This is a genomic window from Microbacterium sp. NPDC055442, assembly GCF_053644215.1.
Genome location: NZ_JBSHLF010000001.1, coordinates 707995 through 821473, shown reverse-complemented (window position 1 = coordinate 821473; position 113479 = coordinate 707995). Strand labels below are relative to the sequence as shown.

Sequence of the window (113479 nt, the reverse complement as noted above, 5' to 3'; positions counted from 1 at the left end):
TCGTGCTCGCCGCCGAGCTCGAGCAGATCGTCGACGCCGCCAACCTGCGGCTCGAGGTCATGTCGTCGGGGCGATATCGGCTCGAGCACTCCGACGCCGTCGGCCGGCACCGCGCGGCGTCCGGCCTCGGGCTCGCGGTGTTCGACTCCTACACGAGCCAATCCCGGCCCACGACGTCGCTGTCGGGGGGCGAGACGTTCCTCGCGTCGCTCGCACTCGCGCTCGGCCTCGCCGAGGTCGTCACCGCGCGCAGCGGCGGTGTGCGGCTGGACACGCTCTTCATCGATGAGGGCTTCGGCTCCCTCGACGACGAGACGCTCGAGCTGGCCATGCGCACGCTCGACGAGCTCCGTCAGGGCGGACGCACGGTGGGGCTGATCAGCCACGTCGCCGCGATGAAGGAGCAGCTGCCCGCGCAACTGCGGGTCGAGGCGACGCCGCAGGGGCCGAGCATCATCCTGCAGGACAGCGCGGTCCCGGCGGCGTGAACGCCGAAGGCGGCACCCGGGATCGGATGCCGCCTTCGAACTGCCCGCGGGTCAGCCGGCGAGGTGCTTCTGCGCCGCGGTGAGCACGGTGTCGATCAGGCGCGTCGCCTGCTCCTCGGTGAAAAGCCCGCCCGTGGCGGTCGAGAACGACGAGATCATCGCGTCGCGAGCGGCGTCGCCGCCCATGAGGGTCGTCTCGCCGAGGGTGATGAGGATCTCGTCCGAGAAGGCGGCGTCGATCATCTCCTGGGTCACACCCGGCTCCGCCTCCTGCATGATCTCGGTGAGCACGGGTCGCACCTCGGCGATGTATGCCGCCTCGCCGGTGCCGGACACGCCGTCGCCGGCATCCGTGTCCGTGTCGGTGCCGTCGGTGGAGGCGTCGTCATCGGTGGAGGGCGCCTCGGACGCGGTCGCAGCCGGGGGTGCCGGCTCGAACGTGCCGCCCGAATCCGAGGCCGACAGACCGATGAGCAGCAGCGACCACACGAGCGCTCCGACCCAGGCGGCGCCACCGAGGACCGAGACGATGATCGCGCCGATGCCCAGGCCCTTGCCGCCCTGCTTCTTGTTCGCCAGCGCCACGATGCCGAGCACCAGACCGACCAGCAGCAGGACGCCGCCGATGATCGCGAGCGCGAACGACACCCACAGCAGCGGGATGAACGCGATGAGCACGAGGACGAGACCGGCGATCGCCGTGCCGAGCGCGGCCCAGGCCAGGCGCTTCGGGCGCGTGTCGGGCCCAGCCGGCGCGCCGTGTGCCGGCGGCTGGCCGTACGCGGGCGGCTGCCCGTATGCGGCACCGGGCTGGCCGTAGACGGGCGGGGCGGACTGCGCCTGCCCGTAGCCGCCGGCGGCCGGGTACGCCTCGGTGGGCTGCGCATCGCCGGGGGTGTATCCGGGGTAGGCCTGCGTGGGGGCCTCATCACCGGCCGGGTAGGCCTCGGGGCCGCGGTCGTCGCCCGTGGGCTGCGACGGGTCAGTGGGGTTCGACATGGGTCCTCGATCTGAGTCGTGGTCGTGCAGGGTTCGCCACCGGATCGTCATCGCGAGCGGAGCGACGGCGCTGAAGTACCTAGGCTAGTCGTTATGAGCAAGGGGACAGGCTGGACCATCCTCGGCGTGATCGTCGCCGTGGTCATCGCGTGGGTGATCGTGAACGTGCTGTTCTCGGTGCTGTGGTTCATCGGCAAGCTCGTGGTCGTCGCCGTCGTCGCGCTCGTCGTCTTCCTCGCCCTGCGCGCCGCGTTCTCGCGTCGCGACTGACCCACGACCGCGAGACCGCAACGGCGCGCCGAGACTGCGGGGTCCACCCACGGTCTCGCCGTGCCGTTGCAGTCTCGCGGTCGGGGTCAGGCGCCGAGTACGGCGACTGACCCCACGACAGGGTCAGACGCCGTACTCGGCGCGGATGAGGTCGCGCAGCTGCACGCTGCAGGCGGCGACCGTCTCGCGCCAGTCGGTGCGGGCATCGTCCTGCGCTCGGTCGGACACCGACTTCAGCACGCGGATGGGCACACCGAACTGCTGCGCGACCCAGATGTAGGCGTACACCTCCATGTCGACGAGGCTCGCTCCGAGGGGCCGGATCGACTCGAGGGCGACGGCGTCGTCGACGAACGAGTCGCCGGTCGCGATCGTGAGGCCGTCGCGGCCGAGGTCGACGCGCGCGGGGAGCGAGACGTGTTCGCCGACGATGCCGTCGAAGCTCGCGACATCGTGCTGCACGGCCGCGGTCACCTCGTACACGGTCGACTCGAGGCGCGGATCGATCGCACCCGCCGTGCCGACCACGACGATCTCGTCGTAGTCGTTCGCATCGAGCGCACGCGTCAGGGCGAAGGTCGCCATCATCTTGCCCGGTCCGGTCACGAGCCGGTCGAAGCCGGGGAGCTCAGCGGGAAAGGCGACGAGTTCGGCGTCCAGCGCCGCGACGAGGAGTTTCACCCGTCCATTGTCCCCCGTACGGGCGACTAGCCTGGACGCGATGTCGACTCCCTCCCCGTCGCAGCCCGCGACGGCCTCGATCCCGCTGTCCTCCGCGGCCCGCTGGCGCGCGTTCTGGATCTGCGTCTCGGTCGCCGCGATCACGATCCTCGACCTGACGAAGGTCAACGTCGCACTCCCGTCGATCGGCGAGGTCCTCGACGCCAACTCCACCGAGTTGCAGCTCGTCGTCTCGGGCTTCGTGCTCACGTTCGGACTCGCGCTCGTGCCGTTCGGCCGGCTCGGCGATCAGCGCTCGCGCCGCATGCTCTTCGTCATCGGACTCTCGCTGTACACCCTGACGAGCATCATGTGCGCGCTCGCGCCGAACGCGACGATCCTGCTCATCGCCAGACTCGCGCAGGGCGTCGCCGCCGGCATCCAGATGCCGCAGGTGCTGGGCATGGCGCAAGAGCTCTTCCAGGGCAAGGAGCGCGGCCGCGCCTTCGGCCTCTTCGGCGCGACGATCGGTCTCGCGACGGCCTTCGGCCCGACCCTCGGCGGCTTGCTGATCGCGATCGGCGGTCCCGAGGACGGCTGGCGGCTCACGTTCTGGATGAACGTGCCGCTCTGCCTCATCGCGATCGCGCTCGTGTTGTGGATGCTGCCGGCCACGCGAACCCGTTCGGCCAGGAGCGTGCGGCTCGATCCCGTCGGCCTCGTGCTGTTCGCGGCATCCGTCATCTGCTTCATGTGGCCGTTCCTCTTCACGACGGGCGCCCCCGAGGACGACCCGGCCCGCTGGTGGCTGCTCGTCGGCTTCGTGCTGTTCACGGCCGCCTTCATCGCGTGGGAACGCCGCTACTCCGCGAAGGGCGGTACGCCGCTCGTGCCGCTGCCGCTGTTCGGCATCGCGTCCTATCGCAACGGGACGCTGCTGCAGACGGCGTACTTCACGGCGATGCCGGCCATGTTCCTCACGACGACGCTCTTCCTGCAGTTGGGGCTCGGGGTCGAACCGGTGTACGCCGGCATGGTGTCGATCGGCTTCGCGCTCGCGAGCGCCGTGACGTCGTGGATCGGCGGCAACCTCGTCAACCGGTTCGGCCGGCCGATCGTGCTGTGGGGGCTCATCGCGATGCTCGTGAGCGCGGGCGGTCTCGTGCTCACGGCCCTGTTCGCCGACCCGCTCTGGACGCCGTACATCATGGCGGCCGTCATGATCGTCGGCGGTGCCGGCGGCGGATTCGTGATCGCGCCCAACCAGACGCTCACGCTCGCCGATGTGCCCGTGTCGCAGGGTGGCGTGGCCGGCTCGGTCGGACAGCTCGGCCAGCGCATCGGCACGGCGGTCGGCATGGCCGTCGCCCTGTCGCTCTTCTACGCGACGATCTACCGCGAGACCGGGATGCACGATGACCTCGTGGTCTACCAGGATGCCTACGCGTACGCCATGATCTCGATCGCGGTGTTCCTGGGCCTGGCGTTCCTCGTCTCGATCCTCGATCTCACCGACCGCCGCCGCGCCGGCAGAGGCGGCCGCGCGCGGCACTGAGCTCAGCCGAGCGCGATCGGATCGACCACCGTCCGGCGCTGATCTCGTCGCCAGCGCTCGCGGGAGACCCGGAACTCGGCCCGTGTCGTGAAGCGGTACCGATACGCCACGACCCGCACGGAGCGGGGCCGTGCGCCGGCGAAGGGATCGCGCGCGAGAAGTCGCAGCGTCGACTCGTCGGCTTCGAGCAGCCGCACGAGGAACACCGCGAACCAGTCCTCGAGCGACCTGCCCAGCGGCAGGAACCACATCAGCCAGTCGAGCCGCAGATGGTACGGCGCGACCCACGGCGGCACGCGGCGCAGGTCCTGCGGCTTGCCCTTGAAGGCGTACTCGCGCCAGTCGACGCCGTCGAGCGTGCCCTCGACGACGTATTCGATGCGCGTCGTGGTCACGGTGCCGAAGGCGCCGTACGCGTTGGCGAGCTGCCAGCGGTTGAAGCTTGCGTTCATGAGCTGCCGCGACGCGGCGAGGTTGCGCACGGCCGGCCAGCTGATCACGACGTAGAGCGCCCCGACGGTGCACGTCGTGACGAGCCAGACCAGCGGCATCCCGTCGATCAGCCAGGGAGCGTCCGTCACCGCACGCGCGCTGGTCGGCAGCCCGATCGCCGTGAACGCGATGACGATCGTGGCCCAGTTCAGCCAGGCGAAATTGCCCGTCGCGACGAGCCACAGCTGAGTCACGATGACGATGCACCCCGCCACGGCGCCGACGACGGCAGGACAGGCCGCATCGATCCACAGGCCGAGGATCGGCGTGAAGAGCAGCCACGGCACGACGAGCTGGGCGATGTGGTTGCCGACGACCTCGAGTTTGTGGAACCAGCGGGGGAGGAGGTGGGCCTGGCGGCTGAGCGGCCCGGGCATGGGCTGCGTCTCGTGGTGGTAGGTCAGCGCCGTGAGGTCGCGCCACTCCCGCCCTCCGCGGATCTTGATGAGCCCCGCCCCGAACTCGAGACGGAACAGCAGCCACCAGAACAGGACGATGACGACGACGGGCGGCGGCTGGGAATCCGAGCCGAGGAAGGCCGCGAGGAACCCCGCTTCGAGCAGCAGCATCTCCCAGCCGAAGCCGTAGAAGGTCTGCCCGATGCTGACGATCGACATGTACCCGATCCACAGCGCGAGGAAGCACACCATCGGCACCCAGGGCGGCCCCCATTGCGGGATGCCGCACACGAGCGCCGCCGCGATCACGAGGCACACCGTGCACAGGGCGACCAGACGCCGATCCGTGTACCGCCACCGCCGGAAGATCGTCGGGCGCAGCAGGCGCGCTCCGCGCGGTGAGGACCGCGCCCACTCCAGCAGCTCGGGTGCGGGCAGCAGGCCGCGCTCGCCCAGCAGCGGGCGGAACTGATTCAGCGTCGAGACGAAGGCGACGAGGTACAGCGCGGCGATGCCCCGCTGCAGCACCTGCCGCGCGAACTCGAAGTCCACCGCCGCGAACCCGTCCATCGGTCCATGATCGGCCCCTCGTGCCGCGGGACACGAGGGCTGGACAGGGGTCAGACGAGTCGGTAGCCGACCCCTCGGACCGTCTCGATGCGATCCGACCCGAGCTTCTGCCGCAAGTACCCGACGTAGACGTCGACGACGTTCGAGCCGGGGTCGAAGTCGAATCCCCACACGCGGCTGAGCAGCTGCTCGCGGCTGAGCACCTGGCCGGCGTTGCGCACGAGCTCTTCCGCGAGCGCGAACTCGCGGGCCGAGAGCTCGACGGCCGCGCCGCCGACGTGCGCGAGCCGGGTCCGCACGTCGAGGACGAGGTCGCGGTGCGAGAGATCGATCGATGCGCCGGCGGAATCCCGGCGCATGCGCAGGCGGATCCGCGCGACGAGCTCGTCGAAGCGGAAGGGCTTGCCGAGGTAGTCGTCGGCACCGCCCTCGAGCCCGGCGACCGTATCGGCGAGCTCGACGCGCGCCGTGAGCATGATGACAGGCATCGTCGACCCCGAGCCGCGGATGTTCTCGAGCACCTCGAAGCCGTCCATGCCGGGCAGGTTGACGTCGAGCACGAGCAGATCGAACTCGCCGCTGAGCGCGAGGTCGAGCGCCTGCGGACCCGTCGGTGCGACGCGGGTCGCGAAGCCCGCGGCGCGGAGCCCCTTGTCGATGAAGCCCGAGATCCGCGATTCGTCATCGGCGATCAGAATGGATGCCACGTCAGTCCTCTTCGTCGACAGCGGGTGGGAGCGTCGCGGGTCGCGGTGGAAGCGGCGGGCGCGGCGGGATGGGCCCGTGCGCCGCGGCGGCGGCACGCACGAGGGGCAGCGAGATGACGAACCGGGCGCCGCCCCCCGCGGCGTCGGCGACGCGCACCGATCCGCCGTGCGCGCGGGCGATGACCTGCACGATGTGAAGACCCAGACCGCTGCCCGAGCGCTCATGCGCGTCCGCGCCGCGGTGGAAGCGGTCGAACACGTGCGGCTTCGCGTCGTCGGCGACGCCCGGGCCGTGGTCGCGCACCGAGATCTCGAGGGCGTCGCCGGCGACGCGGCTCGCGATCTCCATCCGCCCGCCACCGTGGGTGACGGCGTTCTGGGCGAGCTGCAGCACCGCCTGCGTCACGCGCGCGGCATCCAGAGCTGTGACGACCTGGGCGATGTCGCCGGCGATCACGTCGCTGCCCTCGATGCCCTGCGCCTTGCGCAGGATCTGCTGCACGAGATCGGCGGCGTCCGTCGGTGCCAGGCGCACGGGCGACGGCCCGTGCAGTGCCGCGTCGGCGGCGAGGTCCTGCACGAGGCGGCTCATGCGCTCCAGTTCGTCGACGACGAGGTCGCGCGTCGCGCGCACGTCGGATGCATCGTCGGGATCGACGACCTCGAGGTGGCCGCGCACGATCGTGATGGGGGTCTTCAACTCGTGCCCGACATCGCTCAGCAGGCGCCGCTGCGAGTCGAGCGCCTCGTCGAGCCGGTCGAGCATGTCGTTCATCGTCTGCGCGAGCTCGGACACGTCGTCACGGCCGACGATCGGCAGCCGCTCGGTCAGCGACTGGGCCGACACGCGCTCGGCCGTCTCGCGCATCTGCCGCAGCGGTCGCAGCAGCCGCGTCGTGACGAGCACGCCGACGACGGCGATGACGACGAGGGTCACCAGCGACGCGATGAGGAACACCCGCGCGGCGCTGTTGATCTCGGCGAGCTCGGCGTCGATGTCGTACGCGATGACGAAACCGGCCGTCGCCGTGGCATCCCCGTCGATCGTCACGGGCACCGCGAGGTAGCGCCACGCGACATCGTCGCCCGTGTAGGTGCCGATCACCGGTTCGGACTCGGGCGCCGTCTTCAGGATGTGCGGCACGAAGCCGGGCGCGCTCTGCAGATCGACGTCGAGACTGATCCCGGGCACGAGCGCCGGGGCGCCGTCGACGAGACCGATGACGCCCGTGTTGTCATCGGGTGCCGTGCGCTGCACGATGGTCGTGAGCGCCTGCTCGGCGGAGTCCCACGTGCCGGAGTCGTCCGCACCCTGCTCGACGAGGAACCGCGCGGACTCGAGGTTGGCGGCGAGCAGCTCGTCGATCTGGCTCAGGATGCGCTCGCGCTCTTCGAGATAAACCACGAAGCCGACCGAGAGCAGGCCGATCGCCGCCACGAGGGTCATCACGGCGATGAGCCGCGTGCGCACCGAGACGACGGGCACACGGAGCAGGGACCCCCGCGATCCGCCCTCACCCATGCTGTTCAGTATCGCGTGCGGCACGAGCGGCGGGCGCCAGTGTAAGAGAGATCTCATCCCGTTGCGGCCGCACCCGTGCTGGGATCGAGGGATGGACATCGACCCTCCCGAGCGCGCGCTGCTCGTCGACGCGCTCGACCTCGCTCCCGACGCGCGCGTCACGCTGCTGAGCCGTGAGCCGCTCGGGCGAGGAGCGGTCGCGGGCTTCGACGTCGCGGTCGACGACGAGACGGTGACCTACTTCGTCGACACGTCGCGCCGCGCCGTCGCGCGCGAGACGGGCATGGTCGCCGGCAGCCTGGACGATCCGGACGTGCGGGTGTGGGTGCATCCCGCGGATCCGCACCTGCCGGCGTTCGCCGCCGTCGCGTTCGCGCACGCCGCCGAATCGCTGCTCGCCCGGCTCGGGATCGCGGCGACGGGTCTGCCCGAGCTCGTCGTCTATCGCGCGGGGCGGCGGGGCGTGCTGCGGATCCCGACGACGGAGGGGCCCGCGTGGGTCAAGGCCGTGCCCCCGAGCCGCATCGCGGCGATCGTCGAGGCGCACACGGTGCTCGCGGCGGCGGGGATCCCCGTGCCCGCCGTGCGCGGCTGGTCCGAAGACGGCGTCATCGTGTGGGACGCCGCGCACGGCACCCCCGCCCCGGATGCCGCGTGGTCGCCCGTGACGCTGCTCGACGCCGTCGACGACCTGCGGGCCCGCTTCGCGGCCGCGCCGCTGCGTCAGCCCGCGCGCACGCGACTCGACCGCCGCCTGGACTGGTACGACGAGCGCCTGCACGCCGTGCTGCCCGACGCGCAGGCCGCGAGCGCCGCCGACATCGCCGGGCGCGCGCGCGAGATGTGGCCCGATGAAGCGCTGACGGTCATCCACGGAGACCTGCACTTCGGACAGCTCTTCCTCGGCGAGGGCGACGTCGTGACGGGCGTCATCGACGTCGACACGGCGGGGGAGGGAGCCGCGAGCGACGACACGGCGGCGTTCCTCGCGCACGCCGTGGCCAGCGCGCTCCTCACCCCGGCTCCGCGCGACGCGCGCGTGTGGGAGCTCGCCCGTCACGGGTTCGAGCGGTGGGACGGGCCCGCGCTGCGCGCCCGCGCGGCGACGCACCTGCTCGGTCACGCGCTCGGGGCGGCCGAGGCCGGCGACGACGACCGTGCAGAGCGGATGCTGCGGGTTGCGGCATCCGTTTCTCGAGGCGATGCGGAGGCGCTCGGCGCAACGTAAGAGGCGTCTCATGTCCGGCTTCGAGGCCGCTTACCCCGGCCTTGCAGACTGGAGATGCCCCGGCGGGGTCCGACCCCCCGCCGGACCGAAAGGAAGAGAGACATGATGAACAAGAAGAAGAAGTGGATCACGTACGGTGTCGCCGGCGCCCTGGGCCTCTCGCTCGTGGGTGGAGCCGCCGCCGCGACGGCGGCCAACATGGACCTGCGCACGGGTGACGGCTCGGTCGTCCCCGGCGGGCCCGTCGTCGGCTCGTCGGGTGACGTGCTCGACCGCGACACCGTGAAGATGCGCGCGACGGACACGTCCGCTTCGGTCATCTCGACCCCGTCGGTGAACTCGGCCCCCAGCCGCCCCTCGCCCGTCTCGGTCGTCAGCGCGCCGTCGCCCGTGGCCCCCGCCCCGGCTCCCGCACCGGTGGACTCGCCGCCGTCGCCGGCATCGGTCCCTTCGCCGGATTCCCCGCCGTCGCCGGCATCGGTCGCTTCGGCCGGCTCGGACTGACGTCTGGATCGACGGGCGGCGCCTCCTCGGGGGCGCCGCCCGTCTTCGTGTCTTCCGGGGGCGGCGCGACCACGCCAAGATGAAGGGGCGGCACCGCCGCGCGAAGCTGCAGGAAGAAGGGCGAACCGATGGAATCCGTTCTGCTGGACACCCCCGCCGGAATCTCGGCTCGTCTGGGGTGGGACCCCCGGATGAGCGAGCACGATCGCAAGCGCGCGCTCGCGAAGGAGCTCGTCGCCGCGCGCCTCGGCGTCGAAGAGAAGGACGTGCGCATCGAGCGCGAGGCGCCGAAGACCTTCGGCTTCCACACCCAGCTCATCGCCGTCGTCGACGGGCAGGAGGTGCCGCTGCGGATCCGCAACGCGAACGCCCGCGCGGCGTCGCTGGTCACGGTCTCCGAGCCCGATGTCGTCGTCGGGATCGACCTGCGCGACGCGCACCCCGACGAGGTCGAGCTCAACACGATGAAGCGGCACTCGCACCTGCTCGATGAGAGTGACCACGCCGCGCTGCTCGCGCACTGGACGCGGGTGCAGGCCGTGCGCGACGCCGACGGACGCGGCACGCGGGTCGCCGGCGAGCACGTGCGGCTGAACTCGGCGCACACGAAGGGCTGGGTGCCCGATCGTCGGGCGCAGTACGACCTCGCCGACCTCTCGCGCGACGGCTGGATCATCACTCTCGCCTACGCCACCCCCGCGTGACCGCGAGACTGCAACGGGCCGCCGAGACTGCGGGTGAACCCCGCTCGTTCGGCGCGCCGTTGCAGTCTCGCGGTCAAGGTCTCGCGGTCGGGAACGGCCGGGGGAGGGATGCCGCGGGGCGGCGGCGACCGCCGCTCAGGCGGGGCGCGCCGAGGCCGGCAGCGCGGCGTCGAGCTCGGCGAGCCAGACGCGCGCATTGCCGTCCGACGGTGCACGCCAGTCACCGCGCGGCGACAGCGAGCCCGCGGGTGAGACCTTGGGTCCGTTCGGGATCGCCGAGCGCTTGAACTGCGCGAACGCGAAGTACCGCTGCAGGAAGACCCGCAGCCAGGTCGCGACGGTCGGCAGGTCGTAGGCATAGCGGTCGGCCTCGGGGAAACCGGGAGGCCAGGCCCCGGCATCCGGATCGTTCCACGCGTGCGACGCGAGGAAAGCGATCTTCGACGGGCGCATCCCGAACCGCAGCACGTGGAACAGCGCGAAGTCGTGCAGCGCGTACGGACCGATGCGGTCCTCGGTCGACTGCAGCTTGCCGTCCTGCCCCGCCGGCACGAGCTCGGGCGAGATCTCGGTGTCGAGCACGGACTGCAGCACATCGGCCGCGGCGTCGTCGACGCCCTCGCGGTGCGAGATGACCCAGCGGATCACGTGCTGGATGAGCGTCTTCGGCACGCCCGCGTTGACGGCGTAGTGGCTCATGTGGTCGCCCACACCGTAGGTCGCCCAGCCCAGAGCGAGCTCGGACAGATCGGACGTGCCGATCACCATGCCGTTGTTCTGGTTCGCCAGACGGAAGAGGAAGTCGGTGCGCACCCCGGCCTGCACGTTCTCGAATGTCACGTCGTACAGGGGCTCACCACCGGCGAACGGATGCCGGATGCCCTGCAGGATCTCGGTGGCGGCGGGCCGGATGTCGATCGTCTCGATCGACGCGCCGACCGCCTGGGCGAGAGCGACGGCATTGGACTTCGTGTGCTCGCTCGTCGCGAACCCCGGCATCGTGTAGGCGAGGATGTCGCTGCGCGGGCGCCCCATCCGGTCCATCGCGCGCGCCACGACGAGCAGGGCGTGCGTCGAGTCGAGGCCGCCCGAGACGCCGATGATGGGCTTCGGGTCGCCGATCGCGCGCAGGCGCTGCACGAGCCCGGACACCTGGATGTTGAACGCCTCGTAGCAGTCCTGCGCGAGCCGCGCGGCGTCGTCCGGAACGAACGGGAACCGGTCGAGCGGCCGGCGCAGGCCGATGTCCTCGTGCGGCGGCTCGAGCAGCGTCTCGATGTGCAGGAACTCCGCCCCCGTCGCCACCCGGTTGTCGTCGAAGGTTCCCTGGCGCAAGCGGTCCTGGCGCAGCCGATCGAGGTCGACGTCTGCGACGCTGCGCCGCGCGCCGTCGGGGAAGCGCTCGGTCTCGGCCAGCAGCATCCCGCCCTCGTAGATCATCGTCTGCCCGTCCCACGAGACGTCGTTCGTCGATTCGCCCTGGCCCGCAGCGGCGTAGACGTATGCCGCGAGGCACCGCAGCGACTGCGACTGGCACAGTGCCCGGCGCTCGTCGGCGCGCGCGATCGTGATGGGACTGCCGCTGAGGTTCACCAGCACCGTCGCACCGGCCAGGGCGGCCTTGGACGACGGCGGGATCGGCACCCAGACGTCTTCGCACACTTCGGCATGCAGCACGAGGCCCGGCACATCCTGCACGTCGAACAGCAGGTTCGTGCCGATGACGGTCTCGATCTCGCCGATGCGGATGCCCTCGCCCGACCACGGCTCGCCCGGCGCGTACCAGCGGCGCTCGTAGAACTCGCGGTAGGTCGGCAGGTAGGACTTGGGGGCGACGCCGAGCACAGCGCCGCGGTGGATGACGACGGCGCAGTTGTAGAGGCGGTTGCCGTGCCGCAGCGGCGCTCCGACCACGAGGACGGGCAGGAGGTCTTCGGATGCCGCCGTGATCCGCTCGATCGCGGTGTCGACGGCGTCCAGCAGCGCATCCTGCATCACGAGGTCTTCGATCGCGTAGCCGGTCAGGCACAGCTCGGGGAAGACGGCGACGGCGACCGACTCGTCGTGGCACGCACGGGCTTCGGCGAGGACGGCGTCGGCGTTGGCCACGGGGTCGGCGATCGCAACGGGGATCGTGCAGGCGGCGACGCGGGCGAAGCCGTGGCGGTAGGCGCTCTCGAACGGCAGGCTCATCGCTCCAGTGTGGCACCGCGGCTGCGGGTGCGGCGAGGGGGAGCCGGGCGGGTTGCAGGAAGGGGCGCGACCTGTGATGCTTCGCGCCCGCGACACGCCGACCCGGGATGTGCTTCCTGCAGATCGCACGCGACGGGGGTGTCTGAGGGCGCGGTTAGGGTCGTGGAGGAAGGGGAGACATGCGCTATATCGAGGGTGAGAGCCGGATCGTCTGGAGTGCGAGCGATCTGAAGGCGGCGGCCGAGTGCGAGTTCGCCTGGGCCCGCGCGATCGACGCGAAGCTCGGGCGCATCGCCGCCGTCGACGAGCCCGAAGACGAGACGCTCAAGCGCGCCGGCCGCCTCGGCACGGCGCACGAGCGGCGTGTGCTCGCGGACTACATCGAGCAGTTCGGCAGCGAGCGGGTCATCGAGATCCCCGAGACGAGATCGACGGATGCGGCGGGGCTCGCGCACGCCGTCGCCCTGACCGACGCGGCGCTCGCCTCCGATGCCGCCGTCGTGTATCAGGCCGCGTTCGCCACCGACGAGTTCGTGGGCTTCGCCGACTTCCTCGTGCGCGACCCTTCGGCAGGCTCAGGGACCGCGTTGGGCTCAGGGAGCGGTCCCGGCGGGGCGTGGATCGTGCAGGATACGAAGCTCGCGCGACGCGCGCGGGTCACCGCGCTCATGCAGCTCGCGGCCTACGTCGACCAGCTCGACCGGCTGGGCGTTCCGCGCGGCGACCGCGTCGAACTGCTGCTCGGCGACGGCACGACCAGCGCGCACGAGATCGACGACCTGCTCCCCGTCTTCCGGCTGCGCCGCGCCCGGCTCGCGGCCCTCATCGCCGACCGGCGTGTCGACCTCGGCGCGGCGGGCGAACCCATCGCGTGGGGCGACGACCGCGGCGACCTGCGCGTCGTGGCGTGCGGGCGCTGCGCGACGTGCGACGCCGAGGTCGCGGCATCCCGTGATCTGCTGCTCGTCGCGGGCATCCGGCCGACCCAGCGCGAACGGCTGCGCACCGCCGGCATCATGACGATCGACGACCTCGCCGGCGCTCGCGTGCTGCCCGCGAGGATGAACGCCGACACGTTCCGGATGCTGCAGACCCAGGCCCGGCTGCAGCTCACGAGCCCCGCGGGCGGACTCGACGAGGTTCCGAGCGGCGGTGCACCGCCCGTGCCGACGTTCGAGGTCGTCGAGCCGAAGGCGATCGCGGCGCTGCCGCGTCCCGACGACGGTGATCTGTTCTTCGACTTCGAGGGCGACCCGCTCTACAGCGAAGAGGCCGACGGCGGCGCGCGACGGTGGGGGCTCGACTACCTCTTCGGCTGGGTCGACGACCGCGAGCAGTACACGGCGCTGTGGGCCCATTCGTTCGACGAGGAGAAGCGTGCGCTCGAGACGTTCCTCGACATCATCGCGCTGCGCCGGGCGCAGTACCCGGGCATGCACATCTACCACTACGCGCCCTACGAGCCGACGCATCTGCTCGCGATGGCCGCGCGCTACGGCGTGCGCGAAGCCGACGTCGACCGACTCCTGCGCGACGCGGTGTTCGTCGACCTGTATCCGATCGTGCGCCGCGCGCTGCGGGTCGGGTCGCGCTCCTACTCGATCAAGAAGCTCGAGCCGCTCTACATGGGCGACGAGGTGCGCACGAGCGATGTGCAGAAGGGCGACGATTCGATCGTCAAGTACGTCGAGGCCCGCGCGCTCGCGGACGAGGACGACGCCGCGGCGAATGCGATCCTCGACGACCTTGCCGACTACAACCGCTACGACTGCGTGTCGACGAGGCGCCTGCGCGACTGGCTCGTCGACCGGGCGCGCGAGGCGGGCCTTCGTCCGACGCCGAACCCCGAGCCCGACGAGCACGTGTACGAGCCCTCGCCGCGCGCTCTCGCGCTCACCCGATCGGCCACCGAGCATCCCGAGGATTCCCCCGAGGCCGTCGCGCTGCGCCTCGGTGCCGCCGCGATCGACTACTACCCGCGCGAAGTGAAGTCGTTCTGGGCGACGCACTTCCTGCGCCTGCGCGAACCGGTGTCGCTGTGGGAAGAGACGCGCGACGTCGTCGTGATCGACCCCGACCGGTGCCGGGTCGTCGACGATTGGCACGTCGCCGAGAGCGGCCGCGGCGCTGAGCGCCGCACTGTCGAGCTGCGCGGCGAGCTTGCACCCGGTACACGGCTGAGCGTGGGGTCGAACCCGTTCGCGCTCTACGACCTGCCCGCACCGTTCCCGTACGAGGCGATGCCGCGTTGGATCCATGCGACGCGCGCCGTCACGGTCGTCGAGGTGCTCGACGACGGCGTCGTGGTGCAAGAGACGGCGGTCGACGGTGTGACGTGGAGCGACCTGCCCCTCGCGCTCACGCCGGCCGCTCCGCCGCGGGCCGGGAACCAGCAGCTGGCGATCGACACGTGGGCCGACGCGATCAGTGCGGCCGCACCAGCGCTGCCCGAAGACCCCGCGACCGACATCCTGCTGCGACGGCCGCCGCGCGTCCTCGGGGGCGCTCTGCCGTCGTCGACGGCGGGCGACGTCGACACGATCGTGCGCGCTCTGCGCGGCCTCGACCGCAGCTACCTCGCCGTGCAGGGGCCGCCCGGCACCGGCAAGACCTATGTCGGATCGCACGTGGTCGCCCGCCTCGTGCGCGAGCACGGATGGAAGATCGGCGTCGTCGCGCAGTCCCACGCCGTCGTCGAGAACATGCTCGACCGCATCATCGACGCTGGAGCGCCGGCCGCGCAGGTCGGCAAGGCGCCGAAGAACCCCGAGACCCCTGTGGCGTTCACGGTCATCCCGAAGAACGGCGTCGCCGCGTTCGCCGCCGAGCACGCGGCATCCGGATTCGTCGTCGGCGGGACGGCGTGGGACTTCGCGCACGAAGGTCGGATCCCGCGGGGCAGTCTCGACCTGCTCGTGATCGACGAGGCGGGGCAGTTCTCGCTGGCATCGACGATCGCCGTCTCGCTCGCGGCACCGCGGCTGCTGCTGCTGGGCGATCCGCAGCAGCTGCCGCAGGTGAGTCAGGGCACGCATCCCGAGCCCGTCGACACGTCGGCGCTCGGGTGGGTCATGGACGGATCCGACGTCATCCCCGCCGAGCTCGGCTACTTCCTCGCGCGCACGCGCCGCATGCGACCCGAGGTGGCCGCTCCCGTGTCGGTGCTGTCGTACGACGGCGAGCTCGCGGCGCATCCGGCCACCGCGATGCGGGTGCTGGAGGGAATCGAGCCCGGGGTGCACGCTGTGCCCGTGCGGCACCGCGGCAATGCGACGCAGTCGCCCGAAGAGGCCGAAGCGGTCGTGGACATCGTGCGCGATCTCGTCGGCCGCCAGTGGCGCGACATCCGGTTCGAAGAGGGCGACGGAGCCGCTCCGTGCGATCCGCGGCCGCTCGAGCAGCGCGACATCATCGTCGTGACGCCGTACAACGCGCAGCAGGTCATGGTCGAAGAGGCGCTTGCCGCGGCGGGCTTCGCCGAGGTTCCCGTCGGCACGGTCGACCGATTCCAAGGTCAGGAGGCCTCCGTCGCGATCATGTCGCTCGCGGCCTCGTCGGGGCGCGATGCTCCCCGCGGCGTCGACTTCCTCCTGCTGCGCAACCGCCTCAACGTCGCGATCTCACGCGCCATGCATACGGCCTACCTCGTGCATTCGCCCGAGCTGCTCGACGATCTGCCGCGGACGCCCGAGGGCGTCGCGCGGTTGAGCGCGTTCGCCCGGCTCGTCGGACGCGCCTGAGCGGCGACGCGTAGACTCGTCGAACACCGAGTCCCGACGGAGGTACCCGTGGCCGACGACGCCCCACGACAGTTCGAGATCGATCTTCCGCCCGAGCAGATCCCCGGTTCCTACGCCGATTTCGCGAACGTCTGGCACACGCCGACCGTCTTCGTGATGGACTTCCTGACTCTCGCCCAGCCCCCGCACGAAGAAGTCGATCAGGCGACGGGCGAGCGCCGGACGGTCGTGCCGGCGCGCGTCGTGGGCCGCATCCGGATCCCTCCCGAGCAGGTCTTCGAACTCGCGAAGGCGCTCACCCAGCAGCTGGAGTTCTGGGAGCAGGAGACGGGCAAGAGCCCGCCGACCGAGCCGGCGCGCTGAGTCAGACGGTGCCGTAGAGACGGTCGCCGGCGTCGCCGAGTCCGGGCACGATGTACGCCCGCTCGTCGAGTCGCTCGTCGACGGCGCCGAGCACGAGCGTGACGTCGCGCCCCTCGACCTGCTTCTCGATCGCCGCGAGTCCCTCGGGCGCCGCGAGGATGCAGATCGCGGTGACATCCTGCGCTCCGCGGTCGAAGAGGAACTCGATCGCCGCGCCGAGCGACCCGCCGGTCGCCAGCATGGGGTCGAGCACGAAGCACTGCCGGTCGCTCAGATCGTCGGGCAGGCGCTCGGCGTAGGTCGTCGGCTCGAGGGTCTCTTCATTGCGGGCCATGCCGAGAAAGCCCACTTCGGCCGTCGGCAGCAGCTTGACCATGCCCTCGAGCATGCCGAGTCCTGCGCGCAGGATGGGCACGACGAGCGGACGCGGCTCGCCGATCCTGACCCCCATCGTCGAGGTGACCGGCGTCTGGATCTCGATCGGCTCGACTCGAACGTTCCGGGTCGCCTCGTAGGCGAGCAGCGTCACGAGCTCTTCGGTCAGCTGACGGAAGACGGGCGAAGGAGTACGCGCGTCGCGCAGAACCGTGAGCTTGTGCGTGATGAGCGGATGATCGGCGACGTGCAGGCGCATAGGGCAAGGGTAGTCGCTGCGGTGCCGCCGCACCGTACGCTCGTGTCGTGACGTTCGACTCCATGGATGCCGCCGCGATGCGACGTGCGCTCGAGCTCGCCGCCGAGGCCGGAGCGGCGGGCGACGTGCCCGTCGGTGCCGTCGTGACGGATGCCGCGGGCACGGTCATCGGCGAAGGGCGAAACCTGCGCGAGGCGACGGGCGACCCCACGGCGCACGCCGAGATCGTCGCGCTGCGTCATGCCGCGGCATCCCTCGGCTCGTGGAACCTCGAGGGGTGCACGCTCGTCGTGACGCTCGAGCCCTGCGTCATGTGCGCCGGGGCGGTGCTGCAGTCCCGCATCCCGCGCCTCGTGTTCGGCGCCTGGGACGACAAGGCCGGCGCCGCCGGATCCATGTACGACCTCGTGCGGGACCGGCGCCTGCCGTACCGCGCCGAGGTCGTCGGCGGCGTCGCCGCAGAGGCGGCATCCGCTCTTCTGCGCACCTTCTTCGACGCCCGCCGCTGACGCCCCCGCCGCCCTTCCCTCCCGCGCCCGCGCCCGCGGTCCTCCGCCCCCCGCGCCCGCGGTCCGCCGGCGCCCGGCTTCCCCTGTTGACTTGCGGCTTGTGCGCGCGGCGCGCGGCGTGTCGTCGACACAATCCGCAAGTCAACACAAGGTGCGTTGTCCTCCGGTGCGCGTTGTCCCACGCCGCGCCCTCCCACGGTCACGGCGCCGCCGCACGTCGCACCCGTTGTCCACTTGCGGCTTGTGCTCCCCGCATCCGGCGTGTCGTGGGCACAAGCCGCAAGTCAACGCAACGCGCATCGACGCAACGCGCATCGACGCAACGCGCATCGACGCAACGCGCGACATCACCGTGCGTCAACGCGCATCGACGCAACGCGCGACCTCACCGCGCGCAACGCGCGGCGAGGCGGCGGGGTCACGGGGTCAGCGGGGGAGGAGAGGCAGTACCTCTTCGCCGAGGAACGAGACGTGGTCGACGTCGCGCAGGTCCATGAGCTGGAAATGCACGCGCTCGGCGCCGAGGTCGCGCAGGCGAGCGACCTTCTCCGCGATCTCATCGGCGCCGCCGACGATGCCTCCGCGCTCGCGTGCGGCTCCGACGGTCGTCCCCGCGTTGGCGGCGCGCCGCTCGAGGTCGGCGGACGTCGCACCCGCGAGGGTCGGCAGGGCGACCGACAGCTTGAGGGTCGCGGGGTCGCGATCGATGCGCTCGCACGCTGCGCGGACGCCGTCGAACTTCTCAGCGACGACGTCTTCGTGCTGGAAGCCGATGTTGAACTCCGTCGCGTAGCGCGCCGCGATCGCCGGGGTGCGACGAGGCCCGCCTCCGCCGACGATGACGGGCATGCGCTCCTGCACGGGCTTGGGCAGGGCGGGCGCGTTCACGAGCGTGTAGTGCTCGCCGTCGAACGAGAAAGTCTCTCCGGCCGGTGTCTCCCAGAGCCCCGTGATGACGGCGAGCTGCTCTTCGAAGGGACCGAACCGCTTCGCGGGGAACGGGATGCCGTAGGCGCGATGCTCGTCCTCGAACCATCCCGTGCCGAGGCCGAACTCGACCCGTCCGCCCGACATCGCGTCGACCTGTGCGACCTGGATCGCCAAGATCGCGGGTGCACGATGCGTCGCCGAGGAGACGAGCGTGCCGAGCCGGATCCGGCTCGTCTCGCGGGCGAGGCCGGCGAGCGTCGTCCACGCGTCGGTCGGTCCCGGCAGGGGGTCGCCCGGGCCCATCCGCATGTAGTGGTCGGAACGGAAGAAGGCGTCGAAGCCGAGGCGCTCGGCGGTCTGCGCGAAGGCGAGCTGGTCGTCGTACGAGAATCCCTGCTGCGGCTCGGTGAAGATCGTGTACTCCATGCCGTCAGTCTGACAGCGCTCAATCGACCGAGCGGATGACGATCTCCTCCGTCGAGGGCTCCGCGCTGTCTCCGCGACGGTAGACATCGGGCTCGAGATAGATGACGCGCGCGGCCGGCACGGCGACGCGGATGCGCGCCTCGACGATGTCGATGTCGTGCGCCGCTTCGACGAGCGGCCTGTCGGACGGCAGGGCGATCTTCGCCGCCACGAGCAATTCATCGGGACCGAGGTAGAGCGTCTTCATGTGGATGAGCCGCTCCACTTCGGGACCCGACTCGATCGCGGCGACGATGAGGTCGTGGTCGGTCTGTGTCGCACCCTCGCCGACGAGCAGGCTCTTCGTCTCGACGCCGAGGGTGATCGCGACGACGATGAGCAGCGTGCCGATCATGAGCGTGCCGATCGCGTCGAAGATCGGGTTGTGCGTGACGGCGGACAGCCCGACCCCGAGCAGGGCGAAGACGAGACCCGTGAGGGCGGCGATGTCTTCGAGGAGCACGACCGGAAGCTCGGGGGCCTTCGCGTGGCGGACGAACGACACCCAGGACTGCTCTTTCGGGCGCACCAGGTTGCTCTCGCGCACGGCGGTGCGCAGCGAGAACGACTCGAGCCCGATCGCGATGACGAGCACGAGCAGGGGGACCCAGACGTGGTCGAGCTCGTGAGGATGAGTGATCTTCTGGACGCCTTCGTAGATCGAGAAGAGGCCTCCGACCGAGAAGAGGATGATCGCCACGACGAAGGCGTAGACGTACCGTTCGCGTCCGTGACCGAACGGGTGCTCGCGGTCGGCTGCGCGTTTCGCGCGACGCCCGCCGAGCAGGAGCAGCAGCTGATTGCCCGAGTCGGCGACGGAGTGGATCGCCTCGGCGAGCATCGAAGCCGAACCCGAGATGAACCACGCGACGAACTTGGCCGCGGCGATGCCGAGGTTGGCCAGGAACGCCGCGATGATGGCCTTCCCGCCACCGGACGCGCTCATGGCGGAAGCCTATGCCCGAGCGCCGTGCGGCGTCAGTCGGCCGAGCGCAGGATGATCGCTTCCGTGGGCGGCGCGGGGTTGGCCGGGATGCCCACATAGCCGATGCGCGTGAGCAGGGCGTGACGGAACTCGGCCGGGCGCTCGAGGTGCGGCGAGTGCCCGACACCCTCGAGATCGATCTCGGTGACATCCCCGCCTGCATCGGCGTACGCGCCGAGCACATCGCGCGTCTGCGACACCATCTCCTGAGCCGGCGCGATCTCTTCACCCGGCCAGTCGGCGAGGATGCCGAGTTGGCCCAGGTAGTTGACGTCGTAGAACGAGGCGTCCGAGACGATCGCGTCCGCCGTGCCGTGGATCCACAGGATCGGCGGCTTGGGCGCGAGGTCGACGATGCCCGACACGTTGAAGTGCGCCGGCGTCATCGTGTTGAGCACGCCCAGCGGACCGGCCGCGAATCCCGGCCACGCGTCGCTCGCCACGCTGTCGCCGGGGTAGTTGCCCTCGGCTGTCGAGGTCGTGAGCATCGATTCGACCCAGACGTCTTCGTGGTCGGTGCGGTAGCCGGGTGCGACATAGCCCGAACGGAAGACGTTGCGCGGCGAGGTCTGCGCTTCATCGCTGCGGTCGCCCTCGGCGAGCCGCCGGATGAAATCGGGGTTCGCGCCGCCGGCTCCGGTGCCCGCGTCGTCGTCGGTCAGACGGGAGCCGTCGCGGCGCGTGCCGCCGAATCCATACGGCGAGACGGGTGCCTGCAGCGTGAGGCTGAGCACCGGGTGGTCGAGTGCGTACTGCATCACGACGCCCCCGCCCATCGACCAGCCGACGAGATGAGCCGTCGGGATCTCGAGGGCTTCCAGCGTCGAGCGGACGTCGTCGCTGAAGTCCCGCACACCGCGCGTCGCGTCGACGGGGGCGTGCTCGGTGCCGCCGAAGCCCCGCAGATCGATCGCGATGACTCGGAGGTCGCTCGGCAGATCCTGCATGATCTCCTGCCAGAACAGGCTCGAAGAGACGTTGCCGTGCACGAACACGACGGTCTGATCGACCGGCGTCTTCGGATCGTCGCCCGCGCGCTCGAGGATGTTCACGTTCAGCCTCGGCGTTTCGATGACGCGCGAGGTGATGCCGTCGAAGAGGGTCATGAGCGTGCCTCCGGATGCTGACCGCGCGAGGGCGTCCCGGCCCCCGTCGTCCTTCGACTATATCCGGCGACCCGGTGCGGATCCGGGGTCGGGGCGCGGCATCCGGATCAGGTTCATAGGATGGCGGCATGGCAACAGATACGACCGTCCTCCCGCCCGTCGCGATCCTCGGTGCAGGTTCGATGGGCGGTGCGATCCTGCAGGGCGTCGTGCGTTCCGGGCTCGCCAGCAGCGTCGTCGCGACGAACCGCACGGCCGAGAAGGCCGCTGAACTCGCGGGCCTCGATGCCGTGACGAGCATCGCGCTCGCCGAGCAGCCGACGGGGAACACGGATGCCGCGGCCGCGGCCGACATCGTGCTGGTCGGTGTCAAGCCGGTCATGGTCCCCGATCTGCTGCGTGAGATCGCGCCGTCCCTGCGTCCGGGCACGATCGTGGTGAGCCTTGCGGCGGGTGTCACGATCGCGACGTTCGAGGCGCTCCTGGGGCCGTCGATCCCCGTGCTGCGGTCGATGCCGAACACCCCCGCCGTCGTCGGGCAGGCCGTCACGGGCCTCGCCGCCGGCACGACGGCTGCGGCCGGCGACGTCGCCGTCGTGCGCCGCCTGTTCGAGACGTGCGGCGCCGTGATCGAGGTCGCCGAGTCGCAGATCGACGCGCTCTCGACGATCTCGGGGTCGGGTCCGGCGTACGTCTTCCTGCTCATCGAGGAGCTCACCAAGGCCGCGCGCGGCAAGGGCTTCGACGAGGATCAGGCGCGGCTCATGGCCGAGCAGACCTTCATCGGCGCGGCCGCGCTGCTCGCGGCATCCGGTGAAGACCCCGCCGAGCTGCGTCGCCGTGTCACGAGCCCCAAGGGCACGACCGAGCGCGCCGTCGGGGTTCTGCAGGCCGCGCGGCTCGACGTCGTCTTCGAGACGGCGACGGACGCCGCCCTCGCCCGCGCCCGCGAACTCGCCACCGGCGACTGACGCCCCGCGTCCCCGGGCGGCACCCGACCGCGAGACTGCACGGGAGCGCCGAGAGTGCGGGGTTACCCCGCACTCTCGGCCCGCCGTTGCAGTCTCGCCGTCAGAAAGGGCGGCGGGTCAGCGGTCGAGGGAGGCGAAGCGCTCGATGTCGGAGTTCGTCCCCGACACGATGATGAGGTCGTGGTTGGTCACGACGGTGTCGGCCTCGGCGTAGCGGAAGGGCTTGCCGGGGCTCTTCACGCCCACGACGGTGACGCGGTACTTCGTGCGCACGCCCGATTCGTTGAGCCCGACGCCCCGGATGAACCGCGGCGGGTACATCTTGGCGAGCACGAAGTCGTCGTCGAAGCGGATGAAGTCGAGCATGCGGCCGCTCACGAGGTGCGCGACGCGCTCTCCGGCCTCGCGTTCGGGGTAGACGACATGGTTCGCGCCGACGCGCGCGAGGATCTTGCCGTGCGACTGCGAGACCGCTTTCGCCCAGATCTGCGGGATCTTGAGGTCGACGAGGTTCGCCGTGATGAGCACGGACGCCTCGATCGACGTGCCGACCGCGACGACGGCGATCTGGAAGTCCTGCGCTCCGACCTGCGTCAGCGCGTCGATGTTGCGCGCGTCGGCCTGCACGGTGTGCGTGACCCGCTCCGACCACTTCTGCACGAGATCGAGGCTCGCGTCGATCGCGAGCACCTCGCGGTCGAGACGGTCGAGCTCACCCGCGCACGCGGCGCCGAAGCGCCCGAGCCCGATGACGAGGACAGGCGCATCGCTGCGGATCTTCTCAACCAACGATGGGCCTTTCCACGGGCAGCGAATACAGCTGCGAACGGGATGACGCGGCCACCGCCGCGGCGAGAGTCACTGTACCAACGCGGCCCATCAGGATCGTGATGGCCAGGACGTAACTCGCGGCGTCGGGCAGCTCGGCCGTGAGACCTGTCGACAGCCCGACCGTCGCGAAGCCCGAGATGACTTCGAACAGCACGTCGCCGAGGTCGGCCTTCGTGATCTGCGTGATGATGATCGTCGACAGCGCGACGATCGTGGCGCCCCACACGACGACCGAGAGCGCGACGCGCAGCACGTCGCTGGGGATCCTGCGGCCGAAGACCTGATTGGATGCGCGTCCCCTGGCCTCCGACCAGACGGCGAGGCCGATGACGGCGAGGGTCGTCACCTTGATGCCGCCCGCCGTCGAGGCGGATCCTCCGCCGACGAACATGAGCATGCACGCCATCAGCAGGCTGGACTGATTGAGCTCGCCGACGTCGAGCAGGGAGAAGCCCCCCGAACGGGTCATCGCGGAGAGGAAGAACGCCTGGAACGTCGTGTCGAACGCATCCTGCGGGCCGAGGGTCAGCAGGTTGTCGTACTCGAGGATGAGGAAGACGACACCGCCGGCGAAGAACAGCGCGACGGTCGTGATGAGCGTGAGCTTCGTGTGCAGCGACCACCGGCGCACGTGCCACAGGTGCTTGCGCAGCGTGTAGATGACCGGGAATCCGATCGAGCCGAGGAAGACCCCCGCCATGAGCGCCGTGAGGAAGACGTAGTCGTGCGCGAACGGCGCGAGACCCTCGGCGTTGGGCGTGAAGCCCGTGTTCGTGAACGCCATCGCCGCGAAGTACAGCGCTTCCCACGCGGCGGTGTGCCAGGGGATGCCGGCGAGCAGGAGCCCCGGATAGAGCAGGACCGCCACCACGGCCTCGATGACCAGCGTGGACAGCGCGACCGTCGCGAGCAGACTGCCGATCTGCCCGAGCTGAACGGTCTGCCCCTCGTTGACCGGACCGCCGTGGCTGCGCAGCGGGTTCGAATCGCTCGCCGCCATGAGCTTGGCGCGCAGGCCCAGCCGACGCGAGATGACCAGTCCCAGGATCGACGCGATCGTGAGCACGCCGAGCGCCCCGATCTGCACGCCGAGGAAGACCAGGACCTGACCGAACGGCGACCAGTGCGTGGCCATGTCGACCGTCGCGAGCCCCGTGACGCAGATCGTCGAGACGGCGGTGAAGAACGCGTCGGCGAAGGGGGTCACGCCGCCGTCGTCGGCGGCGACGGGCAGCGAGAACAGCCCCGTGAACAGCAGGATCAGCGCGACGTAGACGAGGATCGCGACCCGGGCGGGGGAGCGCTGCGTCAGATCGCGGAAGAACTCCATGACGTCGTGGCCCACCCGCTGGAGGACCGACCTGCCAGACGCGCGTCTCGCGTCCGCCATAGGCGTCCTCCTCGTCACCGTCCCACGGTAGGGCCTCATGGTACTCCGCGGAGCGCCCGGCTAATCTGAGCACATGGCGGACATCTTCGACGTGATCGCGGACGGTACCCGTCGCGACATCCTGCGACTCCTGCTCGACCGCTCCGCCGCGAGTGAGCGAGGCACGAGCGTGTCGCAGATCGTCCAGGAGCTCGGGGCGAGCCAGCCCACGGTCTCGAAGCACCTCAAGGTGCTGCGCGAGGCCCATCTCGTATCGGTGCGCGAAGAGGGTCAGCACCGGTTCTACAGCCTCGCGCCCGAACCACTCGACCAGATCGACGACTGGCTCATGCCGTTCCTGAGCGACGGCACCGACTACGGCCTCGCCGCTGCGTCGACTCTTCCCGAGTCCGCCGCGCACGCGGCGGACGTCGTCGGCCGGGCCGCGGCATCCGCTCGGTACGCCGTCGCGAACGCGCTCAAGAGGCTGCCCGGACGCTGACTCCCGCCGACGCCCGGGCGGTCCCCGGTGCTCAGCGGCGGCCGGCCTTGCGGCGGAACAGCCAGGAGCCCCACGCGATCGAGACCGCGAGGATGGCGGCGCACCAGCCCAGCGCCCACCACGCCGAATCGCCCATCGGCGTGCCCAGGAGCAGGCCCCGGATCGTCTCGATGACGGGCGTGACCGGCTGGTGCTGCGCGATCGGCTGCAGCCAGGACGGCATCGTGTCGATTGGTGCGAAGGCGCTGGACAGGTAGGGCAGGAACAGGATGATGAAGCCGTAGCCGTTCGCGCCCTCGGGGCTGCCGGCGGCGAGTCCGATCGCGGCGAAGAGATAGGTGATCGTGAGGATGTAGAGGGCGATGACCGCGACGGCGCCGATCCAGCCCCACACGTCGGCCGTGGGGCGGAATCCCACCAGCAGCGCGACACCGATCACGATCCCCGTCGCCAGGAGGTTGCGCAGCAGGCTCGCCACGACGTGTCCGGTGAGGACCGCGCTGGCGCGCATGGGCATCGTGCGGAAGCGGTCGATGATCCCCGCCTTCATGTCGCCGGCGACGTAGACGGCCGTCGACGAGGCGCCGAAGCCCGCGCAGGTCAGGACGATGCCGGGCACGACGTAGTCGACGTACCCGCCGGACGGGTCGATCGCGCCGCCGAACACGAACGTGAACAGCAGCATGAGCATGACCGGGAGCATGACCGCCATGAGGAGCGACTCGCCGTCGCGCAGCGAATGCCGGAGGCTGCGGCCGACGAAGACGCTCTCGGCGGTGAGTCCCGACACGCGCGGCCGCAGGGCGGGGGCGACGGTGGTCCGGGATGGGCCCGCGCCTCGCGACGCGTCAGCGGCGGGTGACGTCGGCGCGGGGATCATGCGAGCTCCTCGACGGGGCGCGCTGCGGCGCGACGCGCCTCGGGCGAGGTGAGGGTGAGGAAGACGTCGTCCAGGCTCGGGCGACGCAGAGTCACGGTGCCGTCGACGCCCTGCTCGTCGAGGACGTCGAGAGCACGTCGCAGACCCGACACCGTGCCGTCCGTCGGGACTTCGCGGAGGAGGCCGCCGTGTGCGTCGTGCAACTCGACGGTGTCGCCGCCGATGCGCGCCTTCAGCTGCGCGGCCGTGCCGATCGCGACGACGCGTCCGCCATCGAGAACCGCGATGCGATCGGCGAGGTGGTCCGCCTCTTCGAGATACTGCGTCGTGAGGAAGACGGTCGTGCCGGCGTCGGCGAGGGATCGGATGACCTCCCACAGCTCGCGGCGGCTGCGCGTGTCCAGACCCGTCGTCGGCTCGTCGAGGAACAGGACCTCGGGGGCTACGACGAAGCTCAGCGCGAGGTCGAGGCGACGGCGCATTCCGCCCGAGTAGGCGCCGACGCGCTTGCCCGCGGCATCCGTCAGGTCGAAGCGCTCGAGCAGTTCCGCCGCGCGTTCCCGCGCGCGGCGGGGCGCGAACCCGGACAGGCGGGCGAGCATGACGAGGTTCTCGGTGCCGGTCAGCACGTCGTCGACGGCGGCTGCCTGGCCGGTGAGGCTGATGCGTCGTTTGACCTCGTCGGGCTGTCGGACGACATCGATGCCGATGACCGACGCGGTGCCCTCGTCGGGTTGCGCGAGGGTCGTGAGGATGTTGATCGTGGTCGTCTTGCCGGCGCCGTTGGGGCCGAGGAGGGCGAAGACCTCGCCGCGTTCGACCGTCAGGTCGAGGCCGTCCAGGACGCTCTGCCGACGGAACGACTTGCGCAGGCCCCGGACCTCGATGGCGGGAGCGGGCATCGGATCGTTCATGGGAACCTCTCTGTATAGGGCGGAAACTGTTTACAACGGTAACTGTTTATGACGGTAACACACTGTTTACACGCTAAACAGTCCTAGACTGAGCCCCATGACGGATGCCGCAGATCTCGAGCTTCCCCGCGGTGTCGCTCTCGCGTGGGGTATCGCCGCGAACCCGCAGCGCGGACCGAAGCGCGAGATGAGTGTCGAGCGGATCGTCGACGCCGCCGTCGAGATCGCCGACGCCGAGGGGTTGGGCGCCGTGTCGATGGCGGCCGTTGCCGCGCGTCTCGGGTTCACGCCGATGTCGCTGTATCGCTACATCACCGCGAAGGACGACCTGATCCTGCTGATGCAGGAGGAGGCGACCGGGCTGCCGTCCGAAGCGGCGCGCACGGCCGGCAGCTGGCGTGAGCGGCTCACGGCGGTCTACCGCGAGCAGCTGCAGCGGTATCTGCAGCATCCGTGGATGCTCGACATCCCCATCAGCGGAGCGCCGACGACGCCGAACAGCGCCGCGTGGATGGATGCCGGTCTCGAGGCGCTCGCCGGGACGCCGCTGTCACACGAAGAGCGGCTGGCGGCGCTGCTTCTCGTGACGGGGCACGCGCGGTGGGCGGGGACCGTCATCGCCGGCTATCTGCGCCGTCAGAACGAGATCGGTGTCGACGGCGACGCGATCACGGCGAAGGAGGACGCGCTCTATCGGGTGCTCATCACGGCGGACGCCTATCCTTCGCTGCGCGAAGCGATCGACGCCGGGGTGTTCCTCGACGACTCGGATCCGTTCGGCTTCGGGCTCGAGCGCAGCCTCGACGGTCTCGAGGCGCACATCGCGGCGGTCGCGGCGGGAGATGCCCCCGAGCGGGCGGCGTGGGTGGGCGTCGACGATGCCGACATCGAGGGGGACAAGAAGTTCCGCGACGCGCGCAAGGCTGCGCGCGACGCCGAGAAGGCACTGCGGGATGCCCGCAAGCTCGAGCGCCAGGTCGCACGCGATGCCCGCGAGCGGGTGGCGCGACAGCGGCGAAGCGACTGAGCACTCCCGTCCCAGCATTCACACGTGCCACGCGGGTTTACACGCGTATGCTCGTGACTCTAGAGTGTGCACATAACTGGGGATACATGGAGGAGGGGCGGCATGGCAGAACTGCCTGACGTGCGGTTCTTGACCGTCGCTGAGGTCGCAGAGTTGATGCGCGTGTCGAAGATGACGGTGTATCGGCTCGTGCACGCGGGAGAGCTTCCCGCTGTGCGCTTCGGCCGCAGCTATCGCGTGCCCGAATCCGCCGTGACCGCAGCTCTGCAGCGACCCATCGCCGACGTCGGGTAAGCTGTCACGAGGCATTTTTTCCGTATTGCCCGTTCCCGGGCGCAGACGACTCTGCGTCCAGACCCCGATCTAGTGAGGTTTCCGTGGGTTCTGTCATCAAGAAGCGCCGCAAGCGCATGGCGAAGAAGAAGCACCGCAAGCTGCTTCGCAAGACTCGCCACCAGCGCCGCAACAAGAAGTAAGCGGCATCCGACACCAAGCGCCCCCGGGCAGGCTCTCCGCCTGCCGAAGGGGCGCTTCGTGTCTTGCCGCCGACCGGAGGGAGACCCATGCAGACGATCGACGTGCATGAGCTGAAGGACCGCACCGACCGCCCGCTGATCGACGTCCGCGAGGCGTGGGAGTACGAGGCCGTTCGCGTCCCCGGCGCCATCAACCTGCCGATGTCCACGCTCGGCGGACGCCTCGACGAGTTGCCCGCCGAGGGCTTCGACGTCATCTGCAAGTCGGGTGTGCGCTCGGGGCAGGCCGTCGAGGTGCTCGAGGCCCGCGGCTACGACGCCGCGAACGTCGAGGGCGGCACGGACGACTGGGTCGCGGCGGGATACCCCACCGAAGACGGACTGCGGTGACGACCCTCACCCTCATCGGCAAGCCCGACTGCCACCTGTGCGACGTCGCACGCGAGGTCATCGAGAACGTGCTGGCGGACCTGCCCGACGACGTTGCCGACGTCATCGAGGTCGAGGAGCGCTCGATCGTCGACGACGCCGCGCTGTACGCGCAGTGGTGGGAGAAGATCCCGGTCGTGCTCGTGGACGGCGACCTGCTGGGTCACTGGCGCATCGCGCCCGACCGTCTGCGCGCCGCCCTCACCCCCTGAGTTCGCCCCCGGACGTGCCCCGGCCCTCTGACGCGCCCCGCCGCGCAGCATCCTCGCGGAACGGGTCAGGCGGTGAGGCGGGTGCGCAGGGCAGCGAGCTCGGCGTCGGTCAGGCCGCCGGACTGCAGGTACGCCGCCGAGCCGCCCTGCGCGTCGACCCACGCGAAGGCCTGCTCGATCGCGGCGGGGGGTGTCGCCGCGATGAGGTCGCGGATCTGGTCGGTCAGGGGGATCCCGAACTTCTCGACCATGGCATACATCTGCTGCGCCCACGGTCCCGCCAGGTTCTGCTGCGACGCGGCGTAGTCGGCGACGACGGCGGAGCGCTCCACGCCGACGGCATCGAGCACGAGCGCTGTGCTGACGCCCGTGCGGTCCTTGCCCGCCGTGCAGTGCACGAGCACGGCGGTCGGCGGGTCGACCGTCGCAGCGCCCACGAGGCGCGCGAGCTCCGCGAACGAGGGCGCGCCGTGCTGCAGCATGCTGACGTACATGTCGCCCAGGGCGGGGATCGCGGCGAGCATCTGCTGCATGGCCTGCGCCTTCGCGGCGGGGTCGCCCCCCTGCGCGACGGCCTGCAAGCCCTGCTGCGCGAGACCCGTCACAGCGCCCTCGAGCAGGGGCAGCTCGACGACGTGGAACGGCCTGCTCGTCGGCAGCCGGTCGGGCGCCATCTGCTGCTCGGTCGGCGTGCGGAAATCGACGATGACGCCGATGTCGCTCGCGGCGAGCTGCTCGAGCCCCTCGGGAGTGAGGGCGCTGAGAGCGTCGGATCGATAGAGGATGCCACCGGTCGACGTGCCGCCGCCGGTGAGCGGCATCCCGCCCGTGTCTCGGAAGTTGAAGGTGCCTGCCAGCGTCGTCGTCATGCGCTCAGCCTATTGAGCACGCTCCTCGATTCCGCCCTCGTCCAGGGTGAAACGGGGGTGAAACGGGGATGACTCGCGGCGGAACGGGCGTCAGGGCTCCAGGCGTGTCGGGCCCCGGAAGAGGTACGTCACTTCGCGGATCGAGTCCTGTCCGAGCAGCAGCATGAGCACGCGCGCGAGGCCCATGCCGAAGCCGCCGTGCGGCGGGGCGCCGTAGCGGAAGAAGTCGAAGTAGAACTCGAGGTGCTCGGGGTCGAGACCCTTCTCCTTCGCCTGCTCGATGAGCACGTCGACACGGTGCTCGCGCTGCGCGCCGGTCGTGATCTCGACGCCGTTGAAGAGCAGGTCGTACGACTTCGTGAGCCCCGTCTCTTCGTCGCGCATGTGGTAGAAAGCGCGGATCTCGGGGTGGTAGTCGGTGATGAAGACGAACTGGTGTCCGTAGGTCTCCTGGACGTATGCCGCGATCTGCCGCTCGCCCTCGGGATCGAGGTCGCCGTCGGTGCGAGGGATCTCATAGCCGCGCGCTGCGACGATGTCGCGCGCCTCGGCGAGCGGGATGCGCGGGAACGGGATCGCCGGCACGGTGATCTCGAGTCCGAACAGCTGCTCGATCTCTTCGCCGTGCTTGTCCTTGACCGCCTGGATGGCGAACTGCAGGAGCTCCTCCTGCATGCGGGCGACGTCTTCGTGCGAGTCGATCCAGCTGATCTCGGCGTCCACCGACGTGAACTCCGTCGCGTGGCGCGACGTGAACGACGGGTCGGCGCGGAAGGCGGGCGCGACCTCGAAGATCTTGCCGAAGCCGGCGACCTGCGCCATCTGCTTGAAGAACTGCGGCGACTGCGCGAGGTACGCCGTCTGGTCGTCGAAGTACTCGAGGGCGAACAGTTCGGCGTTGGACTCCGACGCCGACGCCATGAGCTTCGGCGAGTGCACCTCGATGTAGTCGCGCTCGATCCAGTAGGTGCGGAAAGCGTGCTCGAGAGTCGTCTGCACGCGGAAGATCAGGTTGTTGCGGCGCTGGCGCAGGTCGAGAAAACGCCAGTCCATGCGCTTGTCCAGGCCGCTGTCGGCGGCGATGGGCGTCTCGGGCAGTGCCGCCGCCGAGATGTCGAGGGAGCCGATCTTGATCTCGACGCCGCCGAGCTTGACGCGTTCGTCGTGCTTGAGCTCGCCGTGCACTGTCAGGAAGCTGCCCGTCGCGAGGTTCGAGATCGTGTCGGTGAGCGCGAGCGCTGCCGCGTCCTGCGCGGTGCCGTCCTCGGCCGGGCGGGTCGCGGGATTGACCAGCTGCACGGCGCCGGTCTCGTCACGCAGGATGACGAATTGCACCTTCTTCTGATCGCGGACGGTCTCGACCCATCCGGACACCGAGACGGGCCCGCCTTCGCGGGCGTGGAGCTGGGAGACGAGAGTGCGTTCGGTCACGAGGGTTCAGTCTACGTGCGGGTACGTTCGAAGGATGCCGCCGCACTCGCCAGAAGAAGACGCCAGCACCGAGTCTTCGCGCTCCCGCGACCTCTCGCAGTCGGATGATCGTCCCACGGACGTCCCGCCCCTGCCCGTCGACACTCCCCGCCCGGATCGGCGGTTCCGGCCGGGCCACGTCATCCTCAACGTCATCCGCGGCGCGCTCATCGGTCTCGCCGAGCTCGTTCCCGGGATCTCCGGCGGCACCGTGGCCCTCATCACGGGGGTGTTCGAGCGTCTCATCGACGGGGCATCGCACGTCGTGTCGGCCTTCAAGCGTCTGATCGCCGGTCCTGACCGCGGCCGCGGCTTCATCGCCGAGATCCGCCGGGTGGACTGGTGGCTCGTCGTGCCCGTCCTGGCGGGGATGATCGCGATCGTCCTGACACTCGCCGGCCCGGTGGAAGCTCTCGTGAGCGGCAACGTCGAAGCCTCGCGCGGGCTGTTCTTCGGCCTCGTCGCCGTCAGCATCATCGTGCCGCTGCGACTCATCCCGAAGGAGGCCCGCGGTGCTGCGGCCCACGTCGGAGGCATCGTTCTCTTCGTCGTCGCCGCTGTGCTCGCCTTCGTCCTCGTCGGGCTCGCCGGTGCGGAGGCTACGGTCGACCCGCCGCTGTGGGCCGTCGCGATCGCGGCCGCGATCGCGGTCTGCGCGCTCGTCGTGCCCGGCCTGTCCGGGTCGTTCTTCCTGCTCGCGGTCGGTCTCTACACGCCGACGCTGCGTGCCGTCGCCGAGCGCGACCTCGTCTACATCGGCATCTTCATGCTGGGTGCGATCGTGGGTCTGGTCAGCATCGTGCGCGTCGTCAAGTGGCTGCTCGACCGTCATCGTCGCCTGGCGCTGCTGGCGATGGCGGGACTGATGCTGGGATCCCTGCGCGCGCTGTGGCCGTGGCAGGCGACGGCGGGCGACTCCCATGGCGTGGGTGCGCTGCTGCTGCCGACCGACCCCATCGGTCTGCCGATCCTCCTCGCGGTGGTCGGAGCCGCAGCCGTCGTCGCCCTCCTGGTCGTCGAGCATCAGCTGCATCGCCGCACGTCGGCGCCGACTCGCGTGCCCAGCCTCGACATCGAGTGAGCGCGGGCGCTGACGACCCGCGCTCAGCGGCCCCACAGACGGCGCCCCCGTAGACTGGTCGGGTGCCCGCCGATCGCCTTCATCTCGTGCGCCACGGGGAGGTCCGCAATCCTCGCCGAGTGCTCTACGGTCGGCTTCCCGGATTCGGGTTGAGCGCCGACGGGCGAGGCATGGCGCGGCAGGCCGCCGAGTACGTCAGAAACCTCGAGCGCCCCGTCACGGCGCTCATCTGCTCGCCTCTGCAGCGCACGCGCGAGTCGGCCGAGCCGTTCACCGAGCTGTTCGGCATCGAACCCGTCATCGACGACCGCGTCATCGAGCCGACGAACGTCTTCGAGGGCAAGCGCATGACGCGGGCGCTGGCCAATCCGTGGAACTGGCGCCACCTGCGCAAGCCCGCCCTGCCCAGCTGGGGTGAAGCGTATGCCGAGGTCGTCGCCCGCATGGACGCCGCCATGACCGACGCGTGGAACGCCGCGCCCACCGGTGACGTCGTCATCGTCTCGCACCAGCTGCCCATCTGGATCACGCACCTCGCTGTCGCGGGACTGCCCCTGCGCCACGACCCCCGGTCACGACGCTGTGCGCTGTCGAGCGTCACGTCGTTCGAGCTGGTGGACGGCACCTGGGCCGAAGTGTCGTACGCGGCGCCCGCGACAACGGCCGGTGCGATCGACGTGGGGGCGGTGTGATGCGCGATCTGCCGGCACGCCGACGCGGCCGACGGCTGCGAGCCGCGGCATCCGCTCTTCTGGCGCTGACGCTCACGGCGTCCTTGGCCGCGTGCACGCAGGACCCGCTCGCGGAGCAGTACCGCGAGGGCAGCAACAAGGGCTACATCTCGGGCGATTTCCGCGTCGACGAGATCCCCGTCGACGAGCGGACGGAGCCCATCGATTTCGAGGGTGTGCTCGACACGGGCGGCACGACGACATCGGACGACTACCGCGGCGACGTGCTCGTCGTGAACTTCTGGTACGCGGCGTGCGCGCCCTGCCGGGTCGAAGCGCCCGTGCTCGAAGCCGTGCACGAGGAGTTCCAGGTCGACGGGGTGAACTTCCTCGGCATCAACCTGTACGACGGCGCCGAGGCCTCGCGCGCGTTCGCCGACACGTACGGCGTCGGCTATCCGAGCGTCCTGACGACCGAAGACGGCTCGATCAAGCTCGCCTTCGCGGGGCAGACTCCGCTGAGCGCCGTGCCCGTCACCCTCGTGCTCGACCGCGAGGGTCGCGTCGCGGCACGGGTCATCGGCATCGTCGAAGAGGAGTCGATCCTGCGGTCGCTCGTGCGCGACGCCATCGGAGAAGCGTGAACCCGGCCGCCGCCGTCGCCGACGGCTCGCTGCTCGTCGCCGTGCCGATCGCGATCCTCGCCGGTCTCATCTCGTTCCTCTCACCGTGCGTCCTGCCGCTCGTGCCGGGCTACCTCGGCTTCATCGCCGGCGCCGCCGCGCCGCGCCGCCCCCGCCCGACGCCTCGCGCCGAAGACGGCGCACTCCGGACAGCAACGGAGACCGAAGCGGATGCCGCACCCCCGCGCGGCCGACTGCTCGCGGGCGTGCTGCTGTTCATCGCGGGGTTCGCGGTCGTGTTCATGGCGCTGAACTTCTTCGCCGGCACGGTCGGGATCTTCTTCCTGCAGTACGCTGATGTCATCACGCGCATCCTGGGCGTCGTCGTGATCCTCCTCGGTCTCGTCTTCATCGGCGTGTTCGGATTTGCGCAGCGCATCGCGCGCCCGCAGGTGCGCGGGAACATCGGGCTCGTCGGGGCGCCGCTGCTCGGCCTCGCGCTCGGCATCGGCTGGGCCCCGTGCATCGGGCCGACGCTCGCCGTCATCCTGAACATGTCCTTCGACGCCGCGTCGGCCGGACGCGGAGCGCTCCTCGGGCTCGCGTACTCGCTCGGTCTCGGCATCCCGTTCGTGCTGCTCACGCTCGGGTTCGGCTGGGCGACGCGCTCGGTGTCGTTCCTGCGCCGCCACATCCGCACCGTCAACATCATCGGCGGCGTCCTGCTGATCCTCGTCGGGCTGCTCATGGTGACGGGCGTGTGGTCGATGTGGATGGCTCAGCTACAGGGGGTGTTCCAGAGTGTCCCGACGATCCTCTGACGTGTCGGATTCGCCCGTCGAGGGCACGCTGCGCCCCGCCGATCACGCGGATGCCGCGTCGACCGACATCCAGCAGCCGTCGCTCGGCGTCGTCGGCTGGATGCGCTGGATCTGGCGGCAGCTGACCTCGATGCGCACGGCCCTCGTGCTGCTGCTGCTGCTCGCGATCGCCGCCGTGCCGGGCTCGCTCGTGCCGCAGCGCAGCGCCGACCCCAACGGCGTCACGCAGTACTACACCGACAATCCCGACCTCGCCCCGGTCCTCGACAACCTGAGCATGTTCGACGTGTACACGTCGCCCTGGTTCTCGGCGATCTACATCCTGCTGTTCGTCTCGCTCATCGGGTGCGTCATCCCGCGCACGAAGCACCACTGGAAGGCGATGCGCTCGCGCCCGCCGCGCACGCCCGCGCGGCTCGAGCGCCTCGCCGCGCACCGCGTGAGCACGGTCGACCTGGCTGCCGGTGCGGACGCCGCGGATGCGGCATCCGTCGCCGTCGACCTCGCCGAGGAGCAGCTGCGCAAGAGCGGCTACCGCGTGCAGCGGTACGACACGCGCGGTGTGCCGTCGGTCTCGGCCGAACGCGGCTACCTGCGCGAGACGGGCAACCTCGTCTTCCACTCGTCTCTCGTCGGCGTGCTGCTGGCCGTCGGGATCGGGGGAGGCTTCACGTACACGGGACAGACCGTCATCATCGAGGGCCGCACCTTCGTCAACACCCTGCTGGACTACACCTCGTTCAACCCGGGACGCTTCGTCGACGCCGACGGCCTGACCCCCTACGCGCTCACGCTCGACCGGTTCGATGTGACCTACATCCCCTCGGGCGAGCAGGGCGGCGGTCAGGCCGGCGACTTCGTCGCGAACCTGACGGCGCAGCAGGTCGACGGCGACCCGCACCCCGTCGAAGTGCGGGTCAACCACCCGCTCGACATGGCCGGCGACCGCATCTACCTGATGGGCAACGGCTACGCCCCGGCCCTGACGATCCGCGACGCCGACGGCGAGGTCGTCTTCTCCGAGGCGGTGCCGTTCCTGCCGCAGGACGCCGCCATGACATCGCTCGGCGTCATCAAGGTGCCCGACGGGCTGCCCGAGCAGATCGGCCTCGTCGGGTTCTTCTACCCGACGCAGGTGGAGCTGCTCTCGGGCGCCTTCACGTCGAGCTACCCCGCGCTGATCAACCCCGTCGTGACCCTCGAGGTCTACCAGGGAGACCTCGGCATCAACGACGGTGTCCCGCGGTCGGTGTACACGCTGGACACGTCCGAGATGGAGGAGCTCGCGGGGCGCACGAACGGCGACTCGATCGAGATCGCGCCGGGGGAGACCGTCGATCTTCCGGACGGCCTCGGCACGCTCACGTTCGAGAACGCCGCGCCCGAGGGCGCCGAAGGCTATGACGGGTCGGTGCAACGCTACGTGTCGCTGTCGATCCATCGCGACGCGTCGGCGACGTGGGTGCTCGTGTTCGCCGTCCTGGCGACGCTGGGTCTGCTCACGGCGCTGTTCGTGCCGCGCCGTCGCGTCTGGGTCAAGGTCCGTCCCGACGGTCAGACGCTGCGCATCGAGTACGCCGGTCTCGCGCGCGGCGAGGATCCGACCCTCACGACGGCGGTCGACGAGGTCGCCGAACGCCACTCCGCCGCGCTCGCACAGCGAGGCCCCGGCCGGGATGCGGCATCCGCGGCGCACGTAGACTGAGAGTCATGTCCGACGCCATGCTCAGCCTCGATTCGGTCTCGGTGCTCCTGGTCTGGACGGCCATCGCGATCTACGCTCTCGCGTTCATCGCCTACGCCGTCGACCTGGCACGCCGCTCGGCCTCGACCGTGGCATCGCACGATGCCGCACGCGAACTGGTGGGAGCGGGGTACGCCGGGTCCGGGCGCGCGTCGGCGACGGCGACCATCGAGGCGCCCGTGTCGCAGCGACCCCGCATGCTGTGGGCGCGCATCGGCACGTCGCTCACGGTGCTGGGCTTCCTCTTCCAGACGGCGGGCGCCGTGACGCGCGGCATCGCGGCCGAACGGGTGCCGTGGTCGAACATGTACGAGTTCGCGCTGACCGGCACGTGCCTCATCATCGGGGTGTACCTCGTCGCGCTGTTCCGGTACGACCTGCGCTTCCTCGGCACCTTCATCACGGGCCTCGTCGTCGTGCTGCTCGGAGGTGCGACCCTCGGGTTCTATGTCGAGGTCGTGCCGCTGATGGACCCGCTCAAGTCGGTCTGGCTCGTCATCCACGTCTTCGTCGCGTCGCTGGCGACGGCCCTGTTCGGCCTCGCCTTCGGCCTGTCGATCACGCAGCTGATGCAGGCGCGGCGCGAGCGGCTCACGGCCGCTGCGGCGGCATCCGGCGATCCCGGCAAGACCGGACCGGGGTTCCTGCGCACGCTGCCGAATGCCGACACGCTCGAGACGCTCGCCTACCGGTTCGCGATCCTCGGCTTCATCTTCTGGACGTTCACCCTCATCGCCGGCTCGATCTGGGCCAACGACGCGTGGGGCCGCTACTGGGGCTTCGACACGAAGGAAGTGTGGACCTTCGTCATCTGGGTGCTCTACGCGGGCTACATCCACGCGCGTGCGACGCGCGGCTGGCGCGGTACGCGGTCGGCGTGGCTGTCGATCATCGGCTTCACGGCCGTCGTGTTCAACTTCACGATCGTGAACATGTTCTTCAAGGGGCTGCACGCCTACTCCGGCCTGAGCTGACCCCCTCGGCTGTTCCCCGGCTGTTCCCCGGCTGTTCCCCGGTCGTTCGTCGAGCGGGTCGTTCGTCGAGCGGGTCGTTCGTCGAGCGGGTCGTTCGTTTGCCTCAGACTGTCGACGTCACTGGGCTGCAGCATCCATGTGAGGCAAGTGAACGAGCGGGAGTCCTGTTCATTTGCCTCGAACAGTCGGTGCATCGGGCACGCGGGAGCGATGTGGGGCAAACGAACTGATCGTGGAATGCCTGGGGCGAGCGGACTGATCGTGGAATGCCTGGGGCAAACGAGCTGATCGTGGAATGCCTGGGGCAAACGAACTGATCGGGGGATGCCGCGGGCACGCGCGCCGTCGCGGCGGTCAGGCGATCGCGGGCGAGGCCTTCAACAGCGCGCGAGCGCTCGTCGTGCGACGGCGGACGACCGCGAGGACGGTCGCGCCGAAGGCCAGCACGGCCCAGACCAGGAGCCCGGCCCAGCCTGCGCCGAGCCCTTCGGCCGAGGTGAGCGCGGCGACCATGCCGTTGTATGCGGGGGCGGTCGGCAGCAGCGCGGCGATGCCCGACAGGGCACCGGGCACGGTCGAGACGACCCCGGTCGCGACGGCGAGCACACCGACGAGAGCCGAGATCCAGCGTCCGGCTCCGCCGAACACGGCCACGAGCGCCTGGTTGACGGCGGCGAAGGCGATGCCGGCGACGACCGCGACGCCCGCGAACGTCCACCACTGACCCCAGTCGTACGAGGCGGCGAGCTGCACGACGCCCGCGACGAGGACGCCCTGCGCGGCGCCGAGCGCGGCCGCCGGAAGGAACGCCCGCAGCGCGAGCGTCGCCGACGACTCGCGAGCCGAGAGCGCCCGGCGCGAGACGGCCTGGAGGGCGATGAAGGTGCCCAGTCCGCCGAACCACAGCGCGAGCATCGCGAGCAGCGGGATCGCCGACGCGCCGAAGATCGATGTGCCCACCCCGTCGGCTCGGACGGGGTTCGCGACGACTTCGGCGAGGCTCGCCGCCTCGGCCTCGGTGTAGGTCGGAACCTCGTCGACCGCGGTCCCGAGCCCGGTCGCGAGCTCGTCGGTGCCGTCGGCGAGCTGCTGCACGCCGTCGGCGAGCGAGATCGCGCCGGTTCCCGCCTCGTCGATGCCGCCCGCGAGCTGCGAGGCGCCCGAGGCGAGCTGCCCCGCGCCTGCCGCCGACTGGTCGATGCCGCCGGCGAGCTGGGCGACGCCTCCGCCGAGCGAAGCGACGTTCGTCGAGATCGTGCGCAGCTGACCGGCGAGCTGGGCGGGCGCCTGCTGGGCGAGCTGCGCGAGACCGCCGGACGTGTACTGCGTGAGCGCGACAGCGCCGGGGTTCGCCTGCGTGCCGTCGCCGGTGAGGATCACGGATGCCGTGCCCGCGGACAGCGCGGCATCGGCGAGCTGCGCGCAGAACTCCGCGGACTGCGTGCACGAAGCCGCGAGGGTCTGCAGGCTCGCCGCCGCCTCGCCCGCGCTCGTCGCGGCCATTCCCGTCGCCGTGGCCGCGCCGTTCGCGACGCTCGTGAGTTCGGCCGGCACGATGCCCGTGGCCTCGAGCTCAGCCGCACCGGCATCGACACCGGCCGCCAGCCGGCTCGCGCCGGTCGCGGCGTCCCGGGCGCCGGTCCCGAGCTGCCCGAGCCCCTGCTGCAGTGCCGTTGCTCCCGACGCGAGTCCCGTCGCCCCGTCGGCGAGCTGCGGCATCCCGTCGGCGAGCTGGGACGCTCCGTCAGACGCCTGGGTCGCGCCGTCCGCGAGCTGCGTCGCACCCGACGCTGCGTCGCCGAGCTGGTCGCCGAGGGTCGTGAAGCCGAGCAGGACGTTCTCGAGATACACCGTCGAGAGCTGCTCTCCCATGACGGATGCCGCAGCCGAGGCCACCTGCGCCGTGATGGCGTCGTCGACGATGAGGCTGTCCGGGGGCGTCTGCACTTCGATCGTCGCTCGCTCGGGCGTCTCACCGGGGCGGGTCGAGGTCGCCGCGGCCGAGAAGTTCGACGGGATCGTGATGACGGCCGCGTACGTGCCGTCGGCGAGTCCCTCGCGGGCATCGTCGGCGTTCGAGATCGTCCAGGAGAGGTTCGAGGGCTGGTCGTCGGAGCCCTCGACGAGCCCCGCGGTCAGTTGCCGGCCGAGCGGCACGAGCTGGTCGTCGATCGTGACGGCCTGGTCCTCGTTCACGACGGCGGCCTGCAGCCCGTCGAGCCGCTCGACGGGGTTGTAGAGCGCCGCGACGAGGATGCCGCCGATGATGACGGGCAGCAGGAGCACGCCGAGCAGCGTGAGCCAGGTCACGGGGCGGCGCGAGCGAGCGCGTTCGATCGGGGCGTGGAGTGTCATGAGGTCACCTCTGCGGTCGCCGTGCGCGCTCCGGCACGCAGAGCGAGAGTGGTCAGGTCGGGCCGATGGGCGTCGGCGAGGAGGGCGAGGGCAGGACCCTCGGATCGTGCGGTCGCCACGACGGTGAGCGCCGTGCGGGCGGAGCCGGCGGCATCCCGCAGCAATGCCGCGACCTGGTCGCGCGCGGCGGCGTCGAGGGCGTCGAGCCCGTCGATGACGACCAGCTGCGTGCGTCCGCGCAGCGCGCGGCGGACCTCGCGCACGGGGTCGTCCGCGTCGGCGAGCAGTGCGACGCCGACGTGCGCGCGCACCCACGCGCCGCGGCCGGGCAGCAGATGGCCGGCGACGCGCAGGCGCCCGTCGCTCGGGGTGAGACGGCCCGCCACCGTGAGCGCGAAGGCTCGCGCTGCGCGCGGGTCGCCCGTGGCCAGCAGGGTCCCGCCGGGCTCGACGCGGAACGATGCGTCGTCGTACAGAACGACCTCGCCCGCCGTGCGGCCGGTCTCGGCGCGCACCGTGACGCGCTCGCCGACGACGGCAGCCGTCGTGGCGGGCTCGGGCCAGTCCGCGAGGGCGAGCTCGCGCTCGACCGCTTCGCCCTCGATGTCGAAGTGGGGCAGCAGCCGGTCGAGCCAGCGCGGCATCCACCAGGCCTTGTCGCCGAGCAGCGCCATGAGCGCCGGGATCAGGGTCATGCGCACGAGGAACGCGTCGACCGCGATGCCGACGGCGAGACCGAGCGCGATCGGTTTGATCGACGAGTCCCCTTCGGGCACGAATGCCGCGAAGACGGCGAACATGATGAGCGCCGCCGCGGTGACGACGCGTGCCGAGGCGGTGAACCCCGACCGCACCGCACCGACCGCGGTGAGCCGGTCGGCGCGACCCTTGCGGGCGCGCGAGGCGTGCACGTAGTCCTCGCGCATGCGCGAGACGAGGAACACCTGATAGTCCATCGCGAGGCCGAACAGCACGCCCATCAGGACGATCGGCATGAAGCTGATGACCGGGCCGACCCGGGCGACGTGCAGCAGGTCGGCGAACCAGCCCCATTCGAAGACGGCCGCGACGACGCCGAACGCGGCGAGCACGGACAGCAGGTACCCCAGGGTCGCGGTGAGCGGCACGGCGATCGAGCGGAAGACGATCATGAGCAGGATGAACGAAAGTCCGACGACGAAGATCCCGAACGGCAGGAGGGCCGCACCGAGACGGTCCGAGATGTCGATCGCGACGGCGGTGAAGCCCGTCACGGTCAGATCGATGCCGTATTCGTCGTAGAGGCGATCGGCCTCGGCGCGAATGTCGCGCACGAGCTGTGCGGTCTCGGGTGCATCGGGCGCCGTCTCGGGCACGACCTGGATGATGCCGGTGTCGGCCGTCTCGTTCGGGGTTGCCAGGGCGATCTCGGCGACGCCGGGCACCCGCTCGATCTCGGCGGCGAGATCCTCCATGAGCCCGAGGGGATCGGTCGACGTGACGATCGTGCCGGTCAGGATGAGCGGGCCGTTGAAGCCCGGCCCGAACTGCTCCGCCGTCAGGTCGTAGCTCTGCCGCGCCTGCGAGGCGGCCGGCTGCACGCCGGCGTTCGGCAGCGCGAGCGCGAGGCTTCCCGCGGGGATCGCGAGGACGCCGAGCCCGACGACGACGGCCACGGTCGTGATCACGGGATGCCGCGTCACCCCCGTGACCCAGCGGGTCGCGAATCCGCGGCGAGGCCGCGACGATCGGGCGGGTGCGCGGCGCGGCATCCGTCCCTTCACGCGACCCTTGACGAAGCCGAGCAGGGCGGGCGTGAGCGTGACCGCGACGGCGACCGAGATGGCGACGGCGACGGATGCGGCGATGCCCATCGTCGTGAGGAACGGGATGTTCGCGAAGCTCAAGCCCACGAGCGCGATGAGCACCGTGACACCGGCGAAGACGACGGCCGATCCCGCCGTGCCGGTCGCGCGGGCGACGGACTCCTCGGGATCCATGCCGCCGCGCACCTGATCCTGATGTCGCGCGGCGATGAACAGGGCGTAGTCGATGCCGACCGCGAGTCCCAGCATGAGGGCCAGGAGCGGCGTCGTCGACGAGACCGAGGCGACGGCCGTGGCGAGCAGGATGAGGGCCATCGACAGGCCCACGCCCACGAGCGCCGTGGCGAGGGGGAGGCCCGCGACGAGGAAGGAGCGGAAGGTCACCATCAGCACGAGCAGCGCGATCAGCACGCCGACGAGCTCGGTGACGGTGAGGCCGGGCACCGACACCGAGAAGAGGTCTCCGCCCAGAGCCACCTCGGAGCCGGCGGGCAGACCCTCCGCGAGCGCGTCGGCGACGTCGGTGAGTTGTGCCGTGGTCTCGGGGGAGACATCGGTGGCCTGGCCGTCGAACTGCAGGCGGATGATGGCGGCGCTCTCGTCGTCGTTCACGAGGCCCGAGATCATCTCGTCGAACGGATCGGTGACGCCGAGGATCTCGTCGATCGCGCCGAATTCGGTCACGGCGGCCGTGATCGCGTCGGCGTATGCGCCGTCGACGACCCGATCGCCGTCGGCGGCCACCACGACGAGCTGTGCGCTCGTGCCGCTCACCTGCGGGAAGGTGCGTTCGAGCTGCTCGAGGCCGGCTTGGGACTCGGTGCCCGGGATCGTGAAGGCGTTGTCGGTGCCCTTGCTGAACGCGAGCGCTCCACCGCCGGCGATGCCGAGCAGCAGGATCCAGGCGACGAGGACGCGCCAAGGGTGGCGGTACGACCAGCGGCCGAGCGAGTACAGAAGAGTCGACACAGCGTCTCCGGCTTCGTGGGTTCAGGCGGGGTGGATACAGTGCTGTATCGGATACACGAATGTATCGTAAGGTGTGCCGAGGCTCTCAAGCTGGGCGGCCCGTGTGAAGATGGCCCGAGGAGGATGCGCATGAGCGATGTGACCGTCACGCGTCGCCGCGAGGCGACCCGGCAGAAGCTCCTCGACGCCGCCGCACAGGTGTTCGCCGAAGTCGGCGTGGATGCGGCATCCGTCGAAGTCATCTGCGAGCGCGCCGGCTTCAGCCGCGGAGCCTTCTATTCGAACTTCGAGACCAAGGACGAGCTCATGCTCGCGCTCACCGAGCGCGTCGCGGAGCAGAAGATCGACCTCGTCACGGCCCGCATCGCCGAGTTGAGTGAGACGGGCGAGCAGTTCACTCCGGCGGACATCGTGCAGCGCGTGCTCGACGTCGCGATCGACGAGAAGATGGGCATTCTGCTCACGAGCGAGATCCGCACGCGCGCCATGCGCGACGCGGCCCTCGCGACGGCGTATCTCGCGTGGCAGGCGGGCCTGGTCGAGCGCGTCGCCGGCGTCATCGCCGAACTCAGCGCCCGGTACGGGCTGACGCTGCGGCTGCCCGAGCGCGATTTCGCCCAGCTGATCCTGCAGCAGTGGGAGGACACGGCGGCTTACGCCGTCATGGCCGGCCTCGACTTCACGGCGATGTGCGCACTCGTCAACGAGCGCACCGCGAACCTCGCGACAGCGCTCGTCGAACCCGCCTGACGCGGGAGCCGTCGGCGCCCTGCGCGCGTGGCGGTGCGGCCGGGGTGCGCCGGGTCAGCGCGCCTCGAGCAGGGTGTGGCGGTGCGGCCGGGGCGTGCCGGGTCAGCGCGCCGCGAGTAGCGTGTGGCAGCGCTCCACACGATCGAGCCACCACGCCCGACGCTCGGCGGATGCCGCGTGCTCGGCGAGCAGGGCGGGGTCGGCGCTCACGCGCCCGACCGGCAGTGACCCGCCGCGCGGAGTGAGCGGGGCGGCGACCACGTCGGCCGTGAGGAGCGACGCCGTGCCGAGCCCGCAGTCGTAGTCGAGCTCGGGCAGGGCGGCGGCGAGGGCGACGCCCATCGCGAGCCCGATCGAGGTGTCGAGCGCGCTCGAGACGACGGCCGGCAGCCCCGCGGCCTCGACGATGTCGAGCGCCCGGCGCACGCCGCCGAGCGGCTGCGCCTTGACGACGAGCAGGTCCGCCGCGCCCGCGCGGGCGACGGCGAGGGGGTCTTCGGCCTTGCGGACGCTCTCGTCGGCCGCGATCGGGATGCCCATGTAGGCCACGCGCCGGCGCAGTTCCGCGAGCTCGTCCAAAGTCGCGCACGGCTGCTCGGCATACTCGAGGTCGTATTCGGCGAAGGCGTGGATCGCGCGCTCGGCTTCGTCGATGTTCCACGCGCCGTTCGCGTCGACGCGGATGCGGCCCTCGGGCCCCAGCGCCTGGCGTACGGCCGCGACGCGCGCGATGTCGTCGGCCAGTGTGCTCTCGCCGCCGACCTTGACCTTGGCGGTGCGGCAGCCGTCGAAGCGGGCGAGGACGCCGCCGACCGACGCGGCGGGAACGGCCGGCACCGTGGCGTTGACCGGCACGAGGTCGCGCCGCGGCGCCGGTTGCCGCTGCCACCCGTAGTCGATCGACGCGGCGAGCCACGTCGCGGCCTCGGCGTCGTCGTACTCGGCGAAGGGCGAGAACTCCGTCCACCCCTCGGGTCCCTCGAGAACGACGGCCTCGCGCACGTCGATCCCGCGGAAGCGTGTCGCGAGCGGCAGGGATACGACGTGCGCGTTCGCGAGGATGTCGGCGAGGGGAGGCGGGGTCATGCCCCCATCCTGCCGCGAGGAGCGTCGACAACTCCGGACTTTCTTTGAGGACGCCCGGTTTGGGCCCTCGATGTGCCGGTTCCTCCGGAGTTGTCGGGCCGATGTGCGGATTCATCCGGAGTTCTCGACGTCGACACCGTGAACAATGATGTGCTCTTGCCAATAGTGTGTGTCACACGGTATCGTGTCAGGCGTGAGCGAAACGGAAGCCCTCGAGACGCACCGGCAGGAGCTGCGGCGCGGCACGGTCGTGCTGGCCTGTCTGCGCCTGCTCGAACAGCCCGGCTACGGCTACGGCCTGCTCGAAGAGCTGCGATCCCGGGGCTTCGACACGGATGCGAACACGCTGTACCCGCTCCTGCGCCGGCTGGAGAAGCAGGGGCATCTGACGAGCGAGTGGAACACCGACGAGGCTCGGCCCCGCAAGTTCTACCGCACGAGCGACGCCGGCGCGCGTCTGCTCGCCACTCTCACCGACGACTTCCGCTCGATCGCCGCCGCGATCGAGGGGCTCCCTCAGGAGGACTCATGAACGCCATGACCCTGACCGACCGCTACATCGACGCCGCGATGCGCACGGTGCCCGAGAAGCAGCGCGCTGACTTGGCCGCCGAGCTCCGCGCCTCCATCGACGATCAGATCGACGCCCGCCTCGACGAGGGCCTGGCGCGCGACGATGCGGAGCACGCCGTGCTCACCGAGCTCGGCGATCCCGACAAGCTCGCCGCCGATTACACCGACCGGCCGCTGTTCCTCATCGGGCCGCGGTACTACCTCACGTGGTGGCGCCTGCTCAAGCTCCTGTGGGCGATCGTGCCCGCGTGCGCCGTCGTCGGCACGACGCTCGGCATGTCGCTCGCGCAAGAGCCTGTCGGCGAGATCTTCGGCACGGCGTGGGCCGTGCTCATGGGCAGCATCGTGCACATCGCGTTCTGGACGACGCTCGTCTTCTTCATCGTCGAGCGCGCCGCCCGCGGCGCCGATGTCGGGTTCGTCGGCGAGTGGACCCTCGATCGGCTGCCCGAGCCCCGCGAACGCGGCGCGACGCTCAGCGATCTCGTCGCCTCGCTCGTGCTGCTCGCGGTCATGGCCGGCGCGGTGCTGTGGGACCACTTCGTCGGCGTCGTCTACTTCGCGGACGGCGGGGGCTGGGTGTCGTTCCTCGCGCCCGACCTCTGGCCGGTGGGGATCGCCGTGCTTCTGCTGCTGATCGCCCTCGAGGCCCTGCTCGCGATCGCGGTCTACGCGCGAGGCCGATGGGACACGCGACTGGCGACGATCAACGTCGTGCTCAACCTCGCGATCGTCGTGCCGGCGGTGTGGCTGCTGCTCACCGATCGCCTGCTCAACCCCGAGTTCTTCCCGACCTTCGTGCCCGATGACGGCGAGACCGTCACGACGATCATCGCGGTGATCTTCGGCTTCGGAATCGTCGGCATCGCGGTGTGGGATGCGATCGACGCCTTCCTCAAGGCCCGTCGCTCGCGCTGACCTCGCCCGTGAGGCGGCGGACGTAGGCTGAGGCACATGCTCTTCGACACTCCGGTCCGGCTGGGCGTGCAGTTGCAGCCCCAGCACGTCACCTACCCCGACCTGCGCGACGCGGTCCGCCGCCTCGAGGACATGGGCGTGGACGTCCTGTTCAACTGGGATCACTTCTTCCCCCTGCGCGGGGAGCCCGACGGCCTCCACTTCGAATCGTGGACGATGCTCGGCGCGTGGGCCGAGCAGACCGAGCGCGTCGAGTTCGGGTCGCTGGTCAACTGCAACAGCTACCGCAACCCCGACCTGCAGGCGGACATGGCCCGCACGATCGACCACATCTCGGCCAAGGGCGGCGAGGGCCGGTTCATCTTCGGGACGGGCGCGGGATGGTTCCAGCGCGACTACGACGAGTACGGCTACGAGTTCGGCACCCCCGGCACGCGCCTGAACGACCTCGCCGACGGGCTCGCCCGCATCGAGGCGCGCTGGGCGAAGCTCAACCCGGCGCCGACGCGCCGCATCCCGATCATGATCGGCGGGAAGGGCGAGCAGAAGACCCTGCGCCTCGTCGCCCGGCACGCCGACATCTGGCACAGCTTCGTCGCGCCCGAAGAGATGCCGCACAAGCTCTCCGTCATCGACCGGTGGGCCGAGGAGGAGGGCCGGGACACGTCGAACCTCGTCGTCTCCAACGAATTGGAGCGCCGCGATGAAGACGTCGCCGACGCCCTCTACGACGCCGGCACGCGCATGTTCACGCTCGGATTCGCCGGGCCCGACTACGACTTCGGCCTCGTCCGGTCGTGGCTGCGCTGGCGTGACGCCAAGAACGGCGCGTGAGTCGCGGCATCCGTCGCCGTAAGGTGAAACCCATGGTCTCTGAGCTGTTCGACGAGCGTGAATGGATGCCGGCACCCGGCGCCGACGCTTACACCGATGTCACGGCGCATGTGTCGAAAGACGGGCGCATCGCGCGGATCGCCTTCGATCGTCCCGAGGTTCGCAACGCGTTCCGGCCGCACACGGTCGACGAGCTGTACCGGGCGCTGGACACGGCACGGCAGGATCCGCGCATCGGCGCCGTTCTGCTGACCGGCAACGGGCCGAGCCCGAAAGACGGCGGGTGGGCGTTCTGCTCGGGCGGCGATCAGCGCATCCGCGGCAAGGACGGATACAAGTACTCCGACGACGAGGCCGCCGTCGCCGACCCCGGTCGCGCGGGGCGGCTGCACATCCTCGAGGTGCAGCGGCTCATCCGCTTCATGCCGAAGGTCGTCATCGCGGTCATCCCGGGGTGGGCGGCCGGCGGCGGGCACTCCCTGCACATCGTGTGCGACCTGTCGATCGCATCGGCCGAGCACGGCCGCTTCAAGCAGACCGACGCCGACGTGGGCTCGTTCGACGCCGGATACGGCTCGGCCTACATGGCCCGGCAGGTCGGGCAGAAGATCGCCCGTGAGGTGTTCTTCCTCGCCGAGGAGTACTCCGCCGCGCGCGCCTACGAGATGGGCGCCGTCAACCGCGTCGTGCCGCACGCCGAGCTCGAGCGCGAGGCGATCGCGATGGCGCGCACGATCCTGTCGAAGTCGCCCACGGCGATCCGCATGCTCAAGTACGCGTTCAACCTGCCCGACGACGGGCTCGTCGGGCAGCAGCTGTTCGCCGGTGAGACGACGCGCTTCGCGTACGGCACCGACGAGGGAGCCGAAGGCCGCGACGCGTTCCTCGAGAAGCGCGAACCCGACTGGTCGCCGTACCCGTATCACTACTGATGCGACTCGAACCCGTCACCGGTGACGACCCGCGCGATCTGATGCGGGCGCTGCGTGTCGCGCTGCACGGGGCAGGACCCGCGCTCGGGATCGGGCATGTGGGGGCGATGCCCATCGATGTGCGGGCGGGCACCGCCGTCGTCGTGACGACCTCAGGATCCACGGGCGTGCCCAAGAGCGTCGCGCTGAGCCGCGACGCCCTCACGGCGAGCGCGCTCGCGACCGCCGACCGGATCGGAGACGGAGCGTGGCTGCTGGCGCTGCCGGCGGGCTACGTCGCGGGGCTGCAGGTGCTCGTGCGGTCGATCGTCGCCGACCGCGAACCGGCGATCCTCTCGGGCACATTCTCGCCGCGCGCGTTCACCGCGGCCGCCCTCACGATGGCCTCGAGCGAGGGCGGCCGGCGGGTGCCGACCTTCACCTCGCTCGTGCCGGCGCAGCTGACGACGCTGCTCGACGCTGCCGAGCACGATGCCGATGTGCTCGCGGCACTGCGCTCGTTCGAGCGGATCCTCGTGGGCGGGCAGGCGCTCCCGCCCGTCACGCTCGAACGCGCCGAGACGGCGGGCGCGCGCATCACTCGCACGTACGGCTCGACCGAGACGAGCGGCGGATGCGTCTACGACGGCCGGCGCCTGCGCGGTGTGGCGCTGCGGATCGAGCGCGGCGAAGTGCAGGTGGCCGGACCGACCCTCGCCGACGGGTACCTGGGCGACTCCGAGCTGACCGACGCCGTCTTCGTGCGGGACGACGCCGGCACCCGGTGGTACCGGACAGGCGACGCGGGCGTCCTCGACGACGGCGTGCTGCGCGTGCGCGGCCGCATCGACAACGTCATCGTCTCGGGGGGCCTGAACATCTCGCTCGATCGGGTCGAGCGGATCGTGCGGACCGTGCCCGGCCTCGCTTCAGCCGTCGTCGTCGGGGTTCCCGACGAGCGCTGGGGTGAGGCATCCGTCATCGTCACCGCGCGCGGTGAGGCCTTGCGGCGCAGCGAGTCGACACAGCTCGACGAAGCGCGTGCCGCGGTCGGCGCCGAGATCGGCGCGCACGCGCGACCGGCGCGGCTCGTGCTCGTCGACGAGATCGCGGCGCTGCCGTCGGGCAAGCCCGATCGAGAGGCGATCCGCCGCGCCGTCGCCGCGCTCGGCTGACTAGGATGGCCAGTCGTGGCAGGCACCTCGAGCAAGAAGCGCAAGCGTCCGGCATCCAAGAAGCAGAACGTGCGCGGCAACCCGCAGAAGTCGCGTGAGCAGGGCGACCCCCGCAAGGTCGAACCGGCGACGCTCCGCGATTGGATCGGTGCCGCACGTCTGCGCACCCTGCCGCTCGCGATCACCCCGATCCTCATCGGTACGGGGGCGGCGATGCTCGTCGTCGACGAATTCCACTGGGTCATCGCCCTGTGCTGCCTCATCGTCGCGGTGTCGCTGCAGATCGGCGTCAACTACGCCAATGACTACAGCGACGGCATCCGCGGCACCGACGACCACCGCGTGGGTCCCGCCCGACTGACCGCTGCCCGCAAGGCGAAGCCGCGCACCGTGCTCACGGTCGCACTCGTCTTCTTCGCGATCGCGGCGATCGCGGGCCTGGCCGTGACGATCCGCACGCAGCAGTGGTGGCTCCTCGCCGTGGGCGTGGCGTGCATCGTCGCGGCGTGGTTCTACACGGGGGGCAAGCGGCCGTACGGCTACGCGGCGCTGGGCGAGGTCTTCGTCTTCGTCTTCTTCGGTCTCGTCGCGACGCTCGGCACGACCTGGGTGCAGGCCCTGGCGCTGCCCCAGGAGGCCTGGTTCGGCGCCGTCGCGGCGGGCCTGCTCGCGTGCGCCGTGCTGCTGGCGAACAATCTGCGCGACATCGACCAGGACCGGGCGGCCGGCAAGCGCACGCTCACGGTGCTCATCGGGCGGACGGCGACGCGGGTGCTGTTCACCGTCTTCGTGATCGCGCCGTTCCTCATCGCGGCGTTCCTCGCGCTGTTCTACCCGATCGCGTGGCTCTCGCTGCTCGCACTGCTCGCGGCGCTGCCCGCGATCCTGATCGTGTGGACCTATCGCGATCCGCGCGAACTCGTCGTCGCCCTCGCCCTGACGTCGCTCACGTCGGTCGGCTACGGCGCCTTCCTGATGTGGGCGTTCCTCGGCTGAGGCTCAGCGCTCGGGATCGTCGTCGATCGCGGCGTCTTCGATCTCTTCGTCGGTCGTGCCGGTCTGCCGTTCGGCGCGCCGCTGCGCGAGATCGGAAGTGACGTCGGCGAGCGGCCGGCGCAGGAACAGCACCGACAGGCTGAGCCCGATGAGCGCGGCGAAGATGGCCGCGAGCCAGTAGTACTCGCGGAACAGCGGAATGAGCATGAGCAGGCCGAAGGGCACGAGGAAGGCGAGCAGCCTGAGCACCGTGTAGAGGACGATCGACCGTGCTTTCACGCCTTCCATCGTAGGCGAGGCCGTGTCCAGCCCTCCTCCAGAGAGCACGCCTAGGATGGAGACGTGGTCCGGGCCCTGTTCATTCTCATCCCGGTGGTGGCGGCCTTCTGGATCTTCACCATCGTGGATTGTGCTGTGCAGCCGCCGACCCGCCACCGCGGAGTGAGCAAGCCCGCCTGGATCGCGATCGTCGTGCTGATTCCCGTGCTCGGCGGTATCCTGTGGCTCGCCGTCGGCCGCGTGCGCCGCTCGGCGGTCCGGGTCTACCAGGCACCCGACGACGATCCCGAGTTCCTCGGCCGCCTCGGCGCGGTCAGCGATCAGGACGAGCGCATCCGCCGCCTCGAGGAAGAGCTCGCTCTGCTCGACTCCGAGGACGACGACCCGCGGTGGCAGCAGCCGCCGACGATCGGCGGCACCGCCGACCCGACGACCGAGCCGCCCGCTTCCGACGGAGACGACGACTCGCTCGGTCAGCGCGGGGCCGTCGGCTGACCGTGGCGTCGGCCGACGAGACGCCGGTGGCGTCTGGTTCGACGTCTTGCGCGACGTCTGGTTCGACGTCTTGTGCGACGGATGCCGCGGCGGCGCTGCTGTGCGGACTGATCGACCAGGGCGTGCGCCATGTCGTACTAAGCCCCGGCTCGCGCTCGCAGGCGCTCGCCCTCGTCGCGGCCGACCTCGAACAGCGCGGCGTCATCCGGCTGCACGTGCGGATCGACGAGCGGGTGGCGGGCTTCACGGCGCTCGGGATCGGGCGCGAGACCGGGATGCCCGCGGCTGTCGTCTGCACGTCGGGAACCGCGGTCGCCAACCTGCTGCCGGCCGTCCTCGAGGCCGACCACGCCGGTGTGCCACTGCTGCTGCTCACGGCCGACCGGCCCCCTGAGCTGCGCGGCATCGGCGCCAACCAGACCACGCGCCAGCCCGGCATGTTCGCGCACCACGTGCGCCTGGAAGCCGACCTGCCGACGCCCGACGCGCTCGATCCGGTCGGAGACGCACCGCAGACCCGCATGCTGAGCGCCCTCGCGGCCGAAGCCGTCGCCGCGGCGCGCGGTGCGGGCGAGCAGTCCGCGGGACCGGTGCACCTGAACCTGCCGTACCGCGAACCCCTTTCCGGCACGCTGCCGGCGTGGGTCGATTCGGTCGTCGCCGCGGGCGAGCCGCGCGCCGCTGCGGCGGCGAGCCCGGTCGCCGTGCCCGCCGGTGAGCCGCGCGTCATCGAGCACGGACCCCGCACGATCGTCGTGGCGGGCGCCGACGCGGGGCACGCCGCCGAGCAGCTCGCGCACGAGGGGGGATGGCCTCTCGTCGCCGAGATCGTCAGCGGCGCGAGGTTCGGGCGGCACCTCGTGCACGGGTACCGCGCTCTGCTCGCCGCCCCTGACCTCGGCGGACGCGTGGAGCGCGCCATCGTCTTCGGGCACCCGACCCTGTCGCGCGAGGTCGGCGAGCTGCTGTCCCGCGACGATGTCGAGGTGCTCGCCGTGCGCGGCCCGGGCGAAGCGCTCGACCTCAACGGCGCCACCGTCGCCGTCGACGGCATCAGCCTCGCGCCCGGAGAGTCCGATCGCGAATGGCTCGGAAGATGGATGCGGGCATCGCGGGCGGCATCCGTCGATCTGACCCCGCCCGCACCCGACGCCGAGGGTCTCGCGTCGACCGAGCCCGCATCCCGGCTCGGGGCGATCGCCGCGGAGCTCGAGGTCATCCGCACGCCGGTCGACCGCGAGGCCCTCGTCGACGCCGTCTGGCGCGCGACGTGGCCGCACGACCGGCTCGTGTTCGGATCGTCGCGGCTCGTGCGCGTCGCCGATGCGGTGCTGGGCGGCAAGCGCGTTCCCGTGCACGCCAATCGCGGGCTCGCCGGAATCGACGGCACCGTCGCGACCGCGACGGGGATCGCGCTGGCGAGCCAGGACACGGGAGCGACGGGCGTCACGCGCGTGCTGCTGGGCGACCTGGCGCTGCTGCACGACGTCGGCGCGCTGCTGCTGCCGCCCGAGGAAGACGAGCCGCGCATCCAGGTCATCGTCGGAAACGACGGCGGCGGCACGATCTTCGATCGGCTCGAGGTCGCGGCCGTCGCGTCGCCCGGCGCCATGAATCGCGTGCTCTACACGCCGCACACGACGCGCCTCGAGCACCTCGCGCTCGCGTACGGCTGGGAGTACCAGCGGATCACGACCCGCTCGGCCCTGGATCAGGCGCTCACGGCACCGGCAGGCGGCCGCCAGCTCATCGAGGTTCCGCTGGCTCGCTGAGCGATTCCCGGCGGGGCGCGCCACAATGGCTGCATGACCGCGAAGAGCCAGCAGTACTGGACCTCGGATGCCCGCGAAATCCTGCGGGCCGGTGCCGGATTCCGGCTTACCGACATGGATACGGCCTCGACCCCCGGGCATCCGGGGGGAAAATCCGCCGGCGAACGCGATCTCGCCGCGGGCGCCGACCAGCTCGACGAGTACCAGGAGCGGCTGTATGCGCAGAGCCGGTCGAATGCCACCGCCCCCACGCCCTCCGGGCGCGTGCGCCCCGCGAGCGTGCTGCTCGTGCTGCAGGCCATGGACACGGCCGGCAAGGGCGGAATCATCCGGCACGTCGTCGGCTCGGTCGACCCGCAGGGCGTGCAGCTCGCGGCATTCAAGAAGCCGACGCCGGAAGAGCTCGCGCACGACTTCCTGTGGCGGATCGAGAAGCGTGCGCCCCAACCGGGCATGATCGGCGTGTTCGATCGTTCACACTACGAGGACGTGCTCGTCGGGCGGGTGCGCGAACTCGCGCCGGCCGACGAGATCGAGCGGCGCTACGGCGCGATCGTCGACTTCGAGAAGCGACTGACGGCTGCGGGCACGCGCGTCGTCAAGGTCATGCTGCACCTGTCGCCCGACGAGCAGAAGGCACGGCTCGCCGAGCGGCTCGAGCGGCCCGACAAGCACTGGAAATTCAACCCCGGCGACATCGACGAACGCGAGCTGTGGCCGGCGTACATGGACGCGTACCAGGTCGCGATCGAGCGCACCTCGACCGCCGAGGCGCCGTGGTTCGTCGTCCCCGCCGATCGCAAGTGGTACGCGCGGCTTGCAGTGCAGGCGCTGCTCCTCGAGACGCTCGAGGAGATCGATCCGCAGTGGCCGGCCGCGACCTTCGACGTCGAAGCCGAGCAAGCCCGGCTCGCCGCGAGCTGACCTCCCCGCCCGCGCGCCCCCGCGCCCCCGCGCCCCCGCGCGGCCCCTCGGGAACCCCTGCCCTGTCGACTTGCGCCTTGTGCGCGAAACGCCCGGCGTGTCGCGTGCACAAGGCGCAAGTCGGCGAAAGCGGGTCGATGTCACGCTTGGCACTGCCGCCGTGGCCGTGGCATCCGTCGCATTCGCCGCTCGTCCCGTCGCATCCGTCGCATCCGTCGCGCGCTCCGTGCGCGGGGGAGCCCTTGTTCCGTTGACTTGCGCCTTGTGCGCGAAACGCCCGGCGTGTCGCGTGCACGAGCCGCAAGTCAACCGGGGGGAGGCCGGGGGCAGGCTGGGGGAGGCCGGAGGCGCGGGGCGGGGCGTGGGTCAGGCCAGCGCGTCCACGATCGGGCGGAACTTCACCCGGGTCTCGAGCAGCTCGGCCTCGGGGTCGCTGCCGGCGACGATGCCCGCGCCCGCGTAGGCGATGATCGGGATCGTGTCGCTGTACGCCGCGAACCGGCGATCGGGCGCCGAGCCGATCTGCGCGCAGCGCAGTGCGATCGCCCACTCGCCGTCGCCGTTCGCGTCGACCCAGCCGACGGGGCCGGCGTAGCGGCCGCGGTCGAACGGCTCGATCCGGTGGATGGCATCGAGGGCGGCATCGGTCGGGGTCCCCGCCACGGCCGCCGTCGGGTGCAGCGCCGCGACGAGATCGAGCGCCGACGCGTGATCGGCGATCTCGCCCGCGACGTCGGTCGCGAGGTGCCACAGGTTGGGCAGCTCGAGAGTGAACGGATCGGGGTCGGAGCGCAGCGTCGAGGTGTGCGGCGCGAGCGTCTCGAGGACGCTCCGCACGGCGTAGCGGTGCTCGTCGAGGTCTTTCGCGCTCGCCGCCAGCGCGCCTCGGGCCGTGGCATCCTCGGTCGCATCGGCGCCCCGCGGCGTCGTGCCGGCGAGGACGCGCGCCGTGACGGTGCCGCCCGACACCGTCACCAGGGTCTCGGGGCTCGCGCCGATCATGCCGTCGACGGCATACGTCCAGGTGTCGGGGTAATCGGTCGCGAGAGCGCGCACGAGGCGGCGCAGATCCGCACCGGCGGGAACCGTGCCCACGAGGTCGCGGGCGAGCACGACCTTCGCGACCTCGCCCGTCGAGATGGCGTCGAGACCCGCGCGCACGGCGGCCTGGTATCCGGCGCGGTCGAGCGCGCCGGGGCCGAGAGTGGCCGACCAGTGCGGACCGAAGGGGATCGGTTCGGGCGCGCGCTCGGGCACATCGGACCCCACAGTGCGGATGCGTGTCACCCATGCCCGACCGTCGCGACGGCCGACCACGACTTCCGGCACGGTCAGAAGGCTCGTCGCCTGCGAACGGGCGTCGAAGACGAGGGTCCCGAAGGCGACGAGGCCCGTGCCGGGCACGCCCACCGCGTCGTCGATCTCGGCTTCGGCCGCGATCAGCCGCCACGCCGTCGCAGGGGAGGGGGCGTCGGGGGGAGTCTGCGGCCCGTGCTCGTAGCCCGTGACCTGTCCGAGGCCGATGATCCCGTCGCCCCGGCGCAGCCACGCGAGGGGCTCGCGCGGGTCGGCGAAGGGCACGAGGTCGTCGATCGGGTCGATCTCACGGGTCTCGACCACCAGCTTCGGCGGGCGAGGCGCAGGTGTCACGCCTCAACTCTAGACTCGCTGCATGGCCACTCCGCGTCCCGCACCCGGCACGCGTGTGCTGTTCCGCTGGCGCAAGTGGAACGGCGACCCGCACTGGGTGCACGAGTGCCTCTATCTCGGCGCCGACGCGTGGGGCGAGTGGTTCGGACAGCCGGTCGGTTCGCGCAGCACCCGCCCCGGACGCGAGATCGTCACGACCGCCCCGAATGTCACGCTGCTGCCGCCGAGCGGCGACTACGCGCTCACGGTCAATACGGCGCCGCCCGCGAGCTACCGCGTGTACATCGACCTCGCGTGGGATGCACGGTGGGATGCCGCCGAGCCTGAGGGCATCGATATGGACCTCGACGTCGTGCGCGCGATCGACGAGCGCGGCGTGTGGATCGACGACCGCGACGAGTGGGACGAGCACCGCGTCGCGTACGGCTACCCGCTCGACATCGTCGCGCGGCTCGAGGAGCTCGCGGTCGACTTGGAGCGCCGCGTCTCAAGGCGGATCGCGCCGTTCGACGAGGCGACCGCCGACGCATGGCTCACGCGGCTCGCCGCGATCGCGCCGCATAGACTCGACGGGTGAGCGACAACGAGCCCAACCGCGCGGATCTGCACAAGGACCCCGCCCGAGTGAGCGGGATGTTCGACCAGGTCGCACAGCGCTACGACCTCACGAACGACGTGCTGAGCCTCGGCAACGACCGGCTCTGGCGCGTCGCGACGACACGGGCCGTCGCCCCGCGACCGGGTCAGCGCATCCTCGACCTCGCCGCCGGCACGGGTGCATCCAGCGTCGCGTTCGCGCGCAGCGGCGCCGATGTCGTCGCGGCCGACTTCTCGCCGGGCATGATCGCCGAGGGGCGGCGCCGGCACGGCGGCATCCGGAATCTCACCTTCCGCGAAGCCGACGCGACGGATCTGCCCTTCGACGACGACGAGTTCGACACCGTCACGATGTCGTTCGGACTGCGCAACGTCAACGAGCCGAAGAAGGCTCTGCAGGAGCTGCTGCGGGTCGCCAAGCCCGGCGGACGCCTCGTCGTCTGCGAGTTCTCGCACCCGCCCTCGCGCGCCTTCGCGGGGCTGTATCGCTTCTACAACGACCGCGTGCTGCCCGTCGTCGCGCGCGCGATGAGCTCGAACGCCGACGCGTACGACTACCTCAACGAATCGATCAGGGACTGGCCCGATCAGGCGCGGCTGGCGGCGTGGATCCGCGAAGCCGGCTGGACCGATGTCGCGCACCGCAATCTGTCGATGGGCATCGTGGCGCTGCACCGCGCCGTCAAGCCCCGCTGAGGGCCGCGAGCCCACCCCGTCCGACGGGTAGGCTTGACCCCGTGAATCCCTCAGCATCGGGCTCGCGCCTCGCGGGCAAGCTGGGCCTCACCGACCGCATCTTCGCCGGCCCGCGCTCGCGCCGCCTGCTCGCCGAAGTCGAGAGGGGGCTCCAGAAGGTCGACGAGGTTCTCGCGTCCGAGCTTCGGATGGCCGATCCGCTCGTCGACGCGGCGAGTCGATACCTCTATGAGGCGGGCGGCAAGCGCCTGCGCCCCATGCTCACGCTGCTCACCGCCCAGCTCGGTGACGGCGCGACCGACGAAGTCGTCCAGGCGGCCACAGCCCTCGAGCTGACGCACCTAGGCTCGCTCTATCACGATGACGTCATGGATGCCGCAGACAAGCGCCGCGGAGTGCCCAGCGCCCACGCGGTGTGGGGCAACAGCGTCGCGATCCTCGCGGGCGACCTGCTGTTCTCCCGGGCCAGCCAGATCATGGCGCGCCACGGCGACGAGGCGATCCAGCTGCAGGCGGACACGTTCGAGCGCCTCGTGCTCGGGCAGATGCACGAGACGATCGGGCCGCGTGAAGACGACGACCCCGTCGCGTTCTATCTGCAGGTGCTCTCGGACAAGACCGGCTCGCTCATCGCGGCGGCAGCGCAAGCGGGCGTCGTGTTCTCGAACGGACCGGTCGAGCTGAAGGATGCGCTCGTCGTCTTCGGCGAGAAGAGCGGCGTCGCCTTCCAGCTGCTCGATGACGTCATCGACCTGTCCGACGACCCCGAAGAGACCGGAAAGGTGCCCGGCACCGATCTGCGCGCGGGGGTGCCCACCATGCCGTACCTGCTGCTCACGCAGCGCGACGACGCCGCATCGCGTGCGCTCCAGGGCGCGATCGACGACGGCGTCGAACGCATCGCCGCGGGCGCCGATCCGATGATCCTCGACGAGCCGCTCGCCCGACTGCGCGAACACGAGGCGACGCAGGCGACCCTCGACCTGGCCAACACGTGGTCGCGCGACGCGATCGACGCCCTCGCTCCCGTGCCGGACGGCCCTGTCCGCGAAGCGCTCACACGCTTCGCGCGCGCCGTCGCCGACCGTTCGAGCTGACGCTGCGGCGTTTTCTGACCGACGTACCGGAAGGACTCCTATGACCAAGCTCCGTCTCGCCATCGTCGGTGCAGGGCCCGCGGGCATCTATGCCGCGGACATCCTCTTGAAGGCCGAGCGCAAGTTCGACGTCTCGATCGACCTGTTCGAGCAGCTGCCCGCGCCGTACGGCCTCGTGCGCTACGGCGTGGCCCCCGACCACCCGCGCATCAAGGGCATCGTCACGGCTCTGCGCGATGTGCTCGATCGTGGCGACATCCGTCTCTTCGGCAATGTGCGCTTCGGCCAGGACATCACGCTCGACGACTTGAAGCAGCACTACCACGCCGTCATCTTCGCCACGGGAGCGATCCGCGACACCGACCTCGGCATCCCCGGCATCGACGCGGACGGCTCGTACGGTGCGGCGGAGTTCGTGAGCTGGTTCGACGGGCACCCCGATGTGCCGCGGGAATGGCCGCTGGAGGCGGCATCCGTCGCCGTGCTCGGAAACGGCAACGTCGCGCTCGATGTCTCGAGGATCCTCGCGAAGCACCCCGAGGACCTGCTGTCGACCGAGATCCCCGACAACGTCTACGAGGGCCTCGCGGCCTCGCCGGTCACGGATGTGCACGTGTTCGGGCGTCGCGGGCCCGCGCAAGTGAAGTTCACGCCCCTCGAACTGCGCGAGCTCGGCGAGCTGCGCGACGTCGACATCGTCGTCTACGACGAGGATTTCGACTACGACGACGCGTCGAAGGCCGCCATCGCGAGCAACAAGCAGGTCATGGTGATCGACCGCGTGCTGCAGTCCTGGCGGCAGCGGCCCGCGGTCAACAACACCGGCGGGGAGGCATCCCGGCGACTTCACCTGCACTTCTACGCCCGACCGGTGGAGGTTCGCAAGGATGCCGGCGGGAAGGTCGCCGCGCTCGTGTACGAGCGCACGCGTCCCGACGGCGAGGGAGGCGTCGAGGGCACGGGCGAACTGCGCGAGCTGCCGATCCAGGCGCTGTACCGTGCCGTCGGATACTTCGGGTCGCCGCTTCCCGGCGTGCCGTTCGACAAGCGCCACGGCGTCATCCCGAACCACGAAGGCCAGGTGCTGCACAAGGACTCCAACGAGCGCGTGCCGGGCGTGTACGCCACGGGCTGGATCAAGCGCGGTCCCGTCGGGCTCATCGGGCACACCAAGTCCGACGCGATGGAGACCGTGCGCCACCTCATCAACGACCAGGGCTCGTGGTGGGACCCGGCCGACCCGTCCGATGCGGCGATTCCGGCGCTCCTCGCCGAACGCGGCGTGCGGTGGACCGACCTCGACGGCTGGCACCGCCTCGACGAGCACGAGATCGCGCTCGGAGCGCCCCGGGATCGCGCACGCATCAAGGTCGTGGCGCGCGATGAGATGCTCCACGTATCGCGTGGCGAGTGAGGGTGCGTCGGTAGGCTGAGCGGATGTCGCACGAGTGGGTCCCCGATGTGCTGGGGGAGCCGTTCGAGCAGCTGACGCTGCCGCTCGACGACGATGAGGAGGGTCCCGTCGTCGCGACCCTCGTGCGGCTGCGGGCGAAGGCTCCGGCGCTGGGCGGGCTGTTCGGCGATCACCGCCCGTTCGCCGACGTCGACGTGCTCTACGTGCACGGCTGGTCGGACTACTTCTTCCAGGCGCGGCTCGCCCGTTATTGGGCGGATCGCGGCGCGAACTTCTACGCGCTCGATCTGCGCAAGTACGGACGCAGCATCCGCGAGGGGCAGACGCCCGGGTACATCGCCGATCTCTCCGACTACGACGCCGACGTCGCCGCCGCCCTCGAGGCGATGGGCCGCGGTGCCGATGGGTCGGGCCAACGGCGTCTCGTGCTCTTCGGTCACTCGACGGGCGGTCTCACCCTGAGCCTGTGGGCGAGCAGGAACCCGGGCGCGGCGGCCGCCGTCATATTGAACAGTCCGTGGCTCGAGTTCCAGCTGAGCGCCGTGACGCGTGCCGCGATCGCGCCCGTGCTGGGTCTGCACTCCAAGCTGCGCCCGTTCGATCTGTGGCCGCAGATGGATGCCGGTTTCTACGCCCGTGCACAGCGTGAGGTCGCTGATGCCGAAGACCCGCTGACGATCGAGGCCCTGTGGCGTCCCGAGCACACGATGCCGGTTCACGTCGGTTGGATGCACGCCGTCATCGCGGGGCACACGAAGGTCTCGGCGGGCCTGGCGATACCGGTGCCCGTCTGCGTCCTGCTGTCGGCGCGCACGGCGATCCCCACGAAGTGGAGCGAGGACCTCACGAGCGCCGACACGGTTCTCATCGTCGACGACATCGCGCGCGCTTCGCTCAAGCTCGGCCCGTCGGTGACCGTCGAGCGGATCGACGGCGCCCTGCACGACGTGTTCCTCTCACGCCGTGACGCGCGCGACGAGGCCTACGCCCGCCTCGACCGGTGGGCGACGGCGATGCTCGCCCGCCGCTGACCCGACCGCCATCTGTCGGACGCAGACGCGACGTTCGACGCTCGCCGGAAGCAGCCGGACGCCGATACAGTGGCGATCGACCCGACTTCTGGGGCGTCGGATCCGTTCGAACCGATCCGTTCGAACCCTCGGCACCTGGGTCACCGGTTCCCCGGCGCGTCATTCCCCCTGTGCGCGCGCCGGGGGGCCGCCCCGGGCCTCAGCAGCAGGACGAGGCGTGACGGTCTGTGCGGCCGGTGCTACCGGTAGTTGACGTACTGCAGGTCGACGTCGAGGTCGGCGGCCTTCAAGAGGCGCTGAACCTCCTGCAGGTCGTCGCGGCTCTTGGACTGCACCCGCAGCTCGTCGCCCTGGATCTGAGACTTCACCGACTTCGGTCCCTCGTCGCGGATGATCTTCGAGATCTTCTTGGCGTTCTCCGACGAGATGCCCTCTTTGAGCGTCGAGACGATGCGGTACTCCTTGCCGCTCGCCGTCGGCTCACCGGTCTCGAGGCTCTTCAGCGAAATGCCGCGCTTGATGAGCTTGGACTGGAAGACATCGAGCACGGCCTTCGCGCGCTCTTCGCTGTTCGCCTTGATGAGGATCGACTCGCCGCTCCACGCGATCGAGGCGTCGGTGCCCTTGAAGTCGTAACGCTGCTCGACCTCTTTGCGCGCCTGGTTGAGGGCGTTGTCGGCCTCTTGCTGGTCGATTTTCGAAACGATGTCGAACGAGGAATCTGCCATGCCGCGAGTCTAGCCGCGGCTTCCTCCTCGCAGCGCGTGTGCAAACGCTTACAGCGATGGGGTGGATGCCGCCCGTCGAGCCCGCGCATGAGGTCACGAACGTGTATCGAGATCGCCGGGCGAGGTTGCACGTTGGGGGGATCGAGATGACAATGTAAGCGCTTACATTCCTTGTGAGCGGGAGACCGGTCTCCGTTCGCGCTCTGCGTCGGCTCGTCCGGTACACCCCTACAGCACGTGAGAGAGGCACACCGATGACGGTGAAGAAGAAGGGCGTTCTCGCATTCGGCGCGCTCATCGCAGGCGGCGCCATGCTGCTTGCCGGCTGCTCCGGCGACAGCGGCGGCGACGAAGGAAACGGCGGCGGCGAATCGACCGCCGGCGAACTGACCGTCTGGGTCGACGCCGAGCGCATCGACGCACTGAAGGACGTCGCCGCCGAATACACCGACAAGACGGGCGTCACGGTGAACCTCGTGTCGAAGGACACCGACGTCATCAAGGACGACTTCATCCAGCAGGTGCCCACGGGCCGCGGTCCCGACATCGCGATGGGTGCGCACGACTGGGTCGGCGAGCTGTCGACGAACGGCGTCGTCGCTCCGATCGAGCTCGGCGACACCTCGGGCGACTACCTGCCGGTCGCCGTGCAGGCCTCCACCTACGAGGGCACCACGTACCTCCTGCCGTACGCCGTCGAGAACATCGCGGTGCTGCGCAATGCCGATCTCGTGCCCGACGCGGCCACGGGCTTCGACGACATGATCGCGAAGGGTCAGGCCGCGGGCCTGGACCACCCGTTCGTCGTCGAGCAGGGTGCTGAGGGCAACCCCTACCACCTGTACCCGTTCCAGACGGCGTTCGGTGCACCGGTCTTCGGGCTCGACGCCGAAGGCAACTACGACCCCGCTCAGCTCGAGCTCGGCAGCCCCGGCGGCTTCGAATTCGCGACCTGGCTGTCCGGGCAGGGCGCGAACGGCACCGGCGCCTTCAACACCGACATCGACGGTGACATCGCCAAGCAGTCGTTCCTCGACGGCACGGCGGCGTTCTGGCTGACGGGCCCGTGGAACGTCGGGGCCGCCGTCGACGCGGGCATCAACGTCGCGATCGACACCGTCCCCAGCCCGACCGCCGAGCCCGCTGCTCCGTTCGCGGGCGTCAAGGGCTTCTACCTCAGCGCCGAGTCCGAGAACAAGGTCGCCGCGAACGACTTCCTCGTCAACTACCTCGGCACCGAAGAGGTGCAGCTGAAGCTCTTCGAATCCGGCAACGTGCTGCCCGCCCTGACGGCGGCCGCCGACACCGCTTCGGCGGACCCGATCGTGGGCGGCTTCGCCGCCGTGGGCGAAGAGGCCGTGGCCATGCCCGCCATCCCGCAGATGGGCTCCGTGTGGGAGTTCTGGGGCATCGCACAGGCCGAGATCATCAACGGCGCCGACCCGGCGGCGACGTGGCAGAAGCTCGTCGACGATGTGACGGCCGCCATCGGCTGACGACCCACGGATGCCGGGGCCCGATCTTCGCACGAGGATCGAGCCCCGGCATCCCGCTACGATCACGCTAGAACGGCAGAGTCGCCACGTCGGACTGCCCGCACGCAACGGAGGCTGCGAGTGACGAGCAACACGCTCGAAGAGCGCACGGAGGACCCCGCGGCCGACCCGCGACGACGCAAGCGGTCGAAGCAGGCGGCGCGCATCGCCGATGCCGCATCGCTCGGCGTCAAGGGATGGATCATCAAGATCGTCCTGCTCGGGATACTGGACGCGCTCGCCGTCTTCGCGCTGTTCGTGCTGCTGAGCAACCGGGAATGGCTCGTGGCCGGGCTGGTCGCGGCCACCACGGCGCTCCTCAACTGGATCTACCTCTCGCGGCGCCGGCTGCCCGCCAAATACCTCGCTCCGGGCGTCATCTTCCTGCTGATCTTCCAGGTGTTCGCGCTCGTGTACACGGGCTACATCGGCTTCACCAACTACGGCACCGGCCACAACGGCTCCAAGGAGCAGGCCGTCTCGTCGCTCATGGCGTCTGCGCTCGAGCGCGTGCCGGACTCGCCGACGTACGACGTCACCGTCGTGTCGCAGCTCGGGCAGTACGGCGTGCTCGTGACGGACCCCGACGGGGAGGCGCTCTTCGGCACGAACGAGCAGCCCCTCGAGCCCGCCCCCGGAGCCCGGTTCGAGGGCGGCAAAGCCGTCGGACTGGACGGCTGGACGACGCTGACCTTCGCCGATGTGCTCGCCAACCAGAGCGTCATCGGAGACCTCGCGGTCCCCGTGTCCGACGATCCGAACGACGGGACTCTTCTCACCCCGGACGGTCAGCGCGGATACCTGTACACCTCCGCGCTCGTGTACGACGAAGCCGCGGGAACCATGACGGACACCCGCAACGGCACGGTCTACAGCGACACCGGCGTGGGTGCGTTCACCGCCGACGACGGATCGCAGCTCATGCCGGGCTGGACGATCGTCGTCGGGTTCGACAACTTCGTGCGCGCCGTGACCGACGAGAGCATCCGCGGCCCGCTGTTCTACGTGACGCTGTGGACGTTCGTCTTCGCGATCGTGTCGGTGGCCACGACCTTCTTCCTCGGACTGTTCCTCGCGATCGTCTTCAACGACATGCGGATGCGGGGGCGCAAGTTCTACCGCATCCTGATGATCCTCCCGTATGCGTTCCCGTCGTTCCTGTCGGCGCTCGTGTGGGCGGGCATGATGAACGAGAGCTTCGGATTCATCAATCAGGTGCTCCTCGGCGGGGCGTCGGTGCCCTGGCTGACCGATCCCTGGCTGGCGAAGGTCTCGGTCCTGCTCGTGAACCTCTGGCTCGGGTATCCGTACATGTTCCTCGTGTGCATGGGGGCGCTGCAGTCCATCCCCGACGACGTCATCGAGGCGGCGAAGGTCGACGGCGCGAGACCCTGGGGGATCTTCCGGCTGATCAAGCTGCCGCTGCTCCTCGTGACGGTCGCGCCCCTGCTGATCGCGTCCTTCGCGTTCAACTTCAACAACTTCAACCTGATCTACATGCTCACCAACGGCGGGCCGCGCGACTCGTCCGCCGCGATCAACGTGGGCCACACCGACATCCTGATCTCGATGGTCTACAAGGTGGCCTTCACGGGGCAGAACCGTGACTACGGTCTGGCATCCGCCTTCACGATCCTCATCTTCATCGTCGTCGCGGTGATCTCGATCATCAGCTTCCGACGGACCAAGGCACTGGAGGAGCTGAACTGATGCCCGATTCCTTCCCCGGCAGCTCCAGCGGTCTCCTGGCCGGCGAGGCCGAAGTCCTGGACGACACCCGTCGCCGCGGTCGGCGACCCAAGCGTCGCGCCGACGCGGACTTCTACGAACGACCGAAGACCTTCGGGCAGTGGTTCCGCGCGACCGGCTGGCGGCACCTGGTGGGTGTCGTGATGATCGTCTTCTCGACGTTCCCGCTGTTGTTCGTGCTGTCGTCGTCGCTCAACCCCCGCGGCACGCTCACGGGATCCAACGCGCTCTTCTCGACTGTCGGCATCGAGAGCTACGTGCGGATGCTGACCGATCCGAACAACCCGTACGCCAACTGGTTCGTCAACACGCTCGTCGTGGCCAGCGTCACGGCGGTCGCGACGGTGTTCCTGGGCGGGCTCGCGGCATACTCCTTCTCGCGGATGCGATTCACCGGGCGCCGGATCGGACTCGTCTCGATCGTCATCGTGCAGATGTTCCCGCAGCTGCTCGCGGTCGTCGCGCTCTTCCTGCTGATGTCGGCGATCGGCGACTGGTTCCCCGCGCTCGGGCTCGACACGCACCTGGGCCTCATCATGGTGTACCTCGGCGGCGCCCTCGGCGTGAACACCTATCTCATGTACGGGTTCTTCAACACGATCCCCGCGTCGATCGACGAAGCGGCCAAGATCGACGGTGCGGGGCACGCGCGGATCTTCTTCACGATCATCCTGCGCCTGGCAGCCCCGATCCTCGCGGTCGTGGCGCTGCTGTCGTTCATCGCGTCGTTCAGCGAATTCGTCATCGCCAGCGTCATCCTCATCGAACCCGAGAAGCAGACGCTCGCCGTCGGCCTGACGAAGATGGTCTCCAACCCGCGCTACGCGGATTGGAGCGCGTTCTCGGCCGGTGCCGTCCTGGCCGCGCTCCCGGTCATGGCGCTGTTCCTCATCCTGCAGAAGTACATCGTCGGCGGACTGACCGCCGGCGCCGTCAAGTGAGCATGACCTTGCTCACGCCGCACCACGACGGCTCACCGCTGTACGTCTCGAACGACGCGCCGCAGCTCGGCGAGACCGTGCGGGTGCGGGTGCGCGTGCCGCAGGGGTACGGGCCGCTGCGCGCCGTGCGCACACGCTCGAACCCCGACCACGAGCCGAGCTGGACGGATGCCGCGTTCGTCGGCTCGTCGGACGGGTGGGACTGGTGGGAGGCGCCGGTCGCGGTGCACAACCCGCGACACGGCTACCGCTGGCTGTTCGTGCACGCCGACGGCCGTGCGCACTGGCTCAACCAGACCGGTCTGCACGACATCGAGACACTCGACGCCGACGACTTCGCCCTCGTCGCCCGCCCCGCCCCGCCCGCGTGGCTGTACGACGCCGTGATGTACCAGGTGTTCCCCGACCGGTTCGCCCGGTCGGCGCAGGCCGATGCCCGTCCGGTGCCGGAGTGGGCTCTGCCGGCCGCGTGGGATGACCCCGTCGACCCCGTCTCGCCCGGCCGTTCGCAGCAGTTCTACGGCGGCGATCTCGACGGTGTCACCGAGAAGCTCGACCACCTCGTCGAGCTCGGGGTGAACGTGCTGTACCTGACGCCGGTCTTCCCCGCGGCATCCAACCACCGCTACGACGCGTCGAGCTTCCTCTCGGTCGATCCCCTGCTGGGCGGTGATGAGGCGTACGTCCGGCTCATCGAGGCGGCGCATGCCCGCGGCATCCGGGTCATCGGAGACCTCACGAGCAACCACTCGGGGGACCGGCACGAATGGTTCACGTCGGCGCTCGGCCGGCCGGGCGCCGAGACCGAGGACTTCTACTACTTCCGCGACGGCAACACGCGATACGAGTCATGGCTCGGCGTGCCGAGTCTGCCGAAGTTCAACTGGGCCTCGCAGAAGCTGCGGGCGGCGTTCGTCGACGGGCCGGACTCCGTCGTCGCGCGGTGGCTCGAGCCGCCGTATTCGACCGACGGGTGGCGCATCGACGTCGCGAACATGACGGGGCGCCTGGGCGACATCGACCTCAACGCCGAGGTACGACAGCTGCTGCAGGAGACGATGCGGCGGATCAACCCCGACGCGATCCTCCTCGGCGAGTCGACGAACGACGCCGCGAGCGACCTGCAGGGCGACGGCTGGCACGGGGCGATGACGTACCCCTCGTTCACGCGCCCGCTGTGGGGCTGGCTGTCCGAACCGACGGGGCGGGCCTATCTCACGGCCGAAGGCGAGGAGCGCACCGAGCCGTGGTTCTTCACGCAGCCGGTGGGCGGCATCCCGCGCTATACGGCGCGTCAGTTCGTCGACGCGGTCGTGCGGTTCACGGCGGGGATCCCGTGGCGGGTGCGCCTGGGCAACATGCAGCCGCTGGACACCCACGACACGGCCCGGTTCGCGACGAACGCGGCGCCGGGCAGCATCCCCGTCGCGGTGGGGCTGTCGATGACCCTGCCGGGTCTGCCGGTCGTGTTCGCGGGCGACGAGTACGGGCTGGTCGGAGCCGACGGCGAGTCCAGCCGCACGCCCATGCCATGGGGGAGCGAGGACGAACCCGCCGTCGCCGAACGGCTCGAGCTCTACCGCTCGCTCATCGCGCTGCGGCGCGAGCACGCCGTGCTCGGCAGCGGCGGGCTGCGGTGGCTGCACGTCGACGACGAGACCGTCGTGTTCGCGCGCGAGTCGGCTGACGAGACGATCGTCGTGCTCGCGACGCGCGGAGACGCCGACGTCGAGCTCGTGCCCGGCGCTCTCGCCGGAGCGGAGAGCGCGCGGGCGCTCGTCGGCGACGCGACGCTCGCGACAGCGGTCGACGGCGCCGTCGTGCTCTCGGCCGAGGGCCCGGCCTTCGCCGCCTGGTCGCTCCCCGGCGTGCGCGTCCCCTCCTGACACGGCCTCTTGACCGCGAGACTGCAACGGGAGGCCGAAACCGTGGGCTTTACCCGCTGGTTCGGCGTGCCGTTGCAGTCTCGCGGGTAGGGGGTCGGGCACGCGACGTGTGGAGAACGCGTGACACCGGATCGCGGTATCGGGCACACTGAGTGCCATGTCAGCGTTGACCACCGTCGGATTGCCCGTCGCCCTCGGCATCATCATGTTCGGCCTCGGGCTGAGCCTCACCCTCGGCGACTTCGCCCGAGTCCTGAAGCAGCCCAAAGCGGTGATCGTCGCCCTCGCCTGCCAGCTCCTGCTGCTGCCGGCGATCTGCTTCGGGCTCGTGATCGCCTTCCAGCTGCCGCCGGTCCTCGCCGTCGGCATGATGATGCTCGCCGCGTCTCCCGGCGGCACGACGGCGAACCTGTACAGCCACCTGTTCCGCGGCGACATCGCGCTGAACATCTCGCTCACCGCCGTGAACTCGGTCATCGCCGTCATCACGCTGCCGCTCATCACGAACTTCGCGATCTGGTACTTCGAGCCGTTCGACGATCAGCTCGGCATGCAGTGGTCCAAGGCGCTCGAGGTGTTCGCGATCGTGCTGCTGCCCGTCGCGGGCGGCATGCTCGTGCGCCGTTTCTGGCCGCGTTTCGCCGCGGGCATGGACAAGCCCGTGCGCATCGCGTCGGTCATCATCCTGGTCGTCGTGATCGCCGGCGCCGTCGCGTCGAACTGGGCGCTGCTGGTCGAGAACTTCGCGCGGCTGTCGCTCATCACGATCGTGTTCTGCCTCGTGAGCCTCGCCATCGGATACCTCGTACCCCGCTGGCTGCGCGTCGGCAAGCGCCAGGCGATCGCCTCGTCGTTCGAGATCGGCATTCACAACGCGACCCTCGCGATCGTCATCGCGCAGACGGTCCTCGGCTCGGTGGAGCTGTCGCTGCCGGCAGCCGTCTACGGAGTGCTGATGTTCTTCGTCGCCTTCGGGTTCGGCTTCCTCATCCGCGGACGCGACCGAGCGGATGCCGCCACCCCACCCCGCCCAGACCGTGAGACCGCATCGGGCGGCCGAGACCGTGGGTAAACCCCGCATCCTCGGCGCGCAGATGCAGTCTCGCGGGTCCGGGGCGGAGGGGCGTTCGTAGACTGAGGGGATGCGCCCGCTCACGGAAGACGTTCTCCGAGCCGCCATGGCCAACGCCTCGCCCGACGATGTGCGACTGCTCGCCGTGCCGGTCGACTTCGTCATCACCGACTGGGACCACCTCGACTTCTACGCGTGGCGCGACCCGCGCACGCGCTCCCGCGGCTACATCGTCGCCGAGATCGACGGTGAGCCGCACGGGGTCGTGCTGCGCGCCGCCGACGGCTCGTCGCGCGCCCGGGCATCGATGTGCAACCTGTGTCACACGATGCAGCCTTCCGACCAGGTGGCGCTCTTCACGGCGCGCAGGGCCGGCGAGGCGGGAGAGCACGGCGACAGCGTCGGCACCTACATCTGCTCCGACCTGTCGTGCCACGAGAACGTGCGACTGGCGGCTCCGCTCGCGCCGAGCGAGATCCGCGCGAGCGTGGACCGCCGCATCGACGGCACCCGCGCGCGCGTCGAAGCGTTCGTCGCGCGCGTGCTCGAGACAGCGGGCTCGCGCCGGTGACGGTCGTCGTCATCGGCGACGCGCTGATCGACGAGCTGCGCGACCCCCGCGGCATCCGCGAATTCGTCGGCGGAGCCGCGCTCAACGTCGCGGTCGGCCTCGTCCGGGTCGGCGTGCCGGCGACCCTCATCGCGATGGTGGGCGATGATGACGCGGGCTCGCGCATCCGCCGATACCTCGGCGACCTCGGCGTCGGGCTGATCGCGACCCCCGCACCGCACGGCTCCGCGCGCGCCGTGAGCACGCGCACGCGAGGGGAACCGCAGTACGAGTTCAACGAGGCGGCCCGGCGTCGCCGCATCCGGCTGGGCGAACGCGAGCGCGCCGTCATCGCAGCGGCCGATCTCGTCGCCGTCAGCTGCGTCGCCTTCGACGACCCCGAGCAGGCGGATGAGCTGCGCGACGCGCTCGCCGACGCAGCATCCGTCGCGATCGACCCGAACCCCAGACCCGGGATGCTGCGCGACCGAGCCGCATTCGTGCAGGGATTCGAGCGCGTCGTGCCCGGCGCTCGGCTGATCAAGGTCGGCGACGACGACGCGCGGCTGCTCTATCGCGCGCCGCTCGACGCCGTGCGGGCGCGGATGGTCGAGCTCGGCGCGCACGCCGTGCTCGCGACCCGCGGATCGGCGGGCGCCACGATCGAAGCGGGCGACGTGGTCCTGACCCGACCGGTGCCGCGACTGCCCGGCCGGATCGTCGACACGATGGGTGCCGGCGACGCCGCCTTCGCCGCCGCGCTCGCCGGGCTCGTGGACCATTCGCCGACGCACGCCGACGGCTGGGACGCGGTGCTTCGCGACGCGATGGAGATGGCCGCCGCCACGTGCCGTTTCGAGGGCGCGCTGCTGCGCACACCGAGGGCTCTGGACGGCATGGACCTGGGTCGCATCGGCACCTGAGCGGGTCGATTTCGAACACCGGCAAGATGCGCGTAAGATTGTGGATCGCGCCTCCGGTCGACTGAAAAAGCTGGGCGGGTGCGCACCCGGCGAGTTACCCAAGCGGCCAAAGGGATCTGACTGTAAATCAGACTGCTCAGCATTCGGGGGTTCGAATCCCTCACTCGCCACCACATTCCCCCCGCGATCCGCGCGCCTGCGCCCGCTTTCTGCGTATGCCCTTGCTGCCCCTGCCGCCCGAGCGGCGGCATCCCTCTCGCGTCAGCCCGTCCCCGTTCGCCGACTTGCGCCCTGTGTCGGCGACACGCCGGGCGTGTCCGACATAGGGCGCAAGTCGACGATGCGCGGGCTGCGTGCGGGCGGCGCACCTCAACGATGCGCGGGCTGCGTGCGGGGCGCCGCACCTCGACGATGCGGGCGGCGCACGTCGACGATGCGCGGGCTGCGTGCGGGCGGCGCGCATCGATGTTGGGGCCGGCGACGTCGAGAGATCAGCCCCGCAGGTTGTCGCGGAGCGTCGGTCCCGCGTACTCGGTGCGAAACACACCGCGACGCTGCAGTTCGGGCACGACGCCGTTCACGAACTCTTCGAACGACGAGTGGTACAGCGCCGGCATGATGATGAACCCGTCGGCGGCCTCGCCGCGGAACAGGTGCTCGAGCTCGTCGGCGACGCTCGCCGGCGAGCCCACGATCTGAGGATGCAGCTGATTCAGCGCCTGCTCGATCGCGAGGTCGGCGACGGTGTAGCCGCGCTGCGCGCTCACCGCGGCGAGCATGTCCTCGAACGCGACGCTCCCCGTCGCACCCCGGTGCGCCTCGAGTGTCGTGACGGCGGATGCGGCGGGGTCGAGCGACTCGGCATGCAGCAGCCGAGCGAGCTTGACCAGGGCGTCGTCGAGCGAGATCTGCGCGCGCAGCTGCTCCAGCCGCGACTGCGCATCGGCGTCCGTCCGCCCGAGCACCGGCTGCAGACCCTGCAGGACACGGATGCTGTCCGGATCCCTGCCGTGATCTCGCTCGGCGCGCCCGCGCAGCTCTTGGCGGAAGGCCCGCATCTGGTCTTCGGAGTCTCCGATCGCGAAGACCACCTCCGCCCATCGCGCCGCGAAATCGCGTCCGCGCGGCGAAGCTCCCGCCTGCATGAGCACGGGGTGCCTCTGCGGACTCGCCGGCACCGTTAGGGGTCCGCGCGCCAGGTCGGCGTTGCGCGCCGGCACTCGGTGCACGCGGTCCGGATCCGCGAACCGGCGCGCTTCGCGGTCGAGCACGAGTGCGTCCGCATCCCAGCTCTTCCACAGATCCACGACCGTCTCCGCGACCCGGTCGGCTTTGTCGTACCGAGCGGCCGACCCCGCGATGCTCTCACGCCCGTGATTGCGGGCCTCGGCGTTCGTCGTGGAGGTCACGATGTTCCACGCGACGCGTCCACCCGACAGCTGGTCGACGGTCAGGAGCTGCCGCGCGATCGTGTACGGCGGCGCGAAGCTCGTGGACACGGTCGCGCCGAGCCCGATCCGGCTCGTCACTCCCGCGACGAGCGAGATGAGCGAGATCGGATCGAGGTAGATGCTGCCCTTCCCGCCGGTCGCCAGGGTCGTGTCGACCGTGCCGTCCGCGGCTTCGGGCACCGCCAGTGCGTCGGCGAAGAAGATCATGTCGAACCGGCCGCGCTCCAGCATCCGCCCCAGGTCAGCGAAGAATTCGCCGCGCAGCCAGTCGGCCCGCCCGAGCGGGTTGCGCCAGTTCTCGGCATACTGGCTCGTCGGCGGATTCACCATCGCGACGAGGTGCATCTGCCTCGCCACGTCAGCTCGCCGCGAGAGTCGGACTGTTGATCGAGATCGTGACGTGGGTCGTCACGTGCTGCACGGTTCGTCCCACCGCGATCCAGGCGTTCGCGACGGTCGTCAGCACGTCGGCGAGGTCGCCGTCCAGGCGCGTCGCGTAGTGGTCCGAACCCGCGTACACGCCGATCTCCTTCGCGTGCTCGATCGCGTCGTAGATCGCCGTCATGTGATCGCCGTCGGCACCGCCGTCGAGCAGGGGATACAGCGACCAGTGGGCGCGTGCACGGATGCCGGTGGCCGCGAGCTGCACCGGTTCGGCGCCGATCGCATCCACCCCCGCGGGAAGCTCGCACTGCAGTTCGCCGGGGCAGCCTCGGGAGAGCAGGATCGCCGCGGACACGTGCGCTCCGCCGGAGGACGCGGAGGCGATGACGTCGCGCAGATAGCGCAGCACGTCGTTCTCGGCGCCGCCCACGAAGGTGGAGATGTCGGTCGTGTCGACGGTCACGGCGCTCGCGTCGGCGGTCGCGAGCGCACCCAGGATGATGTCGACGTAGGCGGAGTCGTAGACCGAGAGGGTGAAGCGCGCGCCCACCCCGTACTCGGTCGGAGTGAGCGCGTTCTGATGTATCACGGGGGGCATGACGCACCACGATAGCCCTTCTGCGGATCTCGGCTACGCTCGTCGGTACACGGGAGCTCGGTAGACCGGGCTGAGAGGAAGGTCCCAACCTTCGACCGTCGAACCTGATCTGGATAATGCCAGCGCAGGGAGGCATCTCTTCTTCACCCGTGCCCGATCAGAGGGGCACACCCATGCGAAAACTCCACGCCCTCGCGGCATCCATCTCCATCGTCGCGCTCGGTCTCACCGGCTGCGCAGCCGGGTCGGCGGACTCGCCCGACGACCTCGAGAAGGTCACGTTCGCCCTGGACTGGGCGCCGAACACCAACCACATCGGCGTGTACGTCGCCGATGCGCTCGGATACTTCGACGAGGCGGGGATCGACGTCGAGATCCTGCCGTACGCCTCGACCTCGGTGCCCGAGCTGGTCTCTGCCGGGTCGGCGGACTTCGGGCTGGCCGGTCAAGCGGGCGTGCAGCTGGCTCGCACGGCGGGTCGAGACGTCGTATCGGTCTTCCAGGTGACGCAGTCCGATACGGGCCAACTGGTGCTCCTCGGCGACCGCGACGACATCGAGCGCCCCGCGGACCTCGACGGCGGGGTCTTCGGCGGCTTCGGCTCGCCGCTCTACGGCGCGCTCGCGCGTGCCGTGATCCAGGGCGACGGCGGCGACGGCGACTTCGAAGAGGTCGTGCTCGACACCGGCGCCTATGAGGCGCTGAGTCAGCAGCGCATCGACTTCACGCTCTCGGTCTCGACGTGGCAGGACATCCAGGCCGACATCGACGGTCACCCCTACCGCGCGTTCCGCTACCAGGACTACGGCGTGCCCGACCTGCAGTCGACGGGGATCGTCTCGAGCGACGCCTACCTGGAGGTGAACCCCGAGACGGCTCGGGCGTTCGTCTCAGCCGTGCAGCGCGGTTACGCGTATGCCGCCGCCGAGCCCGAGAACGCGGCTCGCATCCTCATCGAGGCCAATTCCGACACGTTGGGCGCCGCGGAAGAGCTCGTGACGCGCAGCGCGACCCTGCTCGCGGAGGAGTACTTCGTCGCCGACGGCGTCGCGATCGGCGAGGCCGTGCCCCAGAAGTGGGAGGACTTCGGCGCGTTCCTCATCGCCCACGGTGTGCTGACGGATGCCGCGGGGGCGGTCGTGACCGAGGCGCCCGACTGGTCGGAGTACTACTCGACCGACTACCTCGAGTGAGCAGGATGCGCGGCACCGTCGGCGTCGTCCTGCCCCCGATCGCCGCCGCACTGACGATCCTCGTTCTGTGGGAGGTCGTGGCGAACGCGGGCCTCGTCGCGGCCGGCGTCCTGCCCTCGCCGACCCGGATCCTCGAGCAGGGGTTCGGCGAGCGGGAGGTGCTGCTGCGCCACACGATCCCCACGCTCACCGCGACCGCACTGGGCTTCACGCTGTCGATCGCGGTCGCATTCCTCACCGCGACCGCGCTCGACTTCTTCGCGCTCGGACGGCGGGCGGTGATGCCGCTGCTCATCGTGAGCCAGACCCTGCCGCTCATCGCGCTCGCGCCGCTGGTCGTGCTGTGGTTCGGGTTCGGTCTGCTGCCGAAGGTGCTGCTCGTCGCGTTCGTCACGTTCTTCCCGATGGTGGTGGGACTCATGCGCGGCTTCGCCTCCGCCGATCCCGACGCCGAGCACCTGCTGCGCTCGATGGGGGCGGGCACACGCACCGTGTTCCGCATGGTCCGGCTGCCCACGGCGATGCCGTCGTTCTTCTCCTCGCTGCGCATCTCGATCACCTACGCCGTCGTGGGCGCGATCTTCGCGGAGTACGCCGGCGCCGTCTCGGGCCTGGGCGTCTACATGCAGAGCGCGAAGAACGTGTTCCGAACGGATCTGGTGCTCGCGGCCGTCGCGGTCAGCTCGGTGCTGACACTCCTTCTCTACGGGCTCGTCGGTCTGGTGGAACGCCTCGTACTGCCCTGGCTGCGCGTCGAGAAGGGTGCACTGCGATGAACGTCGGCGGCCTGGAACTCACCGGCATCCGCAAAGGCTTCGACGGGATGCCGGTGCTCGATGACCTCACTCTGTCGGTCGCGCCCGGTGAGATCGTGAGCCTGATCGGCCCGAGCGGCAGCGGCAAGTCGACGCTCCTCTCGCTGCTCACGGGTGAGCTCGTCGCCGATGCCGGCCGGATCCTCTTCGACGGCGCCCCCGTGCCGGAACGAGAGCGGCCCTTCGCGTTCATGCCGCAGCGAGACGTGCTGCTGCCGTGGCGTCGCGCTCTCGACAACGCCGCGATCGGGCTCGAGGTCGCGGGCGTGCCACGGCGTGAAGCGCGGCGCCGCGCCGGCGAGCTGTTCGACGCCTTCGGGCTGTCCGGCAGTGAGCGGCGCTACCCGCGCCAGCTGTCCGGAGGGATGCGGCAGCGGGTGTCGCTAGCTCGCACGGTCGTGCAGGGCAAGCCGCTGCTCCTGCTCGACGAGCCGTTCGGTGCGCTCGACGCGATCACCCGCGACGAGATGCAGGAGTGGCTGCTGACCGTCTGGGCGCAGCACCGGTGGAGCGTGCTGCTCGTGACGCATGACATCCGCGAGGCGGTCCGGCTGTCGGACCGCGTCTACGTCATCTCGCGCCGTCCCGCCCGGATCATCGGTGAGGCCGTGGTGTCGAGGGACATCCCGCGGGGGGAGGGGTTCGTGACGGATCCGCGAGTGCCCGCCCTGGAAGAGCGGCTGCGCGACCTGCTGCGTGCCGGCTAGACGCGCGCGGATGGCCCCGCCGAGGACTCGCCGATCGGCGCATCAGGTCGCCGTCAGGCGACGGCCCGGTGCAGCGCGGCGCGGACGGCCGCGATCGCGGGCGAGGTCTCGCTGCCGGCGCGCACCGAGCTCTCGATCATCCGGCTCCGTCCCGTGTCGTGCAGGCGGATGCCGCCGGCCCGGGCGGCCACGAGATCGGGCAGGAACCCCGCAGCGAGCCCGCGATCGATGAGCTGCGCGTGCAGCAGGACATCCGCCGTCTCGAAGGCGACGCGCGGCTCGAAGCCCGCGCCGCGGCACATCGCGTCCGACCAGGCCCGCGCGTTCGTGCCGACGTGCTCCATGATCCACGGGGCATCCGCCAGATCGGACAGGGCCTCGCCCGACCAGGAGTCCGGCACCGCGAGGCGCAGCGTATCCCGCGCGAGTTCGTCGGTGAGAACGCCCGCGCGAGGTGTCGCCGGCTCGCCCGGATAGCGCTCCGACAGGACGACGTCGAACTCGCGCGCGACCAGGCCGGGGATCGCGGCCGGGGCGTCGATGTGCGAGAAGCGCACATCGAGACTCGGATGCTGCGCCGTGAGCGCGGCCAGCGCGCGGGGCACGATCGTGTGCGCGGCCGTCTGGAAGGTCGCGATGCGTACGGTTCCCATGACGGCGCCGCGACTCGCCGCAACTCCCGCTTCGGCACGCTCGAGCTCGCGCAGGACCGCTTCGGCGTGACCCACGAGCACATCGGCGGTCGCCGTGAGCCGCACGCCGCGTCCCACCGGCTCCAGCAGAGGCACGCCGACTTCGCGCTCGAGCACGGCGAGCTGGTGGGAGATCGCCGACGGGCTGTAGCCGAGTGCGGCCCCCACGGAGGCAAGCGTCCCGCGCAGCCGGAGCTCGCGGAGCAGTCTCAGCCGGTGCACGTCGTACATGGCTTCCTCTCATGAAGAGAACTCATCAGTACCGATGAGAAGCATGCTATCGATTCGTCGGTACGGACGCGGGATGCTGGCATCCACCGACCCGGGAGACGCACATGACCGACACGACTCACGCCCCCGCTTCTGTCGCGATCGATGGACAGCACCTGTGGGACCGCCTCATGGAGCTCGCGCGCATCGGCGCCTATCAGGACGACGCGACAGGACTCGTCGGTGTCGACCGACAGTCGCTCACCGACGAGGATGCCGCCGGTCGGCGCCTTCTCGTGGAATGGATGCGGGAGGCCGGTCTCGACGTCACGATCGACGAGATGGGCAACATCTTCGGTCGTCGAGAGGGGACCGAGCCCGGCCTCGCGCCGGTCATCGCCGGATCTCACATCGACAGCGTCGGAACGGCGGGCGCCTTCGACGGATGCCTCGGCGTGCTGGGCGCGCTCGAGACGGTGCGCGCTCTCGATGAGCAGGCGATCCGCACGCGCCGCCCCATCGTCGTCGCCGCATGGACCGAGGAGGAAGGTGTGCGGTTCGGCACCGACATGCTGGGGTCCGCCGTCGCGGCGGGCCGCATCCGGCTGGAGGACGCGTACGCGCTGACGGATGCGCGCGGCCTCCGCTTCGGAGACGAGCTCGCGCGCATCGGCTTCCGCGGTCAGCGCTCCGTGCGCATCGAGCCTGTGCACGCCTACGTCGAATGCCACATCGAGCAGGGGCCCGTTCTGCTGCGCGAAGGCGTCCCGATCGGCGTCGTGACCGGTGTGCAGGCCATCTCGTGGCAGCGGATCACCGTGCACGGCCGCGCCGCGCACGCCGGCACGACGCCGACCGAGCTGCGCGCCGACGCCGGACTTGCCGCGGCCCAGATCGTCGTGAAGGTCCGCGAGATGGTGGACTCGGGCGTCTATGGCCGGCTGCGCGGCACCGTCGGGCTCATCTCGACGTCGCCCGGACTGCCGAGCGTCGTCCCCGACCGCGCCGAACTGACGGTGGACCTGCGAAATCCGGACGATGCGCACCTGGCCGCCGCCGAACGCGATTTCGCGGCGTACCTCGAGACGCTTCCCGGCACGCAGCCCGGCCTGCGCGTCGAGTCCGCCCGCATGGCGAGGACGACGAGCGTGCCGTTCGACACGGGCATCCAGGAGACGATCGCTCAGGTCGCGACAGACCTCGGGTACGACACGATGCCGCTCATGTCCGGCGCCGGACACGACGCGCAGGAGATGGCGGTGATCGCCCCGACCGCGATGGTCTTCGTGCGCGGCCAGTACGACGGCATCAGCCACAATCCGCGCGAGTACTCGACGCCCGAGGACTGCGCAGCGGGCATCGCGGTGCTCGCCGACACGGTGCGTAGGCTCGCGTCATGAGCGTCGACGCCTACCTGAACCCTGCCGCCCGTCGCTGGCGGACCGACCGCTCGCCCGATGCCCTCGGCTTCCACGCCTCGCTCCCGGGATACGCCCCGACGAGGCTCGTCGAGCTTCCCGGGATCGCCCGTGAGCTCGGCGTCGCGCGCGTGTTCGTGAAGGAGGAGGCTTCGCGGCTCAGGCTTCCCGCGTTCAAGATCCTGGGGGCGTCGTACGCCGTGTCGCGCGCGCTCACGGAACGTGTCGGGGGCAGCGGGGCCCTCCCGGTCGATGAGCTTCGGGAACGGCTGCGGACCACGGGGCCCGTCCGGCTCGTCGCGGCGACCGACGGCAACCACGGCCGTGCCGTCGCCCACATGGCGCGGCTGCTCGGCATCCCCGCCCGTATCTATACGCCGGCCGACATCACGCCCGAAGCGAAGGCCGGGATCGAATCCGAAGGGGCGAACCGCATCGAGGTGGATGCGCCGTACGACGACGTCGTCGCCGAAGCCGCGGAATCCGCGGGCGATGCCGACGTGCTCATCCAGGACACGTCCTGGGAGGGTTACGAGCGCATCCCGCAGTGGATCGTCGAGGGCTACACGACGCTCGTCGTGGAGGCCGATCAGCAGCTGTCCGAAGTCGGTGCACGCGCGGAGGTCGTCGTCGTGCCGGTCGGCGTCGGCTCGCTCGCCGAAGCCGTCGTGCGGCACTATCGCTCGGGCGGCACGGCGCCCACCGTGCTCAGCGTCGAGCCCACGGCGGCGCCGACGCTGCGGGAGTCGCTGCGCGCGGGCAGGCCCGTCACGGTCGAGGCGTCGTCGACCATCATGGCGGGCCTCAACTGCGGCACTCCCACCGCCGGCGGCTGGCCCACACTGCACCGCGGCATCGATGCGGCGGTGACGGTGACGGATGCCGCGACCGCACGCGCCGTGCACGATCTCGAAGCCCTCGGCGTCGATGCCGGACCCTGCGGGGCGGCGACGCTCGCCGGCATCCGCTCTCTCGCCGAGGTCGCACCGCTCGCCCCCGAGGCGACCGTGCTGCTGCTCAGCACCGAGAGCCGCGCCGCCAACCCGCTCCCGACGGACCTGTCGTGAGCGATGTCGTCGATCTCCTGAAGGAGCTCATCGCGATCGACTCGGTCAATCCCGAGCTCGTGGCCGGGGGAGCGGGCGAGGCCGAGATCGCCGCGTTCGCCCACGCGTGGCTCGACGCCCGCGGGTTCACCTGCCGGCTCGTCGAGCGTGCGCCGGGGCGCACCTCGGTCCTCGCCGTCTCACCCGGATCGGGCGGCGGGCGCAGCATCATGCTCAACGGGCACATCGACACGGTCGCCCTCAGCAGCTACGACGGTGAGGGGCTGCGTCCCGTCGTGCGCGACGGGAGCCTGTTCGGTCGCGGTTCGTACGACATGAAATCCGGCGTCGCCGCGATCATGGTGGCTGCCGCGACGGTCGCCGCGGAGCCCCACGCGGGCGACATCGTCGTTGCACTCGTCGCCGACGAGGAATGGGCCAGCGCCGGCACGGAGGACGTGCTGCGCCACGTCGTGACCGACACGGCCGTCGTCGTCGAGCCCAGTGGGCTCGACCTCGTCATCGCGCACCGGGGATTCGTGTGGGCCGAGGTGACGGTCCACGGCCGCGCGGCGCACGGGTCCCGCCCGGACCTCGGAATCGACGCGATCGCGAAGGCGGGGCGCTTCCTCGTCGAGCTGGACGAACTCGGTGCGCGGCTCGCGGCGGGGGTGCGGCATCCGCTGCTCGCGACCGGAAGCGTGCACGCGTCGACGATCGAGGGCGGCACGGAGGCATCGTCGTACCCGGATCGCTGCCGGATCGTCCTCGAGCGCCGCACGGTGCCGGGCGAGGACGTCGCGTTCGTGGAGGACGAGCTGCGCGGCATCCTCGACCGGATCGCGAGTGCCGATGCCGACTTCTCCTACGACCTCGCGATCACGGGGGATCGTCCGCCGTTCGCAGCGGACGAGGGGTCGCAGATCGCCGCGGCGCTCGCCGCATCGTTCGCGGAGGTGACCGGGATGCCGCCCCGCACCCGGGGTGAGCCCTTCTGGACCGATTGCGCGCTGCTGAGCGAGGCGGGGATCGACACCGTGCTGTTCGGGGTCGACGGCGGCGGCGCGCACGCGGCGACCGAATGGGTCACGATCTCATCGCTGGACACCGTGGTCCGCACGCTCGAGCTCGGGATCCGCGCGATCGTCGGCTGAGGTCACGCGGCCCCCTTCCCCGCGCCCTCTTCTCCTGTCGACTTGCGCCTTGTGCATCGCGCTGTCGGCGTGTCGCGCGCACAAGGCGCAAGTCGACAGGGGATGGACGGGTGCGAGCAGGTGCGGGGGTCAGACGCCCACGCGCTCGAACGCGTCGAGACTGATGCCGTCGTCGAGGACGACCTTCGCCCACTCGCGCGCGGAGTGCAGCGAGTGGTCGCGGTAGTTGCCGCATTCGATCGCCGAGACGGCCGGCACGTCGGCCTCGACGGCCTCGTCGGCGATGAAGCGCAGCGCTTCGGTCAGGGCGCCGACGACGTCGGCGACGGGCGGCTCGCCCCACATCAGCAAGTGGAAGCCCGTGCGGCACCCGAACGGCGAGATGTCGATGACGCCGTCGATGCGGTCGCGCAGCAGCCCCGCGAGCATGTGCTCGAGAGTATGGATGCCGGCGGTCGGGATCTCGCCGGCATTGGGCTGCACGAACCGCACGTCGAAATTCGTGATCGTCCCGCCCGACGGGCCGTGCTCGACACCGATCCGCCGCACGTACGGCGCCTTCACGGCGGTGTGGTCCAGGGTGAAGCTCTCGATCTCGGCCATCAGGTCCTCCTTGCGGATGCGCTCGGTCCATCCCATCAGATCCTCTCCGATCCCGGTGGCTCGAGAGGCGGTGTGGGCGAAAGTCCCCACGGCGGTCAAGGGCGCCGCGTGCCAGGATGGGGGCGGGTCCGCCCGACGAGAAGACAGGAGCGACGATGACCGTGCCCGGATATCCGACCGAGGAGCCGACGCGCTCCGGTTCCGCTTCATCGCTTCTCCGCGCCGCGATCTGGGTCGCCATCGGTGCGCTCATCGCCGCCGCGATCGTGTGCGTCGTATGGATCTTCCTCGGCGAGCAGAACGGCATCGTGGGGCGCGCCTTCCTCACGATCCTGTTGCTCGTCGCCTTCGCCGGCGTCGCGATCCTCGACGCCCACCTGGCGGAGCGGCGCCCCGCGTGGTTCGCCCTGTCGAGCATGATCGGCTGGGTCGCGCTGCTCCTGGTGGGCGCGGTCATGGTCTGGATGCCCGAACGCTACGAGTACTCGGGGATCAGCCGGTTCGTGCAGTTCCTCGTCATCGTGCTCATCGTGCAACTCGCGCTGCTGCACATCCGCCTCTATATGAAGGCATCGCGGCGCTTCGTGACCGGCTTCACGCAGGTCGTCACGGTCGTCACGATCTCGCTCGTCGTCGGACTCGCGGCGCTGCTGTCCGTGCCGCTCGTGCTGTGGGAGTACGTGACGTTCACCGACCTGTACTGGCGCGTCATCGTGGCGGTCGCGATCCTCGCGGCCGTCGGCACGGCCCTCGTGCCGCTGGTCAACGTGCTCTTCGCGCCCAAGAAGGCGCCCGCGTACGACGGCTACAGCGCTCCCGCCCACCACGCGCAGCAGGTCCCGCCGGCCGTGCCCGCGCCCGTGCTCGCGCCCGCGCCCGCGCCCGTCGAGCAGCAGCACCCGCAGCAGTTGCCCTGGCCGACCTTCGTCGACGGTGTCACGCCGCTGCCGGTCATGCCCGACGGCCAGCCCGACTGGGGCGCCTACTACTCGGGCTATCCCTCGCCCGGCGCGCAGATCGTGGGTCACCCCGCGCCGGCGCCCGAGCCGGTGGCCCCGCACGCTCCGCAGACCCCGCCCCCCGGCTACGAGGGCTTCCCGCCGCCCCCGCCGCTGCCTCCGCGCGGCTGAGGCCGGCGGCATCCGTCCTCAGCGCGCGAGCAGCTCCAGGGCTGCCATCGCGGCGTTGTGGCCCGCGATGCCGCTCACGGCGCCGCCGCGTCGCGCACCCGATCCGCACAGCAGCACGGCGGGGTGAGGCGTCGCGACGCCCCAGCGCTGCGCGGGCGTGTCGAGGGGCTCGTCGTCGGCCGCCCAGGGCCAGGACAGCGAACCGTGGAAGATGTCCCCGCCCGTCATGCCGAGAGCGTCCTCGAGATCTGTCGTGGTCTTCGCCTCGACGCACGGCGTGCCGTCGGGCGCCTCGTAGACGAGGTCGGAGATCGGCTCCGCCAGCACGGAGTCCAGCGAGCGCGTCGCGGCGTCGAGAAGCTCGGCGCGCGCCGTGTCGCGATCGCCGCCCTCGATGATGCGGTGCGGCACCTGCAAGCCGAACAGCGTCAGGGTGTGCGCCCCCGATGCGCGCAGCTCGGGCCCGAGGATGCTCGGATCCGTGAGCGAGTGGCAGTAGATCTCGGCGGGGAGAGGATGGGGGATGCTGCCGCCGAGCGCCGCCGTGTGCGCGGCGTCGAGCTGACTCATCGTCTCGTTGATGTGGAAGGTGCCCGCGAACGCGGCTTCGGTCGAGACGTGCTCATCGCGCAGCCGCGGCAGGCGACGCAGCAGCATGTTGACCTTGATCTGGGCGCCCTCGGGCTGCTCCCGTGAGACGGGGAGGAACCGGTCGACGCCGCTCGCGTCGAGCAGGCCCTCGAGGACGGCGGGTCCGACGCCGCTCAGCACGAGACGGCCGCGCAGCGTCTGGCGGGATCCGCGCACGTCGACCTCGACCACGCCGTCGGGCGACACCGAGACGACCTCCGCGTTCGTGCGGATGTCGGCCCCCGCATTGCGCGCGGCGCGTTCGAGCTCGGCGCTGACGCGGCCCATCCCGCCGACCGGGACGTCCCAATCGCCCGTGCCGCCGCCGATCACGTGGTACAGGAAGCACCGGTTCTGACGCAGGCTCGCGTCGTCGGCGCTCGCGAACGTGCCGATCAGACCGTCGGTGAGGGCGATGCCGCGCACGAGGTCGGTCTCGAGCGAGTCCCGCAGCAGCGTGCCGAGCGGCGTGTCGACGAGCGCCGCCCACAGGTCGTCGTCGCCGACCAGCCGTCGCGTGTCGGCGCGACGGGCCAGGGGCTTCAACACCGTCGGGAACAAACGCCGGGCGACCGGCCCGATGCGGTTCGTCAGCGAGCCGTAGCGCTCGGCTTCGACGGCGTCGCCGGTGGCGCGCAGGAAGGATGCCACGGTCGCGCCGACGTCGGCGTTGTCGATCAGGATGCCGCGCGCGGGGTCGTCGGGCACGGGCGTGTACGACGAATAGCGACGTCGGCGCAGTTCGATCGAGAGGCCGAGGTCGTCGATGATGCGGGGCGGCAGCAGGCTCACGAGGTACGAGTAGCGGGACAGGCGCGCGTCGACGCCCTCCCATGGACGCTCCGAGACGGCAGCGCCGCCGACACCGTCGAGGCGTTCGAGCACGACGACGCTGCGACCCGCCTTCCCGAGGTAGGCGGCGGCGACGAGGGCGTTGTGGCCTCCGCCGACGATCACGACGTCGTGGGTGGAGGAGTGGACTGCATCGGCCATCCCTCCACGCTATCGGCCCGTCCGCGCCGGGTACCGTGGAGGGATGCCCTCGGTCATCGAACTCCAGGACCTCGCCGTCGCGATCGCGCAGGAAGCGGGGGAGCTCGCTCGACTGCGCCGAGCGGAGGGCGTCGCGATCGCCGCGACGAAGTCGGCGCTCGCCGACATCGTCACCCACGCCGACCACGAGGTCGAAGCGCTCATCCGCCGCCGCCTCTCGGAGGCCCGTCCCGATGACGGCTTCCTCGGGGAGGAATCCGGCGTCGAAGCCGGGACTTCGGGAGTCACGTGGATCGTCGACCCGATCGACGGCACGGTCAACTACGCGTACGGCGTGCCCACCTACGCCGTCAGCATCGCCGCTGTCGCGGGTGAGCCCGACCCCGCCACATGGGACGCCCTCGCCGGCGTCGTCTACAACCCGCCCAGTCACGAGCTCTTCCGAGCCGCGCGCGGTGAGGGGGCCTGGCTCGACGGGCTCCGGCTCGCTGTGGTCAGCGAGCCGCCGACGGCGGGCGCCCTGCTCGCGACCGGCTTCGGATACAACGCCGAGACGCACGTCGGAGACCTCGCGCGCGTCGAGCGCGTCATGCCGATCGCACGCGATCTGCGCCGTGCGGGTGCCGCGGCGCTCGACTTCGCCTACGTCGCGGCGGGCCGCTACGACGGCTATTTCGAGCGGGGTCTGTCGCCGTGGGACCACGCCGCGGGCGCGCTGCTCGTGCGCGAGGCGGGCGGACTCGTCGGCGGCTACGACGACGTCGACCCGTTCGGTCGGCACCTGTTCGTCGCCGCTGGACCCGCGCTGTTCGAACCGCTCCTCGAGCGCGCCCGTGGGTGATCGCTCGACACCCGGCATCCCGTTCATGGCATTCCCAGGCACCCCGGGGTAGTGTTTACCCGATCGTTACCTTCGCGCGTTCGCGTGTGGGGGTGCATGAAGCCCGTTCCGCCGCCTTTCCCCCGAGGCGACACGATCTGAAAGCCCCCGACCCTCTTGCAGCCCGACACGCCCCTGGCTCCGCCTGTGCCCACGCGCCGGTCGAACCGCTCCCCGTCGATGCCCGAATCGTCGACGAAGCCGACGACAGACGACCGTGACGAAGCGCAGCGACGATCCGTGGCAGCCGCGCGGACCGCGCTGGTCTGGGGTGCGGCGACCGTGACGACGGATGCCGCGACCGCCGGAACCGACATCGTTCCCGCGCCGGTGCTTTCAGGCGACGTCGTCGCCGTCGACCAGCCCGCCGCCCGCTCCCGCCGCGCGCTGCGTGCGGCTCGCACCGCTGTCGCGCCCGAAGTCTTCGAGCTCATCGAACCGCCCATCGTGGACGAAGCCGAGCCCGTCGAAGAGCCCGTCGTCGACGAGCCCGTGCGATCCGAATCCGTCGACGAGTTCGAAGCCGCAGCCCGGCTCTTCTCGTTCACGGACGAGACCCCGGTGATGTCTGCCCCGGAGCCTGCTGACACCGAAGCGGAGCCCGTCGCCGCGCACGTCGCGCCCCGCGGCGCCCGTCGTGGCCGCGCCGCCTTCTCGCGGGTCGCCGCCACCTCGTTCTCGTTCGGCGTCATGGGCGTGGTCGGACTGCTCACGGTCGGCCTCACGACACCCGCCGAGGCCGTCATCGCGGCGGGTGGCAGCAGCGCCGCCGCCATGTCGGTGCGGGCTCCGGTCGAACCCGCTGAGGACGAGACCATCAGCGAGATCCAGGCCTATGTCGCCCCGTCGAGCGTGCAGAACGCCGATGTGACGCGCGATGAGAGCTACTCGACGATCACGATGGCCGAGCTCGCTTACCAGTCGGGCATCACCAACATCTCGGACTTCTTCGTCAACGACGCCAACGCCGCCATCCAGTGGCCCTTCGCCGTCGGTGTGCCGATCAGCTACGGCTACGGAATGCGTTCGGGCAGGATGCACCAGGGTGTGGACTTCACCCCCGGTGCCGGTGCGCCGATCCAGGCGATCACCGACGGCACGGTGCGCGTCGCGACGAACAACGGCGGCGCCTATGGTGTGCACGTCATCATCGACCACGAGATCGACGGTCAGATGATCTCGAGCCACTACGCCCACATGATCCTCGACTCGATCCAGGTGGTTCCCGGCCAGAAGATCGAGGTCGGAACGGTGATCGGGCGCACCGGCAACACCGGCCGCTCCTTCGGCGCGCACTTGCACTTCGAGCTGCTGCTCAACGGCACGACGCACATCGATCCGCTGCCCTGGCTGCGTGAGCACGCGGGAGGCTGATCTGGATTCAGACGGATGCCGCGGCTCTGGTATTCTCGTCTAGTTGCCCGGCGACGGGTGGCACGCCCCGATAGCTCAGTGGCAGAGCACTTCCATGGTAAGGAAGGGGTCGTCAGTTCAATCCTGACTCGGGGCTCGTAGCATCCATGCTTTCGGATGCTTCGCGGCGGGGTAGCTCAGTTGGTGAGAGCGCACGACTCATAATCGTGAGGTCGCGGGTTCGAACCCCGCTCCCGCTACAGATCAAAACCCCGGATCAACCGGGGTTTTTCTGCATCTGAGCGGAGCGATTTCCCGTCCGATTTTCGCGATTTGCCCATAATTTGCCCACATTTGCCCACGGCGATGTGGGCAAACGGAGGTTCGTTCACGTCGTTTCGTGGGGTCTCGGAGCGGATGCCAACGCTGGAAAATCGGAGTCGCTGCACGCTGGCGTTGTACTGGCTGAGGCGCTCGAACCAGGGAGACTCCGACGCGCGGCCGGGACCGTCGGAGTGGACGGCTCTCGGCGCCCCTGGGTGCTCGCGGACGCGGCGATCCCTCGTCCCTCGAGGTGCGGCTCAGCAACCTTGGTTTACATGGCCAGGCGACAGTGCGGCCCGCTAGGATCTCGACCATGATGCGGTACGGGGGAGCGCTGTTCTTCGCGGTCGTCTTGATGCTCACTGGGTGCTCGCAGGCGGAAACGTCCGCGGGGAGCGAGCCTCTACTCTCCGAACCTCCGACTGAAGAGACGCTCTTCCTCCGAGGAGTGATCCTTGTCCCCGGCGGGGGGCCTAACCAAGCTCCGAGCGTTTGTGTCGCTGATAAAGGGTTCTCAGATTTCTCCGGTGGAACCCAGATCAGCGTTCTGGATGCTGAAGGAAACATAGTTGCGGTCAGTGAATTGGTCGACGGGTACAGCACCATAGGAGGCGGCTACCGCAGTGGCTGCGCATTCAAGTTCGAGATTGGCAACATCCCGGCCGGTAGAGGGTTCTATTCACTCGATGTGGGTAACGCGTTCCGCGGGATCTACACAGTGCCTGAAGGCGAAACTGGAAAATACATCTCAATCGAAATGGGATAACACTGGCCCCGCACCACACTGAAACACGATGGCGGTCGCCTACTGTAATGTATCCATCGCTCCGCCCGTGGAGGTGTCGAGCTACGTGCAGGTCTACGGACAGCTAGATCCCGGGGCCGTACGGGTCCGTGGTCGGCCCGGTTCGGGGAGTCGCTGGGTGAATCCATCGAGCGTCGCGGAAATGCCGTTCCGCTGCGATCTCGAGGGCGTCTGAGACGGTGTCGAGGTCGTCGTCGAAGAGATCGGCGTACACGTCGAGGGTCATTGCTGCGGAGGCATGTCCCAGCATCCGTTGGATGGCTTTGACGTTCGCGCCTGCGGAGACGGACAGGCTCGCGGCGGTGTGGCGCAGGTCGTGAGGGGTGACGACCGGGAACGTGGGATCCGCTTCGATGGTGCGCGCGAGGGCGGGGTTGAACACGCGTCGTCGGAAGTTGTTGTTCCGCAGTGGCGCTCCCAGCCATGACGTGAAGACGAGCTGGTCGGGTTGTTTGCCGGCGGCGCGGGTCGCGAGCGACGCGGAGAGAAACTTCGGATACTTCACGACGCGGGGCTGATCGTTCTTTGGGCTGCCCCAGACGAGGGTGCCGCCCACTTCGCTGACGCTTTCGACGACGGTGATCCGCCGATGGGCGAGGTCAAGGTTCCGTACGCGGAGGCCGGCAAGTTCGCCCCAGCGGAGGCCTGTGTAGGAGAGCACGATGAGCAGGTCGCCCCAGGGGCCGGCTTCGGCGGCGAGCTGGTGCACTTGCTGGTGGCTGAGGTATCCGCGTTGGGTCTTCTTGATGCGGGGGAGGTTGACGTCGTCGGCGGGGTTGCGGACGATGCGCCGGTCGCGGACCGCGAAGCGCAACATGCTCCGCAGGACCTGGTAGACCTGCCGCACGGAGGAGGGGGCGAGTGTCCGGGTGAGTTCTCCGACCCAGCGTTGGATATCCGCGTGGGAGATGTCGCCGATCTGACTGTCGCCCCAGCGTGGCAGGATGTGCTTGCTCAACGAGTACTGGTATCCCGATTTCGTGGTGGGTTTCAGATTGATGAGGGAGTCCAGCCAGACCTCGGACCAGTCGCGGACGAGGATGCGTGAGTCACGGTTCGCGATGTAGTCGCCGGTGCTCTTGCGCGTCTCGACGGATGCGAGGAACTCGACGGCTTCGCGTTTGGTGGCGAAGCCGCGCTTGTCGGTCTGCTTGCCCTCGGGAGTGCGGTACCGGACACGGTAGCGCTTGCCGCTCGCAGATGAGTAGCTGTTGACGCTACCCATCCGCCTGTCGGCCGGTGAAGTACGTGAGTCCTTCGAGGTATCCCTTGTCGCGGGTGCGTTTGACCCAGTCGCCGGCGGTGCGGTGGGGGATGCCGAGCTCGATCGTCATGAGCTGCAGGGGCGGTTGGCCGGAGAGGGCTGCGGCGCCGTAGAGGAGTTGCACGACGAGGAGGCGTTCTTCGCTCCACCCGCGTCGGGTGACTTCGGTGGCCATCCAGGCCGGGATGATCTTCCCCTCCGTGCGGGTGAGATCCGCAAGGGTCAGCCATCGTGCTGCCGGGTCCCCGAGATCGTCGAGGGTGAGAGCGATGCAGCGCGGAGTCGCGGCTTGCAGGATCTGCTGCACGACGAGCTGCCGGAGGTTCCCGGGGGTGAGCTCGCGTTCGGGGTCTACCGCGCGGGTGATGACGGCGCGGATGATGTACCGGCCCTGGGTGCGGGAGTAGACCGCTTCGATGGTGGTTTCGATGCCGCCGGGGTCATCCAGGGTGGTGGCGACGAATCCTGGCGCTATGCGCAACGCGGCCCCGACGACCACGGTCGCTTCCTGTTGGGCCATGGGTTGCCCGTCGAGAGTCTTCACGTCGACCTTCACCTCCTCATCATGTCTTACCGCGTTGCCGTTCCACGTAACCTCTTGACTAGTGTCTAGTTAAGATAGACACTCATGTCAATCATCAGTTGAGATACGTAGATCGGGGTTTGAGATGAGTACTGGCAGTTCGGTGGAGTTCGTGGCAGATCTGGACTCCAAGTGGCTGACCGCGGACGAGCTCGCCGCGGCTCTTCCCGGGATTACGCTGGGCAGGCTCTCGCAGTGGCGCAAAGACGGCCGCGGGCCGAACTTCCACAAGTTCGGTCGCACCGTCCTCTACTGCAGAGAGGAGGTCGATGAGTGGATCGCGGCCACCGTCCGACACTCCACCAGCGACCGCGGCCGGCGCCGGCCATGATCAACCACCCCACCGCAGCCCCACCCCACGTCGACGAGACCCACACAGGTTCGCCGGCACAGGTCGTGGTGACGGTGTACTCGGCAGGTCCCGGGTGTCGGCAGTGCGCGTTCACGTGCCGGCGGCTTGCGGAGCGGCATGTTCCGTTCGTCCTCGTCGACCTCTCGGACGAGTCCACCCCGGCGGCGCTGCGGGAGTACGTGACCGAGGAGCTCGGGTACTTCCAGGCGCCGGTCGTGGTGGTCGGGGATCACCCGCAGCATCACTGGAGCGGGTTCCGCCCCGATCTGATCGATGCTCTCGCCGGCTGGGCGGGCTCACCCATCATCCCGCACGCGCTTAGCGGAAGGACGTTGTCATGACGGAAGAACAAGCAGGTCAGGTCCTCACGCGGGTGGGGGCGTTGATGGTGATGTACGAAGCGGACATGCAGGCATTCGATCCCGACTTCGACCTCCCGTCCGAGATCGACTGGTGCCTGGAAAGCCTCACAGGCGAAGACCCGGCCGAACTCGCCCGGCTGCGGGAACTGTGCGGGCGGGCGATCCTCGACCCCACCGGACACCGCCGCCCCTTCTGCGCCGCGCTCTACATCCTCGACACGGCCGGCTGAGAACGGTGAGCGGGGAAACGGTGGCTCCGGACGAACGCGCGCCGCAGGACGCCGACGCCAGGGAGCGTGCTCTGGCCGCGAAACGCGCGTACAACGTCGCACACAAAGAGCAGCGGCGGAGGTGGGATGCGGCCAATCGGGAGAAGCTGAACGCGCAGCAGGCTGCTCGGATGCGTCGCAAGCGCGCAGCAGAAGCGAAGCACCAGGCTGACCTGGAACGCGGCCGCCGGTACCGAGAGGACAACCGAGATCGCGAACGGGAGCGTCTGCGTCGATTCCGTGAGGAACACCCCGACCGGGTGCGGGAGTACCAGGCCCGGTACAAACAGCGACACCCGGAACGGGTCGCCCTGCAGGGCAGAGAGGCGACTATGCGGTACCGGGACGCCGGCGGGGAAGCGTTCCGGGAGCGAGAGCGGCGGGCCGCGGCACGCCGCCTCGCCGCCAACCCGAACATGCACCGCGACTACTACCAGCGCAACCTCGAACACCAGCGCGAGCGTAGCCGGAACGCCGCGCGTCTGCGCAGCCGGCTGAAAGCACTCGGCCTCCCACCCCGGCACGTGCGACGCACCTACGCCAGCGACAAGCGCGCCAACGATCGTGCGGCAGACGAATTCTTCTCCCGCACCACCGCCACCAACCCCGACCTCGCGGCACGGCTGACCGCCGAGTCCCCAGAACAGGCCGCGGGGACTCGGTGGCGTGCATGGCGGAACCTGAAGGAACGTCCCGATGAGCCCACTCCGCGCAAGCTTCTCGAGCAATTCCACCGGATGTCCGCCGCCCACCGGCTTCGCGCCCACATGGACGACGAACTCCAAGCGGCGATCGCGCAGGTCGAGGCGGTCCGCGGTGCGCAGATCCGCGAAGAGGTACGCCTTGATGCCATCGCCCGAAACGGACGCCGAGGCCCCCCGATCGACATCCCCACAGAAACCGCCCGGCGTGTCCGGCTCGCCGCCGCTGGTGTCATTCATCGCCATCACCGGGCAGACGCACGTGCGGCTCGCCAGGCTCTCGTCGACGCGATGAGCGCCGTGCAGCGGGCCGAGTGGTGGCACACCGCTACCCGGCACGACATCACCGAACTCTGGCACCTCGCTCACACCCTCGGCGCCGGCAACCCCGCCGAACGTGCCCACCTTGCAGAACTCCTCCGCCGCGGCAGCCACCAACAGTACGGCCTTCCAATCCGACACATCATCGCAGGACGCGCCCCCGTCCGCCCCGGCGGGCCCGTCACCCGCGCATGGGCTGACCGCTCAAGTCCGTTCCCGACCACGGCCGCCGCCCCGCGGGCTATTGGCGAGCGCAGTAGGTGAGGCGGGAGCGTCCTCCAAACGAGTGCGGAGTGGGGAGGGTCTAGGAAGACACTGACGCGCGATCGCGATCAGCGTTCGTGCGTTTGTCAGCGGGAGAGAGTGCGCGCTCGACGGCGCCTCTACTGACACCCAGGACGCGAGCCACATGCGACATCGACCGACCGTGCGCTCGCAGCTCCCGGGCGATCGCGACTCGCTCATCCGTCATCACGGACGGCCGTCCGAGTCTGCGTCCCTCCGCGGTCGCAGCTTCCATCCCCTCACGGGTGCGGAGCCCACGAAGCCGACGCCGCAACGCCTCCAGCTCGCGGAACATCTCTGCCGACGACGCAGGTCGCTTCTCGTCGGTCGAGAGTACGGGCTCAGCAACACTCCGCACGGCGGCCCCCCGAGCATCCAGGTCTGCAATGGTGGCGACGAAATGCGGCAGCGACGGCGACAGGCGCGCCGCCTCCGAGACGATCAATACATCACCGGCCAATAGGGATCGTAAGCAGTCCTTCAAGCCGGACCGACCCGACGTGCGCGCTCCCGCACCCGCGGAGTCGGTAAAGACGACCTCCGCACCCAGGCTGCGCAAGGCCGCGGCGTCTATTTCGACGCTTGAAGTGGCGGGTAGAGCGCGTGTGTACCCGACGAGTCGTGTCATCGTGACGGCCCCGTCGACTCCGGCACAGGTGTCCGGACCACCGGGGCGGGCACCACGGGAGTGGGCACGGGCACGCTGCCTCGGAAGGCCACCAGGCGGCTGGCGACGCGGCGCTCCAGTTCCGCGGACACCCGCGAACCGGCCGGGACGGGAAGCTGTGGGATCACCTCGCTCAACGCCATCTGGTGCGCAGCCACCAGCGTCTCCAGACCCTCGGCAGGTAACGTCGGCCGCGCCTGCGCGAACTCGGACAGACGCCGCAACTCGCTCAGCCAGTGCGTCGCCTCCAACGCAGTCAAGGCTCGTGCACGTGCGCGATCAAACGCCGCACCCACCTGGTCAACGCCATCGTCACCGTCCGATTCGGAAATGGACGCTCCGGTGTCATCGACGAGGACGAGACTGTCCACGTCGCCAGGCTCGAGTGACCGAATGAGTGTCCGGGCGGCCGACCATCCCGCATCGTGGTCGTCCACCGTGATGAGTGGCGCGGTCATCCGGACCCGTGCCGCCGAGAGGTAGGTCGACGCGACGGCGAGCAGACTGACTGGGCGAGGAGACACCACCGTCGCCACTCGCGTCTGGAAGCCCGCCTCCGCGAATCCCTGCGCAGTACCGAACGCGGCCTGCGGGTTGCTGAACCCACCCTGCACGACCAGCGGCAGGTGATGATCTCGCGCATGAGCCAGGCACATACGCAACCAGGCGGCCGCCGAAGCTTCGCTCGCAGATTCATCGAACGAGGCCAGATCCGCGGCGCTCACAACTGCCGCACGCTGCTCGCTGATGAGCCTGCTCAGCACACGCCCTGCACCGGCGCCGGGGGGATCAACGAGAAGCGTCATAGTAGGGCGCTCAGCTTCTTCCACCCCGTCGAACAGGAGCGGCGCGACCCGATCAACGAACTCGTCCCGCAGTGCCTTACTTGAGCCGACCGCGGCGTTCACGGAGAGGATTCCTTCTCCACTTCAAGGCGCAACTCGAGCGATCGGGTCACCTCGTCCACAGCCGCGCGGTCGAACCCATCAACAGCGAGTACCGCCCGCCGTAGAGCGACGACTGCGGCAGCGTCCGGCGCAATCGTTGATGAAGCGGGCTGTGAGAGTTGTGCTGCGAACGTTCTCAAAAGTGCGCGGAGTCTCTCGTAGGCGGCGGTATCCCCGTCGTGCCAGGCTGGAATCTGTCGGGCCATGATCCCCTTCCTCACGCGAGTCTACCCACCTGTTCGAAAAGGATCATGGAGCTTTTCGTGCCGTCGCGTGGTTGGAGAGCACTAGCGGCGCGACCGCAGGTCGCCGGAGCCTGCCCCTCTCGATCATGGTCGCATCGTTAGCGGTGTTGGCATCGATCACGACAGGCCATCGCCTCGACGGCCATCCTCAGCCTGCGCTTGGAGATGTCAATGTCGTTCATGCTCGCTTCGCTGCGCGTGCTCCACATTGACATCTCCCGCGCTCCGGCCGTGGCAGGCCGCCTATCGAGCCGATGACCCACCCAAGACCGCTCAGGGATCGGCTTACGGCACGGCGGTATGGTCAAGCGGATTTCCGGGTGATGCCGGCCGTAGGTGGTCATGCAGCCCTCGACTCCTACCCGGGCGTCACCGCCTTTGTCCCTCACCTGCGTTGAGCCCGCATAGGGTTGGCTACGTGGACCAGGTCATCCTCATGTGCGGTCCGGCTGGATCGGGGAAGTCGACCTACGCGCGTGGCCTGGAGGCCCGGGGCTATGTCAGGGTCTCGTTCGACGGCGAGGCGTGGGCCCTCGGGCACCGGACCCACCCGATCGGCGACGACGCGCGCCAGGTCGTCCACGGAACGCTCCAGGACAAGCTCGTCGACTGTGTGAAGCAGGGGAAGGGCGTCGTCGTGGACTCCTCGTTCTGGTCCCGTGCCTCGCGCGATGAGTTCAGGCGGCTCTGCGCCCCCCTCGGCGTCGTCCCGGTCGTCTACTACCTGGACACCAGGCGGTCGATCCTCCTGGACAGGTTGGCCCAGCGCGAGAACTCCGGCCCGGACGACATCGCTGTGTCGCGCGAGCGAGCGATCGCGTACATCGACGGGTTCGAGACGCCCACACCTGAAGAAGGCCCACTCAGGATCGTCCACGTGACAAGCCCGATGTGATCGTGGCTGCGCCCAGACCGGCGCCACGCCCACGCTGGTCGCCCTCCTGACTCGAAGGGGTATCCCCGGTGGGCGGTCTCGCAGAGACACATCACAGTCGCCGATTCTCATTGCCTGCCCCGGCTTCATTCCTCAGCTACAGCTCGCACGCCTGCGTCGGATCTGCTCATCGACCGGCGCAATTCTCGAGCCGCCGCTGCGGTCTCAAGAAACCTCTCCGTCGGCGCCGCCCATTCAAGGACCTGCCGAGGCCGTTCGTTGAGGAGCCTCTCGATGCGTTCGAGCTCGTCGTTACTCGTCGCGTTCATGTTCGTGCGCCGCGGGAGGTACTGGCGCAGGAGGCGGTTAGTGTTCTCGTTGGTGCCGCGCTGCCACGGGCTGCGGGGGTCGCAGAAGTAGACCGGGGCGTCGATGAGTGCGCTGAGGAAGGCGTGGTCGGCCATCTCGCGGCCGCGGTCCCAGGTCAGGGACTTGCACATGCCGGGTGGGACGTTGAACAGGGCGCGGGCGACCGCGATGCTGACGTCCTTGGCCTTGATCCCGTCGGGCAGCGGCACGATCTTCAGGTAGCGGGTGGTGCGCTCGACGAGGGTCGCGACCGCGCTCGGGCGCTTGCCCATGACGAGGTCACCTTCCCAATGACCCGGCTCGAGCCGGTCGGTCACGGTGGCGGGGCGGTGGTGGATGGAGACCATGTCGCGCAGATGCCCTCGCCCGTGCGATCGCTTCACGAGCCGGGGCCGGCGCATCGTGCGACCGGACCGCAGCCGCTGGTACGTGCTCTTCGGCAGGTTCCGCGATGCCGGCAGATAGACAGCGCAGTAGATCGTCTCGTGCGAGACCCACATGCCCGGCTCGTGGGGATGTTCGCGGCGCAGCCACGCCGCGATCTGCTGCGGGGACCAGTCCAGCTCGAGCCGCGAGAGCACCACCGCCCGTAGCCGCTCGTCGCTCGCGAGACGCGGCACCCGCGACCGCCGGGCTTCGACGCGGGCACGCTCATCGGCGACCGTCGCACGGTAGGCGTCACGGCCGCCGTTGCGGGCGATCTCGCGCGAGACCGTCGACGCCGACCGCCCCAACCCTTCGGCGATCGCCCGGGCAGAAAGACCAGCAGCGATCCCACGCGAGATCTCTTCCCGCTCACCTGGACTCAGATGCCGTGGGGAGCGTCTCGGCAACGCGGGTCGCACCCCACCATGACGCAGCAAGTACCGGCGCACGTGATGCGACGGGACGCCGGCCCGATCGGCGATCCGCCGCAGTGACTCGCCCTCGCCCCATGCCTGCCACACGACGTCCTGTACTGCCGCTGGCAGCGACGTCACCACACTCATCCCAGCCTCCACGACAACGCATCATCTACCCTCGTGGTGCGTTGGTGGGTTGAGACCGCCATCGTTTTCGGTGGATCGGTCGGCGTCGACGACGAGGTGTGTGGAGTTTGACGCTTTGTGGCGGCGTTCTATGATCGCACGGTGTCGCAGACAGGGCACAGTGTTGGCCTGCCCGAGGAACCATGCGGCCTTGCCGACACTCTGACACGAGGCCCAGTCGAGGTCCTCGACATCCGTGATCGTCAGACCTACCAGCGTGAGGGGCGGGAGCGTGAAGACATCGGCCGGTCGAGACCGGCCGATGTCTTCACGCGGCGGCGGGGCGCGCTGCCCGGGGTGGACCAAGACGATCCTCGTCCGCAACATCCTTACGGAGCGGTGACACAAGTAGACGTCAGTTGGCGTGCTCGTCCGGCGCGCTGTCCTCGGGCTGGACGGTCCATGCGGGAGGCTCGTCCTTACCGGTCGCTTCGTCTTGTTCTGCCTTGTCGCTGGTTCCCTGGGTGATGCCAGGTGCGTGGTGCACCGGGGCATAAATCGCGTAGAGGCGCAGCGGTTCGTCGCCAGTGTTGATCACGTCATGCCAGGTGCCGGCGGGGACCTGGACAGACCACCCATCCGAGACGTTTTGCTCGAAGTCGAGCCGGTCCTTGGCCGGGCCCATGACGGCCCTGCCCTGTCCGGCATCGAGGCGCAGGAACTGATCGGTGTTCTGGTGGACCTCCAGGCCGATGGACTCCCCGACCGGGATAGACATCAGCGTGACCTGCAAATACTTCCCGGTCCACGCCACGCTGCGGTAGTTCTCGTTCCGCCGGGTGGCCTCTTCGATGTCGAACGCGTTCGGGCGGGGCCCGATGTCGTTGATGGTCATTGTGTTCTCCTTTCGTGCTCGGACTTCGAGTCCAAGTCAGCATCATCTTTCGGGGGGAGTCAAGGGTGGGTGGGTTTCGGCGAACCTCGTGGAGGCGAGGAGAGCGAGTACGACGCCGGCCCCAGCGACGACGAGGACGCCGCTTAGTCCGGCTGCAGTGGCGCCCATGGTGGCGACCAGGGCACCGGCGAGCCCGGTGCCGATGGCGATGCCGGCCTGGTTGCCGAGCTCCATCTGCGATGAGGCGCGCCCGACCGTGCCAGCGGCATCATCGAGGACGGCGATGGAGTTGATCGTGAAACCGAGACCGGCGCCGAGCCCGGCGATGATCCAGCCCACGGCGGCGACGGGGACGGGGACGGTGGTGAGGATCACGGCACCGATCACCGTCAAACCCGCGATGACGAGAATCGCTCCGAGGCGCGCGATGCCCCCCCTTGGTCATGCCCCACTTCAGGAGCCGGGCGGGGGCATAGGCGCCGGCGGTCCACCCGATGATGCCTGCGGTCAGGACGATCCCGGCGAGTGTAGCGCTGATCCCTCGCACGCTGGTAAGGGCGAGCGGAATGAACAGGTCTGCGGTGAAGAACGCCATGGACAAGGCGGCTGCGAACACCACATTCGCCGGGAGCCCTCGACGCGCGGTGAGCGTCCCGGCAGGCAGAACCCGCCGGACGTGCGTGCGCGCCCTGACCTCGAGCTCGCGGAGGTTGCGGCTGACGCGTTCGATACGTAATTCAGTACAGGCGTATCGAGGTGGCTGCACCACTGGGCGCCGATTTGTGGGCGCGAAAAAGCCCCCCGACGCAGGTCGCGTCGAGGGGCAGGTGAGTACGATCCGGTCGTGACTTCGTCTGATCTTCACGAGGCCTTTCCGACTGCTCGGTCTGCGGGCTGAGCTGCCGATACCGGAGGGCGCCCGGGAGGGTCACACGCCGACGCGCGGCGGGTGGTGAGACGGTCAGTGATGACTCAGTTGTAAAGCATGCCGCCGTCGACGAGAAGCACCTGGCCGGTGACGTAGTCCGAGTCGGGGCCGGCGAAGAACGACACGACCTTCGCGACGTCCTCGGGGGTCTCGATGCGGCCGAGCGCGATGCCCTCCACGTTCTCCTTGAGGTTCTGGCCGAGTGGCTTGCCGTTGATCTTGCTGAGCTCGGCGTCGATGAGTTCCCACATGCCGGTGCCGACGATGCCGGGCGCGTAAGCGTTCACCGTGATGCCCTTCGGAGCGAGCTCCTGCGCGGCCGCCTGGGTGAAGCCGCGAACGGCGAACTTCGAGGCCGAATACGCGCTGAGGATGGGGAACCCCTGGATCGACGCGATGGATGCCGCGGAGATGATCTTTCCACCGTGACCGAGCTGTTCGAACTTCGCTGCGGCCGCCTGGATGCCCCAGACCACGCTGTCGACGTTGATCCGGAAGATCTGATCGAGCTCTTCGGCGGTGATCTCGAGTACGGGCTTGATCTGGGCGATGCCGGCGTTGTTGACGATCACATCGAACCCGCCGAGCTGTTCGGCGGCTGCGTCGACAGCGGCAACGACCTGGTCGCGCTTCGACACGTCCGCAGCGACGAAGACCGCTTTTCGGCCCAGCTGCTCGATCTCGGCGACGACCGAATCACCCTTCTCGCGCTGCGGCTCGATGTCCGCGACGGCGATGTCAAAACCGTCGGCGGCGAGACGAAGCGCGATGCCGCGCCCGATCCCCTGCCCGGCTCCGGTGACCAGTGCAACCTTGCCCTGAATAGCCATTCTCGTACTCCTTTTCAGATGCGAACGGACGCCCAGCAGATTGGATGTTCGCGGGCCTGGCGCGTCGTACAGTGCAGGGCCAGCAGAAGTGGCTGCCCGTCTCCCACTTCAACATGGCGAATCGATTTGTATTCCCTGGCGCTCCTGACGTGCCAGGGTCACGCCATGAACGGCATGAGTTCGGGAGGCATGGTCACAAAGGGCCGCATCATATCGCGATCCTCGTGCTCGAGGATGTGGCAGTGGTACATGTAGCGGCCGCTGTAGGCGTGGAACCGGACGGCGATCTCGACGATTTCGTGGGGGTTGACGCGGACTGTGTCTTTGAGCCCGCGCTCGTTGGCGTCGATGACGTGGTCGAGCTCGTCGTCGGGGTCGCGACCGAGAGTGATCCGCGCGCTGAGGTCGAGATCGCCGATGCCGTCGTCGGGGATCTCCCAGCCGATGGGCCGGCGCGCGAGGACCTGGAAGGGATCGAGGTGGATGTGGATGGGGTGCGTGTCATCGGTGAGGTTGATGAGCTGCCAGATCTCGTACTGGCCGAGCATCGGGAAGAACGTGGCGGTGTCCTCGAAGTGGGCGGCAACCGCGCGGTAGCGCGTCGTGTGGTCGCCGTCGGTGAGGGTGATCAGCGGACCGGTCGTCTCGTCCTCGTCGTCGACAACGGCGAGCTCACGCATGGTCAGCATGTTGGGTACGTCCTCGAACTCGCGCTCGACAAGCGCGATGGCACGCCGCGGCGCCGCGTCCAGCTCCTCGGGTTTTGGCAGGGCGAAGTCGGTCGCCAGTTCGCGGGGCACCGGACGGTGCGCGACCGGGCCCGGGACGACACGGAAACGCATGACCTGGGGGTACGGCAGCAGCGCGTCGAGATCCGCGGCATCGGCGGCATCAGCGGCGGGAAAGGGCGCGCCATCGAACGGAGCGCCGGCGGTGTTGTAGAGCGTGAGCTCGGTGCCCGGTTGGAGGTCCGAGAAGTCGACGAGCAGGTCGGCGCGCTCGGCTGAGGCGAGGACCAGCCCGTCGGGTGGCAGCGCGACGGGCTCGCGGAGTAGGCCCGAGTCGGTGCCGATCTGAGTGATGCGATCGAATTCGGGCACGCCGTCTCGCAGCAGCACGAGCCGGAAGGTGCGGGCGTTGGAGCCGTTGAGCACGCGGAAGCGGTACGTGGCGGGCTGGACGTCGAGGATAGGCCAGACTTTGCCGTTGACGACCGTGAACGGCGCGAAGGCCTCCATCACCCCAGGGTCGGTCTTGTGCACCAGCTGGCCGGTCAGCCGACCGCCCTCGTCGAGTCCGAAGTTACGGTCCTGCAGCAGCAGCGGCACCTCGTACGGTGGTCCCTCGGGCAGCCCGAGGTCACGTTCGCGCTGGTCGCGGATGATCCACAGTCCCGCCAGCCCGGCGTATACGTCGAACCGAGTGACGCCCATCACGTGGTCGTGGTACCAGAGCAGCGTCGCGCGTTGGTCCATCGGGTAGTCAAATACGGCGAGCTGGCCGGGTGCGAAGAGGTTCTCGGTCCAGCCGTCGTACACGGCCGGTGTCAGGCCACCGTGCAGGTGCACGACCGAGTGTCCCGTCAGCGCCGCGGCGTGCGGGTCCGGCGTGCCGCCGCTCAGACCGGGACTGCACTGCACAGGCACACCGTCGGCGTCGACCTCGTCGCCGGCCATCGTTACGATGACGGGCAGCCCGCCGTCAAGCTCGTTGCGCCACTCGACGCGGACCGGGTGGCCGCGCTCAGCCTCGATCGTCGGGCCTGGGAGCGTGCCGTCGTAGCCCCACACACGCGACCGGGGCAGATCGCGATGGAAGCTGTGTGAGCCGGTACGGATCCGCACCGTCAGACGGCCGTTGTGATCGCGCGCGAGCAGGCGCTCGGGCAACGGCAGAACGTCGACGAACGGCGTCAGAGGCATGCGCTGCGCGGCGGCCATGCGCTACACGCTACCAGCCCGCCCGACGTGTCGTGGGACTATGCGCACACGGGCATAACGGATCCCTATCCGGGCACCGCCCGAAAGCCGATGGTTGCGGGCGGGCTAGGAGGCGCACGATTGTGGCCCCTGGCATAGTTTGCCCAGGCTGTCGGTTGTTACCTACCGTGCAGCGAGCCCCCCGCTCGCCTTCCACGGCCCTGCCCATTTCGTAGTGCAGGGCTCGCGAACGGCTAGGGCAAACGACTGGTCGACTACGTCCTTGCGCTAGCTTGATCGAGTGGACCAATTCGGGGGTGATTTCGCCGACTGGTGGAACTCTCAAGCGTGGGGGACAGTGCCAGAGTGGTTCGCCGCCATCGGGACGGTCGGCGCCTTCGCAGCCACCATCCTGATCATCCAGTCCGAGCGCATCCGGAGACGCAGAGCGCAGGCCGACGCCTTCGTGACTCACACATCCGTCAGGTGGACACCCAAGGTCGCACTCGACGGCCTGTCCGCGCGCAAGATGCGCAAGATCGAAGAGGAAGAGGGCGGTCAGCTTTACCACTGGGTCATCCGTCTCTACGTCCACAACACCAGCAACCAGCCGATCGTCTACACGAACCTCCGCAGTGACCCCCGCCTCGGTATCGACTACCACGTCCACCAGACCATGCACATCAGCGACAGCGGGGACATGGCCATCGCGCCAGGTGAGTCGTTCAGCAAAGACGTCGGGGGCTTCCCAGATAGTCCGAGCGGCAAAGAGTTCTACCTCCAGTTCATCGACGCCTCGGGCAAGTCCTGGGTGCGCGAGATCATGAGCGGTCGGTACTTGCCGAAGTCAGAGCGCAAGGTGATCCGCGACATCTGGACTGCGCAGCAGCGCAAGTGGCAAGCAAAGCTAGTGGACTGGCATACCGAGGTTGAGCAGGCCTAGACGGTATGTAGTGGCCCTCTTCTGGTGAGGGGGTCGCGGGACGGGGCCTCACTCACAAAACTCGTGGGTTACCGGGCGGAGGTGGTCCGTCCGGCCTATCCAACAGTTGTGGGAGGCCCCGTGTTCACTGAGCGTACGAGTGTTGGGCTCGACGTGCACGCCCGTTCCGTCGCAGCAGCGGCGATCGATGGCGTGACCGGCGAGCTGTTCCAAGCGAAGCTGCCGCCGGGCGATGACCGAATTCTCGAGTGGGTGCGTGGGGTGCCCGGTCCGGTCGCGGTCGCCTACGAGGCCGGTCCTACGGGGTTCGGGTTGTATCGGGCGCTGACGAGTGCGGGGGTCAGGTGCGTGGTTGCTGCGCCGTCGAAGCTGCAACGACCGTCGGGAGATCGGGTGAAGACCGATGCGAGGGACGCGGTGCATCTGGCCAGGCTGCTGCGGTTGGACGAGATCACGCCGGTCGCCGTCCCGACAGCCGATCAAGAAGCCGCCCGTGACCTGGTCCGCGCCCGCGAGGACTGCCGGGGTGATCTGATGCGCGCGAGGCACCGGCTCAGCAAACTGTTGCTTCGGCACGGGATCGTTTACGACGACGGTGCCGCATGGACGGCCAAGCACGACCGGTGGCTGGCCGCTCAGCACCTCACTGGCGCGGCGTCGCAGGCCGCATTCGACGCGGAGTACGAGACGGTATTGCAGATCAAGGCACGTCGTGATCGGCTCGATCGCGCCATCGGAGTCCTCGCGGGCGATAGTGAGTTCACCCCGGTCGTGCGTAGGCTCGGCTGCCTGCGCGGGGTGAGCACGCTGACCGGGTTCGCGTTGGCGGTGGAGATCGGCGACTGGGACCGATTCACCGGAAACAGCATCGGCTCGTTCGTCGGGCTGGTGCCCAGCGAGTTCTCCTCCGGTCAATCCCGAATGCAGGGGCCGATCACCAAGACCGGAAACGGCCACGCCCGCCGACTGCTCGTCGAGTCGGCCTGGCATCACCGGCCCTCCTACCGTGTCGGTGCAGTCATGCAGGGTCGCTGGGAACAAGCACCCGTCGCCGCCCGCGCCCGCGGTGACCTCGGCAACAGGCGGCTCCACGACCGGTGGGTGCGGTTCATCGAACGCCGCAAACGGTCAACGATCGCGAACGTCGCCGTCGCGAGAGAACTCGCCGGCTGGTGCTGGTCGCTGGCGGTGATGGACGACTGAACCGCCCTTGAGCTGCTTCGTGATCCCGGCGGTCGGCGGCAGCGCGAGGAGCGACCCGCGAAACAACTATGAGCAGTCCGCGCAACCGGGCGACGCTCGTTCCTAGACACGCGGACCCGCTCCTGCCGAAGAACCGTCCTGCGGTATCCAACCCGCGAATATCAGACTGACCGCGCGTCGCAACGACACGCTCACCGGCCCACCAGACCACGACGCAAGAGGCGCCGCCCGGGATTCCCGGACGGCGCCTCGCTACGCCCTCTTGACAAGAAGGCACTACATATCAGTCGTACGAGCCCTGCCGAACTGCTGAGGGAGTTCGAGCGGGTTCAAGTGGAAGCGACGGGCTACATCGACGCGCTCGTCGAAGTTGGCGCTACCTTCTCGCCGATACTCTCGGCCGTCCTCAGGATCCCTATCCGGGCATTGCCCGCGAGCGGGGCGCCTACGCGCAATTCCTAATCGAGCCTGCCGCGACGCCAACGGCCCAAGCGTGTGGCGTGTCGTCGGCATCCGGCAGGATGTGAGCAGCGCCCGGAATGTCTCGGGGCTTCCGTCTGGGGCGGAACGCGATAGGGATCGGATCAAGACACATGGGGATGTTCGACTGGCTGTTCGGCAGACGGAACGCAACCGCCGCACCCACGATTGCAGCCACACGGCCGATCGCTGCGTCCACGAGCGCCGTGCCTCATTTCGCGATTGTCGATGTGGAGACGACCGGGCTCTCCCCACGTCAGAATCGCATTGTCGAGCTCGCGGTGATTCGCGTCGACGGCGAAGGGAACGTGGTCGATGAATGGTCTACACGGTTCAATCCGGAGGGCCTCGTCGGTGCGACTCACATACACGGGATCACGCAGGCGGACGTGGCGGGTGCACCACTCTTTCGTGATGTTGCAGCTCGCCTGATCCCGTACATCTCGGGCGTGCCGATCGCGGCGCACAACGCAAACTTCGACCTCGCGTTCCTGCGAGCGGAGTTCCAGCGCGCGGGCTGGGATACGCCGTGGATACCAACTTTCTGCACCCTCGACGGCAGCCGCGAGTATCTGCCCGACTTGGATCGCCGGCGACTGGCCGACTGCTGCTGGGCGGCCGGAGTCCCGCTTGAGAATGCCCACTCGGCGCTGGGCGATGCACGTGCGACGGCAGGACTGCTTCGCTTCTACCTCGCCCGGGCGGGCCGGCGCCAAAGTCAGGTTCTGAGCGCCCTCCGCGACGAGGCCCGCTCCGTCAGCTGGCCGCCGAGTCCGTCCCGCACCCCTGCAACCCCGTTTGCCAGCCTCGCCGCAGAGACGGGTGGTCGCACGAAGCGAATCACCCCAGCCGGGCCTCAGCAGCCACCGCTGCTTCGACAACTCACCGACGTCAGCCTCCTCAAGGTAGTTGAAGAGGGGGCACCTGAGGGAACCCTCGCGTACCTCGAGACGCTCCTCGACGCACTTGAGGACGGTGAGATTAGCGACGAGGAAGCCGGCGAACTTGGCGAGCTGATCGGGGTCTATGGGCTCACTGACACTGACCTCCACGCAGCCCATCGAGCGTTCGTCCTCGCACTCGCGCACAAGGCCGTCGACGATGGCCACGTCTCGCACGACGAGCGGGAAGAGCTGCACACCTTGTGCGATGCGCTCGACGTGCCCCGCGCAGCCGTCAATGAGTTGATCGCGCACGCGGCGGCTGCACGCGCCGCGCGAATGAGCGCCGACCTTCTCCCTCTGCCCGACGACTGGGACCTCGGGATTCCCCTGCGAGTGGGCGACAAGGTCGCATTCACCGGCTGCGACGATCGTCAGCGCGACCGGCTCGAACGCCGCGCCATTGAGCTCGGCGTCCGCGTGATGAACAACGTGTCCCGACTCACCTCGATGCTCGTGACCGACGGGTCCATGGACGGCATCAAGCTCGCCAAGGCCCGCGAAGTCGGAACCCGAATCGTGCACCCCAACACCTTCGAAACCCTCCTCGCACACCTCCAACCTGCCGCTCCGGCCGAAGAGCGCCCTCGAGTTGCCAACCGACCAACCCAGCCTGCACAGGCGCCGCGTCGGGAGGCCGTGGCGGGGAACGAGCCGACCAACGATGCGTCTCCCAGCGTCGTGCGCACTTGGGCGCTCGCTAACGGGTACGCAGTCGGTGTCCGGGGTCGTATCTCCGCCGAGATTTGGGACGCATACGCAGTCGCGCACACCCCAGACGTCCCTCTCGTGCGCGCGAGAGCGACAGATGTCCGCGTAGACGAGTTTGAGTTTCAAGGCAAACCGATGGCACCTCTCGGCGAGTGGGCCTACGCACCTATCGTCCCTACCCAAGCGATGGGGCTCACAGGCGGCGATGACATGCATGTCGCCCGGACCGACGACTACCGGGCCAACGTGCGGGACGCTCTTCTCAGGTGGCAGGACGAAGAAGACGGCCCGCTGATGGCGATGCTCGTCGCCGAGCCCCTCCACCCACGCATCGTGCACGCGGTACGAGTCGACCTCGTGGCGGGGCGGGAGCGGACGATCGCCGGTTACCTCCCGGACTCCCAGTCGGCGACACTCCACGAGTTAGTCAAGTCGGCGATGGACATCGGTGCCCTCCCACTGCTGAATGCTCACGCATCCGGCGGAACCAGCGAGCAACCGGCTATTGAGCTTCGGCTCATGCATCTCGCCGACGACCCCGCGAGGAGCTCCGTTACCGACGAGATGATTGCCCGCACCAATGAGAGACGCGCAAGCGAGATCGGGAACGGCTGAGCAGCGTCCGTCGCGGAGCTCACCGCAGGCAAGCGGTGGAGCCGATCAGATGGGTTGGTGGCGCTGAACACCGTTGGCGGTGGACCAGGAACCCGCATGCTCTACCAATACGCAGCGATGATCTCGACCTCCAAGAACTGCGACTTGCCCGACTCCTCCAATGGCTCGGTCACCGAAGTGGAACCTGACGACCACGGCCACAATGCGAACCGCGTCCGCGCGCTATCGCGAAGCGAAGCCTTGACGTCGTCAAGGACGTTTGCGGCGCCGGAGAAAATCGCCTGGTCGATTGATCTGAACAGCTGTGTCTGTTCAACAAGGGATAAGCGCTCGACGGCGACGTCGAAGGAATCTCGCACTGTGGCGATGCTGTTCGCGTCAACCGTGGGATCCACGTGTGCGGACATCGCGGTCACATACCAGTCAAACAGCTCGTAAGACGGTGGCCGATTCTGCTTGCCGCGCTGGTGCCCCGTGCGAAGCGCGCCGAGAAACATCGGCCCAAGCGCATCAACCGTGGCAGCGAGTTCATCATTGATCGTTCGCAGGATCGTCCCGACATACGAGCTCGCAGGTCGCGCGGAGAGAGAGGGCGATACTACCCGGCAAAGGATCCTGAACCGGTGATCCTGGAACAGAGTCCGGCCCGGATCACCCCAGAACCACTGTGGCTGGACAACACTCTCAATTACGATCCCGTCGCGCGGCGGTGCGGCCACAAGCCACTGGACGCCCTCGATCTCTTCAATGGTTAGGTTCGGTCGATGGCCCACAACCGGGATTGCATCCCCGTTCAGCTTGTCAATTAGGTCAGTTAGCGGCCGCGTGGTCTTGAAGATCTCTCGTTGCTCCAGCGACAAGAACGTCGGATACGCCTCCATGACGTCCGTTACGGCGACCATCGCCGTCCGTACGCGGAAGATGTCGGCAGCGGACACGTCCGACTCGATCTCGAAAAGATCTCCGCGCCGGACATCAGCTACGGGAATACCCTGCTTCCATCGCCGGAGCGCCTTGCTCTCCCGCCGGGCGATCGCCTCACGCTGTCGTTGACTCAGCTCCGCGGGATCGAGTCCATGAATCGCAAAGCGACTCATGTTGCGCTGGCGAAATCTTGCGAACGCCGATTGAGCGACGGACTTGCGGAGCTCCTGCACCTGCCTGCCGCGCACGCTCTTCAGACTCGGAGAAAAGCTGGCCTGCTCGAAAAGGCCGTCGGCAGTCGTCGCTGACACTCCAACCTCGGTCGAACGCGAACTAGTGCGAGTGCTCTCAACGAGAATTTCTCCGTCGACGGACGCCAGGAGGCTCTCAACACTGACTTCGTCGAGATAAACAAACTCACGAATTGCGGGCTGAATCGCCCGACGCCACCAGAGCCAGCCCAATTACATACCCCTCGTCTTGACCGAATCGTTGGCCCGCAGCACAACGGAATGCTGATCCCGTGCTCGCTCATAGCCGCGCACAATGTCTTCCAGGGTGAGGTCCGATCTGCCCTCGGCCGTGCGCCACCCGTCAGCTTCAGTCCAGATCAGCGCCAACTCGGCGGGCGACCACCCATTGCTCGAGGCCGCGAGCCACGGTAGACAGGCAGGATCACCTATCTGCACCGTCACAGCCTGCGCGTGGAGGATCTCGAGCCGCCCCTGAAGGGTGGGAAGCCTGAACTCGACGGGAAAATCGAACCGCCCCGGCCGCAGGAACGCTGGATCTACGTCCTCCAATCGATTCGTGGCAGCGATCACGAAGGGCTTGGTCGCATAGGCGGCGCCGTCCATGAGGGACAGCAGTTGTCCGACCTGTCGATTGATGGCCTCGTGCACGTCAGGACCTCTGCGCGAGCCGATGGTGTCGAATTCATCGATGAAGATAATCGACCGCGGCTTCTCGCGCGCAAGGCTGAACAGTGACCGGAACGCACGTTCGGTAGAGCCAAGGTACTTATCCATCAGTTCCGGTCCATTGACAGTGATCAGATCAGAGCCGAGTGATTTCGCGACTGTCCGCGCAAGGTGGGTCTTTCCTGTCCCCGGAGGTCCGAAGAACACCGCGCCAGCTGGGGGCTTGGGTCGATCACTGCGGCCAACCATCTCAGCTCGAGACCTGAAGTTGGCTTCAAGCAGCCGGATCAGTTCGTCGACTGTCTCGCGCATGCCCCCGTATTCGGCAGCGGCCTGTGGCTCTGCGGTGTACGACTCCACGTTGAACGGCGAAATGACCTCGTCGATCTGGATGATCACTGCCGACTCCTCATCAGTGAGCGGACACCAACGTTGTTGTGTGTCGTCGAAGACGTATCCAGCATCGACGCGGGGTTCGACGACGTCCTCGACCCCGAGTGCCCGGATCGCCCCAGCAAACTCCATCAAGATTCGTTCGTCACCGATGTGCTTGAGAGTCCCGACGTTCCGAGCTGTCCGCGGCCACACTGTATCGGGCGGTGCACCAAGGAGATTGCCCGAGCGCATTCCGACGCTGACAAGCGAGCCCTCATCGCCTGGCAGGTCGTCTACCGAATAGTGGACCATGCCGCCGCTCACGAGTTCTACCCATGCTTCGTCAGCGTCAACATCCACTGAGATCACGCGACCCAGTGTGAACAGCTCTGGCTCAGTCAACCACGCCTCCCCTGCGGCAGAACTCGACTCTATCGGGGCCCACCCACCCTCTATCGCTCATCGCTCCGCGAACTCCACGAGCCTCAACTTCGAGCACGAGCGACACCGTGGGAGTCATCGGGATCATTCTTCGAGAGGTGGTCTCGCGATATCCGGTCAGTCTTCATGCCATGTTTCGGGAGGGACCCGATCCTCAACCCTTTCCTATGCTGAGACCTATGCTGCACACGCCCTTGCACTATGCGCTCGGGGAGCCCCCTGGACCGCTCACCGAACAGATGATCGATGCCGTGGTCGCTCAAGGAATCGAAGAAAGCGACGCGCTCGATTGGAAGAAGGCGCTCCCTCCGCAGAAGGAGTTCCGCGATTCCGATTACGTCAAGGACATCGCCGCGTTCGCAAACGCCGGCGGCGGAGTCTTGGTCTTTGGCTTAACTGAGACCAACAAGGCCGCTGATGGGCGGCACGATGCCGGAGAGCTTACAGAGAACTACGAGCGCACCATCCGGCAGGTATGCATGACCGCGATTACCCCGCCGGTCTTTGGGGTCCAAGCGATTGCAGTTCCATCCTCGAACGGCAATCGTGCCGTTGCGCTCGTGATTCCGGCGAGTCCCGATGGGCCGCACCTGGTATACCGCGGTGACACTTTCGGAGCACCACTCCGCACCGGGGCCGATACCCACTGGATGAAAGAGCCGCAGATCGAGGCGGCGTACCGAGCACGCTTCGAGGGGGCACGGCGGGGCGAGCAAGCGCTGCAACAGATCTACGACGATATGGCGACCGCCGTCGGAACCGGAGATCGCGCTGTGCTTGTGGGCGCGGCACGACCCCGCACTTTGCGACCCCGCACCGAACCCCGAGATCGGGTAACCAACACAGCCAATCGGGCCACCCTAGTGACCCGGTGGTGGCTAAGCGGGCTCACCAAGTACGGTCCTCTCGAGGACGTGGACATCTATCGCCCGCGACCGACGCTGTCGGGGCAGTACCTCCCTCCGGAACGCCCCGACGACAACCGGGAGGCGCACGCTGCGATCTTCGACGATGGTTCAGTCGGGATGTCGTGGCGTGCAGGCGGCCATGAGCACGAGAAGACTGGTAAGCCATACGAGCCCCACGAGGTACCGACGATCGCGATCGAAGGATTCACTGCCGCACTGCTTGCGCTCGTACATGCCGTCGCTGCCGATACACCCGCTGGCGACTACGAGATCCTCCTCGGCGTCGAGTTCGAGAACGCGACCAGCACCTCGCCTGAGTTTCACGAACGAGGAGCGGCGCCCCCGCACGGAGTCCACCGCACCCTCAGCGGGCAGTTCCGCCCTGTGCACACCACTGTCGACCCCTCAACAGACGACAGCACTTTTATTCTTGCCGCCGTCGACCTCGCAACCGCCGCGCTGAATCAGGTCGGGATCCAGAAGCCCACGATCCTGAGCGCCTCGCTCCCGCGGCGGCCGCACGAATGGGACTGGTGAGCGGGGCCCAACTCGGGTGCATCGCCGACTAGCCACTCAGCATCGGAGCGCCTCCCTCTAAATCGCGGACACGGAGTGCGGCATCGCCATCCAAGCCGGCAGGCTCGCCACCCGTCCGCGTAGCGAGGTCGAGTTTCCCTGTGCGCGTCCCACCCGCGGCAGCGATCGGGCGGCGCCCGAAAGCCGGTCGTTCACCGAGCAGCAGCGATGGGATGTGAAGGCCAGGTGGAGGCCCAAGGCGGCGCCCCAGTTCTAGAACAGCGCTGACAGCTGAGATTCGTGAATTCGCCGAGGATGCTCGCGAGACCCGCTCGACAGAATGCTCGCTCGCCCTCCGCTATCCGCGCGCTGGCGATCACCCTCTTGCCGAACCAATCAGGCGATAGAAGAAAGTGATGCACGCAGGCACTTTCTGTGTAACCCGTGACGTGATCAGCATAAGCGCGTAGTCTGACGGTGTGCGCGGCGGCCTCGAGCGGTGGAAGAGGGGTGTCGAATCTCACGGGGTTCGGCAGGCGATCTCTTACGCGCTGAAGGGCACCTGCGATTCCCACCTGCGAGCCACAACGGGCGCCGACGCGCTCACCGCGTATGGTGATGCCGGCGCCGTCGGGGTCTCGCGGTTCGTCGTCGAGGACGGTGCCATCTCGATGGACCTGCTGGACGAGTCGGCGTTGCGGCGGTGGGTGGACGGGTGTGATCCAGTGTTGGGGGAGCGGCGGGGTCGTGATCTGCAGCTGCCGTCCGCGGATCTGCTGCTGGATGGGACGATCAACGCACCGAAGTCGTTCAGCGTCGCCGCTGTGTTGGATGCGGATCTCGCGGTGGAGTTCGAAGCGCTCCAGGATCGGCTGCGTGATCGGATCATTCTGACCTGGCAGCGGGAATTGAACGCGCGTCGCGGTGCCGGCGGCCGGATCCGTGAGGATCTCGCGCGCGTGGAAGTAGTCGAGCTGCAGCACCGCCGTTCCCGTGCGCTGGACCCGCACATCCACCGGCACTTGTGGCTGAATGTGAAGGTCCAGGGTCGGGATGGGCAATGGTCGAACGTCGACTCCCGGGTGGCGATGAAGCTGCACACGCTGATCAACGCAGAGGGAGAACTCGCCGCCCGCACAGACCCGACATGGCTTGCTGCTCTCGCCCGCCACGGGTTCACCCTCGATGGTGCTGGGGAGATCGCCGAGTTGTCGCATGCGGTTCGTCCACTCTCGCGCAGGTCGACACAGATCGAAGCAAACCGGGCCATGCTGCTGTCCCAGTGGCGGGAGGAGCACCCGGGTGAGAACCCGAGCGTGGATGTCATCCAGCAGGTGGATCGCCTTGCGTGGGCGATGGGTCGCCCGCAGAAACCACACGACATCGACGAAGCCGAATGGGAACGCCTCATCCGGGACGAACTCACCGCGATCGACCGCCGCATCCTGATCCCCCGCCCGCCTGTCCGGATGCGGGCGACGCGGATCAAGGAACTCAACCTGGAACTGCTCGCAGCGACGGCGATCGTGGAAGCCGACGACCGCTCCACGGCCACGGGCGGCCGGTTCAGCCTCCTGGACGTTCGAGCCGGCGCCCTCCGTGCCCTCGCCGCATCCGGTGTCATCGCGGACCGGGACGAGCTGGACCCGGTCGCTGACCGGATCGTGGACCTTGCTCTCACCCACACGATCGATCTCCTCGACGGCGCCGCTGCGCCTGATCACGTCAAAGCGCTGATGGCCACCGCGACCGCAGTACTCAAGGTTGACCTCGCCGCTCGCCTCGAGCGAATCACCCGCTCGGGCACCCGCTGCACGCACCAGGAAATCGCTCGTATCGCGGACACGGTCCTCCCCGACGCCGTGTCACTGAACGCGGAGCAAGCCGAGGCGGCGGGGGAGATCGCTGGGACGGACCGGCTGGTAACGATCACCGGACCTGCGGGGACGGGGAAGACGACGATGCTGCGGGTGGCGATGGCCGCGCTGATGGATCAGGGGCGGCGGATGGTGGTGGTCGCGCCGACGAAGAAGGCTGCGACGGTCGCCGGGACCGAGATCGGGGCGACCGCGTCGAGCCTGCACGCCCTCCTCGCCGACCACGGTTGGCGATGGGGCACCGACCCTGCCGGCGCACAATCCTGGACCCGATTAGAACGAGGTGACCCCGACCCCGCACGGCCCGGCGTCATCTATGAGGGGCCCCGGCGTTACCTGTTGCGGGCGGGGGATCGGATCGTTGTGGACGAAGCGGGGATGGTCGACCTGCAGACCGCGAACGCCCTCGCCGACGTCGTAGCCTCCACGGGGGCTGGGATCGTGATGGTTGGCGACGACCTCCAAGCGACCCCTGTCGGTCACGCCGGCGCGATGGCCATCGCCACCCGCTGCGCCACCGCGACCGTCGAGCTGAGTGCTGTGCACCGCTTCCACGACCAGGACTACGCCGCCCTTACTCTTCGTATGCGGCGCCCCACTTCCGCCGACGACGCGCTCGACATTGCATGTGCCCTGCACGGGGGAGGTCATGTGCGGCTGGCGCCCGATGAGGCGACCGCCCGTGAGGCGATGGTGGACGCCTACTTCCGCCACAGCGCCAAGAAGCAGCGGGTGGCGTTGGTGACGGGAACCAACGACGAAGCCGCGGCGGTCAATGAAGCGATCCAGGAACGCCGCGTCACAGACGGGGACCTCTCTGCCCGGCGGCTCGCCGTCGGGCAGGGCGAGCAGCGCTTGCTGGAAGGCGACGTCGTGCAAACCCGCCGTAACGACCATCGCACCGATGTCGAAAACCGGGCCCTGTGGAGAATCAGCCGCATCACCAGCGACAACCTCGAACTCGTCAGCGTTCACCACTCAGGTATGACCCGCACCGTCGATCGCGCCTACGCCGCCGAGCATGTGCACCTTGCGTACGCGTCGACCGTGCACGGCATTCAAGGTGAGACCGCCGACGTATCCATCGTCGGACCCGGCGTGAACGCCGCCGGCCTCTACGTCGGGATGACCCGCGGCCGCTATGTCAACGAAGCCATCCTCATCAGCCACCACCGCGACGCCGCACTCGACGCTCTGGCTTCGACCATGCTCCGCGGCACACCCGAGGTGACAATCGATGAATCCCGCCGCGCTGCGCACAGTGAACTGCACCGTGCAGCCCACCCTCCGCAAGGGCCCGGCGCGTCTCCGCACGCGCCGGACCACTCATCTGAGAACGACGGGCTGAATCACCTCGCCAGCCTCGACCGATGGATCGCTGAGGCCACCCGCGGGCTGCAGCATCTCGATGCTCGCGCGGCCTCGGCCGACGCCGCCGGACACGCCCGCGGGCCTTCGGCGCCGCTGGCGGTGGGGACTCGTCGGGCGCGACTCGCTGAGCGGCTGCATGCGCGCCGTGTTCAACGCGACCGCATCGCCCAGGAGATGGCCCCGCTGCACGCGCGTGAGCCAGCGTATGCGACGGTCGCCGTCAGCGCGCCACTTCATACGCCCGCCGCGCCGAGCGAAAGCCATGGCCTGTCGCGGTGACGTGGGTGCGGGAGGTCAGGAGTACTGACGGTGGACGTGCCAGTCGTGCTCGGTGCGGAAGACGTCGAATACGAATGTGTCCCCGTTCTCGGCTGTCGCCTGGAACCGCCACCCGTACAGACCGTGCGTCGGAACGTCCATCGTCCATACGCTCTTCCGCAGGCGGGTCGGGACATCCGTGACGCGCCAGCGCCGACCGGCATAGAACATCCGCTCAGGGATATCGTTCGCCATCCACAACGTCAGATCGTGTTCGATTTTCTGCGTTTCCATGGTCCCCAAGATTAGAACACAAGTGCGACACTCGGTAGTGTCGTCGTTCGTGAAGGGAGGGCAGGTTCGGTGGGAACGAATCATCGGTATGCGGACAGGGTCGACGCGCAGATGAACGACCGAATCCTGCAGCGCGTCGCGGAACAACACCCCCTGCAGTCCCTCACTGCCGACGAACGTCAAGAAGATCGATTGCCGGTCACGCGAGACCCGAAGCCTCGCGCGTGTCGCGCGTGGGTGCGGTTCGGTCCGCACGCGGTCCAGGTGGACGGCGTTGTCGTTGTCTGGAACGACGTTGCGTGCGGCGTCCAGTTCACCGTCGCAGGCAACGGGTACCGCTGCTGGGTCTGGTCGAATGCGGTGACCCTCGCATCCGCCTGAGAAGGAGAGAAGCTCCCACTGGCCGGGCCTCTCCCGGTGGGCACCTCTCGAGCGACCGCTGGCGGCTATTGGTCGTCGAACCACTCCGGCTTGACGACGGCGTGACCGATGGCAGTTTCGATCTGCTCGATAGTGACGCCAGATTCCAACGCCGCGAAGATGGCGTCATCGAGCGCATGATGAGCGTGCTCCAGCGCCGAATCAACGAACGACCCTGCCGTTACGGGCCATGGCCGCGGCACTTTGTCGAAAGCGTCATCGATTGCATTCGCAGCGGACGCGACATGAACCACTAACGAGAGCATGAGCGCGGCGTCCACAGAGACAATTTACGCCGAAGCCGCGGTCGAAGGTACACGCGGGACCGCCGCCGATCTAGCGTTCTGCGGGCGACGGTGCGGGCGTGAACCTGATGGTGGCCTTGCGTGGCTCGGCGAGCACGTTCACACTGGCCACCTCCGCGCGAACATCAAACGTCCATGCTTGGCAGATACCGGCAGCGCGAGGCAATGTCTGGACGGTGTACAGGTCGTCGGCGTGGCCGGTAACCAGAACGAGGTAGCGCCCCTGATCGTCCTGACACCCATCGACGCGTGCGACGCTGGTGATCTCCGCCCATGCGGCAGCGTCGAGCGGTGTGAGGTAGGCAACCTGGCCAACCTCGGGAGGCGGCACCGTGTCCTCCGCGCTATCAGCAGGATTGCTGGTCGCGAACATGAAACAGGTGGCGCCGAGCGCGGTTGCGGAGATCGCGATGACCATGACAGGCCCGACCAATCGCCGTTGCGTTTGGTTGAACCCGTCGTAGTTCAGAAGCCGCGTGGCCCACGCCCGCAGTTGCTCAAGAAAGACCACAGCATCCTGGTGAACCTTGGTGGCTGCTGTCTTATTCGATCCGACCGCGTCGCGCGCCTGCTGCTCAGTGAACGCGACGGCCTCCTCTCGTCTAGCGATCTCCTGCTGGAGTAGTTCCACGGTCGGGTATGCCGCGGGGAGGAACTCGCCCACGGCAGCTCTGCGCAGGTCTCGCCGGGTTTGCTGGCTGATGCGCGACAACGATGTGTACATTGGCAGCGTTGCGCGGATCAGGAGAACGATGGTGAGGGTCACCCCGCCTATTCCGACCAGCGCCGACGCGAGAGCAAACCACATTTGCGAGTTGTCTTCGAGGTTGCCCCACTCGAAGTTCAGCCCTTTGAGCGCAGGTATCCCGCCGAAGATGGCCACGCCGACGGCGCCGATCGCCCCCGCACCCCACTTCGCGGCCTCACGAGATGTTGTGATCGCCTCCCGCCAGCGGTCCGGGGGCACCTCCACACTGGGCTTGCCTTCGAGTGTGCTCATGCCCAGTCGCCGAGCTCGTCACCATCTACTCTGCGGTGCGGGGCGTTGTCCGGGGGAAAGCCTGGCAAATCACCCACGGGCACCCAGATGCCGTTTTGGAAGACGTACTCCACGCCGTTTCGGGTCATGCGTTCGCCGAGACTTGGGCCTGCAGAGTTATCGGTCATGTGATGCCCCCAGTGATTCAGCTGATCGCCGAATTCTTGGACCGCATCTTCCACCCTCAACCGAGGCCGGTCAAGAGGGGCGTCGCGGCGAGGCGCACCTCGCATCCACGCGGGATCAGGGCGCCGTACAGCGACATGTGCGTACCTCGAGGTGCGGTCGACCGCTGGCGGGGACTTCGCGCAGGAGGCGTACACATGCGGAGCGGGCGGGAGTACAGTGACTCTCGCCCGCTCCTGTTGTTGGGTCAGCGTGCAAGTGTGGCGCCGGTCTGATTCACCGGCGTGCTGGTCGGCCCCGTCGTGTATGCGGCGGGGCCGTCAGCTTTTGGGCTGCGCTGAACGGTGACGCCCTGGAATTTCAGGGACGCGCCGACGTTGTCCGCGACGATGTCGCGGGTCTCCCGGGTCTGCCCAGTTTCCTTGTCGACGTAGGTCCCGAACCGTAGGTCCCCGGCGACGAGGACCGCGTCGCCTTTGCGGAGCGAGTCAGCGACGTTGCGGGACTGTTTGTTGAACACGACGATGCGGTGAAAGACGGTGCCGGCGTCTTCCCACAGTCCGGTGGTGTCGTTGAGGCGTCGGTCGTTGACGGCGACGGTGAACCGCGCGTATTCGTTGCCGGTGTCGCTGGCGCCGTGTTCGGGGTCGCCGGTGAGGTTTCCCTCGATGGTGACCGGGATTCTGGTTGTCATCCTTCTTCCTTCCGTTGTGAGGCACCGGTGTCGGTGTCTCGGTGGGCGTGGCCGGTGGTGGTCCACGCAGCCCATTCCTTCTCGTCGGTGACGTTCGTCCAGGAGCGGGGGCGGGTGGCTTGGTGGCCGTTGTTGCACCCGCCGCCGTACGCGCGGGTGAGGCGGGGGTGGGCGAGGGTGAGGTGTTCGTGGAATCCAACCGGTCCGTACCCGGTGTCGGAACTGTCGAAGGAGACGGTGTGTGCGGTGTGCAGGGCGGAGAGTTCTTCCACGAGCGCCCCGTGTTGCCACCAGCAGTTCGGGATGACGCTGTGCGGGACGTGGTAGCGGACGGTGAACCACTCCACCCACGCCCG

Annotated in this window: 107 protein-coding genes, 3 tRNA genes and 1 riboswitch (2 of these 111 running past the window's edge); of the genes, 67 read left to right on the top strand and 43 right to left on the bottom strand. The window is 69.2% G+C overall.

The annotated features are described in order from the left end of the window. A protein-coding gene (locus ACWIBS_RS04040; RefSeq protein WP_454136491.1) for an AAA family ATPase crosses the window boundary here: on the top strand, positions 1-488 show its 3' portion. The gene continues 2536 nt to the left of window position 1, outside the view; the window shows 488 of its 3024 coding nt (coding positions 2537-3024); the start codon falls outside the window, past its left edge; its stop codon occupies positions 486-488. A 51-nt stretch (positions 489-539) separates the two neighbouring features. On the opposite strand, the gene ACWIBS_RS04035 is transcribed toward ACWIBS_RS04040, so the two are convergent. Then, positions 540-1487 (bottom strand): hypothetical protein, encoded by a 948-nt coding sequence (locus ACWIBS_RS04035; RefSeq protein WP_376131507.1) that lies wholly within the window; start codon positions 1485-1487, stop codon positions 540-542. A gap of 93 nt (positions 1488-1580) precedes the next feature. Here ACWIBS_RS04035 and ACWIBS_RS04030 point away from each other — a divergent pair, with 93 nt between their 5' ends. Further along, the gene (locus tag ACWIBS_RS04030; protein WP_376131510.1) at positions 1581-1757 is read left to right on the top strand and encodes a hypothetical protein; all 177 of its coding nucleotides are present in this window, start codon (positions 1581-1583) and stop codon (positions 1755-1757) included. A gap of 123 nt (positions 1758-1880) precedes the next feature. Here the strand turns inward: ACWIBS_RS04030 and ACWIBS_RS04025 are convergent, their stop codons facing one another. Then, positions 1881-2438, bottom strand: a complete 558-nt coding sequence (locus ACWIBS_RS04025; protein ID WP_376131351.1) for a phosphorylase family protein — start codon at positions 2436-2438, stop codon at positions 1881-1883. A 40-nt stretch (positions 2439-2478) separates the two neighbouring features. On the opposite strand from ACWIBS_RS04025, the gene ACWIBS_RS04020 reads away from it, so the two are divergent. Continuing rightward, positions 2479-3972, top strand: a complete 1494-nt coding sequence (locus tag ACWIBS_RS04020; protein WP_376131354.1) for an MFS transporter — start codon at positions 2479-2481, stop codon at positions 3970-3972. Positions 3973-3974: 2 nt separating this feature from the next. Here the strand turns inward: ACWIBS_RS04020 and ACWIBS_RS04015 are convergent, their stop codons facing one another. Genes ACWIBS_RS04015 through ACWIBS_RS04005 form a run of 3 tightly spaced genes read right to left on the bottom strand, consistent with a single transcriptional unit; the run spans position 3975 to position 7661 of the window. Next, positions 3975-5432: a lipase maturation factor family protein gene (locus ACWIBS_RS04015; RefSeq protein ID WP_376131357.1), complete on the bottom strand. Its 1458-nt coding sequence runs from the start codon at positions 5430-5432 to the stop codon at positions 3975-3977. A gap of 50 nt (positions 5433-5482) precedes the next feature. Next, entirely contained in the window at positions 5483-6139 is a 657-nt protein-coding gene (locus ACWIBS_RS04010; protein ID WP_376131360.1) for a response regulator transcription factor, read from the bottom strand. Between the two features lies 1 nt (position 6140). Next, positions 6141-7661 carry a sensor histidine kinase gene (locus ACWIBS_RS04005; RefSeq protein WP_376131363.1) on the bottom strand — a complete coding sequence of 507 codons (1521 nt, stop codon included), beginning with the start codon at positions 7659-7661 and terminating at the stop codon, positions 6141-6143. A 91-nt stretch (positions 7662-7752) separates the two neighbouring features. Between ACWIBS_RS04005 and ACWIBS_RS04000 the strand changes: the two genes are divergently transcribed. From ACWIBS_RS04000 to ACWIBS_RS03990, 3 genes are all read left to right on the top strand, one after another. Continuing rightward, positions 7753-8889, top strand: coding sequence for a phosphotransferase (locus ACWIBS_RS04000; RefSeq protein WP_376131366.1), 1137 nt, complete (start codon positions 7753-7755; stop codon positions 8887-8889). Positions 8890-8991: 102 nt separating this feature from the next. Then, the gene (locus ACWIBS_RS03995; RefSeq protein ID WP_376131369.1) at positions 8992-9393 is read left to right on the top strand and encodes a hypothetical protein; all 402 of its coding nucleotides are present in this window, start codon (positions 8992-8994) and stop codon (positions 9391-9393) included. 128 nt (positions 9394-9521) lie between these two features. Beyond that, the gene (locus ACWIBS_RS03990) at positions 9522-10097 is read left to right on the top strand and encodes a hypothetical protein (RefSeq protein ID WP_454136486.1); all 576 of its coding nucleotides are present in this window, start codon (positions 9522-9524) and stop codon (positions 10095-10097) included. Positions 10098-10232: 135 nt separating this feature from the next. Here ACWIBS_RS03990 and ACWIBS_RS03985 read toward each other — a convergent pair whose 3' ends face one another. Then, on the bottom strand, positions 10233-12290 hold the full coding sequence (locus tag ACWIBS_RS03985) for an NAD(+) synthase (protein WP_376131186.1): 2058 nt from the start codon (positions 12288-12290) through the stop codon (positions 10233-10235). Between the two features lie 179 nt (positions 12291-12469). Here ACWIBS_RS03985 and ACWIBS_RS03980 point away from each other — a divergent pair, with 179 nt between their 5' ends. Both ACWIBS_RS03980 and ACWIBS_RS03975 read left to right on the top strand, forming a co-directional pair. Beyond that, positions 12470-16030 (top strand): TM0106 family RecB-like putative nuclease, encoded by a 3561-nt coding sequence (locus tag ACWIBS_RS03980; protein ID WP_376131189.1) that lies wholly within the window; start codon positions 12470-12472, stop codon positions 16028-16030. 48 nt (positions 16031-16078) lie between these two features. Beyond that, positions 16079-16393 (top strand): DUF3467 domain-containing protein, encoded by a 315-nt coding sequence (locus ACWIBS_RS03975; protein ID WP_376131192.1) that lies wholly within the window; start codon positions 16079-16081, stop codon positions 16391-16393. A 1-nt stretch (position 16394) separates the two neighbouring features. On the opposite strand, the gene upp is transcribed toward ACWIBS_RS03975, so the two are convergent. Then, positions 16395-17027 carry a uracil phosphoribosyltransferase gene (gene upp, locus ACWIBS_RS03970; protein WP_376131195.1) on the bottom strand — a complete coding sequence of 211 codons (633 nt, stop codon included), beginning with the start codon at positions 17025-17027 and terminating at the stop codon, positions 16395-16397. A 77-nt stretch (positions 17028-17104) separates the two neighbouring features. Here upp and ACWIBS_RS03965 point away from each other — a divergent pair, with 77 nt between their 5' ends. Next, a complete protein-coding gene (locus ACWIBS_RS03965) occupies positions 17105-17536 on the top strand; it encodes a nucleoside deaminase (RefSeq protein WP_376131209.1) in 432 nt (143 codons plus the stop codon). 426 nt (positions 17537-17962) lie between these two features. On the opposite strand, the gene ACWIBS_RS03960 is transcribed toward ACWIBS_RS03965, so the two are convergent. Genes ACWIBS_RS03960 through ACWIBS_RS03950 form a run of 3 tightly spaced genes read right to left on the bottom strand, consistent with a single transcriptional unit; the run spans position 17963 to position 21022 of the window. Further along, positions 17963-18892: an LLM class F420-dependent oxidoreductase gene (locus tag ACWIBS_RS03960; protein WP_376131197.1), complete on the bottom strand. Its 930-nt coding sequence runs from the start codon at positions 18890-18892 to the stop codon at positions 17963-17965. A 19-nt stretch (positions 18893-18911) separates the two neighbouring features. Further along, on the bottom strand, positions 18912-19877 hold the full coding sequence (locus tag ACWIBS_RS03955; protein ID WP_376131200.1) for a cation diffusion facilitator family transporter: 966 nt from the start codon (positions 19875-19877) through the stop codon (positions 18912-18914). A 32-nt stretch (positions 19878-19909) separates the two neighbouring features. Continuing rightward, a complete protein-coding gene (locus ACWIBS_RS03950) occupies positions 19910-21022 on the bottom strand; it encodes an alpha/beta fold hydrolase (RefSeq protein ID WP_376131203.1) in 1113 nt (370 codons plus the stop codon). A gap of 128 nt (positions 21023-21150) precedes the next feature. On the opposite strand from ACWIBS_RS03950, the gene proC reads away from it, so the two are divergent. After that, positions 21151-21993, top strand: coding sequence for a pyrroline-5-carboxylate reductase (proC, locus tag ACWIBS_RS03945; protein ID WP_376131206.1), 843 nt, complete (start codon positions 21151-21153; stop codon positions 21991-21993). A 117-nt stretch (positions 21994-22110) separates the two neighbouring features. On the opposite strand, the gene ACWIBS_RS03940 is transcribed toward proC, so the two are convergent. Beyond that, positions 22111-22782, bottom strand: a complete 672-nt coding sequence (locus tag ACWIBS_RS03940; RefSeq protein WP_376131430.1) for a potassium channel family protein — start codon at positions 22780-22782, stop codon at positions 22111-22113. Continuing rightward, complete coding sequence (locus ACWIBS_RS03935; RefSeq protein ID WP_376131449.1) at positions 22775-24154, bottom strand: TrkH family potassium uptake protein; 1380 nt, start codon at positions 24152-24154, stop codon at positions 22775-22777. The genes ACWIBS_RS03940 and ACWIBS_RS03935 overlap by 8 nt, the downstream gene beginning before the upstream one ends. Positions 24155-24287: 133 nt before the next feature. Between ACWIBS_RS03935 and ACWIBS_RS03930 the strand changes: the two genes are divergently transcribed. Continuing rightward, complete coding sequence (locus ACWIBS_RS03930) at positions 24288-24695, top strand: ArsR/SmtB family transcription factor (protein WP_376131433.1); 408 nt, start codon at positions 24288-24290, stop codon at positions 24693-24695. A gap of 31 nt (positions 24696-24726) precedes the next feature. Here the strand turns inward: ACWIBS_RS03930 and ACWIBS_RS03925 are convergent, their stop codons facing one another. Both ACWIBS_RS03925 and ACWIBS_RS03920 read right to left on the bottom strand, forming a co-directional pair. Next, positions 24727-25575, bottom strand: a complete 849-nt coding sequence (locus ACWIBS_RS03925; protein ID WP_376131435.1) for an ABC transporter permease — start codon at positions 25573-25575, stop codon at positions 24727-24729. Then, a complete protein-coding gene (locus ACWIBS_RS03920) occupies positions 25572-26489 on the bottom strand; it encodes an ATP-binding cassette domain-containing protein (RefSeq protein WP_376131438.1) in 918 nt (305 codons plus the stop codon). Before ACWIBS_RS03920 ends, ACWIBS_RS03925 begins: the two co-directional genes overlap by 4 nt. A gap of 97 nt (positions 26490-26586) precedes the next feature. Here ACWIBS_RS03920 and ACWIBS_RS03915 point away from each other — a divergent pair, with 97 nt between their 5' ends. The 5 genes from ACWIBS_RS03915 to ACWIBS_RS03895 all read left to right on the top strand — a co-directional run bounded on the left by ACWIBS_RS03915 (position 26587) and on the right by ACWIBS_RS03895 (position 28633). Then, the gene (locus ACWIBS_RS03915; protein WP_376131440.1) at positions 26587-27516 is read left to right on the top strand and encodes a TetR/AcrR family transcriptional regulator; all 930 of its coding nucleotides are present in this window, start codon (positions 26587-26589) and stop codon (positions 27514-27516) included. A gap of 102 nt (positions 27517-27618) precedes the next feature. Beyond that, complete coding sequence (locus ACWIBS_RS03910) at positions 27619-27810, top strand: helix-turn-helix domain-containing protein (RefSeq protein ID WP_179519823.1); 192 nt, start codon at positions 27619-27621, stop codon at positions 27808-27810. 83 nt (positions 27811-27893) lie between these two features. Continuing rightward, positions 27894-27992, top strand: coding sequence for a 30S ribosomal protein bS22 (locus ACWIBS_RS03905; RefSeq protein WP_003792170.1), 99 nt, complete (start codon positions 27894-27896; stop codon positions 27990-27992). Positions 27993-28079: 87 nt separating this feature from the next. After that, positions 28080-28382 carry a rhodanese-like domain-containing protein gene (locus ACWIBS_RS03900; protein WP_376131444.1) on the top strand — a complete coding sequence of 101 codons (303 nt, stop codon included), beginning with the start codon at positions 28080-28082 and terminating at the stop codon, positions 28380-28382. Next, positions 28379-28633 (top strand): glutaredoxin family protein, encoded by a 255-nt coding sequence (locus ACWIBS_RS03895; protein ID WP_376131447.1) that lies wholly within the window; start codon positions 28379-28381, stop codon positions 28631-28633. The genes ACWIBS_RS03900 and ACWIBS_RS03895 overlap by 4 nt, the downstream gene beginning before the upstream one ends. A 65-nt stretch (positions 28634-28698) precedes the next feature. On the opposite strand, the gene ACWIBS_RS03890 is transcribed toward ACWIBS_RS03895, so the two are convergent. Continuing rightward, positions 28699-29502, bottom strand: a complete 804-nt coding sequence (locus tag ACWIBS_RS03890) for a tyrosine-protein phosphatase (protein ID WP_376124963.1) — start codon at positions 29500-29502, stop codon at positions 28699-28701. Between the two features lie 90 nt (positions 29503-29592). Beyond that, positions 29593-30933, bottom strand: coding sequence for an aspartate--tRNA(Asn) ligase (aspS, locus tag ACWIBS_RS03885; RefSeq protein WP_376124966.1), 1341 nt, complete (start codon positions 30931-30933; stop codon positions 29593-29595). Positions 30934-30967: 34 nt separating this feature from the next. Between aspS and ACWIBS_RS03880 the strand changes: the two genes are divergently transcribed. From ACWIBS_RS03880 to ccsB, 6 genes are all read left to right on the top strand, one after another. Continuing rightward, positions 30968-32053 carry a DUF368 domain-containing protein gene (locus ACWIBS_RS03880; RefSeq protein WP_376124969.1) on the top strand — a complete coding sequence of 362 codons (1086 nt, stop codon included), beginning with the start codon at positions 30968-30970 and terminating at the stop codon, positions 32051-32053. Positions 32054-32115: 62 nt separating this feature from the next. Then, positions 32116-32745, top strand: a complete 630-nt coding sequence (locus ACWIBS_RS03875) for a histidine phosphatase family protein (RefSeq protein ID WP_376124972.1) — start codon at positions 32116-32118, stop codon at positions 32743-32745. Beyond that, on the top strand, positions 32745-33368 hold the full coding sequence (locus ACWIBS_RS03870; RefSeq protein ID WP_376124975.1) for a TlpA family protein disulfide reductase: 624 nt from the start codon (positions 32745-32747) through the stop codon (positions 33366-33368). Before ACWIBS_RS03875 ends, ACWIBS_RS03870 begins: the two co-directional genes overlap by 1 nt. Next, on the top strand, positions 33365-34168 hold the full coding sequence (locus ACWIBS_RS03865) for a cytochrome c biogenesis CcdA family protein (RefSeq protein WP_376124977.1): 804 nt from the start codon (positions 33365-33367) through the stop codon (positions 34166-34168). Before ACWIBS_RS03870 ends, ACWIBS_RS03865 begins: the two co-directional genes overlap by 4 nt. 1 nt (position 34169) lies before the next feature. Further along, positions 34170-35873, top strand: a complete 1704-nt coding sequence (resB, locus tag ACWIBS_RS03860) for a cytochrome c biogenesis protein ResB (protein ID WP_376124980.1) — start codon at positions 34170-34172, stop codon at positions 35871-35873. A gap of 5 nt (positions 35874-35878) precedes the next feature. Next, on the top strand, positions 35879-36886 hold the full coding sequence (gene ccsB, locus ACWIBS_RS03855; RefSeq protein WP_376124983.1) for a c-type cytochrome biogenesis protein CcsB: 1008 nt from the start codon (positions 35879-35881) through the stop codon (positions 36884-36886). Positions 36887-37240: 354 nt separating this feature from the next. On the opposite strand, the gene ACWIBS_RS03850 is transcribed toward ccsB, so the two are convergent. Together ACWIBS_RS03850 and ACWIBS_RS03845 are read right to left on the bottom strand one after the other, a co-directional pair. Next, positions 37241-39241, bottom strand: a complete 2001-nt coding sequence (locus ACWIBS_RS03850; RefSeq protein WP_376124986.1) for a YhgE/Pip family protein — start codon at positions 39239-39241, stop codon at positions 37241-37243. Beyond that, entirely contained in the window at positions 39238-42015 is a 2778-nt protein-coding gene (locus tag ACWIBS_RS03845) for an MMPL family transporter (RefSeq protein WP_376124988.1), read from the bottom strand. The genes ACWIBS_RS03850 and ACWIBS_RS03845 overlap by 4 nt, the downstream gene beginning before the upstream one ends. Before the next feature lie 129 nt (positions 42016-42144). On the opposite strand from ACWIBS_RS03845, the gene ACWIBS_RS03840 reads away from it, so the two are divergent. Further along, positions 42145-42765 carry a TetR/AcrR family transcriptional regulator gene (locus tag ACWIBS_RS03840; protein WP_376124990.1) on the top strand — a complete coding sequence of 207 codons (621 nt, stop codon included), beginning with the start codon at positions 42145-42147 and terminating at the stop codon, positions 42763-42765. 102 nt (positions 42766-42867) lie between these two features. Here ACWIBS_RS03840 and ACWIBS_RS03835 read toward each other — a convergent pair whose 3' ends face one another. Beyond that, positions 42868-43851: an o-succinylbenzoate synthase gene (locus ACWIBS_RS03835; protein WP_376124992.1), complete on the bottom strand. Its 984-nt coding sequence runs from the start codon at positions 43849-43851 to the stop codon at positions 42868-42870. Between the two features lie 193 nt (positions 43852-44044). Between ACWIBS_RS03835 and ACWIBS_RS03830 the strand changes: the two genes are divergently transcribed. The 6 genes from ACWIBS_RS03830 to ACWIBS_RS03805 are packed head-to-tail and all read left to right on the top strand — an operon-like array spanning position 44045 to position 49258. After that, positions 44045-44383, top strand: a complete 339-nt coding sequence (locus ACWIBS_RS03830; RefSeq protein WP_376124994.1) for a PadR family transcriptional regulator — start codon at positions 44045-44047, stop codon at positions 44381-44383. Continuing rightward, entirely contained in the window at positions 44380-45342 is a 963-nt protein-coding gene (locus ACWIBS_RS03825) for a permease prefix domain 1-containing protein (RefSeq protein WP_376124996.1), read from the top strand. The genes ACWIBS_RS03830 and ACWIBS_RS03825 overlap by 4 nt, the downstream gene beginning before the upstream one ends. Before the next feature lie 36 nt (positions 45343-45378). Then, the gene (locus ACWIBS_RS03820) at positions 45379-46176 is read left to right on the top strand and encodes an LLM class F420-dependent oxidoreductase (protein WP_376124998.1); all 798 of its coding nucleotides are present in this window, start codon (positions 45379-45381) and stop codon (positions 46174-46176) included. A 32-nt stretch (positions 46177-46208) separates the two neighbouring features. Then, on the top strand, positions 46209-47108 hold the full coding sequence (locus ACWIBS_RS03815; protein WP_376125000.1) for a 1,4-dihydroxy-2-naphthoyl-CoA synthase: 900 nt from the start codon (positions 46209-46211) through the stop codon (positions 47106-47108). After that, complete coding sequence (locus ACWIBS_RS03810) at positions 47108-48262, top strand: AMP-binding protein (protein ID WP_376125003.1); 1155 nt, start codon at positions 47108-47110, stop codon at positions 48260-48262. Before ACWIBS_RS03815 ends, ACWIBS_RS03810 begins: the two co-directional genes overlap by 1 nt. 15 nt (positions 48263-48277) lie before the next feature. Then, entirely contained in the window at positions 48278-49258 is a 981-nt protein-coding gene (locus ACWIBS_RS03805; RefSeq protein ID WP_376125005.1) for a 1,4-dihydroxy-2-naphthoate polyprenyltransferase, read from the top strand. Between the two features lie 3 nt (positions 49259-49261). Here the strand turns inward: ACWIBS_RS03805 and ACWIBS_RS03800 are convergent, their stop codons facing one another. Further along, positions 49262-49537 (bottom strand): DUF4229 domain-containing protein, encoded by a 276-nt coding sequence (locus tag ACWIBS_RS03800; RefSeq protein ID WP_454136474.1) that lies wholly within the window; start codon positions 49535-49537, stop codon positions 49262-49264. Positions 49538-49600: 63 nt separating this feature from the next. Between ACWIBS_RS03800 and ACWIBS_RS03795 the strand changes: the two genes are divergently transcribed. Genes ACWIBS_RS03795 through ACWIBS_RS03785 form a run of 3 tightly spaced genes read left to right on the top strand, consistent with a single transcriptional unit; the run spans position 49601 to position 52728 of the window. Continuing rightward, positions 49601-50032, top strand: coding sequence for a PLD nuclease N-terminal domain-containing protein (locus tag ACWIBS_RS03795; protein WP_376125012.1), 432 nt, complete (start codon positions 49601-49603; stop codon positions 50030-50032). A 26-nt stretch (positions 50033-50058) separates the two neighbouring features. Next, on the top strand, positions 50059-51804 hold the full coding sequence (menD, locus tag ACWIBS_RS03790; protein WP_376125015.1) for a 2-succinyl-5-enolpyruvyl-6-hydroxy-3-cyclohexene-1-carboxylic-acid synthase: 1746 nt from the start codon (positions 50059-50061) through the stop codon (positions 51802-51804). A 33-nt stretch (positions 51805-51837) separates the two neighbouring features. Next, entirely contained in the window at positions 51838-52728 is an 891-nt protein-coding gene (locus ACWIBS_RS03785; protein ID WP_376125018.1) for a polyphosphate kinase 2 family protein, read from the top strand. A 366-nt stretch (positions 52729-53094) separates the two neighbouring features. Here ACWIBS_RS03785 and ACWIBS_RS03780 read toward each other — a convergent pair whose 3' ends face one another. After that, on the bottom strand, positions 53095-54378 hold the full coding sequence (locus tag ACWIBS_RS03780) for an isochorismate synthase (protein ID WP_376125020.1): 1284 nt from the start codon (positions 54376-54378) through the stop codon (positions 53095-53097). A 22-nt stretch (positions 54379-54400) separates the two neighbouring features. Here ACWIBS_RS03780 and ACWIBS_RS03775 point away from each other — a divergent pair, with 22 nt between their 5' ends. From ACWIBS_RS03775 to ACWIBS_RS03755, 5 genes are read left to right on the top strand one after another with little or no spacing between them, the layout of a single operon-like run. Next, positions 54401-54955 carry a DUF402 domain-containing protein gene (locus ACWIBS_RS03775; protein WP_376125022.1) on the top strand — a complete coding sequence of 185 codons (555 nt, stop codon included), beginning with the start codon at positions 54401-54403 and terminating at the stop codon, positions 54953-54955. Between the two features lie 56 nt (positions 54956-55011). Next, on the top strand, positions 55012-55671 hold the full coding sequence (locus ACWIBS_RS03770) for a class I SAM-dependent methyltransferase (RefSeq protein ID WP_376125611.1): 660 nt from the start codon (positions 55012-55014) through the stop codon (positions 55669-55671). A gap of 41 nt (positions 55672-55712) precedes the next feature. After that, complete coding sequence (locus ACWIBS_RS03765; RefSeq protein WP_376125024.1) at positions 55713-56768, top strand: polyprenyl synthetase family protein; 1056 nt, start codon at positions 55713-55715, stop codon at positions 56766-56768. Between the two features lie 40 nt (positions 56769-56808). Then, entirely contained in the window at positions 56809-58182 is a 1374-nt protein-coding gene (locus ACWIBS_RS03760; protein ID WP_376125027.1) for an FAD-dependent oxidoreductase, read from the top strand. Positions 58183-58205: 23 nt separating this feature from the next. Then, positions 58206-59213, top strand: coding sequence for an alpha/beta hydrolase (locus tag ACWIBS_RS03755; protein ID WP_376125029.1), 1008 nt, complete (start codon positions 58206-58208; stop codon positions 59211-59213). A 239-nt stretch (positions 59214-59452) separates the two neighbouring features. Here ACWIBS_RS03755 and ACWIBS_RS03750 read toward each other — a convergent pair whose 3' ends face one another. Continuing rightward, on the bottom strand, positions 59453-59941 hold the full coding sequence (locus tag ACWIBS_RS03750) for a YajQ family cyclic di-GMP-binding protein (protein ID WP_376125032.1): 489 nt from the start codon (positions 59939-59941) through the stop codon (positions 59453-59455). Positions 59942-60195: 254 nt separating this feature from the next. Here ACWIBS_RS03750 and ACWIBS_RS03745 point away from each other — a divergent pair, with 254 nt between their 5' ends. From ACWIBS_RS03745 to ACWIBS_RS03710, 8 genes are all read left to right on the top strand, one after another. Beyond that, complete coding sequence (locus ACWIBS_RS03745) at positions 60196-61437, top strand: sugar ABC transporter substrate-binding protein (RefSeq protein WP_376125034.1); 1242 nt, start codon at positions 60196-60198, stop codon at positions 61435-61437. Between the two features lie 120 nt (positions 61438-61557). Continuing rightward, positions 61558-63186, top strand: a complete 1629-nt coding sequence (locus ACWIBS_RS03740) for an ABC transporter permease subunit (protein WP_376125037.1) — start codon at positions 61558-61560, stop codon at positions 63184-63186. Then, positions 63186-64166, top strand: a complete 981-nt coding sequence (locus ACWIBS_RS03735; protein WP_376125040.1) for a sugar ABC transporter permease — start codon at positions 63186-63188, stop codon at positions 64164-64166. The genes ACWIBS_RS03740 and ACWIBS_RS03735 overlap by 1 nt, the downstream gene beginning before the upstream one ends. A gap of 2 nt (positions 64167-64168) precedes the next feature. Beyond that, on the top strand, positions 64169-66052 hold the full coding sequence (locus ACWIBS_RS03730; protein ID WP_376125042.1) for a glycoside hydrolase family 13 protein: 1884 nt from the start codon (positions 64169-64171) through the stop codon (positions 66050-66052). Positions 66053-66209: 157 nt separating this feature from the next. Further along, positions 66210-67124 (top strand): bile acid:sodium symporter family protein, encoded by a 915-nt coding sequence (locus tag ACWIBS_RS03725; RefSeq protein WP_376125044.1) that lies wholly within the window; start codon positions 66210-66212, stop codon positions 67122-67124. A gap of 70 nt (positions 67125-67194) precedes the next feature. Continuing rightward, positions 67195-67695 carry an FBP domain-containing protein gene (locus ACWIBS_RS03720; RefSeq protein WP_376125047.1) on the top strand — a complete coding sequence of 167 codons (501 nt, stop codon included), beginning with the start codon at positions 67195-67197 and terminating at the stop codon, positions 67693-67695. Next, positions 67692-68597 (top strand): PfkB family carbohydrate kinase, encoded by a 906-nt coding sequence (locus tag ACWIBS_RS03715; RefSeq protein WP_376125050.1) that lies wholly within the window; start codon positions 67692-67694, stop codon positions 68595-68597. Before ACWIBS_RS03720 ends, ACWIBS_RS03715 begins: the two co-directional genes overlap by 4 nt. Positions 68598-68685: 88 nt before the next feature. After that, positions 68686-68770, top strand: a tRNA-Tyr gene (locus ACWIBS_RS03710). Positions 68771-69088: 318 nt separating this feature from the next. Here ACWIBS_RS03710 and ACWIBS_RS03705 read toward each other — a convergent pair. Both ACWIBS_RS03705 and ACWIBS_RS03700 read right to left on the bottom strand, forming a co-directional pair. Continuing rightward, the gene (locus tag ACWIBS_RS03705) at positions 69089-70405 is read right to left on the bottom strand and encodes an NtaA/DmoA family FMN-dependent monooxygenase (RefSeq protein WP_376125052.1); all 1317 of its coding nucleotides are present in this window, start codon (positions 70403-70405) and stop codon (positions 69089-69091) included. A 1-nt stretch (position 70406) separates the two neighbouring features. After that, entirely contained in the window at positions 70407-71030 is a 624-nt protein-coding gene (locus ACWIBS_RS03700; protein WP_376125055.1) for a YkoF family thiamine/hydroxymethylpyrimidine-binding protein, read from the bottom strand. Between the two features lie 39 nt (positions 71031-71069). Next, positions 71070-71179: riboswitch (TPP riboswitch) on the top strand. Between the two features lie 24 nt (positions 71180-71203). Between ACWIBS_RS03700 and ACWIBS_RS03695 the strand changes: the two genes are divergently transcribed. The 3 genes from ACWIBS_RS03695 to ACWIBS_RS03685 are packed head-to-tail and all read left to right on the top strand — an operon-like array spanning position 71204 to position 73745. Continuing rightward, entirely contained in the window at positions 71204-72223 is a 1020-nt protein-coding gene (locus ACWIBS_RS03695) for an ABC transporter substrate-binding protein (RefSeq protein WP_376125058.1), read from the top strand. 5 nt (positions 72224-72228) lie between these two features. Then, complete coding sequence (locus ACWIBS_RS03690; protein WP_376125059.1) at positions 72229-72999, top strand: ABC transporter permease; 771 nt, start codon at positions 72229-72231, stop codon at positions 72997-72999. Then, positions 72996-73745: an ABC transporter ATP-binding protein gene (locus ACWIBS_RS03685; RefSeq protein WP_376125062.1), complete on the top strand. Its 750-nt coding sequence runs from the start codon at positions 72996-72998 to the stop codon at positions 73743-73745. The genes ACWIBS_RS03690 and ACWIBS_RS03685 overlap by 4 nt, the downstream gene beginning before the upstream one ends. 53 nt (positions 73746-73798) lie before the next feature. Here the strand turns inward: ACWIBS_RS03685 and ACWIBS_RS03680 are convergent, their stop codons facing one another. Next, positions 73799-74668, bottom strand: coding sequence for a LysR family transcriptional regulator (locus tag ACWIBS_RS03680; RefSeq protein WP_376125065.1), 870 nt, complete (start codon positions 74666-74668; stop codon positions 73799-73801). A 104-nt stretch (positions 74669-74772) separates the two neighbouring features. Here ACWIBS_RS03680 and ACWIBS_RS03675 point away from each other — a divergent pair, with 104 nt between their 5' ends. Genes ACWIBS_RS03675 through ACWIBS_RS03665 form a run of 3 tightly spaced genes read left to right on the top strand, consistent with a single transcriptional unit; the run spans position 74773 to position 78265 of the window. Beyond that, complete coding sequence (locus ACWIBS_RS03675) at positions 74773-76047, top strand: M20 family metallo-hydrolase (RefSeq protein WP_376125067.1); 1275 nt, start codon at positions 74773-74775, stop codon at positions 76045-76047. Further along, complete coding sequence (locus ACWIBS_RS03670; RefSeq protein ID WP_376125070.1) at positions 76044-77132, top strand: pyridoxal-phosphate dependent enzyme; 1089 nt, start codon at positions 76044-76046, stop codon at positions 77130-77132. Before ACWIBS_RS03675 ends, ACWIBS_RS03670 begins: the two co-directional genes overlap by 4 nt. After that, positions 77129-78265, top strand: coding sequence for an ArgE/DapE family deacylase (locus ACWIBS_RS03665; RefSeq protein ID WP_376125072.1), 1137 nt, complete (start codon positions 77129-77131; stop codon positions 78263-78265). The genes ACWIBS_RS03670 and ACWIBS_RS03665 overlap by 4 nt, the downstream gene beginning before the upstream one ends. 129 nt (positions 78266-78394) lie before the next feature. Here the strand turns inward: ACWIBS_RS03665 and ACWIBS_RS03660 are convergent, their stop codons facing one another. Continuing rightward, a complete protein-coding gene (locus ACWIBS_RS03660; protein ID WP_376125074.1) occupies positions 78395-78904 on the bottom strand; it encodes an S-ribosylhomocysteine lyase in 510 nt (169 codons plus the stop codon). 119 nt (positions 78905-79023) lie between these two features. Here ACWIBS_RS03660 and ACWIBS_RS03655 point away from each other — a divergent pair, with 119 nt between their 5' ends. Next, positions 79024-79998: a hypothetical protein gene (locus ACWIBS_RS03655; protein WP_376125077.1), complete on the top strand. Its 975-nt coding sequence runs from the start codon at positions 79024-79026 to the stop codon at positions 79996-79998. An 18-nt stretch (positions 79999-80016) separates the two neighbouring features. Here the strand turns inward: ACWIBS_RS03655 and ACWIBS_RS03650 are convergent, their stop codons facing one another. Further along, positions 80017-81621 carry a phytoene desaturase family protein gene (locus ACWIBS_RS03650; protein ID WP_376125080.1) on the bottom strand — a complete coding sequence of 535 codons (1605 nt, stop codon included), beginning with the start codon at positions 81619-81621 and terminating at the stop codon, positions 80017-80019. Between the two features lie 43 nt (positions 81622-81664). Between ACWIBS_RS03650 and ACWIBS_RS03645 the strand changes: the two genes are divergently transcribed. The 5 genes from ACWIBS_RS03645 (at position 81665) to ACWIBS_RS03625 (ending at position 84944) form a co-directional block, all read left to right on the top strand. Beyond that, positions 81665-82462: an inositol monophosphatase family protein gene (locus tag ACWIBS_RS03645; RefSeq protein WP_376125083.1), complete on the top strand. Its 798-nt coding sequence runs from the start codon at positions 81665-81667 to the stop codon at positions 82460-82462. 279 nt (positions 82463-82741) lie between these two features. Further along, entirely contained in the window at positions 82742-83875 is a 1134-nt protein-coding gene (locus tag ACWIBS_RS03640; RefSeq protein ID WP_376125084.1) for a M23 family metallopeptidase, read from the top strand. 64 nt (positions 83876-83939) lie between these two features. Next, a tRNA-Thr gene (locus ACWIBS_RS03635) sits at positions 83940-84011 on the top strand. A 29-nt stretch (positions 84012-84040) separates the two neighbouring features. Continuing rightward, positions 84041-84114, top strand: a tRNA-Met gene (locus tag ACWIBS_RS03630). Positions 84115-84491: 377 nt separating this feature from the next. Beyond that, entirely contained in the window at positions 84492-84944 is a 453-nt protein-coding gene (locus ACWIBS_RS03625) for a hypothetical protein (protein WP_376125087.1), read from the top strand. Positions 84945-85047: 103 nt separating this feature from the next. Here the strand turns inward: ACWIBS_RS03625 and ACWIBS_RS03620 are convergent, their stop codons facing one another. Both ACWIBS_RS03620 and ACWIBS_RS03615 read right to left on the bottom strand, forming a co-directional pair. After that, positions 85048-86208: a site-specific integrase gene (locus ACWIBS_RS03620; protein WP_376125089.1), complete on the bottom strand. Its 1161-nt coding sequence runs from the start codon at positions 86206-86208 to the stop codon at positions 85048-85050. Beyond that, positions 86201-86767, bottom strand: a complete 567-nt coding sequence (locus ACWIBS_RS03615; RefSeq protein ID WP_454136463.1) for a hypothetical protein — start codon at positions 86765-86767, stop codon at positions 86201-86203. The genes ACWIBS_RS03620 and ACWIBS_RS03615 overlap by 8 nt, the downstream gene beginning before the upstream one ends. Positions 86768-86915: 148 nt before the next feature. Between ACWIBS_RS03615 and ACWIBS_RS03610 the strand changes: the two genes are divergently transcribed. From ACWIBS_RS03610 to ACWIBS_RS03595, 4 genes are read left to right on the top strand one after another with little or no spacing between them, the layout of a single operon-like run. After that, complete coding sequence (locus ACWIBS_RS03610) at positions 86916-87161, top strand: helix-turn-helix transcriptional regulator (RefSeq protein ID WP_376125094.1); 246 nt, start codon at positions 86916-86918, stop codon at positions 87159-87161. Further along, entirely contained in the window at positions 87158-87523 is a 366-nt protein-coding gene (locus ACWIBS_RS03605) for a glutaredoxin family protein (RefSeq protein WP_376125097.1), read from the top strand. The genes ACWIBS_RS03610 and ACWIBS_RS03605 overlap by 4 nt, the downstream gene beginning before the upstream one ends. Continuing rightward, positions 87520-87774: a hypothetical protein gene (locus tag ACWIBS_RS03600; protein WP_376125100.1), complete on the top strand. Its 255-nt coding sequence runs from the start codon at positions 87520-87522 to the stop codon at positions 87772-87774. The genes ACWIBS_RS03605 and ACWIBS_RS03600 overlap by 4 nt, the downstream gene beginning before the upstream one ends. Positions 87775-87794: 20 nt before the next feature. Continuing rightward, the gene (locus ACWIBS_RS03595) at positions 87795-89099 is read left to right on the top strand and encodes a hypothetical protein (protein WP_376125103.1); all 1305 of its coding nucleotides are present in this window, start codon (positions 87795-87797) and stop codon (positions 89097-89099) included. Between the two features lie 40 nt (positions 89100-89139). Here ACWIBS_RS03595 and ACWIBS_RS03590 read toward each other — a convergent pair whose 3' ends face one another. Continuing rightward, positions 89140-89748, bottom strand: a complete 609-nt coding sequence (locus ACWIBS_RS03590) for a recombinase family protein (RefSeq protein WP_376125106.1) — start codon at positions 89746-89748, stop codon at positions 89140-89142. Continuing rightward, the gene (locus tag ACWIBS_RS03585) at positions 89745-90695 is read right to left on the bottom strand and encodes a zeta toxin family protein (protein ID WP_376125110.1); all 951 of its coding nucleotides are present in this window, start codon (positions 90693-90695) and stop codon (positions 89745-89747) included. The genes ACWIBS_RS03590 and ACWIBS_RS03585 overlap by 4 nt, the downstream gene beginning before the upstream one ends. Before the next feature lie 702 nt (positions 90696-91397). Between ACWIBS_RS03585 and ACWIBS_RS03580 the strand changes: the two genes are divergently transcribed. After that, the gene (locus ACWIBS_RS03580) at positions 91398-91874 is read left to right on the top strand and encodes an AAA family ATPase (RefSeq protein ID WP_376125112.1); all 477 of its coding nucleotides are present in this window, start codon (positions 91398-91400) and stop codon (positions 91872-91874) included. A 125-nt stretch (positions 91875-91999) separates the two neighbouring features. Here the strand turns inward: ACWIBS_RS03580 and ACWIBS_RS03575 are convergent, their stop codons facing one another. From ACWIBS_RS03575 to ACWIBS_RS03555, 5 genes are all read right to left on the bottom strand, one after another. After that, entirely contained in the window at positions 92000-93202 is a 1203-nt protein-coding gene (locus ACWIBS_RS03575; RefSeq protein ID WP_454136459.1) for an IS30 family transposase, read from the bottom strand. Positions 93203-93605: 403 nt separating this feature from the next. Then, a complete protein-coding gene (locus ACWIBS_RS03570) occupies positions 93606-94085 on the bottom strand; it encodes a cupin domain-containing protein (RefSeq protein WP_079113303.1) in 480 nt (159 codons plus the stop codon). A gap of 42 nt (positions 94086-94127) precedes the next feature. Continuing rightward, positions 94128-94460 carry a hypothetical protein gene (locus ACWIBS_RS03565; protein WP_140403531.1) on the bottom strand — a complete coding sequence of 111 codons (333 nt, stop codon included), beginning with the start codon at positions 94458-94460 and terminating at the stop codon, positions 94128-94130. Between the two features lie 597 nt (positions 94461-95057). Beyond that, positions 95058-95843: an acetoin reductase gene (locus tag ACWIBS_RS03560; protein ID WP_376125116.1), complete on the bottom strand. Its 786-nt coding sequence runs from the start codon at positions 95841-95843 to the stop codon at positions 95058-95060. Positions 95844-96001: 158 nt separating this feature from the next. Next, positions 96002-97783, bottom strand: a complete 1782-nt coding sequence (locus tag ACWIBS_RS03555) for a multicopper oxidase family protein (RefSeq protein WP_054682937.1) — start codon at positions 97781-97783, stop codon at positions 96002-96004. A 280-nt stretch (positions 97784-98063) separates the two neighbouring features. On the opposite strand from ACWIBS_RS03555, the gene ACWIBS_RS03550 reads away from it, so the two are divergent. From ACWIBS_RS03550 to ACWIBS_RS03540, 3 genes are all read left to right on the top strand, one after another. Continuing rightward, a complete protein-coding gene (locus ACWIBS_RS03550) occupies positions 98064-98705 on the top strand; it encodes a hypothetical protein (RefSeq protein WP_376125120.1) in 642 nt (213 codons plus the stop codon). Positions 98706-98825: 120 nt separating this feature from the next. Continuing rightward, the gene (locus ACWIBS_RS03545; RefSeq protein ID WP_376125123.1) at positions 98826-99908 is read left to right on the top strand and encodes an IS110 family RNA-guided transposase; all 1083 of its coding nucleotides are present in this window, start codon (positions 98826-98828) and stop codon (positions 99906-99908) included. Between the two features lie 593 nt (positions 99909-100501). Beyond that, positions 100502-102655, top strand: a complete 2154-nt coding sequence (locus tag ACWIBS_RS03540; RefSeq protein WP_376125126.1) for an exonuclease domain-containing protein — start codon at positions 100502-100504, stop codon at positions 102653-102655. Between the two features lie 101 nt (positions 102656-102756). Here ACWIBS_RS03540 and ACWIBS_RS03535 read toward each other — a convergent pair whose 3' ends face one another. Continuing rightward, entirely contained in the window at positions 102757-104043 is a 1287-nt protein-coding gene (locus ACWIBS_RS03535; protein ID WP_376125129.1) for a DUF6414 family protein, read from the bottom strand. Continuing rightward, on the bottom strand, positions 104044-105243 hold the full coding sequence (locus tag ACWIBS_RS03530) for an ATP-binding protein (protein ID WP_376125132.1): 1200 nt from the start codon (positions 105241-105243) through the stop codon (positions 104044-104046). A 251-nt stretch (positions 105244-105494) separates the two neighbouring features. On the opposite strand from ACWIBS_RS03530, the gene ACWIBS_RS03525 reads away from it, so the two are divergent. Together ACWIBS_RS03525 and ACWIBS_RS03520 are read left to right on the top strand one after the other, a co-directional pair. Continuing rightward, on the top strand, positions 105495-106760 hold the full coding sequence (locus tag ACWIBS_RS03525) for an AlbA family DNA-binding domain-containing protein (RefSeq protein WP_376125134.1): 1266 nt from the start codon (positions 105495-105497) through the stop codon (positions 106758-106760). 458 nt (positions 106761-107218) lie between these two features. Continuing rightward, on the top strand, positions 107219-110266 hold the full coding sequence (locus ACWIBS_RS03520; protein ID WP_376125137.1) for an AAA family ATPase: 3048 nt from the start codon (positions 107219-107221) through the stop codon (positions 110264-110266). A gap of 15 nt (positions 110267-110281) precedes the next feature. Here ACWIBS_RS03520 and ACWIBS_RS03515 read toward each other — a convergent pair whose 3' ends face one another. From ACWIBS_RS03515 to ACWIBS_RS03495, 5 genes are all read right to left on the bottom strand, one after another. Beyond that, positions 110282-110539: a hypothetical protein gene (locus ACWIBS_RS03515; RefSeq protein WP_376125139.1), complete on the bottom strand. Its 258-nt coding sequence runs from the start codon at positions 110537-110539 to the stop codon at positions 110282-110284. Positions 110540-110985: 446 nt separating this feature from the next. Then, positions 110986-111240, bottom strand: coding sequence for a hypothetical protein (locus ACWIBS_RS03510; protein WP_376125142.1), 255 nt, complete (start codon positions 111238-111240; stop codon positions 110986-110988). A gap of 55 nt (positions 111241-111295) precedes the next feature. Further along, positions 111296-112264: a hypothetical protein gene (locus ACWIBS_RS03505; protein ID WP_376125144.1), complete on the bottom strand. Its 969-nt coding sequence runs from the start codon at positions 112262-112264 to the stop codon at positions 111296-111298. Positions 112265-112676: 412 nt separating this feature from the next. Continuing rightward, positions 112677-113123: a single-stranded DNA-binding protein gene (locus tag ACWIBS_RS03500; RefSeq protein ID WP_376125147.1), complete on the bottom strand. Its 447-nt coding sequence runs from the start codon at positions 113121-113123 to the stop codon at positions 112677-112679. Continuing rightward, positions 113120-113479, bottom strand: partial view of a hypothetical protein gene (locus ACWIBS_RS03495; protein ID WP_376125149.1) — the 3' portion only. Its footprint extends 162 nt past the window's final position; only the last 360 of its 522 coding nucleotides appear in the window; its start codon lies off the right edge, out of view — the gene reads right to left on this strand; it ends in the stop codon at positions 113120-113122. The genes ACWIBS_RS03500 and ACWIBS_RS03495 overlap by 4 nt, the downstream gene beginning before the upstream one ends.

Bases quoted from the DNA above. Each gene is read 5' to 3' on its own strand.
- ACWIBS_RS04035 (WP_376131507.1), bottom strand. From the start codon at position 1,487: ATGTCGAACCCCACTGACCCGTCGCAGCCCACGGGCGACGACCGCGGC.
- ACWIBS_RS04030 (WP_376131510.1), top strand. From the start codon at position 1,581: ATGAGCAAGGGGACAGGCTGGACCATCCTCGGCGTGATCGTCGCCGTG.
- ACWIBS_RS04020 (WP_376131354.1), top strand. From the start codon at position 2,479: ATGTCGACTCCCTCCCCGTCGCAGCCCGCGACGGCCTCGATCCCGCTG.
- ACWIBS_RS04015 (WP_376131357.1), bottom strand. From the start codon at position 5,432: ATGGACGGGTTCGCGGCGGTGGACTTCGAGTTCGCGCGGCAGGTGCTG.
- ACWIBS_RS04005 (WP_376131363.1), bottom strand. From the start codon at position 7,661: ATGGGTGAGGGCGGATCGCGGGGGTCCCTGCTCCGTGTGCCCGTCGTC.
- ACWIBS_RS04000 (WP_376131366.1), top strand. From the start codon at position 7,753: ATGGACATCGACCCTCCCGAGCGCGCGCTGCTCGTCGACGCGCTCGAC.
- ACWIBS_RS03995 (WP_376131369.1), top strand. From the start codon at position 8,992: ATGATGAACAAGAAGAAGAAGTGGATCACGTACGGTGTCGCCGGCGCC.
- ACWIBS_RS03990 (WP_454136486.1), top strand. From the start codon at position 9,522: ATGGAATCCGTTCTGCTGGACACCCCCGCCGGAATCTCGGCTCGTCTG.
- ACWIBS_RS03985 (WP_376131186.1), bottom strand. From the start codon at position 12,290: ATGAGCCTGCCGTTCGAGAGCGCCTACCGCCACGGCTTCGCCCGCGTC.
- ACWIBS_RS03980 (WP_376131189.1), top strand. From the start codon at position 12,470: ATGCGCTATATCGAGGGTGAGAGCCGGATCGTCTGGAGTGCGAGCGAT.
- upp (WP_376131195.1), bottom strand. From the start codon at position 17,027: ATGCGCCTGCACGTCGCCGATCATCCGCTCATCACGCACAAGCTCACG.
- ACWIBS_RS03965 (WP_376131209.1), top strand. From the start codon at position 17,105: ATGCGACGTGCGCTCGAGCTCGCCGCCGAGGCCGGAGCGGCGGGCGAC.
- ACWIBS_RS03960 (WP_376131197.1), bottom strand. From the start codon at position 18,892: ATGGAGTACACGATCTTCACCGAGCCGCAGCAGGGATTCTCGTACGAC.
- ACWIBS_RS03955 (WP_376131200.1), bottom strand. From the start codon at position 19,877: ATGAGCGCGTCCGGTGGCGGGAAGGCCATCATCGCGGCGTTCCTGGCC.
- ACWIBS_RS03950 (WP_376131203.1), bottom strand. From the start codon at position 21,022: ATGACCCTCTTCGACGGCATCACCTCGCGCGTCATCGAAACGCCGAGG.
- proC (WP_376131206.1), top strand. From the start codon at position 21,151: ATGGCAACAGATACGACCGTCCTCCCGCCCGTCGCGATCCTCGGTGCA.
- ACWIBS_RS03935 (WP_376131449.1), bottom strand. From the start codon at position 24,154: ATGGAGTTCTTCCGCGATCTGACGCAGCGCTCCCCCGCCCGGGTCGCG.
- ACWIBS_RS03930 (WP_376131433.1), top strand. From the start codon at position 24,288: ATGGCGGACATCTTCGACGTGATCGCGGACGGTACCCGTCGCGACATC.
- ACWIBS_RS03925 (WP_376131435.1), bottom strand. From the start codon at position 25,575: ATGATCCCCGCGCCGACGTCACCCGCCGCTGACGCGTCGCGAGGCGCG.
- ACWIBS_RS03920 (WP_376131438.1), bottom strand. From the start codon at position 26,489: ATGAACGATCCGATGCCCGCTCCCGCCATCGAGGTCCGGGGCCTGCGC.
- ACWIBS_RS03915 (WP_376131440.1), top strand. From the start codon at position 26,587: ATGACGGATGCCGCAGATCTCGAGCTTCCCCGCGGTGTCGCTCTCGCG.
- ACWIBS_RS03910 (WP_179519823.1), top strand. From the start codon at position 27,619: ATGGCAGAACTGCCTGACGTGCGGTTCTTGACCGTCGCTGAGGTCGCA.
- ACWIBS_RS03900 (WP_376131444.1), top strand. From the start codon at position 28,080: ATGCAGACGATCGACGTGCATGAGCTGAAGGACCGCACCGACCGCCCG.
- ACWIBS_RS03890 (WP_376124963.1), bottom strand. From the start codon at position 29,502: ATGACGACGACGCTGGCAGGCACCTTCAACTTCCGAGACACGGGCGGG.
- ACWIBS_RS03880 (WP_376124969.1), top strand. From the start codon at position 30,968: ATGCCGCCGCACTCGCCAGAAGAAGACGCCAGCACCGAGTCTTCGCGC.
- ACWIBS_RS03870 (WP_376124975.1), top strand. From the start codon at position 32,745: ATGCGCGATCTGCCGGCACGCCGACGCGGCCGACGGCTGCGAGCCGCG.
- ccsB (WP_376124983.1), top strand. From the start codon at position 35,879: ATGTCCGACGCCATGCTCAGCCTCGATTCGGTCTCGGTGCTCCTGGTC.
- ACWIBS_RS03850 (WP_376124986.1), bottom strand. From the start codon at position 39,241: ATGACACTCCACGCCCCGATCGAACGCGCTCGCTCGCGCCGCCCCGTG.
- ACWIBS_RS03840 (WP_376124990.1), top strand. From the start codon at position 42,145: ATGAGCGATGTGACCGTCACGCGTCGCCGCGAGGCGACCCGGCAGAAG.
- ACWIBS_RS03835 (WP_376124992.1), bottom strand. From the start codon at position 43,851: ATGACCCCGCCTCCCCTCGCCGACATCCTCGCGAACGCGCACGTCGTA.
- ACWIBS_RS03825 (WP_376124996.1), top strand. From the start codon at position 44,380: ATGAACGCCATGACCCTGACCGACCGCTACATCGACGCCGCGATGCGC.
- ACWIBS_RS03820 (WP_376124998.1), top strand. From the start codon at position 45,379: ATGCTCTTCGACACTCCGGTCCGGCTGGGCGTGCAGTTGCAGCCCCAG.
- ACWIBS_RS03815 (WP_376125000.1), top strand. From the start codon at position 46,209: ATGGTCTCTGAGCTGTTCGACGAGCGTGAATGGATGCCGGCACCCGGC.
- ACWIBS_RS03810 (WP_376125003.1), top strand. From the start codon at position 47,108: ATGCGACTCGAACCCGTCACCGGTGACGACCCGCGCGATCTGATGCGG.
- ACWIBS_RS03785 (WP_376125018.1), top strand. From the start codon at position 51,838: ATGACCGCGAAGAGCCAGCAGTACTGGACCTCGGATGCCCGCGAAATC.
- ACWIBS_RS03775 (WP_376125022.1), top strand. From the start codon at position 54,401: ATGGCCACTCCGCGTCCCGCACCCGGCACGCGTGTGCTGTTCCGCTGG.
- ACWIBS_RS03770 (WP_376125611.1), top strand. From the start codon at position 55,012: ATGTTCGACCAGGTCGCACAGCGCTACGACCTCACGAACGACGTGCTG.
- ACWIBS_RS03760 (WP_376125027.1), top strand. From the start codon at position 56,809: ATGACCAAGCTCCGTCTCGCCATCGTCGGTGCAGGGCCCGCGGGCATC.
- ACWIBS_RS03755 (WP_376125029.1), top strand. From the start codon at position 58,206: ATGTCGCACGAGTGGGTCCCCGATGTGCTGGGGGAGCCGTTCGAGCAG.
- ACWIBS_RS03750 (WP_376125032.1), bottom strand. From the start codon at position 59,941: ATGGCAGATTCCTCGTTCGACATCGTTTCGAAAATCGACCAGCAAGAG.
- ACWIBS_RS03745 (WP_376125034.1), top strand. From the start codon at position 60,196: ATGACGGTGAAGAAGAAGGGCGTTCTCGCATTCGGCGCGCTCATCGCA.
- ACWIBS_RS03735 (WP_376125040.1), top strand. From the start codon at position 63,186: ATGCCCGATTCCTTCCCCGGCAGCTCCAGCGGTCTCCTGGCCGGCGAG.
- ACWIBS_RS03730 (WP_376125042.1), top strand. From the start codon at position 64,169: ATGACCTTGCTCACGCCGCACCACGACGGCTCACCGCTGTACGTCTCG.
- ACWIBS_RS03725 (WP_376125044.1), top strand. From the start codon at position 66,210: ATGTCAGCGTTGACCACCGTCGGATTGCCCGTCGCCCTCGGCATCATC.
- ACWIBS_RS03720 (WP_376125047.1), top strand. From the start codon at position 67,195: ATGCGCCCGCTCACGGAAGACGTTCTCCGAGCCGCCATGGCCAACGCC.
- ACWIBS_RS03700 (WP_376125055.1), bottom strand. From the start codon at position 71,030: ATGCCCCCCGTGATACATCAGAACGCGCTCACTCCGACCGAGTACGGG.
- ACWIBS_RS03695 (WP_376125058.1), top strand. From the start codon at position 71,204: ATGCGAAAACTCCACGCCCTCGCGGCATCCATCTCCATCGTCGCGCTC.
- ACWIBS_RS03690 (WP_376125059.1), top strand. From the start codon at position 72,229: ATGCGCGGCACCGTCGGCGTCGTCCTGCCCCCGATCGCCGCCGCACTG.
- ACWIBS_RS03685 (WP_376125062.1), top strand. From the start codon at position 72,996: ATGAACGTCGGCGGCCTGGAACTCACCGGCATCCGCAAAGGCTTCGAC.
- ACWIBS_RS03680 (WP_376125065.1), bottom strand. From the start codon at position 74,668: ATGTACGACGTGCACCGGCTGAGACTGCTCCGCGAGCTCCGGCTGCGC.
- ACWIBS_RS03675 (WP_376125067.1), top strand. From the start codon at position 74,773: ATGACCGACACGACTCACGCCCCCGCTTCTGTCGCGATCGATGGACAG.
- ACWIBS_RS03670 (WP_376125070.1), top strand. From the start codon at position 76,044: ATGAGCGTCGACGCCTACCTGAACCCTGCCGCCCGTCGCTGGCGGACC.
- ACWIBS_RS03660 (WP_376125074.1), bottom strand. From the start codon at position 78,904: ATGGGATGGACCGAGCGCATCCGCAAGGAGGACCTGATGGCCGAGATC.
- ACWIBS_RS03655 (WP_376125077.1), top strand. From the start codon at position 79,024: ATGACCGTGCCCGGATATCCGACCGAGGAGCCGACGCGCTCCGGTTCC.
- ACWIBS_RS03650 (WP_376125080.1), bottom strand. From the start codon at position 81,621: ATGGCCGATGCAGTCCACTCCTCCACCCACGACGTCGTGATCGTCGGC.
- ACWIBS_RS03645 (WP_376125083.1), top strand. From the start codon at position 81,665: ATGCCCTCGGTCATCGAACTCCAGGACCTCGCCGTCGCGATCGCGCAG.
- ACWIBS_RS03625 (WP_376125087.1), top strand. From the start codon at position 84,492: ATGATGCGGTACGGGGGAGCGCTGTTCTTCGCGGTCGTCTTGATGCTC.
- ACWIBS_RS03620 (WP_376125089.1), bottom strand. From the start codon at position 86,208: ATGGGTAGCGTCAACAGCTACTCATCTGCGAGCGGCAAGCGCTACCGT.
- ACWIBS_RS03615 (WP_454136463.1), bottom strand. From the start codon at position 86,767: ATGGCCCAACAGGAAGCGACCGTGGTCGTCGGGGCCGCGTTGCGCATA.
- ACWIBS_RS03610 (WP_376125094.1), top strand. From the start codon at position 86,916: ATGAGTACTGGCAGTTCGGTGGAGTTCGTGGCAGATCTGGACTCCAAG.
- ACWIBS_RS03605 (WP_376125097.1), top strand. From the start codon at position 87,158: ATGATCAACCACCCCACCGCAGCCCCACCCCACGTCGACGAGACCCAC.
- ACWIBS_RS03600 (WP_376125100.1), top strand. From the start codon at position 87,520: ATGACGGAAGAACAAGCAGGTCAGGTCCTCACGCGGGTGGGGGCGTTG.
- ACWIBS_RS03590 (WP_376125106.1), bottom strand. From the start codon at position 89,748: ATGACACGACTCGTCGGGTACACACGCGCTCTACCCGCCACTTCAAGC.
- ACWIBS_RS03570 (WP_079113303.1), bottom strand. From the start codon at position 94,085: ATGACCATCAACGACATCGGGCCCCGCCCGAACGCGTTCGACATCGAA.
- ACWIBS_RS03560 (WP_376125116.1), bottom strand. From the start codon at position 95,843: ATGGCTATTCAGGGCAAGGTTGCACTGGTCACCGGAGCCGGGCAGGGG.
- ACWIBS_RS03555 (WP_054682937.1), bottom strand. From the start codon at position 97,783: ATGGCCGCCGCGCAGCGCATGCCTCTGACGCCGTTCGTCGACGTTCTG.
- ACWIBS_RS03540 (WP_376125126.1), top strand. From the start codon at position 100,502: ATGGGGATGTTCGACTGGCTGTTCGGCAGACGGAACGCAACCGCCGCA.
- ACWIBS_RS03525 (WP_376125134.1), top strand. From the start codon at position 105,495: ATGCTGCACACGCCCTTGCACTATGCGCTCGGGGAGCCCCCTGGACCG.
- ACWIBS_RS03515 (WP_376125139.1), bottom strand. From the start codon at position 110,539: ATGGAAACGCAGAAAATCGAACACGATCTGACGTTGTGGATGGCGAAC.
- ACWIBS_RS03505 (WP_376125144.1), bottom strand. From the start codon at position 112,264: ATGAGCACACTCGAAGGCAAGCCCAGTGTGGAGGTGCCCCCGGACCGC.
- ACWIBS_RS03500 (WP_376125147.1), bottom strand. From the start codon at position 113,123: ATGACAACCAGAATCCCGGTCACCATCGAGGGAAACCTCACCGGCGAC.